General features: G+C 62.8%; 102 protein-coding genes, 1 pseudogene and 1 riboswitch (2 of these 104 running past the window's edge). Of the genes and pseudogenes, 47 read left to right on the forward strand and 56 right to left on the reverse strand.

Annotated features, from left to right (window positions below; all coding sequences use genetic code 11):
• The 3 genes from C0058_RS12435 to ribBA all read right to left on the reverse strand — a co-directional run.
• A protein-coding gene (locus C0058_RS12435) for an ABC transporter permease (RefSeq protein WP_168197505.1) crosses the window boundary here: on the reverse strand, positions 1-419 show its start. It extends 499 nt beyond the left edge of the window; 419 of the gene's 918 nt are visible here — the first part of the coding sequence; it begins with the start codon at positions 417-419; its stop codon lies off the left edge, out of view.
• Positions 416-1,441 (reverse strand): ABC transporter substrate-binding protein, encoded by a 1,026-nt coding sequence (locus C0058_RS12440; RefSeq protein ID WP_087694314.1) that lies wholly within the window; start codon positions 1,439-1,441, stop codon positions 416-418. Before C0058_RS12440 ends, C0058_RS12435 begins: the two co-directional genes overlap by 4 nt.
• A gap of 228 nt (positions 1,442-1,669) precedes the next feature.
• Positions 1,670-2,779, reverse strand: a complete 1,110-nt coding sequence (gene ribBA, locus C0058_RS12445) for a bifunctional 3,4-dihydroxy-2-butanone-4-phosphate synthase/GTP cyclohydrolase II (protein WP_087694304.1) — start codon at positions 2,777-2,779, stop codon at positions 1,670-1,672.
• A 68-nt stretch (positions 2,780-2,847) separates the two neighbouring features.
• Here ribBA and C0058_RS12450 point away from each other — a divergent pair, with 68 nt between their 5' ends.
• Positions 2,848-3,141 carry a DUF1330 domain-containing protein gene (locus C0058_RS12450; protein ID WP_087694313.1) on the forward strand — a complete coding sequence of 98 codons (294 nt, stop codon included), beginning with the start codon at positions 2,848-2,850 and terminating at the stop codon, positions 3,139-3,141.
• Between the two features lie 47 nt (positions 3,142-3,188).
• Here C0058_RS12450 and C0058_RS12455 read toward each other — a convergent pair whose 3' ends face one another.
• The 7 genes from C0058_RS12455 to C0058_RS12485 are packed head-to-tail and all read right to left on the reverse strand — an operon-like array spanning position 3,189 to position 8,374.
• Entirely contained in the window at positions 3,189-3,752 is a 564-nt protein-coding gene (locus C0058_RS12455; RefSeq protein ID WP_102368699.1) for an NUDIX hydrolase, read from the reverse strand.
• 2 nt (positions 3,753-3,754) lie between these two features.
• Entirely contained in the window at positions 3,755-4,507 is a 753-nt protein-coding gene (locus C0058_RS12460) for a GntR family transcriptional regulator (protein ID WP_087694302.1), read from the reverse strand.
• Positions 4,508-4,530: 23 nt separating this feature from the next.
• Positions 4,531-4,920, reverse strand: a complete 390-nt coding sequence (locus tag C0058_RS12465; protein ID WP_087694301.1) for a carboxymuconolactone decarboxylase family protein — start codon at positions 4,918-4,920, stop codon at positions 4,531-4,533.
• An 11-nt stretch (positions 4,921-4,931) separates the two neighbouring features.
• Positions 4,932-5,417, reverse strand: coding sequence for a flavin reductase family protein (locus C0058_RS12470; RefSeq protein WP_010567340.1), 486 nt, complete (start codon positions 5,415-5,417; stop codon positions 4,932-4,934).
• Positions 5,418-5,429: 12 nt separating this feature from the next.
• Positions 5,430-6,911, reverse strand: coding sequence for an aldehyde dehydrogenase (locus tag C0058_RS12475; RefSeq protein WP_087694300.1), 1,482 nt, complete (start codon positions 6,909-6,911; stop codon positions 5,430-5,432).
• Positions 6,908-7,741 carry an alpha/beta fold hydrolase gene (locus tag C0058_RS12480; protein ID WP_102368700.1) on the reverse strand — a complete coding sequence of 278 codons (834 nt, stop codon included), beginning with the start codon at positions 7,739-7,741 and terminating at the stop codon, positions 6,908-6,910. Before C0058_RS12480 ends, C0058_RS12475 begins: the two co-directional genes overlap by 4 nt.
• A 42-nt stretch (positions 7,742-7,783) precedes the next feature.
• Entirely contained in the window at positions 7,784-8,374 is a 591-nt protein-coding gene (locus C0058_RS12485) for an amino acid synthesis family protein (RefSeq protein ID WP_102368701.1), read from the reverse strand.
• 278 nt (positions 8,375-8,652) lie between these two features.
• Between C0058_RS12485 and katG the strand changes: the two genes are divergently transcribed.
• Positions 8,653-10,923: a catalase/peroxidase HPI gene (katG, locus tag C0058_RS12490; protein ID WP_102368702.1), complete on the forward strand. Its 2,271-nt coding sequence runs from the start codon at positions 8,653-8,655 to the stop codon at positions 10,921-10,923.
• 44 nt (positions 10,924-10,967) lie between these two features.
• On the opposite strand, the gene C0058_RS12495 is transcribed toward katG, so the two are convergent.
• Together C0058_RS12495 and C0058_RS12500 are read right to left on the reverse strand one after the other, a co-directional pair.
• Entirely contained in the window at positions 10,968-12,728 is a 1,761-nt protein-coding gene (locus C0058_RS12495) for an EAL domain-containing protein (RefSeq protein ID WP_008436073.1), read from the reverse strand.
• 215 nt (positions 12,729-12,943) lie between these two features.
• Positions 12,944-13,783: an EcsC family protein gene (locus C0058_RS12500; RefSeq protein ID WP_003208925.1), complete on the reverse strand. Its 840-nt coding sequence runs from the start codon at positions 13,781-13,783 to the stop codon at positions 12,944-12,946.
• Between the two features lie 163 nt (positions 13,784-13,946).
• Between C0058_RS12500 and C0058_RS12505 the strand changes: the two genes are divergently transcribed.
• The 5 genes from C0058_RS12505 to C0058_RS12525 all read left to right on the forward strand — a co-directional run bounded on the left by C0058_RS12505 (position 13,947) and on the right by C0058_RS12525 (position 19,102).
• Entirely contained in the window at positions 13,947-15,074 is a 1,128-nt protein-coding gene (locus tag C0058_RS12505) for an alpha/beta hydrolase (RefSeq protein ID WP_102368703.1), read from the forward strand.
• Positions 15,075-15,216: 142 nt separating this feature from the next.
• A complete protein-coding gene (locus C0058_RS12510; protein WP_003208921.1) occupies positions 15,217-16,086 on the forward strand; it encodes an oxaloacetate decarboxylase in 870 nt (289 codons plus the stop codon).
• 165 nt (positions 16,087-16,251) lie between these two features.
• Positions 16,252-17,238, forward strand: a complete 987-nt coding sequence (tauA, locus tag C0058_RS12515; RefSeq protein ID WP_102368704.1) for a taurine ABC transporter substrate-binding protein — start codon at positions 16,252-16,254, stop codon at positions 17,236-17,238.
• A 2-nt stretch (positions 17,239-17,240) separates the two neighbouring features.
• The gene (tauD, locus tag C0058_RS12520; protein ID WP_087694292.1) at positions 17,241-18,074 is read left to right on the forward strand and encodes a taurine dioxygenase; all 834 of its coding nucleotides are present in this window, start codon (positions 17,241-17,243) and stop codon (positions 18,072-18,074) included.
• A gap of 14 nt (positions 18,075-18,088) precedes the next feature.
• Entirely contained in the window at positions 18,089-19,102 is a 1,014-nt protein-coding gene (locus C0058_RS12525; RefSeq protein WP_102368705.1) for a GNAT family N-acetyltransferase, read from the forward strand.
• Between the two features lie 2 nt (positions 19,103-19,104).
• On the opposite strand, the gene C0058_RS12530 is transcribed toward C0058_RS12525, so the two are convergent.
• The 13 genes from C0058_RS12530 to paaG all read right to left on the reverse strand — a co-directional run bounded on the left by C0058_RS12530 (position 19,105) and on the right by paaG (position 32,099).
• Positions 19,105-19,656 carry a GNAT family N-acetyltransferase gene (locus tag C0058_RS12530; RefSeq protein ID WP_102368706.1) on the reverse strand — a complete coding sequence of 184 codons (552 nt, stop codon included), beginning with the start codon at positions 19,654-19,656 and terminating at the stop codon, positions 19,105-19,107.
• Positions 19,657-19,904: 248 nt separating this feature from the next.
• Positions 19,905-21,959, reverse strand: coding sequence for a phenylacetic acid degradation bifunctional protein PaaZ (gene paaZ / locus C0058_RS12535; RefSeq protein WP_102368707.1), 2,055 nt, complete (start codon positions 21,957-21,959; stop codon positions 19,905-19,907).
• Between the two features lie 29 nt (positions 21,960-21,988).
• Entirely contained in the window at positions 21,989-23,635 is a 1,647-nt protein-coding gene (locus C0058_RS12540; RefSeq protein ID WP_003208909.1) for a cation acetate symporter, read from the reverse strand.
• Positions 23,632-23,940: a DUF485 domain-containing protein gene (locus C0058_RS12545; protein ID WP_003208907.1), complete on the reverse strand. Its 309-nt coding sequence runs from the start codon at positions 23,938-23,940 to the stop codon at positions 23,632-23,634. Before C0058_RS12545 ends, C0058_RS12540 begins: the two co-directional genes overlap by 4 nt.
• 161 nt (positions 23,941-24,101) lie before the next feature.
• Positions 24,102-25,178, reverse strand: a complete 1,077-nt coding sequence (gene paaE / locus C0058_RS12550; RefSeq protein ID WP_003208905.1) for a 1,2-phenylacetyl-CoA epoxidase subunit PaaE — start codon at positions 25,176-25,178, stop codon at positions 24,102-24,104.
• A 33-nt stretch (positions 25,179-25,211) separates the two neighbouring features.
• Entirely contained in the window at positions 25,212-25,745 is a 534-nt protein-coding gene (gene paaD / locus C0058_RS12555) for a 1,2-phenylacetyl-CoA epoxidase subunit PaaD (protein WP_102368708.1), read from the reverse strand.
• Positions 25,732-26,493 (reverse strand): 1,2-phenylacetyl-CoA epoxidase subunit PaaC, encoded by a 762-nt coding sequence (gene paaC / locus C0058_RS12560; protein ID WP_102368709.1) that lies wholly within the window; start codon positions 26,491-26,493, stop codon positions 25,732-25,734. The genes paaD and paaC overlap by 14 nt, the downstream gene beginning before the upstream one ends.
• Before the next feature lie 8 nt (positions 26,494-26,501).
• Entirely contained in the window at positions 26,502-26,783 is a 282-nt protein-coding gene (gene paaB / locus C0058_RS12565; RefSeq protein ID WP_003208899.1) for a 1,2-phenylacetyl-CoA epoxidase subunit PaaB, read from the reverse strand.
• Between the two features lie 27 nt (positions 26,784-26,810).
• A complete protein-coding gene (gene paaA / locus C0058_RS12570; RefSeq protein ID WP_102368710.1) occupies positions 26,811-27,800 on the reverse strand; it encodes a 1,2-phenylacetyl-CoA epoxidase subunit PaaA in 990 nt (329 codons plus the stop codon).
• 412 nt (positions 27,801-28,212) lie between these two features.
• Positions 28,213-29,538, reverse strand: coding sequence for a phenylacetate--CoA ligase PaaK (paaK, locus tag C0058_RS12575; RefSeq protein WP_102368711.1), 1,326 nt, complete (start codon positions 29,536-29,538; stop codon positions 28,213-28,215).
• Between the two features lie 101 nt (positions 29,539-29,639).
• Positions 29,640-30,851 (reverse strand): 3-oxoadipyl-CoA thiolase, encoded by a 1,212-nt coding sequence (gene pcaF, locus C0058_RS12580; protein WP_102368712.1) that lies wholly within the window; start codon positions 30,849-30,851, stop codon positions 29,640-29,642.
• Positions 30,844-31,293 (reverse strand): hydroxyphenylacetyl-CoA thioesterase PaaI, encoded by a 450-nt coding sequence (gene paaI / locus C0058_RS12585; RefSeq protein ID WP_008431049.1) that lies wholly within the window; start codon positions 31,291-31,293, stop codon positions 30,844-30,846. Before paaI ends, pcaF begins: the two co-directional genes overlap by 8 nt.
• 14 nt (positions 31,294-31,307) lie before the next feature.
• Positions 31,308-32,099: a 2-(1,2-epoxy-1,2-dihydrophenyl)acetyl-CoA isomerase PaaG gene (gene paaG / locus C0058_RS12590; RefSeq protein WP_003208887.1), complete on the reverse strand. Its 792-nt coding sequence runs from the start codon at positions 32,097-32,099 to the stop codon at positions 31,308-31,310.
• Positions 32,100-32,460: 361 nt separating this feature from the next.
• On the opposite strand from paaG, the gene paaY reads away from it, so the two are divergent.
• The 3 genes from paaY (at position 32,461) to feaR (C0058_RS12610) (ending at position 35,027) form a co-directional block, all read left to right on the forward strand.
• Positions 32,461-33,051, forward strand: a complete 591-nt coding sequence (paaY, locus tag C0058_RS12600; protein WP_003208885.1) for a phenylacetic acid degradation protein PaaY — start codon at positions 32,461-32,463, stop codon at positions 33,049-33,051.
• 61 nt (positions 33,052-33,112) lie between these two features.
• The gene (paaX, locus tag C0058_RS12605) at positions 33,113-34,036 is read left to right on the forward strand and encodes a phenylacetic acid degradation operon negative regulatory protein PaaX (protein WP_003208883.1); all 924 of its coding nucleotides are present in this window, start codon (positions 33,113-33,115) and stop codon (positions 34,034-34,036) included.
• Between the two features lie 76 nt (positions 34,037-34,112).
• Positions 34,113-35,027: a transcriptional regulator FeaR gene (feaR, locus tag C0058_RS12610; protein ID WP_003208881.1), complete on the forward strand. Its 915-nt coding sequence runs from the start codon at positions 34,113-34,115 to the stop codon at positions 35,025-35,027.
• A gap of 130 nt (positions 35,028-35,157) precedes the next feature.
• On the opposite strand, the gene C0058_RS12615 is transcribed toward feaR (C0058_RS12610), so the two are convergent.
• The 6 genes from C0058_RS12615 to C0058_RS12640 all read right to left on the reverse strand — a co-directional run bounded on the left by C0058_RS12615 (position 35,158) and on the right by C0058_RS12640 (position 40,138).
• Positions 35,158-35,679, reverse strand: coding sequence for a hypothetical protein (locus C0058_RS12615; protein WP_008431056.1), 522 nt, complete (start codon positions 35,677-35,679; stop codon positions 35,158-35,160).
• A 124-nt stretch (positions 35,680-35,803) separates the two neighbouring features.
• Positions 35,804-36,325, reverse strand: a complete 522-nt coding sequence (locus C0058_RS12620; RefSeq protein WP_003208877.1) for a methylamine dehydrogenase light chain — start codon at positions 36,323-36,325, stop codon at positions 35,804-35,806.
• Positions 36,326-36,344: 19 nt separating this feature from the next.
• Positions 36,345-36,965, reverse strand: a complete 621-nt coding sequence (gene mauD / locus C0058_RS12625) for a methylamine dehydrogenase accessory protein MauD (protein ID WP_003208875.1) — start codon at positions 36,963-36,965, stop codon at positions 36,345-36,347.
• Between the two features lie 3 nt (positions 36,966-36,968).
• A complete protein-coding gene (locus C0058_RS12630; protein ID WP_102368714.1) occupies positions 36,969-37,508 on the reverse strand; it encodes a MauE/DoxX family redox-associated membrane protein in 540 nt (179 codons plus the stop codon).
• Positions 37,509-37,520: 12 nt separating this feature from the next.
• On the reverse strand, positions 37,521-38,669 hold the full coding sequence (locus C0058_RS12635; protein ID WP_008431064.1) for an amine dehydrogenase large subunit: 1,149 nt from the start codon (positions 38,667-38,669) through the stop codon (positions 37,521-37,523).
• Positions 38,670-39,013: 344 nt separating this feature from the next.
• A complete protein-coding gene (locus tag C0058_RS12640) occupies positions 39,014-40,138 on the reverse strand; it encodes a sensor histidine kinase (protein WP_102368715.1) in 1,125 nt (374 codons plus the stop codon).
• Positions 40,139-40,349: 211 nt separating this feature from the next.
• Here C0058_RS12640 and C0058_RS12645 point away from each other — a divergent pair, with 211 nt between their 5' ends.
• From C0058_RS12645 to feaR (C0058_RS12685), 9 genes are all read left to right on the forward strand, one after another.
• The gene (locus C0058_RS12645) at positions 40,350-41,498 is read left to right on the forward strand and encodes an acyl-CoA dehydrogenase family protein (RefSeq protein ID WP_102368716.1); all 1,149 of its coding nucleotides are present in this window, start codon (positions 40,350-40,352) and stop codon (positions 41,496-41,498) included.
• Between the two features lie 17 nt (positions 41,499-41,515).
• On the forward strand, positions 41,516-41,887 hold the full coding sequence (locus tag C0058_RS12650) for a hypothetical protein (protein WP_003208867.1): 372 nt from the start codon (positions 41,516-41,518) through the stop codon (positions 41,885-41,887).
• Between the two features lie 3 nt (positions 41,888-41,890).
• A complete protein-coding gene (locus C0058_RS12655) occupies positions 41,891-42,361 on the forward strand; it encodes a nuclear transport factor 2 family protein (protein ID WP_008431069.1) in 471 nt (156 codons plus the stop codon).
• Positions 42,358-43,485: an amidase gene (locus C0058_RS12660; protein ID WP_102368717.1), complete on the forward strand. Its 1,128-nt coding sequence runs from the start codon at positions 42,358-42,360 to the stop codon at positions 43,483-43,485. Before C0058_RS12655 ends, C0058_RS12660 begins: the two co-directional genes overlap by 4 nt.
• Before the next feature lie 24 nt (positions 43,486-43,509).
• Positions 43,510-44,793, forward strand: coding sequence for a Rieske 2Fe-2S domain-containing protein (locus C0058_RS12665; RefSeq protein ID WP_003208861.1), 1,284 nt, complete (start codon positions 43,510-43,512; stop codon positions 44,791-44,793).
• The gene (locus C0058_RS12670) at positions 44,790-45,281 is read left to right on the forward strand and encodes an aromatic-ring-hydroxylating dioxygenase subunit beta (protein WP_008431075.1); all 492 of its coding nucleotides are present in this window, start codon (positions 44,790-44,792) and stop codon (positions 45,279-45,281) included. Before C0058_RS12665 ends, C0058_RS12670 begins: the two co-directional genes overlap by 4 nt.
• A 139-nt stretch (positions 45,282-45,420) precedes the next feature.
• The gene (locus C0058_RS12675; protein ID WP_102368718.1) at positions 45,421-46,161 is read left to right on the forward strand and encodes an SDR family NAD(P)-dependent oxidoreductase; all 741 of its coding nucleotides are present in this window, start codon (positions 45,421-45,423) and stop codon (positions 46,159-46,161) included.
• A 100-nt stretch (positions 46,162-46,261) separates the two neighbouring features.
• The gene (locus C0058_RS12680) at positions 46,262-47,212 is read left to right on the forward strand and encodes a PDR/VanB family oxidoreductase (RefSeq protein WP_102368719.1); all 951 of its coding nucleotides are present in this window, start codon (positions 46,262-46,264) and stop codon (positions 47,210-47,212) included.
• Positions 47,213-47,272: 60 nt separating this feature from the next.
• The gene (feaR, locus tag C0058_RS12685) at positions 47,273-48,193 is read left to right on the forward strand and encodes a transcriptional regulator FeaR (protein WP_102368720.1); all 921 of its coding nucleotides are present in this window, start codon (positions 47,273-47,275) and stop codon (positions 48,191-48,193) included.
• A 260-nt stretch (positions 48,194-48,453) separates the two neighbouring features.
• On the opposite strand, the gene C0058_RS12690 is transcribed toward feaR (C0058_RS12685), so the two are convergent.
• Positions 48,454-49,059 (reverse strand): response regulator transcription factor, encoded by a 606-nt coding sequence (locus tag C0058_RS12690; protein WP_102368721.1) that lies wholly within the window; start codon positions 49,057-49,059, stop codon positions 48,454-48,456.
• A gap of 219 nt (positions 49,060-49,278) precedes the next feature.
• Here C0058_RS12690 and hpaC point away from each other — a divergent pair, with 219 nt between their 5' ends.
• Entirely contained in the window at positions 49,279-49,791 is a 513-nt protein-coding gene (hpaC, locus tag C0058_RS12695) for a 4-hydroxyphenylacetate 3-monooxygenase, reductase component (protein WP_003212611.1), read from the forward strand.
• Between the two features lie 130 nt (positions 49,792-49,921).
• Here the strand turns inward: hpaC and C0058_RS33235 are convergent, their stop codons facing one another.
• The 3 genes and pseudogenes from C0058_RS33235 to C0058_RS12705 form a co-directional block, all read right to left on the reverse strand.
• Complete coding sequence (locus C0058_RS33235) at positions 49,922-50,752, reverse strand: methyl-accepting chemotaxis protein (RefSeq protein ID WP_371132386.1); 831 nt, start codon at positions 50,750-50,752, stop codon at positions 49,922-49,924.
• Positions 50,753-50,776: 24 nt separating this feature from the next.
• Positions 50,777-52,063: pseudogene (locus C0058_RS33240) on the reverse strand (HAMP domain-containing protein); the annotation flags it as partial.
• A 53-nt stretch (positions 52,064-52,116) separates the two neighbouring features.
• A complete protein-coding gene (locus C0058_RS12705) occupies positions 52,117-53,439 on the reverse strand; it encodes a hypothetical protein (protein WP_003212614.1) in 1,323 nt (440 codons plus the stop codon).
• A gap of 226 nt (positions 53,440-53,665) precedes the next feature.
• Between C0058_RS12705 and C0058_RS12710 the strand changes: the two genes are divergently transcribed.
• The 6 genes from C0058_RS12710 to C0058_RS12745 all read left to right on the forward strand — a co-directional run bounded on the left by C0058_RS12710 (position 53,666) and on the right by C0058_RS12745 (position 61,583).
• Positions 53,666-54,055, forward strand: a complete 390-nt coding sequence (locus tag C0058_RS12710) for a cytochrome c family protein (protein ID WP_003212617.1) — start codon at positions 53,666-53,668, stop codon at positions 54,053-54,055.
• A gap of 13 nt (positions 54,056-54,068) precedes the next feature.
• Positions 54,069-55,559, forward strand: a complete 1,491-nt coding sequence (locus tag C0058_RS12715; protein WP_008431084.1) for an aldehyde dehydrogenase family protein — start codon at positions 54,069-54,071, stop codon at positions 55,557-55,559.
• Between the two features lie 928 nt (positions 55,560-56,487).
• Positions 56,488-56,997 (forward strand): sigma-70 family RNA polymerase sigma factor, encoded by a 510-nt coding sequence (locus C0058_RS12730; protein ID WP_008431452.1) that lies wholly within the window; start codon positions 56,488-56,490, stop codon positions 56,995-56,997.
• 8 nt (positions 56,998-57,005) lie between these two features.
• Positions 57,006-57,965 carry a FecR domain-containing protein gene (locus tag C0058_RS12735; RefSeq protein ID WP_102368723.1) on the forward strand — a complete coding sequence of 320 codons (960 nt, stop codon included), beginning with the start codon at positions 57,006-57,008 and terminating at the stop codon, positions 57,963-57,965.
• 91 nt (positions 57,966-58,056) lie between these two features.
• Positions 58,057-59,850 carry an ABC transporter ATP-binding protein gene (locus C0058_RS12740; protein ID WP_102368724.1) on the forward strand — a complete coding sequence of 598 codons (1,794 nt, stop codon included), beginning with the start codon at positions 58,057-58,059 and terminating at the stop codon, positions 59,848-59,850.
• Entirely contained in the window at positions 59,844-61,583 is a 1,740-nt protein-coding gene (locus C0058_RS12745) for an ABC transporter ATP-binding protein (protein ID WP_102368725.1), read from the forward strand. The genes C0058_RS12740 and C0058_RS12745 overlap by 7 nt, the downstream gene beginning before the upstream one ends.
• A gap of 34 nt (positions 61,584-61,617) precedes the next feature.
• On the opposite strand, the gene C0058_RS12750 is transcribed toward C0058_RS12745, so the two are convergent.
• Positions 61,618-63,357 (reverse strand): dipeptidase, encoded by a 1,740-nt coding sequence (locus C0058_RS12750; protein ID WP_102368726.1) that lies wholly within the window; start codon positions 63,355-63,357, stop codon positions 61,618-61,620.
• A 329-nt stretch (positions 63,358-63,686) separates the two neighbouring features.
• Here C0058_RS12750 and C0058_RS12755 point away from each other — a divergent pair, with 329 nt between their 5' ends.
• The gene (locus C0058_RS12755; RefSeq protein ID WP_003220100.1) at positions 63,687-64,643 is read left to right on the forward strand and encodes a Dyp-type peroxidase; all 957 of its coding nucleotides are present in this window, start codon (positions 63,687-63,689) and stop codon (positions 64,641-64,643) included.
• On the opposite strand, the gene C0058_RS12760 is transcribed toward C0058_RS12755, so the two are convergent.
• Complete coding sequence (locus C0058_RS12760) at positions 64,640-65,512, reverse strand: undecaprenyl-diphosphate phosphatase (RefSeq protein WP_003220102.1); 873 nt, start codon at positions 65,510-65,512, stop codon at positions 64,640-64,642. The genes C0058_RS12755 and C0058_RS12760 overlap by 4 nt on opposite strands.
• Positions 65,513-65,701: 189 nt before the next feature.
• On the opposite strand from C0058_RS12760, the gene C0058_RS12765 reads away from it, so the two are divergent.
• Positions 65,702-66,208, forward strand: a complete 507-nt coding sequence (locus C0058_RS12765; protein ID WP_032898758.1) for a GNAT family N-acetyltransferase — start codon at positions 65,702-65,704, stop codon at positions 66,206-66,208.
• Between the two features lie 4 nt (positions 66,209-66,212).
• Here the strand turns inward: C0058_RS12765 and C0058_RS12770 are convergent, their stop codons facing one another.
• Positions 66,213-67,169, reverse strand: a complete 957-nt coding sequence (locus C0058_RS12770; RefSeq protein WP_102368727.1) for a GlxA family transcriptional regulator — start codon at positions 67,167-67,169, stop codon at positions 66,213-66,215.
• Positions 67,170-67,336: 167 nt separating this feature from the next.
• Here C0058_RS12770 and C0058_RS12775 point away from each other — a divergent pair, with 167 nt between their 5' ends.
• Together C0058_RS12775 and C0058_RS12780 are read left to right on the forward strand one after the other, a co-directional pair.
• Complete coding sequence (locus C0058_RS12775) at positions 67,337-68,014, forward strand: type 1 glutamine amidotransferase domain-containing protein (protein ID WP_008431436.1); 678 nt, start codon at positions 67,337-67,339, stop codon at positions 68,012-68,014.
• A 98-nt stretch (positions 68,015-68,112) separates the two neighbouring features.
• Positions 68,113-69,237, forward strand: coding sequence for an alkene reductase (locus C0058_RS12780; RefSeq protein WP_102368728.1), 1,125 nt, complete (start codon positions 68,113-68,115; stop codon positions 69,235-69,237).
• A gap of 7 nt (positions 69,238-69,244) precedes the next feature.
• Here C0058_RS12780 and C0058_RS12785 read toward each other — a convergent pair whose 3' ends face one another.
• Together C0058_RS12785 and C0058_RS12790 are read right to left on the reverse strand one after the other, a co-directional pair.
• Positions 69,245-69,850, reverse strand: coding sequence for a glutathione S-transferase (locus tag C0058_RS12785; protein ID WP_102368729.1), 606 nt, complete (start codon positions 69,848-69,850; stop codon positions 69,245-69,247).
• 64 nt (positions 69,851-69,914) lie between these two features.
• The gene (locus C0058_RS12790; RefSeq protein WP_102368730.1) at positions 69,915-70,913 is read right to left on the reverse strand and encodes an NAD(P)H-quinone oxidoreductase; all 999 of its coding nucleotides are present in this window, start codon (positions 70,911-70,913) and stop codon (positions 69,915-69,917) included.
• Positions 70,914-71,089: 176 nt separating this feature from the next.
• Between C0058_RS12790 and C0058_RS12795 the strand changes: the two genes are divergently transcribed.
• Positions 71,090-71,965 carry a LysR family transcriptional regulator gene (locus tag C0058_RS12795; protein ID WP_008431428.1) on the forward strand — a complete coding sequence of 292 codons (876 nt, stop codon included), beginning with the start codon at positions 71,090-71,092 and terminating at the stop codon, positions 71,963-71,965.
• A gap of 69 nt (positions 71,966-72,034) precedes the next feature.
• Here the strand turns inward: C0058_RS12795 and C0058_RS12800 are convergent, their stop codons facing one another.
• Positions 72,035-72,853, reverse strand: coding sequence for an alpha/beta fold hydrolase (locus tag C0058_RS12800; protein WP_003220116.1), 819 nt, complete (start codon positions 72,851-72,853; stop codon positions 72,035-72,037).
• A 142-nt stretch (positions 72,854-72,995) separates the two neighbouring features.
• Here C0058_RS12800 and C0058_RS12805 point away from each other — a divergent pair, with 142 nt between their 5' ends.
• Positions 72,996-74,063: an NAD(P)-dependent alcohol dehydrogenase gene (locus C0058_RS12805; protein ID WP_003220118.1), complete on the forward strand. Its 1,068-nt coding sequence runs from the start codon at positions 72,996-72,998 to the stop codon at positions 74,061-74,063.
• A 159-nt stretch (positions 74,064-74,222) separates the two neighbouring features.
• Here the strand turns inward: C0058_RS12805 and mntP are convergent, their stop codons facing one another.
• The 9 genes from mntP to C0058_RS12855 form a co-directional block, all read right to left on the reverse strand.
• A complete protein-coding gene (mntP, locus tag C0058_RS12815; RefSeq protein WP_003220119.1) occupies positions 74,223-74,786 on the reverse strand; it encodes a manganese efflux pump MntP in 564 nt (187 codons plus the stop codon).
• 10 nt (positions 74,787-74,796) lie between these two features.
• A riboswitch (yybP-ykoY riboswitch) is annotated at positions 74,797-74,963 on the reverse strand.
• A 41-nt stretch (positions 74,964-75,004) separates the two neighbouring features.
• On the reverse strand, positions 75,005-75,955 hold the full coding sequence (locus C0058_RS12820) for an oligopeptide/dipeptide ABC transporter ATP-binding protein (RefSeq protein ID WP_003220120.1): 951 nt from the start codon (positions 75,953-75,955) through the stop codon (positions 75,005-75,007).
• Positions 75,952-76,947: an ABC transporter ATP-binding protein gene (locus tag C0058_RS12825; RefSeq protein ID WP_032898749.1), complete on the reverse strand. Its 996-nt coding sequence runs from the start codon at positions 76,945-76,947 to the stop codon at positions 75,952-75,954. The genes C0058_RS12820 and C0058_RS12825 overlap by 4 nt, the downstream gene beginning before the upstream one ends.
• Complete coding sequence (gene ddpC / locus C0058_RS12830; protein WP_032868129.1) at positions 76,944-77,825, reverse strand: D,D-dipeptide ABC transporter permease; 882 nt, start codon at positions 77,823-77,825, stop codon at positions 76,944-76,946. The genes C0058_RS12825 and ddpC overlap by 4 nt, the downstream gene beginning before the upstream one ends.
• 19 nt (positions 77,826-77,844) lie before the next feature.
• The gene (locus tag C0058_RS12835) at positions 77,845-78,861 is read right to left on the reverse strand and encodes an ABC transporter permease (protein ID WP_008431420.1); all 1,017 of its coding nucleotides are present in this window, start codon (positions 78,859-78,861) and stop codon (positions 77,845-77,847) included.
• 167 nt (positions 78,862-79,028) lie between these two features.
• Positions 79,029-80,579 carry an ABC transporter substrate-binding protein gene (locus tag C0058_RS12840; protein WP_008431417.1) on the reverse strand — a complete coding sequence of 517 codons (1,551 nt, stop codon included), beginning with the start codon at positions 80,577-80,579 and terminating at the stop codon, positions 79,029-79,031.
• Positions 80,580-80,697: 118 nt separating this feature from the next.
• The gene (gene ddpX / locus C0058_RS12845; protein ID WP_003220129.1) at positions 80,698-81,240 is read right to left on the reverse strand and encodes a D-alanyl-D-alanine dipeptidase; all 543 of its coding nucleotides are present in this window, start codon (positions 81,238-81,240) and stop codon (positions 80,698-80,700) included.
• Between the two features lie 21 nt (positions 81,241-81,261).
• A complete protein-coding gene (locus tag C0058_RS12850) occupies positions 81,262-82,116 on the reverse strand; it encodes a MurR/RpiR family transcriptional regulator (protein WP_102370248.1) in 855 nt (284 codons plus the stop codon).
• 136 nt (positions 82,117-82,252) lie between these two features.
• On the reverse strand, positions 82,253-82,564 hold the full coding sequence (locus C0058_RS12855) for a hypothetical protein (protein ID WP_102368732.1): 312 nt from the start codon (positions 82,562-82,564) through the stop codon (positions 82,253-82,255).
• Positions 82,565-82,726: 162 nt separating this feature from the next.
• Here C0058_RS12855 and C0058_RS12860 point away from each other — a divergent pair, with 162 nt between their 5' ends.
• The 3 genes from C0058_RS12860 to C0058_RS12870 are packed head-to-tail and all read left to right on the forward strand — an operon-like array spanning position 82,727 to position 84,908.
• Positions 82,727-83,401 carry a secretin and TonB N-terminal domain-containing protein gene (locus C0058_RS12860; protein ID WP_087694899.1) on the forward strand — a complete coding sequence of 225 codons (675 nt, stop codon included), beginning with the start codon at positions 82,727-82,729 and terminating at the stop codon, positions 83,399-83,401.
• On the forward strand, positions 83,398-83,943 hold the full coding sequence (locus tag C0058_RS12865) for an RNA polymerase sigma factor (RefSeq protein WP_008431413.1): 546 nt from the start codon (positions 83,398-83,400) through the stop codon (positions 83,941-83,943). Before C0058_RS12860 ends, C0058_RS12865 begins: the two co-directional genes overlap by 4 nt.
• A gap of 38 nt (positions 83,944-83,981) precedes the next feature.
• The gene (locus C0058_RS12870) at positions 83,982-84,908 is read left to right on the forward strand and encodes a DUF4880 domain-containing protein (protein ID WP_008431412.1); all 927 of its coding nucleotides are present in this window, start codon (positions 83,982-83,984) and stop codon (positions 84,906-84,908) included.
• 346 nt (positions 84,909-85,254) lie between these two features.
• Here the strand turns inward: C0058_RS12870 and C0058_RS12880 are convergent, their stop codons facing one another.
• Together C0058_RS12880 and gspH are read right to left on the reverse strand one after the other, a co-directional pair.
• Complete coding sequence (locus tag C0058_RS12880; protein ID WP_087695372.1) at positions 85,255-85,851, reverse strand: type II secretion system protein GspJ; 597 nt, start codon at positions 85,849-85,851, stop codon at positions 85,255-85,257.
• Positions 85,844-86,296: a type II secretion system minor pseudopilin GspH gene (gene gspH, locus C0058_RS12885; RefSeq protein WP_102368734.1), complete on the reverse strand. Its 453-nt coding sequence runs from the start codon at positions 86,294-86,296 to the stop codon at positions 85,844-85,846. The genes C0058_RS12880 and gspH overlap by 8 nt, the downstream gene beginning before the upstream one ends.
• A gap of 85 nt (positions 86,297-86,381) precedes the next feature.
• Between gspH and C0058_RS12890 the strand changes: the two genes are divergently transcribed.
• Positions 86,382-86,813, forward strand: coding sequence for a type II secretion system protein N (locus C0058_RS12890; protein ID WP_102368735.1), 432 nt, complete (start codon positions 86,382-86,384; stop codon positions 86,811-86,813).
• On the opposite strand, the gene gspI is transcribed toward C0058_RS12890, so the two are convergent.
• Positions 86,800-87,198 (reverse strand): type II secretion system minor pseudopilin GspI, encoded by a 399-nt coding sequence (gene gspI / locus C0058_RS12895; protein ID WP_008431408.1) that lies wholly within the window; start codon positions 87,196-87,198, stop codon positions 86,800-86,802. The genes C0058_RS12890 and gspI overlap by 14 nt on opposite strands.
• Before the next feature lie 148 nt (positions 87,199-87,346).
• Between gspI and gspG the strand changes: the two genes are divergently transcribed.
• The 11 genes from gspG to C0058_RS32785 all read left to right on the forward strand — a co-directional run bounded on the left by gspG (position 87,347) and on the right by C0058_RS32785 (position 112,023).
• Positions 87,347-87,784: a type II secretion system major pseudopilin GspG gene (gspG, locus tag C0058_RS12900; RefSeq protein WP_003218660.1), complete on the forward strand. Its 438-nt coding sequence runs from the start codon at positions 87,347-87,349 to the stop codon at positions 87,782-87,784.
• Positions 87,785-87,792: 8 nt separating this feature from the next.
• On the forward strand, positions 87,793-88,740 hold the full coding sequence (gene gspK, locus C0058_RS12905; RefSeq protein ID WP_158660285.1) for a type II secretion system minor pseudopilin GspK: 948 nt from the start codon (positions 87,793-87,795) through the stop codon (positions 88,738-88,740).
• Positions 88,737-89,849 carry a type II secretion system protein GspL gene (gspL, locus tag C0058_RS12910; protein ID WP_102368736.1) on the forward strand — a complete coding sequence of 371 codons (1,113 nt, stop codon included), beginning with the start codon at positions 88,737-88,739 and terminating at the stop codon, positions 89,847-89,849. Before gspK ends, gspL begins: the two co-directional genes overlap by 4 nt.
• Positions 89,842-90,366 (forward strand): type II secretion system protein GspM, encoded by a 525-nt coding sequence (gspM, locus tag C0058_RS12915; protein WP_003218654.1) that lies wholly within the window; start codon positions 89,842-89,844, stop codon positions 90,364-90,366. The genes gspL and gspM overlap by 8 nt, the downstream gene beginning before the upstream one ends.
• On the forward strand, positions 90,363-92,672 hold the full coding sequence (gene gspD, locus C0058_RS12920; protein WP_003218652.1) for a type II secretion system secretin GspD: 2,310 nt from the start codon (positions 90,363-90,365) through the stop codon (positions 92,670-92,672). The genes gspM and gspD overlap by 4 nt, the downstream gene beginning before the upstream one ends.
• 841 nt (positions 92,673-93,513) lie before the next feature.
• On the forward strand, positions 93,514-94,932 hold the full coding sequence (gspE, locus tag C0058_RS12930) for a type II secretion system ATPase GspE (protein ID WP_008432561.1): 1,419 nt from the start codon (positions 93,514-93,516) through the stop codon (positions 94,930-94,932).
• Positions 94,932-96,143: a type II secretion system inner membrane protein GspF gene (gene gspF, locus C0058_RS12935; protein WP_008432563.1), complete on the forward strand. Its 1,212-nt coding sequence runs from the start codon at positions 94,932-94,934 to the stop codon at positions 96,141-96,143. The genes gspE and gspF overlap by 1 nt, the downstream gene beginning before the upstream one ends.
• Positions 96,144-96,461: 318 nt before the next feature.
• Positions 96,462-97,403, forward strand: a complete 942-nt coding sequence (locus tag C0058_RS12940; RefSeq protein ID WP_371316509.1) for an IS110 family transposase — start codon at positions 96,462-96,464, stop codon at positions 97,401-97,403.
• Positions 97,404-97,803: 400 nt separating this feature from the next.
• Entirely contained in the window at positions 97,804-98,967 is a 1,164-nt protein-coding gene (locus C0058_RS12945) for a substrate-binding domain-containing protein (protein ID WP_003210472.1), read from the forward strand.
• 201 nt (positions 98,968-99,168) lie between these two features.
• A complete protein-coding gene (locus C0058_RS12950) occupies positions 99,169-111,732 on the forward strand; it encodes a filamentous hemagglutinin family protein (protein WP_102368737.1) in 12,564 nt (4,187 codons plus the stop codon).
• A gap of 123 nt (positions 111,733-111,855) precedes the next feature.
• The gene (locus C0058_RS32785; protein WP_168197497.1) at positions 111,856-112,023 is read left to right on the forward strand and encodes a hypothetical protein; all 168 of its coding nucleotides are present in this window, start codon (positions 111,856-111,858) and stop codon (positions 112,021-112,023) included.
• Position 112,024: 1 nt separating this feature from the next.
• On the opposite strand, the gene C0058_RS12955 is transcribed toward C0058_RS32785, so the two are convergent.
• The 3 genes in view from C0058_RS12955 to C0058_RS12965 are tightly spaced (at most 11 nt apart) and all read right to left on the reverse strand, a layout consistent with a single transcriptional unit that may run on beyond the window.
• The gene (locus tag C0058_RS12955; protein ID WP_102368738.1) at positions 112,025-112,945 is read right to left on the reverse strand and encodes an ABC transporter substrate-binding protein; all 921 of its coding nucleotides are present in this window, start codon (positions 112,943-112,945) and stop codon (positions 112,025-112,027) included.
• The gene (locus C0058_RS12960) at positions 112,942-113,274 is read right to left on the reverse strand and encodes a ferredoxin (protein ID WP_102368739.1); all 333 of its coding nucleotides are present in this window, start codon (positions 113,272-113,274) and stop codon (positions 112,942-112,944) included. Before C0058_RS12960 ends, C0058_RS12955 begins: the two co-directional genes overlap by 4 nt.
• Positions 113,275-113,285: 11 nt before the next feature.
• Positions 113,286-114,625: the 3' portion of a TonB-dependent siderophore receptor gene (locus C0058_RS12965; RefSeq protein ID WP_102368740.1), read on the reverse strand. Its footprint extends 595 nt past the window's final position; 1,340 of the gene's 1,935 nt are visible here — the last part of the coding sequence; its start codon lies off the right edge, out of view — the gene reads right to left on this strand; the stop codon is at positions 113,286-113,288.

A 114,625-nucleotide genomic window follows, 5' to 3' on the forward strand; every position in this document is an offset into this window, starting at 1 on the left:
AGCCATGAATAGGTGCGGGCGAGCAGGCTGGTCCACATCGACAGCAGCACGATGTTCAGGATCCAGCGCCCCCAGCCGCGTGGTACCAGGGTAATCACCCAGGCCAGCGGGAAGCCCAGCAACAGGCTGAACAGGGTCACCAGGCCGGCCACCGAAAAGGTATTGAGCAGTACCCGGGCGTATGCCGAGTTAGCGAACAGTTGCTCATAGTTGCCAAGGCCCGGTACGGGCTCCAGCACGCCGCGCAGCAACAGGCCGATCAGCGGCGCGAGGAAGAACAGGCCGAGGAACAGCAGCGCCGGGATCAGGTTGCTCGACCCCCGCCAGCGCTGCGCCAGGGATGGCGCACCTGGTTTGCAGGAAACTGCGCCAGCAACGCCGAGGGCGCTCCCGGTCGGCGTGGTTGCCGTCATTTTCATTTGACTAGCCATTCATTCCACCGTGTCGCAATGGCCGGACCGTTCTTGGCCCAGTAGGCGAAATCGAGGGTGATCTGGTCCTTGGCATACGCCGTCGGCAGGTTGGGCGCCAGCACTGAGTCCAGGCGCTGCACACTGTCGATGTTCACCGGTGCATAAGCGGTCAGGTTAGAGAAGTCGGCCTGGCCCTTGGCGCTGCTGGCACTGGCCAGGAACTTCATCGCCGCGCCTTTGTTTTTGCTGCCTTTAGGCACGACCAGGATGTCCGCCATCACCAGATTCTGTTTCCAGCTTACGCCTACGGGTGCGCCATCTTCCTGCAGGGCATGAATGCGGCCGTTCCAGAACTGACCCATGCTGACTTCGCCCGAGGCCAGCAGTTGCTGGGACTGTGCGCCGCCGCCCCACCAGACGATGTCTTTCTTGATGGTGTCGAGTTTCTTGAAGGCGCGGTCCAGGTCCAGGGGGTAGAGCTTGTCGGCGGGAACGCCGTCAGCCAGCAGCGCCAGTTCGAGCACGCCAGGGCTTGGCCATTTGTAGAGGGCACGTTTGCCGGGGTAGGTTTTGGTGTCGAACAGCGCGGCCCAGTCCTGTGGCTTGCCAGCGCCGAGCTTGCCCTCGTTGTAGCCGAGTACGAAGGAGAAGAAAAACGAGCCGACGCCATGGTCGGAGACAAACCGCGGGTCGATCTTGTCGCGCTGGATCACCGAAAAATCCAGGGGTTCGAGCAGCCCTTCAGCGGCGGCGCGCAAGGCGAAGTCAGCCTCCACGTCTACCACGTCCCACTGCACGTTGCCGCTCTCGACCATGGCCTTGAGCTTGCCATAGTCGGTGGGACCGTCCTGCACCACAGTGATCCCGCTGGCCTTGCTGAAAGGATCGGCCCACGCCTGCTTTTGCGCATCCTGGGTGCTACCGCCCCAGCTCACGAAATTGACGCTTTCGGCCGCCAGGGCCGCGTGAGTGGCCGTGGCCAGCAAACCCGCGAACAGCATCGCGGTTGCACGTTTGTTCAACACCATTTTCACGCCCTCATTTGTTTTGTTATTGAGCGGGCCTGGTAATGCCCGCCTATCGGGAGCAGTAGGTCTCTCGAAGCCTCTATTGCGAAGCCTCAAAAGTCGACCGTACCAAGGCTTGTTACTGGCGCTATCCCTGGCATGCGCACTTGGCAAAAGTACTCGGTCGATGGAATATCATATTATGGTATTCCAAGCTTTGTGCAAGCACTTTGCCTTACCGGTTATCCGTCATTCGGTGAACGGAATGCTTTCCACCACCTCCAGGTCGTAGCCTGTCAGCCCGGCGTATTTCAGCGGAGGGCCAAGGTGGCGCAGCTTGCAGACGCCAAGGTCCTGCAATATCTGCGCGCCGGTGCCGACTTCCGAATAGATCCGCGACTGCGAACGGCTGAACTGGCGCGGCGTCTGGGTCAACTGCGGGACGCGTTCGAGCAGGGCCTGGGAGGATTCATGATTGGCCAGCACCACCACCACGCCGCTGCCTTCTGCGGCGACGCGTTGCAGGGCGGCCCATAAGGTCCAGTTGGAGGGGCCGCTATACTCGGCGCCCACCAGGTCGCGCAGCGGGTCGATCACGTGCACGCGCACCAGGGCGGGCGTGTCGCGGTGTAACTGCCCCATGACCATCGCCATGTGCACGCCGCCATCAATGCGGTCCTCAAAGGTGATCAGGCGGAACGTGCCGTGCACTGTGGGCAGGTCGCGCTCGCCGATGCGCACTACGGTGCGCTCGGTACTGAGGCGGTAGTGGATCAGATCGGCGATGGTGCCGATCTTGATCCCATGCTTGTGCGCGAACACCTCAAGGTCAGGGCGACGTGCCATGGTGCCGTCATCGTTCATCACTTCGACGATCACCGAGGCTGGTGTGTGCCCGGCCAGGCGCGCCAGGTCGCAACCGGCTTCGGTGTGCCCGGCGCGCGTCAACACGCCGCCATCCTTGGCGCGCAACGGGAAAATATGCCCCGGTTGCACGATGTCGGCCGGCCCCGCATCGGCATTCACGGCCGCGGCCACCGTGCGCGCCCGGTCGGCGGCGGAGATGCCGGTAGTCACGCCGGTGGCGGCTTCGATGGACACGGTAAACGCGGTGCTGAACACGCTGCCATTGCTCGGCACCATCTGCTGCAGGCCGAGGCGCTGGCAGTGTTCGTCGGTGAGGGTCAGGCAAATCAGGCCACGCGCTTCCCGGGCCATGAAGCTGATAGTCTCGGCGGTGCAGCACACCGCGGGCAGCAACAGGTCGCCTTCGTTCTCCCGATCCTCGTCGTCCACCAGGAGCACCATTTTGCCTTGGCGGTAGTCTTCGATGATGTCTGCGATGTTGTTGAAAGACATGGTGGCTGCTCGATTTATTGGTTGTATGTATTATGGTATACCACAAAACCAAGCAAGAGGATGTCACGATGAAGGCTTACTGGATTGCCCATGTAAATGTGTCCGATGCAGAGCAGTACACGCAGTACACCCAGCGCGCGCCTGCGGCCTTCGCGAAGTTTGGCGGGCGCTTCCTGGCCAGGGGCGGGCGCAGCGCCGCGATGGAAGGCGGGCCTGCCAGGCAACGTAATGTGGTGATCGAGTTCGACAGCTACGAGCAGGCGCTGGCCTGTTATGAGTCTGCGGAGTATCAGGAGGCAAAGGCGCGTCGTGAAGGGGCGGGCGAGGCGCAGATCATCATCGTGGAAGGGCTGGTGCCTTAGGGGTATCAGGCATACATCACATTTTTGATCCGTGTCGGGTCTGACGATCAGCGGATGAAGTGAATCTTGCCGCTGTCGTCGTTACCGATGTAGATGCCATACACCCCAGCCTGGCGTTCCTCGATATAACGCTCGAGGATCTGCCGGATCGCCGGGTAGTAGATGCTGTCCCAGGGAATGTCCTCGGGCGCGAAGAACTTGTAGTCGAGGGTCTCCGGCCCGAACTGGCCGGTGATCTGCAGCGCGATGGCGCGGAAGATGATGTACACCTCGCTGATCTTCGGCACGCTGAAAATCGAGTAGGGCGAGAGGATCTCCGCGCGTACGCCGCTTTCTTCCCAGACTTCGCGTAGTGCGGCCTGTTCAGTGGTTTCGCCACCTTCCATGAAGCCGGCCGGCAGCGTCCAGGTGCCAGGACGCGGCGGGATGGCCCGCTGGCAAAGCAGATATTTGCCGTCCCGCTCGATGATGCAGCCGGCGATAATCTTCGGGTTGATGTAGTGGATGTAGCCGCAGCCCCGGCACATCAGGCGCTCATGGGTATCACCCGGTGGCAGCTGGTGACCGAGGTCACTGCTGCCACATGTCGGGCAAAAACTGGGGCTGGGCATGGTCAGTGACCTATGCGCGGTTCTTTGAGGGCGATGGGCAGTGTGATCTCGGGGATCTTGCCGGTCTCTTCCTGCTTGCGCTTGAGGTAATCCAGGGCCACGGCGGCGGCGGCGCGCACGTGGTCGACACAGGCCTGGTGGGCGGCGAGCGGGTCGCCGCTCTTGATCGCCTGGACCATACGCTCCATTTCCTGGTTGCTGGTACCGCGACGGTTTTCCTGGGATACCGAGGTCGCGCGCAAGTAGCTGATACGTGCCTGCAACTGACGCAGTTGGGTGGCCGCCACGTGGTTGCCGGAGCCTTCGAGCAACACGTCGTAGAATCCTTGTACCGAATCAATGACCTGTTGCAGCTCACCGTCCTTGAGGGCCTTGCGGTTTTCCTCGAGGGCTTTTTCCAGTGCCTTGATGTCCTTGGCCTTGGCGCGCAGGGTGAACAACTGCACGATCAAGCCTTCGAGCACGCAACGCAGTTCATAGATGTCGACGGCATCGGCCAGGGTGATGATCGCCACTTGCGGGCCCTTGGCATCGGCGAACTCCACCAGGCCTTCGGACTCCAGGTGGCGCAAGGCTTCGCGCACCGAGGTGCGGCTGACGCCGAGGCGGTCGCAAAGGTCGCGTTCCACCAGGCGGTCACCCGGCAGCAGTTGGAAGTTCATGATGGCGCTGCGCAGTTTTGCCAGCACGATTTCGCGCAGGGTGACCGGGTTGTGATTGACCTTGAAGCTGTCGTCGAGTGGCAGGCGTTTCATGGGGGCTGCTCTGAATGTTGCGGTTAACTGGAGGCCTCGGCGTCGGTTTCGGCGAAGGCTTCACGGGCCAGTCGGAAACTGTCCACGGCGGCGGGAACTCCGCAATAAATGCCGACCTGAAGCAGAATTTCGCGTATTTGTTCACGACTCAGCCCGTTACGCAAGGCGCCGCGCACGTGCAGCTTGAGTTCATGGGGCCGATTGAGGGCCGAAATCATCGCCAAGTTTATCATGCTGCGTTCTTTAAGCGACAAACCCTCACGGCCCCACACATGGCCCCAGCAGTATTCGGTGACCATCTCCTGCAGGGGGCGAGTGAAGTCGTCGGCGTTCTCGATCGAACGTTGCACATAGGCTTCGCCCAGCACTTGCGTACGGATTTTCAGGCCCCGTTGGTACTTGTCGTCGCTCATCAATCAGCTCCTCAGGCCAGGGTGGGCAGCGGGCCCAGCTTGCCCTTGTGGTAGATCATCGGTGTGACCGGTTGCTCGGGCAGGATCAGGTTTTTCACCGCTCCGACGATGATCGCGTGATCGCCACCGTCGTATTCGCGCCACAACTCGCACTCGATGATCGCCGTGGCCTTGGCCAGCAGCGGATTGCCCAGTTCGCTCAAGTGCCACTCGATGCCCTTGGCCTTTTCCTTCCCCTTGCTGGCAAAGGCATAGGCTTCGGCGGTCTGGTCGGCGGACAGCAAATGAATCGCAAAGCGCTTGCTGTCGCGCAGGATCGGATAGGTGTCCGATGCATAGTTGGGGCAGAACAGGACCAGTGCCGGGTCGATCGACAGCGCACTGAATGCGCTGGCGGTGATGCCGACGATGCCGCCATCCGGGTCGAGGGTAGTGACGACCGTCACCCCGGACGGGAATGAACTCATGACGTCTTTGTAAATGCCGGGTTCGATCATGGTCGGGGTCTCTTAACGCATCACAAAAGGATCAGGCATGGGCGCCTGGGAAAGGTTGATCCACACCGTCTTCAGCTCGGTGTAAGCCAGTACTGAATCGATGCCACTTTCACGTCCATAGCCGCTGTTCTTGAAGCCGCCAATGGGCGCCATGGCCGAGACGGCGCGGTAGGTGTTGACCCAGATAATCCCCGAACGCACGTCGCGGGCCAGGCGGTGGGCACGACCGAGGTCGCGGGTCCAGATGCCGGCGGCGAGGCCGAACTGAGAGTCGTTGGCGATGGCCAGGGCTTCGGCTTCGTCCTTGAAACGGATGACCGAGGCCACTGGGCCGAACACTTCTTCCTGCATGATCTTCATCGAGTTGCGGTCGCACTCGAACAGGGTCGGCTCATAGAACCAGCCTTCGCCCAGGTTCTGCGGACGCTTGCCACCGGTACGCAGGCGCGCACCTTCAGCGATGGCATCCGCCACCAGGCCTTCGACCACGGCCAGTTGCTGTGCGGTGGCCATGGGGCCCATTTCACTGGCGTCGTCCTGCGGGTTGCCGATGCGAATGCGTTTGGCGCGCTCTACCAGGCGCTCGACGAATTCGTCGTAGATTTCATCCTGCACCAGCAGGCGCGAGCCAGACACACAGCTTTGCCCCGACGCCGCGTATATCCCGGCAATCGCACCATTGATGGCGCTGTCGAGGTCGGCATCGGCAAAGATGATGTTCGGTGACTTGCCGCCCAGTTCCAGCGACAGCTTGGCGAAGTTCTCGGCGCTGCTGCGTACTACGTGCCGCGCCGTGGCTGCGCCGCCGGTAAAGGCGATCTTGCGCACCAAAGGGTGGCGGGTGAGGGCGGCGCCGGTGCTTGGGCCGTAGCCAGTCACCACATTGACCACGCCCGGCGGAATGCCAGCCTCCAGGGCCAGGCGCGCCAGTTCGAGGATGGTCGCCGAGGCGTGCTCCGACGGTTTGATCACGATGGTATTACCCGCTGCCAGGGCCGGCGCGAGTTTGATCGCGGTCAAGTACAGCGGGCTGTTCCATGGAATGATCGCGGCCACCACGCCCATGGCTTCGTGCACGGTGTAGGCGAAGAGGTCCGGCTTGTCCAGCGGCAGGGTGCCGCCCTCAAGCTTGTCGGCCAGGCCTGCCGTGTAATGGAAGAACTCCGGCAGGTAACTGACCTGACCGCGTGTCTCGCGGATCAGCTTGCCATTGTCGCGGCTTTCGAGCTGTGCCAGTTGTTCCTTGTTTTCGGCAATCAAATCTCCCAGGCGGCGCAGCAGTTTGCCCCGCGCGGTGGCGGTGAGGCCACGCCAGGCCGGGCTGTCGAAGGCGCTTTGCGCGGCCTGCACGGCGCGCTCCACATCCGTCTCGTCGGCGTCGGGCAGTTGCGCCCAGGGTTCGGCCAGGGCCGGGTTGAGGCTGTCGAAAGTCTTGCCGGACAGGGCATCGACCCATTCACCGCCGATGCACATCTGGAAGCGTGCGAGTGTCATGCAACGATCCCCTTTATTGGATTTTTTTGGGTGTACACCGTGTCAAGAAAGCCCAGCAGCAGTTGGTTGACCAGCCGCGGCGATTCCACTGGCATCATATGCCGTTGCTCGGCCAGCACTGCAACCGTCGCACCGGGAATGCGATCGGCCAGTTGCCGGGCCATCTCCGGGGTCGAGCCCGGGTCGAGTTCACCGGTGGCGACCAGGGTCGGCGCGCGCAAACCCTTGAGGTCGTCGGCGCGGTACATGTCCTGGGTCGCGAACAGCTCGTACGTGGTGAGGTAGCCCTGGGGGTCGTTGCCCGCCAGGGTTTCACGCAGCGCAGCGATCTGCGCCGGGTTGGCTGCCTGGTACTCGCGGCTGAACCAGCGTGACAGCGCGGCTTCGGCATTCGCATCCGGGCCGTGCTCGGCGGCCTGGGCAGTGCGTGCGATCACCCCGGCACGCTGTTCGGCGCTACGGTTGAACACACTGTTGAGCACCACCAGGCCTTGCAGGCGTTCGGGGTAATGCAAGGCAAACGCCCGCGCAACCAGGCCGCCCATGGAAAACCCGATCACCGTTGCCTGAGGCAATTGCAGGTGGTCGAGCAGTTCCAGCAACTGGTCGGCATACCCCAGCAGCGGAGTGCCGGCAGCCGGGCGCGGGCTGGCGCCATGGCCCAGCATGTCATAGGTGATCACGCGATAATTCGTGGCCAGGCCAACGACTTGCCCGCCCCACATTTCTTTATTCAGGCCCACGCCGTGGATCAAAACCACAGGCTGGCCTTGGCCGGTCGCCAGATAACTGGTGCCAGCCGGGGTGCGATCAGCGGTGAGCTGAATCATGGAGCGCTCCTGCATGTTTTTTGTTTGGGTGACCGGTCTTGCTTACCGGGCTTTCTCGGCTGCCAGCTCTTCCAGGTCGATGTAACGGTTGCCGATGCGTGGGTGCAGGCGGCCGCCGTCGGCGCACCCAAGGACCACCACGATCTCGTCGGCACGCGGGGAATCTTCTATCTGCATTTCCAAGGTGATGTAGTGCGAGCGCAGCCCTTCGTCATCCTTGTGCATCATCGGGATTTGAATCGATGTGCCCGGGCCACCGCGCTTGTTGGTAAAACTCAGGTAGCTCTTGGCCTTGACCGCTTCGCGGTAGTGGTTGCCAAAGCGCAGGGTATGGATGATTGCCGAGGCGTGTTCGATTTCACCGTCGGCACCGACCACGGCGGCCTTGCCATAGGCTTCGATGTTGTCTGCACCACCGATAATGCCAATCAGGCGCTCCACCATCAGTGCGCCGAGATCCGAGCAGTTGGCACGGATTTCCGGTTTCAGGTCTTCGACAAAACCGCGACCCAGCCACGGGTTTTTCAGGACGACAGCCAGGCCCACCATAGTCACTGGCGTGTCGGAGGCCTTGCCGCCTTCAATAAAGGTTTCTTCTACATAGCTGACGATCTTGCGGATTTCAAAACTCATGGCTGCTCCACCTGGGTGCTGATTGGTTTGTGTATGATGGTATACCATAATACCGCAAGCGCAAGAGCTGCAAGCAAACTGAAGATGGGTTCGCGCGATAAAAGGTCGAGCGGATGGCTTTTTCTGGTCTTGAGATCCCAGTGGCTCTTATGCAGGGCGGGGCCCCAGGACGGCTTTCAATCCCAAGAACAGGTCTATCAGGGGATAACGTTGCAGCTATTAGAGTTTTCTGCGAACGAGGCTAATCTTTGAAAACGTCACTAAAAGGTGTGCCAAGCATGTCAACTGAATCGAAATGCCCTTTCAACCACGCTGCGGGTGGCGGCACCACGAACCGAGACTGGTGGCCCCAGCAACTGAATCTGAAGATCCTGCATCAGCATTCCTCCCTCAGCGACCCTATGGGTGAGGGCTTCGATTACGCCAAGGCGTTCCAGAGCCTTGACTTTGAAGCGGTCAAGCAGGATTTGCGCGATGTCATGACGCAATCCCAGGACTGGTGGCCGGCGGACTTTGGCCATTACGGCCCGCTGTTCATTCGCATGGCCTGGCACAGCGCCGGGACCTACCGTACCGCCGACGGTCGCGGCGGTGCCGGTTCCGGTCAGCAGCGCTTTGCACCGCTCAACAGCTGGCCTGACAACGTCAGCCTGGATAAGGCCCGTCGCCTGATCTGGCCGGTCAAGCAAAAGTACGGCCGGCGGATTTCCTGGGCCGATTTGATCGTACTCACCGGTAACGTTGCGCTGGAGTCCATGGGGTTCAAGACCTTCGGGTTCTCCGGCGGTCGCCCGGATGTCTGGGAGCCGGACGAGGACGTTTACTGGGGCGCCGAGACCACGTGGCTGGGGGGAGAAGAGCGTTACGGCGTGCAAAAGAAAATGCAGCAGCCGGGTGATGGTCCGTTGGTGGCTGAACCGCAGAACCATGGCAACGAAGAAAGCCGCACCGGGGGCGGTGAGCGCAACCTGGAAAATCCCCTCGCCGCTGTGCAGATGGGCTTGATCTACGTGAACCCGGAAGGGCCTGAAGGTGTTCCGGATCCGGTCGCCTCGGCGAAGGATATCCGTGAAACCTTCGGTCGCATGGCGATGAATGACGAAGAGACCGTAGCCCTGATCGCCGGCGGTCACGCCTTCGGCAAGACCCACGGCGCAGGTCCGGCGGATAACGTCGGCCCGGAACCGGAAGCGGCTGGCCTGGAAGAGCAGGGGCTGGGCTGGAAAAACAGCTTCGGCAGCGGCAAGGGCGGTGACACCATCACCAGCGGGCTGGAGGTGACCTGGACTTCGACGCCGACAAGATGGAGCAATGAGTACCTCGAAAACCTCTTCGGCTTTGAATGGGAACTGACCAGGAGCCCGGCGGGCGCCCATCAGTGGACACCGAAGAACGGTGCCGGCGCCGGCAAGGTTCCGGATGCCCATGACGCCGGCAGGCGGCATGCGCCGAGCATGCTGACCTCGGACCTGGCGCTGCGTTTCGATCCGGCGTACGAACAGATCTCCCGACGTTTCCTGGCCAACCCGGACCAACTGGCAGACGCCTTTGCCCGTGCCTGGTTCAAGCTTACCCACCGCGACATGGGCCCGCTTGCGCGTTATCTCGGCCCGGAAACCCCCGCGGAAGAGTTGCTGTGGCAGGACCCGATTCCTGCGGTCGATCATCCGCTGGTGGATGAACAGGATGTGGCGGCGCTCAAGCAAAAGATTCTCGCCGCGGGGCTGACGGTCTCGCAGCTGGTTTCGACAGCATGGGCAGCGGCGTCCACCTTCCGCGGCTCCGATAAACGCGGAGGAGCCAATGGCGGGCGCCTGCGCCTGGCTCCGCAGAAGGACTGGGCGGTCAACCAGCCTGAGCAACTGTCGGGCGTACTGAAGCGTCTCGAAGCTATTCAGGGCGACTTCAATACCGCACAGACGGGAGGCAAAAGGATTTCCCTGGCCGATCTGATCGTGCTGGCGGGCAATGTGGGGGTTGAGCGGGCGGCCCAAAATGCCGGCCGCCAGACCACGGTGTCTTTCACGGCAGGGCGCACGGATGCTTCCCAGGAGCAGACGGATGTCGAGTCGTTCGGTTTCCTTGAACCGGTCGCCGATGGCTTTCGCAACTACCAGAAGGGGCACTACAAGGTGTCTGCCGAAGCGTTGCTGATCGACAAGGCGCAACTGCTGACATTGACCGCACCCGAAATGACGGTGCTGTTGGGCGGACTGCGGGTCTTGGGTATCAATGTCGGGGAAAGCAAGCACGGGGTGTTCACCGAGCGCCCGGGAACCCTGACCAATGACTTCTTCAGGAACCTGCTGGACATGGGCGTTGAATGGAAGCCAGTCACCGGCACCCACGATACCTTTGAGGCGCATGACCGCAAGACCGGTGCCGTCAAGTGGACTGGCACCCGGGTCGACCTGGTGTTCGGTTCGCATGCCCAGTTGAGGGCGCTGTCCGAAGTCTATGGCAGTGCCGACGCCGAGGAGAAGTTCGTCGAGGACTTCGTGGCGGCCTGGACCAAGGTGATGAACCTGGATCGCTTTGAACTGGCCTGACACTGGCGCCTGACGTTTACAGGCCCACGCTGTGGGCCTGTTCGCTAGCGGCCTGGGCTTATCCAGGTTTCCAGGTCCGTTGCGGTCATGGGCTTTGCTATCAGGTAGCCCTGCGCTTCGGAACATCCCCACTGTATCAAGAGGTCGAGGATTTCCTGGTTTTCTACGCCTTCGGCAACGACTCGGTAGCCGAGCCCTTTCGCCAGGCCTATCAGGGTTTTAACCAACTGCTTGTCATTTTGATTGCTGCCCAGCCCGCTGATCAATGATTGATCCAGCTTGACGGTAGTGGCCGGCAGTTCCTTCAGGTACGCCCAGTTACTGTAGCCCGTGCCGAAATCATCAACCGCGACCTCTATGCCAATCTGCCGAACGCGCTGCAGTTGCCGGATGACTTCCTCAGGGTTGGTCATCAACATGCTTTCGGTAAACTCAAGTTCAAAGTCGGCAGGGTCAAGGTCGTGCCGGTGAAGCTCATGAATCATCGCGTCCACGAACTCGGAGCTTTCCAGATCGCTGACGGTAATGTTCATCGCTATTCGCAGGCGCACGCCTTGTGCTTTCCAGGCTGCGGCTTGCCGGATGATTGCGTTGAGCACCCATAATCCAACGGACGGTATCAACGCGGTTTTTTCGGCCAGGGGGATGAACTCGGCAGGGCTGATGGGGCCAAGCAACGGATGGGTCCAGCGTAGCAATGCCTCTACCGAATCACAGCTTCCCGAGGGCAGTTTGACTTTGGGCTGATACACCAGGCTGAACTGTTTGTCGCAGCTGACCGCTTCCGGCAACGAACTCAACAACATGAACGCGCGTTGTTGAGCTGCATCAAACTGGGGTTCATAAAGAGACCAGCCCAGCTTGCGGTCACGCGCCTCATCTGCCGCACTCACCAGCAGGCGCAGCCAGTCTTGCTGGCCGGAGTGGTGAATGGGCAGCACGCCAATCCCGACTTGCATGAGGATGGGGATGCCGTGGCATTCAACAGGCTTTTTGAAGTCCTTGAGAATACTTTCGCAGATGTGCTCGGTGGTTTGATTCTCCTCAAGGATGAAGCCAAACCGCGTCGGGCTGATTTTGTAAAGCAGGCACTGCGCGGGTAACAGGTTTTGCAGGCGAGATTTGATCGCCAGAACCAGGTCTCCGGCAAAGCTGTAGCCCAGGGCCTTTACAATATCGTTGAGAAACTTTGGCGAGATAATGTCAACTGCGTACACATGGCACGCGTTTTCAAGCTTAAGCGCTTGACGTATATCTTCCTCAAGCCTGAGTCGATTGAATAGCCCCGTCGGTTGGTCTACGAAGTTGCGGGACCGCATGCCCTGTATGCGCATCATGACCAGCTCGGCAAAGTCGTTGAGCATTGCACTGTCACGCTCGCTCATGGGAGGGCGGGGGACAGTGTCAATGATGCAGAGACTTCCCAGGGTAAAGCCATCCTCCGTGATCAATGGCGCGCCCGCGTAATAACGAATATGCGGCGGCCCCGTGACCAGGGGATTGTCTTTGAAGCGGGCATCCAGCGTTGCGTCCGACACCTCCAGCAGGGCGTTGTCCAGGGTAGAGTAGGCGCAAAAAGACACTTCTCGCGGTGTCTGCGTTTCTGTAATTCCCACCCGTGCCCTGAACCATTGCCGGTGTTTATCGACAATTGAAATCAGTGCGATGGGGGCGTTGTAATAGGCAGACGCCATCTCGACGATCTTTTCAAATACATCATCACTATCGCTGTCGGTTGGACAAAATTTCGCGACCTCTTTTAGCCGTTCAATTTCATTCGGCGGAATAGGAGCGCCTTCGCCCATGACAATCCTCAAAGTGGTTATGTTCGTACAACAAGGTATCAGACAGTGCCATCATTATGATGTTGTTTTTCTATTCATCAGATAGCTCAAGGGTATGGCGTCCGGTGATCTCTTCCTGCGTATCTCCCTAATTCTTGCGCCCTGCGGATGAATGTACGCGCGGGGCAGCGAAGTGGATGCACGGCATTAAAAATTTTTCCGGCATTTCCGCGCTTCTAGTTCACCCGGGGCGCCGCCTTGATGGCCATGTACGCATCCTTGATGGGCTCAAAACCATATTTCTCTTCCAGCCGTTTCACGATGAAGTGCCCCCGCGCCATGTCCTGGTAGAAGTGGGTGAACAGCGTATTGATCGTCGCCCCGGTAAAGGCGCCCATCACCGGAACGGCCTGGGCTGCGAACTTGCTGGAAATGGTAAAGCCAAAACGTGTCGCGACTTTATCGATCAGGATCGCCAGCCATTTCCCGGCTTGGCCCGGGGACAAGCTGCTGATGGCCTTGGAGCCCTGCTTGGCGGCGATCCCCGCCAGTTCCTTGGACAGTTGTTGCATGGCCTGGGTGGTGAAGCTGCGGGTCATGTAGTAACCGGTCTCCGTTGCATCGTCGGCCTGGCTGGTGCCACCCATGGCAAACACCTCGATGCAGGCTTGTTTGGTCGAAAAGTCGCCCAGGTCGAAACCCTCGCTGCGCGCCACATCGGCGACCGCGCGCATCATGATGGTGGTAGAGATCGGCAGCTCGATAAACAGCGCCGCGAAACCGAAGGCCCCGCCGATGGCGCCCGAGGTGGCCGCAAAAGCCTTGTGCAGCCGGGTCGAGGCCGGTTTTCTCGGACTGTTGTCCAGGCTTTTCAGCGCCGCGCCGGCGGATGAATGCAGCGCTGCCGCCACCGCGCCATTGATCCGTTTGGAAACCACCCCCGGCAATGCCTTTACCGCGCTTTCAATCGGGGAGCCGATCATGCCGGACAGCCTGGCCGTCAGGGAGGGTGACTCCAGCAAACCGACGGCCCGCTTGAGATCCTGATAGTCCTCGGGATTGTCTCTGATGCTCACAGGCGTCTCCTTGAAATTTTTCCGGCTTTGATAAAACAAAGACCCGCGAAGAGGGCCATCGTGCCGTCACGCTTTACCCATTCTTTACCTGCGCGGGTGCTGCGTTCGCCGGCGGGTCGGTTAGGCTGCCAGTTACCTTGAACTGAACGGCGGTGTGAATCGAATGAACCTTCAACCTCGGTACTGGCTGGCGGTGAGCGCCCTGGTGGGCAGCCTGGGATTGATTGCGGGGTGTGCGGGCGATCCGCCAAACCCGCGGGCCGAATTCAGCGAGCGGGTCAACAAGGAACTGAGCACCGCGTATCAACCGTCCCATTATGAAACGTCCGGCTGGGGCGCGACCTGGCAGCTCGACAAGCAATCGGTGAACGTTGCGTGGCTGGCACCGGTGATCCATGAGCGCCTGCCGCTGATTATCTACTTGCCGGGTTTGGGTGAGCCGGCCTCGGGCGGGGTGGCGTGGCGCAAGGCTTGGGCGCAGGCCGGTTATGCGGTGCTGTCGGTTCAGGAGCCCGCCCATGATCAGTCGATCTTTGCCTCGCAGCAGGCGGTATATGGCGACTTTCGCGGGATGGCGAGCAGTCATTACTCCGCCGCCGCCCTGCGTGACAGGCTGTCCACCTTGCAGAAAGTCCTGGGCGAAGTTCGGGCACGGGCCTCCAAAGGCGACGCGCAACTGGCGGCCATCGACTGGAACCAGGTGGTGGTGGCCGGCTTTGATTTTGGCGCGCAGACCGCTGAGGCACTCGCCGGGGCGCTGGAGCCCGGGGCCACCCCGGGCGTCGGGATTCAACCCAAGGCGGTGTTGCTGCTCAGCCCTTATGTGGACGCCGATGCCCGGCCGGACGTGTTTGCCCGGATAACGGCGCCCGTGCTGTCGATGACCGGCCAGCAGGATGAAGACCCGTTCAACTGGGTCAGCTCTTACCGTCAGCGAGAGGTGTTGGGCGAGTCGGTGACAGCGGCGGGCAGTGTTCAGCTGGAGTTGAACAGTGCGACGCACAAGACCTTGTCCGGGAGCGAGCTGTTCAGCCGGCCGGCGAAAAGGACCGACAAGGGCAGTGCTTCGTCTGGCGACGCGCCCAAGGGGCGAGGGCACAAGCACGGCGCCAAACCTGGCGGCGGCGGCCCGATGGCGGGCGAACCGGCGCCGGACCCCAAGCAGGTGGCCGCGATTCAGGCCATGGGTGTGGCGTTCCTGGATAGCCGGGTCAAACACAATCCCGCCGCCACCGAATGGTTGCGACAGGGCGCGTCAACCTGGCTGGGTGAGGCGGGACGGTTGAAGTAATGGCGGCGGGCTTCCCCCCGCCAAGCGTGATGTATAAGTTTCTCAAACGTCATCAACCATCTTTTTCCGGCGTGATACGCTAGCCTTACTTTTGAATTGGCACTGGTCGTTCCCGCGTATACGGCGACAGTGAGGAGTGAACATGTCGAAAATTTCCCACCAGGATCTACGGCGCTCGTTTCGCGAGCTGCTGGCCTCCCAACACTGCTTTCACACCGCCTCGGTGTTCGACCCGATGTCCGCCAGGATCGCTGCAGACCTGGGCTTCGAAGTCGGCATCCTGGGAGGCTCGGTGGCGTCATTACAGGTCCTGGCTGCACCGGACTTCGCGCTGATTACCCTGAGTGAGTTCGTCGAGCAGGCCACCCGCATCGGCCGGGTGGCGCAGCTTCCGGTGATCGCCGACGCCGACCACGGCTACGGAAATGCACTGAACGTGATGCGCACCGTCCAGGAACTGGAGCGTGCTGGCGTCTCGGCGCTGACCATTGAAGATACCCTGCTGCCCGCGCAGTTCGGGCGTAAATCCACCGATCTCATCAGCACGGAAGAGGGCGTGGGCAAGGTCAAGGCAGCCCTGGAGGCGCGGGTCGATCCGCAGCTTTCGATCATCGCGCGGACCAACGCCGCCGTATTGCCGGTGGAAGACGTTATCCATCGCACCAAGGCGTATCAAGAAGCTGGCGCAGACGGCATCTGCATGGTGGGTGTCCGTGACTTCGACCACCTTGAACAGATCGCCGAAGGCCTGACGGTGCCGTTGATGCTGGTGACCTACGCCAACCCGCATCTCAATGACAACGAACGCCTGGCCAAATTGGGTGTGCGGATTGTGGTTGCCGGGCACGGCGCGTACTTCGCCTCGATCAAGGCCACCTACGACAGCCTTCGCGAACAGCGCAACCTGACGCGCAGCACGTCAAACCTGACCGCCAGCGAACTGACCCACACCTACACGTTCCCCGACACCTACGTGAGCTGGGCCAAAGAGTTCATGGATGTCCAAGAGTGACATGACCCTGCAGGAGCGAGCTTGATCGCTCCTGCAGAAGCTCTAAGCTAATTCCATAAAATTATTTATTTTATTTTTTATAGATCAATATCATCTAACTGAGTTGACCCTTGGAGAGCCGGAGTCCGCGCTGCTCAAGTCTTATCCGCTCAGGAATCTATAAAAATGAACACGCTGAAACCGGCCCGCAACCTCCTCTCGGCCATGGGCCTCGCTGTCCTCTCCCTAAGCGCTCAATCCGCTGACCTCACCATCGGCTACATCAACGGCATCGACCCGATCAAACGCGCCATCGCCGATGGTGAATATGAAAAAGGTATCGGCCAGAAGATCGATTGGCGCAGATTCGACGCGGGCCCGGCCGTCCTGGCCGCCATGGCTTCCGGTGATGTGCAGATCGGCAACCTGGGTTCCAGCCCGTTGGCCGCGGCGGCTTCGCGAAACATGCCGCTGGTGGCGTTCATTGTCAGCGCGCAGATTCGCAGTTCCGAGGCCCTGGTGGTTCGCGACGGCAGCGGGATCAAGACCCCTGATGACCTGATCGGCAAAACCATCGCCGTGCCCTTTGTGTCGACCTCTCATTACAGCCTGCTGGGCGCGCTGAAGCACTGGAACCTGGACCCGCGCAAAGTCAACATCGTCAACCTGACACCGGCACAAATCACCGCCGCCTGGGCCCGCGGCGATATCGACGGGGCGTTTACCTGGTCGCCTGCCCTGGGTGAAATCCGTAAGACCGGCAAGATCCTCACGGATGCTGCCGAAGTTTCCAACTGGGGCGCCCCGACCTTTGAGGTGTGGGTAGCGCGCAAGGATTTCGCTGAAAAGAATCCGAAGGTCGTTGCCGATTTTGCCAGGGTCAGCCTGGCGGCGATTGCCGATTACGCCGCGCATAAAAAAGACTGGACCGCTGATTCTGCCCCCGTGAAAAGCATCGCCCGACTCACAGGCGCCAACGCTGCGGACATTCCCGAGCTGCTCGAAGGCTCGTCGTTCCCGACGGCCGCCGAACAAAAAAGCGCGCAATACCTCGCCGGTGGCACCGCCAGGGAAATCGGCAAGACCGCCGAATTTCTGAAAGAGCAGGGAAAAATCGAAAAGGTCCTGCCTGACTATTCCGCCTTCGTCAGCGACAAGTTCATCGGAGAATAATCATGGGCCTGACGCTTCATCCCCTTGGCCCTACCATCGGCGCCGAGGTTGAGGGGCTGGATATGGCCCTGCCTCTGACGGATCAACAACACGACTGGGTGGAGCAAGCACTGCTGCAGCACCAGGTGTTGTTCTTCCGTAACCAGGCCATTACCCCCGGGCAGCACGTGGCATTTGCCGCGCGGTTTGGTGATTTGCACCGGCATCCGATTTACCCGCACGTTGACCGGCACCCGGAACTGCTGCTGATCGACACCGCCGTGACCGATGTCCGCGACAACGCCATCTGGCACACCGATGTAACCTTCCTCGCCGCACCGGCGATGGGCTCCGTGTTGGCGGCCAGGCAAGTGCCTGCGTTCGGCGGGGATACGTTGTGGGCCAATGGCGTGGCTGCGTTTGAAGGGTTATCGGCCCCCGTCAGGCAACTGCTCGACGGCCTGACCGCCACCCACGAATTGACCAAATCATTTCCCACCGAGCGCTTCGGCAGCACGCCCGAAGCATTGGCGCGCTACGAAAAAGCCCGGAAGGATCACCCGCCGCTGTCACACCCGGTGGTCAGGACGCATCCTGCCACCGGGCGCAAGGCGTTGTTTGTGAATGAAGGCTTTACCACGCGGATCAATGAGCTTGAGGCGGCGGAAAGTGATGCGTTGTTGCGGTTATTGTTCAGCCACGTGAGCCGTCCGGAATTCACCGTGCGTTGGCGATGGAAGGCGAATGATGTAGCGTTCTGGGATAACCGCATTACCCAGCATTACGCGATTGATGATTACCGACCGCAAAGGCGGGTGATGCACCGCGCGACGATTTTGGGCGACGTGCCTTTTTGATGGAGGATCGGTCGATGGACTTGCCCTTGGTGATCAACCCTGACGACTATCTGGAAACCGAGTTCGGCAGGGAATTCACGCCTGAACGAAATCGACAGGCATGGCAGCTCGCGTATGCGCGGTTGAGGCACGAGCTGTCACAGGCGGCAAAGGGCACTCATGTGTACGTGGTCATGGGCGTGCAGGGGGCGGGCAAGTCTCGCTGGGTGGCGGAAAACCTTGAGCGATTGGGGCACGGCGCAATCGTCTTCGATGCTGCTTTGCCGGCGCGGCGTCATCGGCAGGAGCTGCTGTCCATCGCGAGGGACTATGCAGTCCCGGTGATCGGCATCCTGGTGAGCGCACCGCTGGAGCTGGCGCTGGCGCGAAATGCCCAACGCAATGCTGACAAAAAGGTGCCGGAGGACGCGCTGAAAAGCGTGTTCAGCATGCTCGAGCCACCCAGTGAAGACGAAGGATTCGTGTGGGTGCAAACCATTGAACAGCAGGCGCCGCTGCCCACAACCCTGCAAACTGACCGGATGACCCTGGTTGCGCCTGATGTGGCGCTCGCTGAAAAACTCGCCGATGCCTTGAACGCCAGTTACGCACTGCACCGCCGGTTTCTCGTATGGAGCAAGCCGCACTGGACGCGGGAGGACACGCAGGAAAGCCTGCAGCGCGCGGCAAAAGACTTCGATGCGCCTGTCGGGGAGAAACGGTATTTCCTGTTATCTCGCGACGATCCCCAGGCATTGGTGGGCTGTATCGGCCTGCTGCCGCTGGCCGATGAGATTCACAGCTACGAAGTTGGCTATTGGGGCAATCAGGCACACGCCGGTCAGGGTCTGATGAGGGAGGCATTGAACGCTCTGGTTTCGCAGTTGAGCGGGCACACACTGCGCCTGACCACTTCTTCGGCGAACATATCCAGTCAACGACTGGCTGAGGCAACGGGGTTTGAATGGGTGGAAACCCTTCAAGGCGCGCGGCGCTGCGAGTACTTCGGCGTACGCGATACGCTGGTTTACCGCCGGACCGCGCGCTGACCCTAAAGGTACTCACACTCCCCACGCAGCAGCGAAAACTGAACCAGGTCTTGATGAGCTGCGTTCCAGTAACCCGCCTGCCTCAACGTTCCTTCACGCACGAACCCGGCTTTCTCAAGCAGGTTCAGTGACCGAGCGTTGTCAGGATGAACCAGCGCCTCGATCCTGTTGAGTTCCATGTGCTGGAACGCCCATCGAAGGGCGGCGTAAACCGCCTCCTTCATGAGCCCCTGTCCCTGTGCCGATTGCGCCATCTCAAACCCGATGGCACAACTGCGCCACATACGATTCCATTTGAAGAAACCACAGGTGCCGATCAGCGCTGCCGTGGCTGTCTCCTCAATCCCCCAGCGAATCCCCGGATTGGGTGAGGTGCGCCAACTGGCAAACAGCTCGATCAGTTGCTCCGCTTGATGAGGCTCGGTGATTGGGTCGGCACCGAACCACTTCATTGCTTCAGCGTCGCTATGAATCGCAAACAACCCCACCGCATCCTCCTGTGTAAGTTCTCTGAGGGTCAGGCGTTCGGTTTTGAGAGTCGGAAAGTCGGACACTGCGGGCGTCACCTTTTAGAAAAACGATTCGCTAAGGTGTGTCGTGCGGAATAAAAAATCAATCTGTTCAGTGGTGACGCAGGGCGTCACGGGATACGAACACACGCTCCTGATCAACTGGGATCAACTGTGGGAGCTGTCGAGCCCCAGCGAGGCTGCGATGCAGGCGCCGCGGTCTGGCAGGTACGGCGCGGTGATCCCATCGCAGCCTCGCCGGGGCTCGACAGCTCCCACATTGGTTTCAGCACTCACTCCTCGCGTTTGACCACCAACGTCAAGATGTCATAACTGGCCACCAGCTCACCCAACTGGTTGGTCACCTCCACATCCCACGCCACCACGCCTTGCGGAATGCCCTGGGGGCTCTTCTTGCCCTGGTCGATCTTGCGCTTGCAGGTCAGCCGCGCCTGGATGGTGTCGCCAATGCCCACCGGGTTGATAAACCGCAGGGTGTCCAGCCCGTAGTTCGCCAGCACCGGCCCCGGTGCCGGGGACACAAACAGCCCGGCCGCCGCCGACAGCACAAAGTAACCATGGGCAATGCGTTTGCCGAATTGCGATTCCTTGGCTGCGATGTCATCGAAGTGCATGTAGAAGTGATCGCCCGACAGGCAGCCGAAGTTCACCAGGTCGGCCTCGGTGACGGTGCGGCGGTGGGTCAGCAGCGATTCGCCAATCTGCAGGTCCTGGAAGAAGCGGCGGAACGGGTGCACTTCGGTCTCGATGACCTTGGCGCCGCGTACGTACTCGCCGGTGACCGCCGCCAGCATGGTCGGTGAGCCCTGTACCGCTGCGCGTTGCAGGTAGTGTTTCACGGCGCGCAAGCCGCCGAGTTCTTCGCCGCCACCGGCGCGGCCCGGGCCGCCGTGCTTGAGTTGCGGCAGGGGCGAGCCGTGGCCGGTGGATTCGGCGGCGGATTCGCGGTCGAGCACCAGCAGGCGGCCGTGCCACGCGGCAGCCACCGGGATGGCTTTGGCAGCGATCTGCGGGTCTTTGGTGATCAGGCTCGCGACGAGGCTGCCTTTGCCGCGTGCGGCCAGGGCCAGGGCTTCGTCGAGGTCGTCGTAGGCCATCAGCGTGCTCACCGGGCCGAAGGCCTCGATGTCGTGGGCGCCGCCTTCTGCATGCGGGTCGCGGGCTTGCAGCAGGGTCGGGGCGAAGAACGCGCCCTGGCTGACGTTTTCACCGCGGGGTTCAAAGCCGTCGCGGGCGCCGAACAGCATGTCGCTGCTCTGCAACAGGCTTTCCAGGCGGTCGGCCACGTCTTTCTGCTGGTCGTGGGAGGCCAGTGCGCCCATGCGCACGCCTTCCACCGACGGGTCGCCCACCACGACTTTTTTCAGGAGGTCCCGCAGGCGGGTGGCGACGGTGTCGATATGTTTGGCCGGCACGATGGCGCGGCGAATGGCGGTGCATTTCTGCCCGGCCTTGGTGGTCATTTCCCGGGCGACTTCCTTGATGAACAGCTCGAACTCTTCGTCGTCCGGGCTTACGTCCGGGGCGAGGATCGCGCAGTTCAGCGAGTCGGCCTCGGCGTTGAACGGCACCGAGTTGCGGATCAGGTTCGGGTTGACCCGCAGCTTGGCGGCGGTGTCGGCGGAGCCGGTGAAGGTCACCACGTCCTGGCCTTGCAGGCGGTCGAGCAGGTCGCCGGTGCTGCCGATCACCAGTTGCAGGCTGCCGGGTGGCAGCAGGCCGGATTCGTCCATCAGGCGCACCACGGCTTCGGTCAGGTAGCTGGTGGCGCTGGCCGGCTTGACGATGCATGGCATGCCCGCCAGGAAACTCGGGGCGAATTTTTCCAGCATGCCCCAGATCGGGAAGTTGAACGCGTTGATGTGCACCACCAGGCCGCCACGAGGCACCAGGATATGGGTGCCGGCAAAGCTGCCGAGCTTGCTCAGCTGCATCGCCGGGCCTTCGTGGACGATATTGCCCGACGGCAACTCCCGCGAGCCCAGGCTGGCGTAGGTGAACAGCGTGCTGTTGCCGCCTTCGATATCGATCCAGCTGTCGGCACGGGTCGCGCCGCTGTGGTGGGAGAGGGCGTAGAGCTGTTCCTTGCGCTCGCTCAGGTACAGCGCGATGGCCTTGAGGCGCTGGGCCCGCTGCTGGAAATCCAGGGCCATCAGCCCGCTGACACCCTGGCGGCGCCCGTGTTCGATGGCTTCGGCGAAGTCCGGGCGCTCCTCGTGAGTGCGTGCCAGCTCGTGGCCGTCAATGGCGCTGCGCAGCACCTGGGCGCCGTGTTGGCCGATCCAGCGGCCAGCGATAAAACTTTGCAGGGTAGGGGCGTGAGACATCACGATTCCTCCGGGTTGGAAAATGAGAGTTAGTGTTTGCTGGCGCCTGCGGCACCAATGCCGGTCATGGAGCGAATGAACTGCGCCAGGTAACGCCCGCGTTCAACGGCAGCGCGGGGCGAGCGGTCGGTGACGGAAAAGACCCAGGCGCTGAAAAACGCCAGGCTCATGGAAAACAGGGCAGGGTTGGAATAGGGGAACAGCGCCTTGTCGTAATGCAGTACGTTGACCCACACCGCCGGGCTCAGCACCAGCAGCACGATGGCCGAGACCAGTCCCGCCAGGCTGCCGGTCACCGCGCCACGGGTGGTCAGGCCCTTCCAGTACATCGAGAGGAACAGCACCGGGAAATTCACCGAGGCGGCGATTGCCAGTACCAGGCCGGACAGGAACGCGATGTTCTGCGACTCAAACAGCAGGCCGAGGATGATCGCCAGCACGCCGATGCACAGCGTGGCGATGCGCGACACGCGGATTTCCTGCTGCTCGCTGGCCTGGCCCTTGCGGATCACGCAGGCATACAGGTCGTGGGACACCGCCGACGCGCCGGACAACGCCAGCCCGGCGACCACGGCCAGGATGGTCGCGAAGGCCACCGCCGAAATGAACCCGAGGAACAGGTTGCCGCCCACGGCCTGTGCCAGGTGCACGGCGATCATGTTGCCGCCGCCGATGATCGCGCCGTTGGCATCCCGGAAGCTTGGGTCAGTACCCACCATGACGATGGCGCCGAAGCCGACGATGATCAGCAGCAGGTAGAAGTAGCCAATGAAACCGGTGGCGTAGAACACGCTCTTGCGCGCTTCCTTGGCGTCGCTGACGGTAAAGAAGCGCATCAGGATATGCGGCAACCCGGCGGTGCCGAACATCATGCCCAGCCCCAGGGAAATCGCATCGATCGGGTTCGACAGCAAGCCGCCCGGCGCCATGATCGCGCTGCCCTTGGCGTGCACGGCGGTGGCCCCGGCGAACATCGCCTCGGTGCTGAAACCAAAGTGCTTGAGCACCATGAACGCCATGAAGGTGGTGCCGAACAGCAACATCACCGCCTTGATGATCTGCACCCAGGTGGTGGCGAGCATGCCGCCGAAGGTCACGTAGAACACCATCAGCACGCCCACCAGCATCACCGCGTACAGGTAGTCGATGCCGAACAGCAGCTCGATCAGCTTGCCGGCGCCCACCATCTGCGCCACCAGGTACATCAGCGCCACGGTCAGGGTGCCGAAGGCCGAGGTCAGGCGCACCGGGGTCTGCTCCAGGCGGTAGGACACCACATCGGCAAACGTGTACTTGCCCAGGTTGCGCAGGCGCTCGGCGATCAGGAACAGGATGATCGGCCAGCCGGCCAACACGCCCAGGGCGTAGAGCAGGCCGTCATAACCGTTGAGGAACATCATCGCCGAGATGCCGAGGAATGACGCCGCCGAGATCATGTCGCCGGCAATCGCCAGGCCATTCTGGAAGCCGCTCATGCCGCCGCCGGCGGTGTAGAAGTCGCTGGCGGAACGGGTGCGCAGGGCGGCCCAGCGAGTCACGCCGAGGGTGAACAGCACGAACACCAGGAACATGCCGATGGCGTTCCAGTTCAGTGGCCGGGATGCGCCGTCGGCGGCGACTGCAAGGTCGGTGGCCAATGCCAGCGGCAGGAGAAACCACGCTACCAGCCGGCTCATGCTGTGCACTCCTGCTTGAGTTTGTCGTTCAGCGGGTCGATCACATGGTTGGCGCGGTACACATAAAAGCCGGTCAGCGCGAACGCCAGCAGCACAATCACCACACCCACCAGCATGCCCACGGTGGTCACGCCGCCGCTCAACGACTGCCCGAGGGTAGCCGGGGAGAACGCCACCAACAGCACAAACCCGAAATAGATCACCAGCATGATCAGCGACAGCGACCAGTACAGGTTCTGTTTGCGGCGTACCAACTGGATGAAATCGGGATGTCGACGGATGCGCTCGATATCGTCGGGGGTCATGGTGGTGTGCTCCTTTTTATTGTTGTTGTGGTTAAACCTGCGTCCTGTAGGAGCGAGCTTGCTCGCGAAAAACCTGAGGGCGCCGCGTTGATTCAGGCTACCCGCGTCATCGTTAACGATCTTCGCGAGCAAGCTCGCTCCTACAGGGGAGCGGTGTGTCCTTAAAGCTGATCGAAATCCAGTACCACCTTGTCGCTGACCGGGAATGCCTGGCACGACAGCACATAGCCGGCGGCCACTTCGTAGTCTTCGAGGGCGTGGTTGCTGTCCATCTCCACTTCGCCTTCGATGACTTTGCATTTGCAGGTGGAGCACACGCCGGCCTTGCACGAATACGGCAGCTCGGCGCCCTGGGCATTGCCCGCGTCGAGGATGCTCTGAGTGTTGCGGGGCAGGTCGAAGGCGAGGGCGCGGCCATCGCTGATCACCGTGATCTGGCTGACCGCCGCATCCACTTGCCGCGCCGCTTCGCGGGCCTCGCGCTTGTGCTGGCTGCCGGCGGCGGCGAACAGTTCGAAATGGATGCGCTCCGGCGCCATGCCCTTGGCCTTGAGGCTGTCGCGCACGGTCTCGGTCATCTCCTGCGGGCCGCAGATAAAGGCCGCGTCGAGGGCTTTCACGTCGAGCCAGCGGGAGAACAGTTGCTCGCACTTCTCGGCATTGATGCGGCCGTTGTAAAGGTCGACATCCTGCTGCTCGCGGCTGAACACGAAGATCAGGTTCAGGCGCTGCAGGTAGCGGTTCTTCAGGTCTTCCAGCTGTTCGCGAAACAGTGCACCGGAGCTGGAACGGTTGCCGTACAGCAGCGTCACGCGGCTGTGGGGCTCGGTTTGCAGGGTGGTCTTGATGATCGACAGGATCGGCGTGATACCGCTGCCGGCCGCCACTGCCAGGTAATGGCCGTGGCGAGCGGGATCAAGGTCCACATGAAAATGCCCGGCGGGCGGCATCACTTCCAGGCTGTGCCCGGCCTTGAGCTGCTCATTGGCAAATGCGGAGAACCGTCCACCGGCCACGCGCTTGATGGCGATGCGCAGTTCGCCGTCATTGACACCGGTGCAGATCGAATAGGAACGGCGCACTTCCTCGCCATCCAGCTGGGTGCGCATCACCAGGTGCTGGCCCTGGGTGAAGTGGAAGCTGTCTTGCAGATGCTGCGGAATCTCGAAGGCGATGGACACCGCGTCACGGGTCTCGTTGCGCACATCCTTGATGGTCAGGCTGTGAAATTTGCTCATTGTTGTTCTCCAACCAAGCGGGCCGCTGGCCCCTCAGATGCACTTGAAATAGTCGAACGGTTCCAGGCAATCGCGGCAGCGGTACAGCGCCTTGCAGGCGGTGGAGCCGAATTCGCTGAGCACTTCGGTGTGGGTGCTGCCGCATTGCGGGCAGGCAATCACCGGGCTTTCTCCCAGCAGGCTGCGTTTGCTGCTACTGCCTTGGGGCGGTGCGATGCCGTAGGCCCGCAGGCGTTCGCGGCCGCTGCTGGTGATCCAGTCGGTGGTCCAGGCCGGGGTCAGCTTGCGTTCCAGTTGCGGGGCGCGGAAACCTGCCAGCTCCAATGCATCGCGGATGTCGCCCTCGATCACTTCGGTGGCGGGGCAGCCGGAGTAGGTCGGCGTGACCACCACATGCAAGTGGCCGGCCTGCCAGTCCAGGTCGCGCACTATGCCCAGGTCGACCACGCTCACCACCGGCACTTCCGGGTCCATGACCTGCGCCAGGGTGGCCCACGCGGCAGCCAGGTCGGTGGGTTGCGCCGGGCGTGCGCCCTGGTCGCTGGCGATCAGTTCACCAGGTTGCATCGGGGTACGCTCGGGGCAAAAACTGCATTTCCGCCAACAAAATTCCCAGGTGCTCGCTGTGCAAACCGCGGCGTGCATCCAGGTAGAAATAGCTCGCAGCAGGCGGCAGGGGCAGGGTGGCGCTGGTAAAGATTTCGCTGACCTGGGTCTGCCACGCTGCGGCAACCTGAGCGGCGTCCGGCGTAATGCCGGCGGCGTGCAGGCGCTGTTCACTGTCGTCGGCGCCGGTCAGTTCCACGGTGAACCGCCACAGCTCGGGGATCGCCGCGAGCATGCGTTTATGGCTTTCCTCGGTGCCGTCTCCCAGGCGCTCCACCCACTCGCTGGAGCGGCGCAGGTGATAGGTGACTTCCTTCACCGCCTTGGCCGCGATGCCGGCGATGCGTTCGTCGCTGGATTGGGCCAGGCCGCTCAACACCGGCAAGTGCCAGGCGTCATACAGGAATTGCTTGAGGATGGTCACCGCGTAGTCGCCGTTGGGTTGTTCCACCAGCAGCAGGTTGCGATAGGCCCGCTCATCCCGGCGGAAGGCCAGGTGATCGGCGTCGCGCCCGTCGTCCAGCAGCTCGGCGGCGTATTCCAGCCAGTTGCGCGCCTGGCCCACCAGGTCGAGGCCGACGTTCATCAGCGCCAGTTCTTCTTCCAGCGCCGGCGCATGGCCGCACCACTGGCACAGGCGCTGGCCCTGGATCAGGGCGCTGTCGCCGAGGCGCAGCAGGTATTCGATCAGATCGGTTTCAGGGTTCATGGTCGACCTCACATATGCCCGACTTCGGCCGGCAACTCGTAGAAGCTGGCGTGGCGGTAGACCTTGTCATCGGCCGGGTCGAACAGCGGGTCTTTCTCGTCCGGCGACGAGGCGGTGATCAGCGCGGAAGGCACTACCCACAGGCTCACGCCTTCACTGCGGCGGGTGTACAGCTCCCGGGCATTCTCGATGGCCATGGTGGTGTCGGCGGCATGCACGCTGCCCACATGCTTGTGATTCAGGCCGTGCTTGCTGCGCACGAAGACTTCAAACAGGGTCCATTCAGACATAACGGTGACTCCACATCAGGTGGCCGATCAGGCGGCGTTCTTGTTCTGTTTTTTACGGGCGTGGGCGACGGCGGCTTCGCGTACCCAGGCACCGTCTTCAATCGCCTTGCGGCGGGTGGCGACGCGTTCCTGGTTGCACGGGCCGTTGCCCTTGAGCACTTCGTAGAACTCGCTCCACTGGATCTCGCCGAAATCGTAATGGCCGCGTTCGGCGTTCCACTTCAGGTCCGGGTCGGGGCAGGTGCAGCCCAGCAGCTCCAGCTGCGGGATGGTCTGGTCGATGAAGCGCTGGCGCAGTTCGTCGTTGCTCTGGCGCTTGATTTTCCAGGCCATGGATTGGGCGCTGTTGGGGGAGTGTTCGTCGCTGGGGCCGAACATCATCAGCGATGGCCACCAGAGGCGGTTGATCGCGTCCTGGACCATGTCTTTTTGCGCCTGGGTGCCCTGGCGCATCATGGTCAGCAGCAGTTCGTAGCCCTGGCGCTGGTGAAAGCTTTCTTCCTTGCAGATGCGCACCATGGCCCGGGAGTAGGGGCCGTAAGAGGTGCGCTGCAGTACCACCTGATTGACGATGGCGGCGCCGTCTACCAGCCAGCCTACTGCGCCCATGTCGGCCCAGTTCAGGGTGGGGTAGTTGAAGATGCTGGAGTACTTGGCCTTGCCGCTGTGGAGCTTGGCGATTTCTTCGTCGCGGTCGGCGCCCAGGGTTTCCATGGCGCTGTAGAGGTACAGGCCGTGGCCGGCTTCGTCCTGGATCTTGGCCATCAGTTGCAGCTTGCGTTTGAGGGTGGGGGCGCGGGTGACCCAGTTGCCCTCGGGCAGCATGCCGACGATTTCCGAGTGGGCGTGTTGGGAGATCTGGCGGATCAGGGTTTGACGGTAGGCGTCGGGCATCCAGTTCTTGGCTTCGATCTTGATTTCGGCGTCGATTTTTTCCTGGAAAGTGCGTTCCTGGTCGGACATCTCGGAGAGGTCCTTGATGCGCTTTACTCCGGTTTCTACAAGCTGTGCGTACATGGGGGGTCTCCCGCCTTGTGTTTTGTCGTAGGCATGGAGGACTTTATAAGCGATACGGAAATTAATATCAAACACAAAATATGGTGTCGTTATTTGATTTTGTATCGCTTTGCGGGAAGGGAGCAGATATCTGTCGCTACGGTAACGGCGGCATAGGGTTCCCGGTCATCGTGGTAAGCAGGGCCAGTAGGCAAAAAACAGGGCCGCTTTATGTGGGAGCGGGCTTGCTCGCGAAGAACCTGAGTGCGCCGCGTTGAATCAGGATGCCCGCGTCATCGTTAACGACCTTCGCGAGCAAGCCCGCTCCCACATTTGAACCGTGTGCGCCTTTGATTTTGCTGGTGCTCTACCCCCACCCCAAAAAACGAGCAAAAAAAAGCCCCGCAAATGCGGGGCCAAAAAGGTGCAGCAGTCATGCTTTAGGGCGACGATCCATCACATGGCAAGCCTTGCCCTCAGACCGCTTGATCGAATGCAGCGGCTGCAAAACGATGCGCGAGCTGATCCCGATATACGTCTTGATGTGCCTGCTCAGTTCGCTGGAGACGGCTTTCTGTTGTTCATCATTGAGGTGCTGATGCTCAGCCTTGAGCTCCACATGCACATCCACACTGTCCAGGTTGCCATTACGATACAGATGTATCTCATAACACTCTGAAAGCTGTTTTATTTTAAGCACCTGCTCCTCGATCTGCGTGGGAAACACATTAACCCCGCGAATGATCAGCATGTCATCACTGCGCCCGGTGATCTTGTCGATCCGCCGCATCGGCCGCGCAGTCCCCGGCAGCAACCGCGTCAAATCCCGGGTGCGGTAGCGAATCATCGGCAGCGCCTCCTTGCTCAAGGAGGTAAACACCAGTTCACCCATCTGCCCGTCCGGCAGCACCTCACCCGTCACCGGGTCGATGATCTCCGGGTAGAAGTGATCCTCCCAAATGGTCGGGCCATCCTTGGTTTCCGCACACTCCATGGCCACCCCAGGTCCCATGATTTCCGACAGCCCGTAAATATCCAGCGCCGTAATCCCCAGTCGCGCCTCGATTGCACTGCGCAGCTCGGCAGTCCACGGCTCGGCCCCAAAGATCCCCAGTCGCAACGCCAGCTTCTGTGGATCAATGCCCTGGCGCTCGATTTCATCGGCAATGTTCAGCATGTACGAGGGCGTGACCATGATGATGTCCGGCTGGAAATCCTTGATCAGTTGCACCTGTTTTTCCGTCTGCCCGCCGGACATCGGAATCACCGTACAACCCAGGCGTTCCGCGCCGTAGTGGGCTCCAAGGCCGCCGGTGAACAGCCCGTAGCCATAGGAAATATGCACCTTGTCGCCACGCCGCCCACCGGCCGCGCGGATCGAGCGGGCCACCACATTGGCCCAGGTGTCGATGTCGTTCTGGGTGTAACCCACCACCGTCGGCTTGCCGGTGGTGCCGCTGGACGCATGCAGGCGCACCACCTCGTTCATCGGCACGGCAAACATGCCGTAGGGGTAACTGTCCCGCAGGTCGCCCTTGGTGGTGAAAGGGAACCTGGCCAGGTCGTCCAGGGACTTGATGTCATCCGGGTGCACCCCCAGCGCGTCGAAGCGCTGACGGTACAGCGGCACATTCTGGTAGGCGTGGCGCAGGCTCCAGCGCAGGCGCTCCAGTTGATGGGCGCGCAGTTCGTCGACGCTGGCGGTTTCCAGCGGGTCCAGCACAGGGTTAAGCACGGCGTTTGGAATAGGCATGTTCATGAGTTCACTCGAATTATTTTTGTGTATCAGCCCACCGCACACCGTGGGCTTTGAGTGCATGCCCCAAGGATACCGCTAGGCTCCCCGGGAATCGCGAATCTTTAGTCGGACAGGCGCTCGATGATCAGCGCGATGCCTTGGCCCACGCCGATGCACATGGTGCACAGGGCGTAGCGGCCGCCACGTTCCTCCAATTCATGCAGGGCGGTAGTTACCAGCCGTGCGCCGCTCATCCCCAGTGGATGGCCGAGGGCGATGGCGCCGCCGTTGGGGTTCACCCGTGGGTCGTTGTCCCCCAGGCCCAGCTCGCGCAGCACCGCCAGGCCCTGGGCGGCGAAGGCTTCGTTGAGCTCGATCACGTCCATGTCCGCCAGGCTCAGGTTGGCCAGTTCCAGCACCTTGCGGGTCGCCGGCACCGGGCCGATGCCCATGATGCGCGGTTCCACGCCGGCGGTGGCCATCGCCACCACCCGGCCGCGGGCGACCAGGCCGTGACGCTTGGCAACTTCCGCGCTGGCCAGCAGCAGGGCGCAGGCGCCGTCGTTGACCCCGGATGCATTGCCGGCTGTGATGCTGCCACCCTCGCGGAATGGCGTGCCAAGTTTCTGCAGTTGCTCAAGGGTGGTGTCGCCGCGGGGGTGTTCGTCGTGTTCCACCACCTTGGCCGGGCCTTTGCGCTGGGGGATTTCCATCGCGACGATTTCCCTCGCCAGGCGCCCGCTGGCCTGGGCGGCGGCTGCACGTTGCTGGCTGCGCAGGGCAAACGCGTCCTGGTCGGCACGGGAGATATTGAACTGCTCGGCGACGTTTTCAGCGGTCTCCGGCATCGAGTCGATCCCGTAGGCCTTTTTCATCAGCGGGTTGACGAAGCGCCAGCCAATGGTGGTGTCGTATAGCTGCGCATCGCGGGAAAACGCCTGTTCGGCCTTGCCCATTACCAGCGGCGCACGGGACATCGACTCCACGCCGCCTACCAACATCAAGCCGGCCTCTCCACAGCGAATCGCCCGGGCCGCGCTGCCGATGGCGTCCAGCCCCGAGCCGCACAAACGGTTGAGGGTGGTGCCCGGCACGCTCACCGGCAGCCCGGCCAGCAGCGCCGACATGCGCGCCACGTTGCGGTTGTCTTCGCCGGCCTGGTTGGCGCAGCCGTAGATCACATCGTCGACGCTGCTCCAGTCCACTTGCGGGTGGCGGCGCAGCAGTTCGCGCAGCGGCACCGCTCCGAGGTCGTCGGCGCGCACGCTGCTCAAGGCGCCGGCGTAGCGGCCGATCGGGGTGCGGACTGCGTCGATGATCAAGGCGTCATTCATTCGGATTCTCCTGCGCCAGCACCGTGCCACGCACTTTGTAGGATTTGCCATGGAACAGCGCAATCAGCTGGCCCAGTTGGTTTTCGATACGGACGTCGTAGTTGCCGGTGCGACCCGAGCGGCTTTGCTCGCGGCAATCGGCACTCAAGGTGTCGCCCAGGTGGGCCGGGGCGATGTAGTCGATGCTGCAGCCCAGTGCCACGGTGGCGTCGTTGTAGCTGTTGCAGGCCAGGGCGAATGCCGAGTCCGCCAGCGCAAACAGGTAGCCGCCGTGGCAGGTGCCGTGGCCCTGGATCATGTCGGCGCGCACGCTCATGCCCAGTCGTGCGCAACCCGGCGCCACCGAGAGCAGGCGCATGCCCATGCCCTGGCTGGCGGCATCGCGGCTGAACATGGCCTGGGCGCACTGGTTGGCCAGGTTCATGGCTTCATGGTTGGTCATGTGGTGCGCTCCTTTCAGCGGCCCTTGAAGCTTGGGCTGCGTTTTTCCATGAAGGCGGCGACGCCTTCGCGGTAATCCTCGCTGCGCCCGGCCAGGCGTTGCAGGTCGCGCTCCAGCTCCAGTTGTTGGTCAAAGCTGTTGCTCAGGCTGGCGTTCAGGCTGCGCTTGATCAGCGCCAGGCCGTAGGTCGGTTGCGTGGCCAGGTGGCGGGCCAGGGTCAGGGCTTCGTTGCGCAATTCGGCGTCGTCCACGCAGCGGTAGATCAGGCCCCATTGCTCGGCCTGCTCGGCGCTCAGGCGGTTGCCCAGCAGGGCCAGCGCCTTGGCGCGGGCCATGCCCACCAGGCGCGGCAGGGTCCAGGTGCCGCCGGAATCGGGGATCAGGCCGATCTTGCAGAAGGCTTGGATGAAGTTCGCCGAGCGTGCTGCCAGCACCAGGTCGCAGGCCAGCGGGATGTTCGCGCCGGCACCGGCCGCCACGCCGTTGACCGCGCAGATCACCGGCAAAGGCAGGTCGCGCAGTTGGCGGATCAGCGGGTTGTAGAACTTCTCGATGGATTCGCCCAGGTCCGGCACCGCGCTGCCGGGTGCCACGTTGCGGTCGCTGAGGTCTTGCCCGGCGCAAAAGCCGCGGCCTTCACCGGTCAGCAGCAGCACGCGCACGTCGGGGTTTTCCTGGACTTGCTTCAACGCTTGCTGGACTTCGCCGTGCATCTGCGTGTTGAAGCTGTTGAGCTGGTCGGGGCGATTGAGGCTGAGCAGGGCGACGCCGGCCTCGATGGAAAACAGGATGTGTTCGAAGTTCATGGTCGTGAGGCCCTCACGGTGCACGCTCGGCGGTCAGCCGGCTCATTATTGGATCGGCGTGGTCAGCCGGTTTTGCCGGAGTATAGCTTCAACGTGATACATAAATGCAACGATAAAATTGATTTGGTGTGTCTTGTTTTGAGTTTGATGAAAATGAACTGCTCGCTGTGCTGGTCGGTAAATACCTGATAAATCCCCTGTTTTATTGGCTTTACGTCGATTATCAGCGGCACCGTATCAAGCCACGGCGACACCTGATTCAAGCGATACGCTTTTTCAGCTTTGTGCTTGTAAAAATGATGTGATACAAAATAAGCCAAGATCGGCATCGCTTTGCGAATACGCCATAAAAGGAATCCCCATGACTTGCTACAGTCTCGACGGCCTGACCCCGGTGGTCGACCCCACGGCCTACGTCCATCCCTCGGCGGTACTGATCGGCGACGTGATCATCGGCCCCCATTGCTATGTAGGGCCGCTGGCGAGTTTGCGCGGCGACTTCGGGCGCATCGTCCTCGAAGAAGGCGCCAACCTGCAGGACACCTGTGTGATGCACGGCTTCCCGGACAGCGACACGGTGGTCGAGCGCAACGGCCATATCGGCCACGGCGCCGTGCTGCACGGTTGCCGGATCGGCACCGATGCGCTGGTGGGCATGAATGCGGTGGTGATGGACAACGCCCGTATCGGCGCTCGCTCATTCGTCTCGGCGGCGGCGTTCGTCAAAGCCGGTTTCGAGTGCCCTGAGCAGTCGTTGGTGATGGGCGCGCCGGCCAGCGTCAAGCGCAGCCTCAGTGATGAAGAGGTGCACTGGAAACAAACCGGCACCCGTGAATACCAGCGCCTGGCTCAGCGTTGCCTGGAGCAGATGCAGGAATGCGCACCCCTGAGCGCACCGGAAGCTGATCGCCCACGCATCAGCGACAGCGGCCTGCGGCCCAAGGGCAGATGAATCGCCTGCATCCCGACGCCGCTAAAAACGGTATATTTTCTCTTTTTGCCTCGGTACGCCCATGTCGTCACTGACACCCCTGAACCAACTGATTACCCGCTTCCAGGAGCAGACGCCGATTCGCGCCAGTTCCTTGATCATCACCTTGTACGGGGACGCCATCGAACCCCACGGCGGGACGGTGTGGCTGGGCAGCCTGATCCAGTTGCTCGAACCCATCGGCATCAATGAACGGCTGATCCGCACCTCGATCTTCCGCCTGACCAAGGAAGGCTGGCTGACCGCCGAAAAAGTCGGGCGCCGCAGCTACTACAGCCTGACCGGTGCCGGGCGTCGGCGTTTCGACAAGGCCTTCAAGCGGGTCTACAGCTCCAGCGTGCCGGCATGGGATGGTTCATGGTGCCTGGTGATGCTCACGCAGTTGACCCAGGACAAGCGCAAACAAGTGCGTGAAGAGCTGGAGTGGCAAGGTTTTGGTGCGATTGCCCCGACCGTGCTGGCCTGCCCACGCAGCGACCGCGCCGACGTCAACGCCACCTTGCTCGACCTCGGCGCCCAGGAAGACACCATCGTCTTCGAAACCACCGCCCAGGATGTACTGGCCTCCAAGGCCCTGCGGGTGCAGGTGCGCGAGAGCTGGAACATCGAGGAGCTGGCGGCCCATTACAGCGAGTTCATCCAACTGTTCCGACCGCTCTGGCAAGCGCTTCGCGAGCAGGAACAGCTACAGCCTGCGGATTGTTTCCTGGCACGGGTCCTGCTTATCCATGAGTACCGCAAACTGCTGCTGCGCGACCCGCAATTACCCGATGAATTGCTCCCCGGCGATTGGGAAGGCCGCGCCGCCCGCCAGTTGTGCCGCAATATTTACCGGTTGATCTACGCCAAGGCCGAGGAATGGCTGAACAGCGCGCTGGAAACTGCCGACGGCCCGTTGCCGGACGTTGGCGAAAGCTTTTACCGGCGGTTCGGAGGCCTGAAATAAGGAGCGACGCTGTTCAGGAGAACGGGTGGAGTGATGTGGCGTAGAGAATAAAAATAAGCCTGCGTGAGGCCTGAACATGATGTCTTCAATTGCACAGCGCTGTGATGGGTTCGACCAATGGATCCATCAGATCAATCAGATCTGTGGCGCATTCGATGGGCAGATCCTGGGGGATGGTTTTTCCGGGCAGATCCGCGAGTACCAGAGCGGCGCGCTGAAACTCAGCTTTGTCGACGCCTGCCAGGCTCGCTTGTTTCGTACCCCCAGCCAAATCGCGGCGGGCGAGGGCGGCAAGTACTTTGCCGTGTTCCAGCTCGACGGCACGGCCGGCATGGCCCAGGGTGACAGCAAGGCGCTGTTGCGCGCCGGCGACATTACCCTGATCGATGCGGCGCACCCCAGCGACTTCACCTACAGCGAGAATTCGCGGCAGTTGTCGTTGATCCTGCCGTCGTACCTGGTGGAGCAGACCTTGCGTTTCAACCCGGTCAAATGCGGGCACCGGATCGAGGCGACGTCGCCGATGGCGATGCTGTCCCGGCAGCTGATTCTGGAGGCCACCCGGCAAGACAACCTGACCTTGCAGGAAAGCGAGGCGACGCTGGAGGCGATCATCAACCTGCTGCGCCCGGCGATCAGCCAGGCGGGCGAGGGCAGCGACGCCCATGAGCGAGTGTTCCGCAAGACGCTGGAGTGTATTGACCAGCACATTCGCTCCGAAGAGCTGTGCCCCGAGTGGCTGGCGCGGGAGGTGGGGATGTCGGTGCGCGGGCTGTACCGGATCTTTGCCCGCAAGGGCCTGGTGGTGGCGCGGTACATCAAGAACCGACGGCTGGATTTGTGTGCTGAATCCCTGCGCCAATCCAGGGTGGAGGAAAAGCTTTCGGTGCTGGGGTACTCGTGGGGGTTTTCGGATTCGAGTTATTTTTCGACGGCGTTCAAGTCACGGTTTGGCATTGCGCCGGGTGAGTACCGCAAACAACACGCCTGATCAGGGGATACGCCGATCAAAAATGTGGGAGCGGGCTTGCTCGCGAATGCGGTGGTTCAGTTGATGCATTGGGTGACTGACACACCGCATTCGCGAGCAAGCCCGCTCCCACATTTGGATCGCGTTTCGTTCAGTTGGGCATTCCATCTTCAATCGCAATCCCTTGCGCCCGCATTTCCTTGATCAACCCCGCCCTTGTGCCCGGCAGATTGAGCATTGCTTTGTGCCGTAACTCAGTCACTTCCGCAGCGCTATAGGGCTTGTAATCCACCGGCGTACTCTTGCCCGCCATCCCGTCCGGGCGCATCAGCCAGTTCAGCAAATCCGCCAGTTGCCCATCGTTCAGCGCCGACTGCGACATCCCCGGCACCCGTACCAAAAACTCCCGCCCGCCTGGCACCTTCAGAAAGTTGCCGACAAACCCGGTCATCCTCGGTGTGTCGTTCGCCGCCGAGCCCATGCCGCTGCCCAGATGGCAGCCGGCACACTGCAGCTGATAGTTGGTCGCCACGCTGTACCCGGCCTGGGCGATCGGCGTTTGCGGCGACTCATTGCCCGGTGCGTGCTTCTGGTTTGGATTGGGAATGGCCCGAGCCTGGGCGAGCGGGGTGGCGAAGACACACATCAAGCTCAGCAAAAACAACGTACGCATGACAAGCCTCTTGCACTGACCTGTGGCGAGGGCGCTTGCTCCCGTTGGGCTGTGCTGCGGCCCCAAGATCTCTGGGAGCGCTTCGCACTCCAACGGGAGCAAGCTCCCTCGCCACAAGGGTGAGTTAAACCGCGACGCCGCGAATGATCGAGACCGTGCAGTGGTAGATGTGGGATTTGGCCGCCAGGCACCAGTTCACATCGTTGTTGTTGAACGGCCGGTATGCCGGTTCCTCACTGTCGTTACGCGTGCACGCGCACTGGGCGCAGCTTTGCTTACCGCAGCAGTCGTTATAGGAAATGATGTAGTCCTTGCCATCCGCCGGGTTGCGGCAGGTGCCGATCCAGGTCACCTGGGACGCCTCGGTGCCCGGTGGGCAGGAGGTCACCGAGCCGCCACAGCAACTGCACAGGAAACCGTCGATGGAGCAGTAGCGCCAGTAGTCGCAACTGTTCGGGTCGCCCGGGTCACCGGCTTTCGGGTTATCGGCAGCCAGCGCCTTGCTGGTGCGGTCCAGGGGCAGCAGCAGGGGCAACGCGGCGCCCGCGACCATCAGCGAACCCATACGGGCCAACAGTTTGCGTCGCGACGTGGTGTCGGCCAGGCGACGGGTCGAGCGCTCGAATAACAGATCCAGCAATTTCATGAGAGTCTCCCTGCCTTAATCAGTGGCTATGGCCGTGGCTGTGGTCGTGGGGCTGCGGCTGGCTGTTGAGGTATTCCTGCAGCGTCGCGCTTTTCAGGTGTTCGACTTCGAACAGGCTGTCCAGGTGCTCGCGGGAATTGACCAGGCCCTTGGCGCGCAAGGTGCCGCTCTTGTCGATCAGCGCGGCATACGGCAGCTTGCCGATCTGGTAGGTCATGCCGACTTCCGGGCCGACCACGTAGGTGACGTCGTCCAGCTTGTGTTCGGTGATCAGCGCGTGCTGGGCTTCCATGTCGCCGTCGCTGATAAACACCACATCGAGTCGGTCAGCCTGTTCCCTGGCGATGGACTTGATCGCCGGCAACAGGGATTTGCAGATCGGGCAGGTGGGCGAGAGGAAGAACAGCAACTGGTTCTTCTCACCGGCATAGCCGAAGTTCACCGGGCGGCCTTTACGGTCGGAAGCGGTGACTTGCGGGGCCGGCTCATTCACCGCCACGCCCTTGTCGACCATCAGTGCGCCGGCCGGGGCGATGCGCCCGTGCAGCACACCAATCTGGCGCACCAGGCCCATCACGGCAAACGCCAGCGCCAGCAGCAGTACCCACAGCAGTACGTTGGAAACAATAAGGCCTTCCATTGATCACCTACCAATCAGTTTGAGCAGAAGAGGGGAGTTCGCCAGCAGGCCATCGGCTGCGGCGTAAATCAGCAGCGCGACGGCGCTGGCGGCGACGGTGACGAAGCCGTCGAAAAAACCCAGGTCACGGGCAATCGGCAGCACGCTGGCCAGCAGGGCCACGGCCACCAGTGCGCCGTTGCGCAACAGCAGGATCGGCCGCAACGGCTGCGCCTGGTCGGGGCCTGCGCAGCCGCAGTCGATGTCCCGGCGGCCGCGCCACAGGTTGATGCCAATGGCGGCGGCGTACAGTGCAATCAGGCCGGCGGCGCCGAGGGCGGCCCAGGAACGGCTGGCCGGCATCAGCAGGGCAAAGGCAATCACCAGTTCCAGCACCGGGATTACCCGGGCGGCGGGGCGAGTCACTGCCTCTGGCAGCAACTGGTAATCGGCCAGTTGCCGGGCGAAGCGTGCCGGTGCGCGCAACTTGTGGGTCGCGGCACTGGCCAGCAACACCGCGATGGCGAGGGCGCTGGCAATGATGAAGATCGGGTCGATATGCATGGCCGAACCTCTTTAGTAGCTCATGATCTGGGTCGCGGTCTTCGCTACCTTGGCCATGCTACCGGTGAGTTTATTGGTCTTGAGGTCGAAGATCTGCAAGCCGCCTTCGACGTCGGCGCCCAGCAACAGGGGCTTGTCGTCGCCGGTGGCCTGCATGCTCCAGACCGGGGTCGGGGCTTCCAGGGTGGCTATCTTCTTCATGGTCTTGAGGTCGTAGGCCCAGATGATGGTGCTCGGGTCTTCCCACTTCATCGGCTCGTGGTTGTCGTGCATCAGCACGTACATGCGGTTGAGTTTCGGTGCCACGGCCATCAACTGCCAGCCACCCGGGGCCCAGCCGGTTTTCTTTTCCGCGTCGGTGGTGAGTGACCAGGACGGCAGGATTTTCGGCTCATCGCCGGAGAAATCTACTGGGCGGATGGTGCCGGTGGTGGTGGTGAAGTAGTAGGTGTCGCCCACGTTCACCGCGCGTTCGTTGAGCTTCTCGGCGTTGGGGTCGAAGAAGTGCGTGCGGTTGCGCGAGGTTTCCTGGCCCTGCTCGTTCAGCGTCACCACTTGCAGGCTGCCGTCGCCGCACAGGGAGGCGAAGCGGCGAGTGCCGACCGGGTAATTGAGTACGCAGCCCGGGATCGCGATTTCGGCGGTGACGGAGCGGGACTGGGTGTCGACCACGGTCACCGAGGTGGAGGGTGTGAAGTTGTAGACGTAGACGAAGCGGTCATCGCCGCTGGTCTTCAGCCCATAGCGCTGGGTCAGGGATTCGGCGCGTTTGTTCGGGATCAGCACTTCCCAGGCGGGCGACAGGCTGGAGCTGTCCCAGGCGGTGAGCACATCGGTGCGATCGCCCCGGGTGCCGCGGGAATAGTAGATGTCGGCGCTGTACAGGGTCTTCTGGTCGTGGCTCAGGGCCGAGGGCGCGGCGAAGCCGGTGGGGACCATGCCGAGGACGCGCTTCTTGTCGGGATCTACCACGGTGACGCGGCCGACCACGAAGCTTTCGAATTCGACGTCTACCACGAATGCGCGGTGGGCTTCCGGTGGAAAGGCCAGGGTAGTCTGGCCGATGGTGTCTGGCGGTAAATCCGCCCGGGCGCTGTTCAAGCCGAGTACAAGCAGGCCCAGACCCAGCGCTGACTGTACGTTGATCCTGTTGCTTCGCATTAGGGGCACTCCCTGAATTATTGTGTTTTGCTAATCGCGGGTGCTTTGGCAGATTCTTGCAAGTGGATTCTGCCTTGTGGGGCGATTGCAAGAATTGTTGTGTCTGCCAAGTGGTTGTGTGTCTGTGCCAATGGTTTGGGGTAGGGTATATATCCGTTATTTTTGTTATGGCAGAAACGGGTTCCGCTCTTGCAGCGGCTCACTTTTGAACAGCCCTGTAGGCGCTGGCTTGCCGGCGATGGTCGTTAACGATGACGTTGGCATCCTGAATAAACGCGGCGACCTCACGTTTTTCGCCGGCAAGCCGGCTCCTACAGAAAAGCCGCTTCGCAAATGCCCCAATCTCACGACCCCACCAAAGGCAACGAAAAACTGAACACCGCCCCACACGGCTCCAGATTCTGCGCCCAGATATCCCCCTGATGCCGACCAATGATGTTCTTGCACAACGCCAGCCCAATCCCGTTACCACCCACCTTCGACGAAAAGAACCCGTCAAAGATTTTCTCCCGCGCCACGGCCTGAATCCCGCGCCCACAATCCTCGACACTCAACCGCGCCACGTTTCCATCCCGGCAGGCATGCAACCGCAGCACCCGACGCTCCACGGGCAGCTCACTCATCTCTTCAATGGCATTGAACGCCAGGTTCAGAATCACCTGCCCAATCAGCACCCTCTCGCACTGCACCATCAGCGGTTCCGCGCTCGGGACGATCTCCAGCCGCACCTGACTCGGCTCGGCCCGCAGGCTGATGAAATATCGGGTTTCCTGCAGCAACTCATTGAGGTCCACCCACTCCGCGCTCTGCTCCAGCTTGACCACATAATCACGCACACTCTTGATGATCGTTGACGCATGCTCGACCTGCCGCACGGCACTTTGCAGCCCCCAGTTCACCCCCTGGTCGGCACTGCGGGTATCGCCCAGACGAATCAAAACCCCCTCGATAAAGTTGCGCGTGGCCGCCAGTGGCTGGCTCAACTCATGAGCAATCGCCACCGCCATCTCGCCCATGGCGTTGTATCGGGCCAGGTATTCAAGCTGCTGTTCACTGACACGCCGGGCTTCCTCGGCGCGGATCAGGTCCCGCTTCACCTTGTCTTCCCGGGAAATATCCCGGAACTGCACCATCAGCACGTCGCGCCCGTCCAGGTGCACCAGCGTCGCGACCGCTTCCGAAAGAATCTCCACCCCGGCCTTGGAGCGATAACACCACTCGATGGTGCGCTGGCCACTGCGGGCCGCGCGCTCGAGCCAACGCAGGCCGATGGAGCGCTTGTACTTCGGTGCGTCCCGGGTCATGTCCGGGGCCTTGAGCGGGATCAGTTCTTCCAGGGTAAACCCCAGCGCCGACAGCGCCGCGGTGTTGGCCCAGAGGATGTCCTTGCTCTGCGCATCGTGAAGGATGGTGCAGATCGGCATGGCTTCGATCAGGGTGTGGAAATCATTGTTATTGGGTAGGTACATCGCGTAGCCCTTGGCGGTGGAGGGGACGACTACGGTGGCAAGTTATACCGGTTTGTATCCGGGGGCACGCTCAGAAGTAATCGGGGGCGCACTAGGGGATTTCTTTAGCCGGTGGGCTGCACGCCCCAATAGTTGACGGTGGTCGGGCTTTTTACACTGGACCCATCAACGCCCGACACGGCGTCCATAACAACTACAACGGAGAAAGCCCATGCTGCGTTCGGCCCTCGTGCAACCAGACGCTTTACCCGACGTGCAGCCCGCGCTGTTCCAGCAGGTGCTCGATGAAGTGCGCCAGCGCCGCGACGAGTTCGACGCCGGCTCCCACGTGCCACGGGACATGATCGAACGCTTCAAGCAGGTGGGCATCTACCGGGCGGCCACGCCCCGTTGTTTCGGCGGCGATGCCCTGGCCCCCGCAACGTTCTTGCAGATGATCGAGCGCATATCCGAAGCCGATGGCTCTGCCGGCTGGGTCGCCAGCTTCGGCAGCGCCGGGGTGTATCTTGCGGCCTTGCCCCAGGAAACCCTCGCCGAACTGTATGCCGACAGCCCCGATCTGGTGTTTGCCGGTGGCCTGTTCCCGTTGCAGCCGGCGGAAACCGTCGAGGGCGGCTGGCAGGTCAACGGCACCTGGAAGTTTGCCAGCGGCTGCAAAGGCGCCGACCTGCTGGGCGTGGGCATCGGTGCGGCGGGCGGCAAGCCACGCACTGCCGTGTTCAAGCCCGGCCAGGTTGAAATCATCGAAAACTGGGACGTGGTCGGCCTCAAGGGCACCGGCAGCCATGACCTGCGAGTTACCGACCAATACATCGACGAGCGCTGGACCTTCATCCGTGGCGGCGCCGCCACCATCGACGAGCCGCTGTTTCGTTATCCCTCGATTGCCTACGCCGCCCAGGTGCTGGCGGTGGTCAACCTCGGCCTGGCCCGCGCGGCCCTCGATGAAATCAGCGCCATGGCCAGCGGCAGCGGCATCACCGGCGCACCGAAACTGGCGGACCGCGCCTACGTGCGCATCGAAATCGCCAAGGCCGAAGCCCGGCTGAGCGCCGCTCGGGGTTTTTTCTACGGCGCCACCGAACAAGTGTGGAACTCGATCCTCGCCGGCAACCCGGTCACGGCCGAGCAAACCAGCCTGCTGCGCCTGACCGCCATTCACGTGTCCCAGGCCGGCGCCGCCGTGGTGCAGAGCGCCTACAGCCTGGCGGGCACCACCGCGATCTACCTGCGCCACCCGCTGCAGCGCTACCTGCGCGACGCCATGGTGGTGACCCAGCACGCCTTCCTCAGCGAAGGCCTGTACGACGGCGCGGGCTCGGTGTTCCTAGGCGTTCCTCCATTTCCTGGCTACATCTGACTTTCAAGGATCAACCCATGTCCCAAGCCACTCAAGAACCGCTGCGCGTCGTCTTCTGCATCGGCATCACCCAGAACTTTTTCGACCTGCCTACCGGCGAAGGCCTGAGCGTGTGGAAAGGCTTCAGCCAGATGATGGGCGACCTCGGCGCCATGCCGGGCATCAACGTGCTGGGGGCGATGGATGACGACCGCTTGATGGTCGGCCCGTCGACCACCTCGCCGTGGACCGTCTACATCATGGCCGACGTCGACTGCCACCAGTCGGTGATCGATGCCTGCAACCTGTTCCGTACCACGCCGGTGGGTGAATACAGCCTGTGGCGCTACGCCAAGGTTGAAGCGCGGATCGGCCGCCCGCTGACCATTCCCGAAGCGGCCAGGGTGTGAGCCATGGACCTGTTGCAGCGTGTTGAAACCCTTGAAGGGGAGAGCCAGGTAAGGCGCTTGATGGCGCGCTACATGGACCTGTGCGACGTGCCCCGGGCGGCGACCAACGTTCGCGAGTTGGCCGAGCTGTTCACCGTGGATGCGGTGTGGGAAGGCATTGGCACAAGTACCGCGCAGACCTTCGGCCAGCATCGGGGGCGCGACGCGGTGGCGGCGTTTGTCGGCAGCTACCTGCCACCGTCGGAACACTTTGCGCTGAACCTGCATTACCTCACCAGTGAGTCGATCCAGGTAGACGGCAGCGCGGCTGCAGGGCAGTGGATCATGCAACAGATTTCCACCTACGCCGACCAGCGCAGCGAGTTGTTCGGCACGCGGCTGACCATCGATTTTCGCCGTGTCGACGGCACCTGGCTGATCGCGCATTTCCGTACGCAGCGCCTGTTCAATAGCATGTTGGGGGTGAACCCATGAGTACCTTCGTCAGCGAATTTTTACTCGGTGGCAGCGGCCGACGCGTGGCCATCAAGGATTCCATCGACATCGCCGGGTATCCGACCCGCTCGGGCAGTCGTGCCTTTGCCGATGCTCCGCCGGCGACGCGGCATGCGCACGTGGTGCAGGCGGTCCTGGATGCCGGCTGGCAGATCGTCGGCAAGACCAGCCTGCATGAACTGGCATTTGGCGTCACCGGCATCAACGACTGGAGCGGTACGCCCGTCAATCCCCAGGCGCCAGACCGCGTGCCGGGCGGCTCCTCCAGCGGTTCGGCCGCGGCGGTTGCGGCGGGCCTGGCGGATATCGCCATTGGTACCGACACCGGCGGCTCGGTGCGGGTGCCGGCGGCGTGCTGCGGGATTGCCGGGTTGAAACCGACCTATGGCCGAGTCAGCCGCATTGGCGCGCAACCGGCGGTATCCAGCCTCGATTGCGTCGGGCCGTTCGCCGCGAACATGCAGGACCTGATTGCCGCGATGCAGGTGATTTGCCCGGGTTTCCAGACACAGGCGGCGCCGTCCGGCAGCGTGCCTGTGGGCTTTCTGGATGTGGCCTGTGAGCCATGGCTGAAGGCGAGCCTGATGGCTGCCGTCGACGCGGCCGGCTGGCGTCAGCAGCGTCTGCATCTGGACGACTTTGACACGGCGTTCGGCGCCGGCCTTACGGTGATTAACGTCGAAAACTGGGCAGCCTTCGGTCACCTCACCGGCAAGGGCCTGATCGGTGCGGATGTCGAACAACGCTTGTTGGCTGCCAGCCGCACCAGCGCTGCTGATTTGGCCGCAGCCGAAGTCGTGCGCACCCGCTTCAGTCATCAGGTGGACGCCGCGCTCGAAGAATTCTCCGTGTTGCTGCTGCCGACGATGCCGGACCTGCCGCCGACCCTGGCCGAAGCCCGCAACGGCAGCCAGGCCGTGGCCCGCATGACGCCATTGGTGCGGCCATTCAACCTCAGCGGCCACCCGGCGCTGACGGTGCCGGTGACCCTGGCCGACAGCGGGCTGAAGGTCGGGCTACAGATTGTCGGCCGCAAGGGCCAGGACGAATGGGTGTGTGCCCTCGGCGCACAACTGCAGCAGAGCATCACGGCTCGCCAATAAGAACAACGCCTTGAGGAGGGCTCCATGAGTACCCATGAATACCGGCTGATTGCCAAATCGAAAAGCCTCGACGAGTTGGTCAAGCACGATCGCGTCGACGTCTCGCTGTACAACGACCCGGCGCTGTTCGAGGCCGAACTGGAAAAGATCTTCTACCGCACCTGGGTCTGGGTCGCCCATGAAAGCGAAGTGCGCAACAGCGGCGACTTCAAGACCGCGACCATTGGCCGGCGCCCGGTGATTGTGGTGCGCGACAAGAAAGGCGCGATCAACGTGCTGGAAAACCGCTGCCGCCACCGTGGCGCCACGGTTTGCGAGAAGCACAAGGGCAACGCCACCGGCTTCACCTGCCCGTATCACAGCTGGTCCTATGGTTTGGACGGCAAGCTGCGGGCGCTGCCTTACCCGGACGGCTACGAAGGCATCCTGGAAAAGTCCGAGTTACCCCTGACCAGCCTGCGGGTGGACAGCTACGCCGGGATGGTATTCGCCAGCTATAACGACGATATCGAACCGTTGGCCGACTTCCTCGGCGGCGCCAAACACTGGATGGACCTGTTCATGAAGCAGGGCGCCGGCTACCCGATCAAGACCCAGGGCGAACACAAGTTCAGCTTCAAGGGCAACTGGAAGATCCAGCTGGAAAACACCACCGACGGCTACCACTTCCCGATCGTGCACAAGTCGTTCATGTCGTCGGTGGACGCCGAGACCTCGGAAATGCTCTCGTTCATGACCGACGAGCAGGCCGTCACCCATTCCCTGGGCAATGGCCACAGCGTGATGGTGATGGTGCCCGAGCATGTCGACCTGGACCACGACGACGGTACCGAGCAATTGCAGGAGCGTTTCGCCCACGTCACCGAAGAACTGTCGAAAACCATGGAGCCGGCCCAGGTGCGACGCATCGTGCGCTCGCTGCACGGCGCCGGGTTCAACCTCAACCTGTTTCCCAATGTCGCCATGTCGATGTCGTTCTTCCGGGTGCTGCGCCCGGTGTCGGTCACCGAGACCGAAATCCGCCACGTCGCCCTGGGCATGGAGGGCGGCCCACAGGTTGCCAACCGCGAGCGCCTGCGCATCCACGAACACTTCCAGGGCCCGTTCGGCTTTGGCAGCCCCGACGACGCCGAAGCCTGGGACCGGGTGCAACGCGGCTCGTATGCCGGCGTGGACGCACCGATCCTGGTCAACCGTGGCCTGAACCGCGAAGTGCTGGCCGACAACGGCGACAAGGTATCCCACGCCACTGATGAAGGCGGCATGCGCGGGGCCTATGACATGTGGAAAAGGATGATGAGCCAATGAACACCCTGACTGGTTTTACCGCACCGCTGGCCCAGGCCATCGAATTCATCTGGCGTGAAGCCGAACTGCTGGACCACAAGGACTACGTGCAATGGGCCGCGTTGTGGAGCGAGAGCGGGCGCTACGTCGTGCCGATCGACCCGGACACCGAGGATTTTGAAGCCAACCTCAACTACGCCTATGACGATGCGCGCATGCGTGACCTGCGCATCGAACGGCTGACGGCGGGGTATTCACCGTCAGCGGTGGATGCGGCGAAAACCGTGCGCAGTGTCTCGCGATTCACCCTGGTGGAAGCGGCGGGCGAGGTGGTGGAGGTTAACTGTGCGCAGCTGCTCTATGCCTACAAGCGCGGGGTGCACACGCCGTTCGTGGCCGACCTGAATTACCGCATCCGGTTCAGCGCCGGGGTCGCGACCCTGGAGCGCAAGGTGGTGCGGCTGATCAATTCCACCGACAGCCTGAGTGCACTCGGCTTTCTGTTGTAAGCACGATTCAAACAACGACACAAAACCAATGTGGGAGCGGGCTTGCTCGCGAATGCGGTGGATCAGTCGCCACATGCATTGACTGACACACCGCATTCGCGAGCAAGCCCGCTCCCACAGTTGAGATGAGGACATCCTGATGAACCGAATCGCGCTTGTAACCGGCGCCTCCCGTGGCCTCGGCGAATGCATCGCCCGGCGCCTGCACGCCGCAGGCTACCGCGTGGGCCTGGCGGATGTGCACCTGGACGGCGTGCAGCGCCTGGCCTCTGAACTCGACAACCGCGGCGAAACCGCCGTCGCCATCGAGCTGGATGTGCGCAACAAGGCCGATTTTATTCGCGCCCGGGACTTGCTCAACGAGCGCTGGGGCGGCACCGATATCCTGGTGAACAACGCCGGGGTGTCGAAAGTTGCGGCGCTGATGGACATCACACCCGAGGAATTCGACGAATCGATGGCGATCAACCTGCGGGGCACGTTCGTGGCCTGCCAGGTGTTTGGTGCGCATTTCGCCGAACGAGGGTTCGGGCGCATCGTCAATATCGCCTCCCTCGCCGGGCAAAACGGCGGAACTGCCACTGGCGCGCATTACGCCGCGGCCAAGGGCGGCGTGGCTACGCTGACCAAGGTCTTCGCCCGTGAACTGGCGCCCCGGGGCGTGACGGTCAACAGCATTTCGCCAGGCCCGCTTGATTTGCCGGTGGTGCGCGAAACCGTGGCGCCGGAGCGCCTGGAGCAGATCCTCAAGATTATCCCGACGGGCACCCTCGGCGACCCGCACACCATCGCCGACACCGTGCTGCTGTTGATCGCCGACCACGCCGCCTCGATCACGGGCGCGTGCTGGGACATCAACGGCGGGCTGTTCATGCGCTAGTCATCGCCGAAGAGAGTGGGCCTGCTGCGCAGTCCAGCGGGAGCAAGCTCCCTCGCCACAGGTTAGCGTTCAACCGAAACAACAGGATTCAGGTGCTGCAATGATGAAGGTGAAGATCGAACGCATCGTCGATGAAGCGCTGGATATCCGTTCCTTTCGCCTCGTGCGCAGTGACGGCCAGCCCCTCGACAGTTATGAGCCCGGGGCCCATGTGGACCTCACCGGGCCAACCGGCGTCACCCGCCAGTATTCGCTGTGCAGCCCGCCCCACGATGGCCGCGCGTACCTGGTGGCGGTGAAGAAAGAGGCGCAATCCCGTGGCGGCTCCCTGGCCCTGCATGAGCAGGTGCGGGAGGGCATGGAACTGGAGATGGGCGCGCCGCGCAACCTGTTCCGCCTCGACCCGGAGGCGCCGGCCCATGCGCTGTTTGCCGCCGGTATCGGGGTGACGCCGCTGTTGAGCATGGCCTATCGACTGGCCGACAGCGGCCAGCCGTGGCGCCTGCACTATTTTGCACGTTCGGCGCAGTACGCGGCGTTTACCCAGCTGTTGGCCGATACATTCGGCGAGCATGTGCAGTTTCACTATGGCGTCGAGCCGGGCGCGCTGGATGCGGCCTTGAGCGCCTGCCTGGACCAGGCGGGCGCGGTTGCCCACGTCTACACCTGCGGCCCCGCACCGTTCATGCACAAGGTGGTGGAAGTGGCGGCCCGCAGCCGTCCCGAGGAGGCGATTCACCTGGAGCACTTCCAGGCCGACCCGGCGGCGAACGCCGGGCCCAGCGGTGGTTTCGAGGTGGAGCTGGCCAGCTCCGGCGCGGTGCTGCAAGTACCGGCGAATACCAGCCTGGTGGACGTATTGCAGGCCCACGGTTGCGACATCGACACCGAGTGCCGCGAAGGCCTCTGCGGCACCTGCATTGTCGAGGTGCTGGAAGGCGTGCCCGAGCACCGTGACAATTGCCTGTCGACCAAGGAGAAGGCCGCCAACCGGCAGATTTGTGCGTGTGTTTCCCGGGCGGTTTCCGCTCGTCTGGTATTGGATATTTGATCGGCGCTACCCGTAAGATTGCTGGGACCAAAAAAATAAAAAATGTGAGGCCTTGCGGTCATGATGAGTTCAACGGTGCAACGTAACGAATCGTTCGAGCGTTGGTTACAGCAGGTTAACCAGGCCTGTGGACGCTTCGATGCCAGGGCCCTGGGCGCGGGGTTTTATGGGGAGTTGAGCGAGTTTCGCAGCGGCGCGATCAAGCTCAGCGTGGTCGATATGGCCCAGGTGCATCTGTATCGCAGCAGCAAGGAAGTCAGTACGGGCAATGAAGGGCACTACTACGCGGTGTTCCAGTTGCAGGGCAGCGCACAGCTGGAACAGGGCGACAACCGTGCGCAACTGGGCTGCGGTGACATCGCCCTGATCGACGCCTGCCGCCCCAGTGACATGACCTACCACGACAACTCCCGGCAATTGTCGCTGATCCTGCCGCGCCAGGTGGTGGAGCGCGGTTCGCACTTCACGACGGTCAACTGCGCGACGCGGATCTCGGCGCGCACGCCGTTGGCGCTGATGGCCAGCCAGATGGTGCTCGATACTCGCCAGCAAAACGACCTGGGCATGCAGGAAAGCGAAGCCGTGCTGGATGCATTGGTCAGCCTGCTGCTGCCGGGGATCAGCGCCCGGGACAACGGTGTGGACACCCAGGAACGGCAGTTTCGCAAGACCATCGCCTACATCGATGCGCACATCGGCGCCGAAGAACTCTGCCCCGAGCTGATCGCCCGGGAAGTCGGAGTGTCGGTGCGCGGGCTGTACCGGATGTTTTCCAAGCGCGGGCTGGTGGTGGCGCAATACATCAAGCACCGACGCCTGGATTTCTGCGCCGAAACCCTGCGCCATTCGCCGGCGGAGCAGAAGCTGTCGGCACTCTGTTATGCCTGGGGCTTCTCCGACTCCAGCTACTTCTCATCGGCGTTCAAGTCGCGCTTCGGCGTGTCACCGGGCGAGTACCGCAAGCGCTATAGCCATCATTGATGCGTGCCGCTCCCGAACCTGGAATGCATTTTCCTGTGGGAGCCGGGCTTGCCCGCGATGCAGGCCACTCGGTCTGACAGGTACACCGCAGCGATCCCATCGCAGCCTCGCTGAAGCTCGACAGCTCCCACATTGGAATGAGGTCAACTGTGGGAGCTGGCTTGCCTGCGATGCAGGCCACTCGGTCTGACAGGTAAACCGCAGCGATCCCTTTGCAGCCTCGCCAAGGCTCGACAGCTCCCACATTCAATCATCGCGCCCTAGGGATACAACACCTCGCGGACCAGCATGGCGATGCTGGTCACGCCCATCTTTTCCTTGATCTTGGTGCGGTGCACGTCAACGGTCTTCACGCTGATGTTCAGCTCGCGGGCAATCACCTTGCTCGCCTTGCCGTCCACCACCAGCATCAACACTTCTCGCTCCCGGCTCGTCAGCAGCGCCAGCTTGCCTTGCAGGTGCTCGCGCTGTTCCTGGTCGGCCTGGGCCTGTACAGCGGTCTTCAGTGCGGCCTGGATGCGGTCGATCATCTGTTGCGGGTTGTAGGGCTTCTCGACGAAATCCAGCGCGCCGTTTTTCATTGCGGTGACCGACATCGGTATGTCGCCGTGGGCCGACACGAAGATGGTCGGCAAGGTACTGCCGCGCCGGTTGAGGATCTCCTGCAACTGGAAGCCGCTGGTCTGCGGCATGCGCACGTCCAGCACCAGGCAGGCGGGCTGGCGCGGGTCGTAGTGCGCAAGGAACTCTTCGGCCCCGGCGAAACATTGGGCCTTTATGCTGACCGACTCCAGCAGCCAGGCCAGCGAGGTACGCAGGTCTTTGTCGTCATCAACGATGTAAACAATCGGTGTGCGAATTTCCATCAGGGACTGCCACGAGAATTTCTAATTGTTGTTTTCGCACGCGGGCACGCTGCGGCGGACATTGGCTCATCTGTGGAGCCTTGCCAGCAGAATACCCAGTGTGAACGGCCCTGACGATAAAGAAACCACCTAGTCGGCATGGGGATCGTCTGAATGGTCGCGCCGCACGGGGCGTCTTAGTCTTGTGGCATCACCCACGGACCGTAAAGGGGCACCGACATGGCCGACCTGAGCCAGCAGCAAATCGACTTTCGCAACGCCATGGCGCAACTGCCGGCCGCGGTGAACATCATCACCACCAACGGCCCGGGCGGGCGTTGCGGGATCACGGCGAGTGCGGTGTGCTCGGTGACGGATTCGCCCCCCACGGTGTTGGTGTGCGTGAACCGCGGGAGTGCGACCCATGATGTGTTCCGTACCAATGGGCAGCTGTGCGTGAACGTGCTGTGCGGGGAGCAGGAAGAGCTGGCGCGGCACTTTGCCGGGATGACCCAGGTGCCCATGGCGGAGCGGTTTGCCTGGGACCTGTGGGACGGAGGCGAGGCGGGGGTGCCGGTGCTGCGGGATGCGCTGGTGCAGCTGGAAGGGCGTATCAGTGAGTGCAAGGAGGTAGGGTCGCATTCGGTGATGTTCGTGGAATTGTCGCGGGTTGGGGTGCGGGGGCAGGGCGACAGCCTGGTGTACTTCAACCGGCTGTTTCACCGGATTGAGCATGCTGGCGCCCATTGCTGAAGATGCAGGGGATCAAATGTGGGAGCGGGCTTGCTCGCGAAGGCGGTGTATCAGAAACCTATTCATTGGCTGACACTCTGTCTTCGCGAGCAAGCCCGCTCCCACATGGGGCCTGCGGGGTAGTTGTTGGTCAGATGCGAAAGCTGCCCACCAGCTGATTCAAGCGTTCCGCTTCACGCTCAAGCTCGGTACAGGCCTGCAGCGTCGACTGCAGGTTTTCCACCCCGGCCTGGTTCAGCATATTGATCTCGGTAATGTCCACATTCAGCGCTTCCACCACCGACGTCTGTTCCTCGGTCGCCGCCGCCACCGACTGGTTGACGTTATCAATCTCGCCAATCCTCTGCGTCACACTGGCCAGCCGCGTACCCGCCAGGTTGGCGATGCTCACGCTTTCCTCGCTGTGCTGCTGGCTCTCGGTCATGGTGCTGACGGATTCCCGTGCGCCCACCTGCAACTCTTCGATCATCTGCTGAATCTCCAGCGCCGACTCCTGGGTGCGATAGGCCAGGCTGCGCACCTCATCGGCCACCACCGCAAACCCGCGCCCGGCCTCACCGGCCCGGGCCGCTTCAATGGCGGCGTTCAGTGCCAGCAGATTGGTCTGCTGGGAGATGCCCTTGATCACCTCCAGGATTTGCCCGATGTTCACCGTCTTGTGATTCAGCGCATCGATGTGCACGCACGAGGCGCTGATCTTGCCCGACAGTTCATTCATCACGGCAATCGTGCGCTCCACCACCTGGCGCCCGTCCTCAGCCTGTTGCCGGGCGCCGGAGGCTTGCTGCGAAGCGTCGGAGGCATTACGGGCGATTTCCTGGGCGGCGGCGCCCAGTTCGTTGATCGCCGCCGCGACACTGTTGGTGCGGGTCGCCTGTTCATCGAAGTTGTTCAGCGAGGAATTCGAGGCCAGCAGCACCCGCTTGACCACCTGGTTGACCCCGAGCCCCGCTGAAGACACTTCGCGAATTGACTGGTGGATACGTTCGACAAAACGGTTGAAGGCGCTGGCCAACTGGCCGATCTCGTCCCGGGATTGCACCTCCAGCCGCCGCGTCAGGTCGCCTTCGCCCCGGGAAATGTCCTCCATCACCCGGGTCAGGGTTTGCAGCGGCCGGGTGATGCGCAGCGCGGCGTACCAGATCAACAGCAGGCCGAGCAGGGCCGAGCCGCCACCCAGCAGCAGTTCCAGGGCGGTGCTTTTCACCCCTTGGGCATCGAGTTGCTGTTGCAGCGCAGTGACCGGCGCCAGCAGCACCGACTGCGGCACGCCCACCAGAACGCCCCACGGTGCGGCACCGGCAATCGGTGCCAGCGGTTCGAGTAGCTTGATTTGCTGTTGATCGACAAAGGTTTGCGGTTGCCCCTGGCGCAACGCGTCCAGTACCTGGGCGCCATCGTGCATGACTTCGCTGATCGGCTGCCCGAGGCGGCTGGCGTCCTCGCTATAGGCGGAAATCACGCCTTCGGGGCTGACGATGCTGACTTGCCCGTGGCCGTCGAACAGTTGCCCGGCGCTGGTATGGCTGGCCTGTTGCAAGGCCGCCAGGTTGATGTCCAGGCCAATCACCGCGATCACCTTGCCGTGCTCCATCAGCGGGAACGCAATGCTGGTCACCAGCTTGCGGCTGCCGGAAGCCTCGTCGAAATACGGCTCCAGCACACAGGCCCTGGCGGTGTCGCGGGCGCAGGTGTAGAAGGCGTTGTACGGCGCGCCGCTGGGGCCGGGCGAGGTATTGGCCAGCAGCGCTTCGTCGCCGACTACCGCTGTCAGTTCACCCGGGGTGGCCTGCACCCAGTATTGGGCGAAGCGCCCGGCCTCGTTGCTGCCGACGGCGGCCTGGTCGACGAAGTGGGCATCGTCACCGTCCAGGGCATTGGCTTCGAAAATGACGTAAATCCCGAGCAGGTCGGGCTTGTCGACCAGGGCCTGGCGCAGCTGGGTATTCAGCTCCTGGCGCAACTCTGGGCGGGTCAGTTTGCCCTGTTGTTGCAGTTGCCGCAGGTACAGCACATAACGCGACAAGCCCTGGCCGTATTCATGGGTTTGCATGAAGGTGCGTTGCACCTGCATGGCCTGAACTTGCCCCAGGGCCTGCATGTGTTCCTTGGCGGCGGCAGCGAGCATGTCGCTGCTGGCCTGGGCCACGTGCTGGCTGCTCTGGTGGGTCTGGTACAGCGACAGGCTCATCAGCAGGCCGACCACCAATAACAGGCAGAGGCCGGCGAGCAGGGCGATCTTGCTCTGGATCGTGAGGAATTTCTTGTGCATTGCGAAGGCCTTGGCCAGGCGGGGCGATGGCGGCGCCACCGCCCCGGCCGGGCTTAGAAGTTAGTGGCGAACACCACTTGGCTGTAGAGGTTTTTATCGTGGTTGCCCAGCTGCGTGCCCCCTTGCTCGGCGCTCTTGTCCGGCTGGTACAGGCCGATCAGCGGCATCACCGTCAGGTGGTCGTTGACGTGCCATTCGGCGTACAGGTCCAGCTCGTGGCCGTCGTTGTTGCCGAGGTTGCGGTCGATGGTCTTGAAGTCGAACAACACCGCGCCGACGTTGAGGTTCTGCAGGGGCGAAACCTTGAACGTGACGTTCTGGATGCGTGAGTTGTTGTTGAACGGCCCGGCGTAGTTGCCCGCCACTTCACCCTGGAACCAGGTGCCGTAGCCACGGCTGAAACCGTAGAACAGCGGGTCGAAGCCTTCCGAGAAGCGGCTGTAGCGGTAGCTCACATACGGCGTCCAGGTCACGTCGGAGAAGGTCCAGCCAGCTTCCAGGTACCAGGCGTCTTCGTTGCCGGTGTGGGGCTTGTCCTGCCAGGCGTATTCGCCGGACAGGAACAGGTTGGTCACCCCGGCATTGCCCGTGGCCCGCAGGCTATAGGTCTTCATGCCATCGCGTTCCAGCTGCGTGGGGGAGGCGTACTGCTTGTCGACGTCGGTGGTGTCGATGTACGTCAGCCCCACGGTGCCTTCGGCGGCCACGTGTTCGAGGGTGGCGACGTACATCTCGGTCTTGGCCTGGGCACGGTTATCGGACTTGAGCCACATCAGGTCGCTGCGCCAGCCGTCCTTGCCGCCCAGGCGCAACACGGCGGTTTCGTCGAAGGCCTTGCGGGCGGCGATGTAGTAGCCGCCGCCGCGATTGAGGTCGCCATCGGCCACGCCCTTGCCGAAGTTCAGCGCGTCGCCGTCAATCAGGAAACCGTCGCCGACCACGATGTTCTGGCGGCCGAAGGACAGGTCCACGCCATTCTCGCCCAGGGCCTCAAACAACTTGCCCGAGCGCCAGCCGAGGTAGGCGTCTTCGAATTTTGTGGTGCGCTCCGAACCGTCGCTGAAACCTGCGGCATCGCCGTCGCCCCAGGTGCCGGAACTCAGCAGGTTGGCCGCACCGTAGGTGGTGCCGGCGCCGCTGAAGCTTTTGTCGAAGCTCAGGCCGTACTTCACGTAGCCCTCGCGCCAGGACGAGGAGCCCTTGGCCAGGCGGCCGGATTGACTGTAGTTCTGCTGGCTGTGGAAGGCACCGAATACCGCTTCCAGCGTGGCGTTCAGATGACTGCTGTCATCGGCGTACAGCTCATAAGCGCCGGCCGGGTTGGCGCCGATCATCAGCGCGAGGGTCGAGAGACGAAGCAAGGGGGACTTGAGCATGGTGTGGCATCCATTCTTGTTCATGACCACAGGGTTGGGGTCTGCCGCGATACTAATGCTGGCGAAGTGACGTGCCTTTTGTCTGGTTGCCAAAGACTTGACTGTGCTTGCCAGAATCCACGGTTTGGCAGCCCGGCCAATACGACTGGCACGCAGGGCAAAACCCGAGCGACCTTGAGCCCTGACAATCGTCGGCAACTTCGATGATTTCCAAGGTCGTTTTTCTATGTTCACTGCACACAGATTTTCCCTGGCCGGCCTGCTGTCGCTGGTCCTGGCCCACAGCGCATTCGCCGCTGAATGCAGCCCTGACCAGAGCCGTGGCGCCCAGGTTTTCGCCAACGAATGCAGCGTGTGCCATGCGGTGGCGAAGGGCGGCGCGACAATGATGGGGCCAAACCTGGCAGGCGTTTACGGGCGTAAATCCGGCTCCCTGGCGGGCTTCAGCTACTCCCAGGCGATGCGTGACAAAAACGTCGAGTGGCAAGCCGAGACCATCGCGCAATTCATCACCCAACCCCAGGCGTTTGTGCCCGGCACCTACATGCCCTACATGGGCCTGGCTTCGGCCGACGATCGCCAAGCGGTCGCCTGCTTTCTCAAAGAACAACATTGAATACAGGTGAATCATGAGCAACGTTGAAATCCTGCCGCAGGTGGCTGCATTCCTGGACCGTCGTCATGGCTGCTTTATCGATGGCCAATGGGTATTTGCCGAGGGCGAACACATCAAGGTGATCAACCCGGCCACCGGGCAAACCCTTTGCGAAACCCTCGACGCGCCGCTGCACGTGGTGGAGCAGGCGGTGCAGTCGTCCCATGCGGCGTTCAAGTCCCGCGTGTGGTCGGGATTGCGCCCGGCCGACCGTGAGCGGATTTTGCTGAACTTCACCGCATTGGTTGAGGCCCATGCCGAGGAGCTGGCGCAGCTGGAAACCCTGAGCCAGGGCAAGTCGATCAACCTGGCGCGGGGGCTGGATCTGAATGCCACGGTGGAGTTCATGCGCTACATGTCGGGTTGGGCGACCAAGATTGAAGGGCAGACCTTTGACGTGTCGATCCCTTTGCCGCCGGGGGCCAGGTTCACTGCGTTCACCAAGCGCGAGCCAGTGGGCGTGGTGGTGGGCATCGTGCCGTGGAATTTCCCGCTGCTGATTGCGGCCTGGAAATTGATGCCGGCGCTGGCGACCGGGTGCACGGTGATCATCAAGCCGGCGATGGAAACGCCGCTGACGGCGATGCGCCTGGCGGAGCTGGCGCTGGAGGCGGGGATTCCGGCGGGGGTGTTCAACGTGGTGACCGGCGGCGGTGCGTCGGTGGGGGGCGTTCTGACTGCTCATCCGTTGGTGAGCAAGGTGTCGTTTACCGGTTCGACTGCGGTGGGCAAGAGCGTGGGGGTGGCGTGCATGGAGAATATGACGCGGTTTGCCCTGGAGTTGGGGGGCAAGAATCCGATGATCGTGTTGGCGGATGCGGATATTGATAAGGCGATCCAGGGGGCGATCCTGGGTGGGTTGCTGAACAACGGACAGGTGTGTGCGGCGGCTTCGCGCTTTTATGTGCATCGTTCGGTGTATGACCGGTTTGTCGAGGGGTTGGCGGCGGCGGTGTCGGCGATGCCGTTGGGGGCGGGGATGGATGGTGAGGCGGCGATTAATCCGTTGGTGTCGCGCAAGCAGCAGCAAGGGGTACTGCGCCATATCGAGCAGGCCCGGGCTGAAGGGGCGCGGGTGGTGATCGGTGGGGATGAGGTTGCGGGTGAGGGGTTTTATGTGCGGCCGACGATTTTGGCGGATATCGATCATGGGATGGCGGTGGCCCGGGAGGAGGTGTTTGGGCCGGTGTTGGGGGTGATGGCGTTTGATGATGAGGATGCGGTGATTGAGTTGGCCAATGACAATCGGTATGGGTTGGCGGCCAGTCTTTGGACCAATGATCTGGGTAAGGCGATGAACCTGGTGCCGCGGATCGAGGCGGGGACGGTTTGGGTGAATGCGCATGTGTTGCTGGACCCGGCGATGCCGTTTGGCGGGGTGAAGCAATCGGGGATGGGGCGGGAGTTTGGGCGGGCGGTGATTGAGGCTTATACCGAGCTGAAGTCGGTGTGTATTGCGCATTGATTGGGGGCATATCCGTTATTTAGGTAACGGCCACCTATGGTTTCGCTCTTACAGCGAGTCACTTTGCAAAAGCGGCAAAGTAACCAAAGCGCTCTGCCCCGCCTGTCGGCGCCTCGCCTAGGCTCGGCGTTCCCTCACTCCGGCAGCACGAAGCGGGCCGCCGCGACGGGCCATCCATGGCCCGGCGCGGCTAAACCGGCGTCCTGCCGGTTTACCCGCTGCGCAATACCTGCGTTCGGCCTCGGGCTTATTGGGGCAGTCAGATCAAGATCAAAAGCAAGAGCACAGCGGCCTGAAAGCCGACCTGAGTGTTAAAAGCCAGATCAAAAACCAGAGCGAAAGCAGAGCTGCTTTTCTGTAGGAGCTGGCTTGCCGGCGATGCAGACACCTCGGTGCATCAGGCACACCCAGTTGATGCCATCGCCGGCAAGCCAGCTCCTACATTTGAACCGTGCCCGCTTTAGCTTTTGATTTGGCTTTTAAACACTCAAGCCGGCCGGTAGGCCGCTGTGCTCTTGATCTGCTTTTGATCTTGATCTTGGGCGCCCCGTTAAACCACGCTGGCCGAACGCAGGCTTTGGAGCGTGGGTAACCCGGCAGGACGCCGGGTTAGCCGTCCTGGGCCAAGGATGGCCCATGACGGCGGCCCACGGTCCAAAGCCGGAGTGAGGGCACACCGAGCCTAAGCGAGGTGCCGAGTGGTGGGGCAAGAGCGTTTTGCTTACTTTTGCGCTTTTCAAAAGTGAGCCGCTGTAAGAGCGGAACCAATAGCAGCCGTGACCGCAGCAACGGATATGTACCCATAACCCCGCCATCCCCCCCGCTAGCCCCCGCATTGCACCCGCAGCCCAGAGCCGATAGTCTTGCAAATCATTACCAGCCCAATCGCCCCAGCACCCCCGGGCCCATTGGGTAAAAGGAGAGGTTTGTGAACATCGGACAGTTCGCCTTTCAACGCCAGGTTGAAAATCTATACGTCGACCACAACGCCTGGCTACGTACCCTGTTGCGGCGCAAGCTGGGCAACGCATTCGACGCCGCCGACCTGGCCCACGACGTCTACCTGCAACTCATGCGCAAGGGCCAACTCCCGCCCACCGCCGAATCCCGGCGACACCTGACCCAGATCGCCAACGGCCTGGTCATCGACCTCTACCGCCGCCGCCAGATCGAATCCGCCTACCTGCAAGCCCTGGCCCTGTTGCCCGAACCCTGCGCCCCCGATGAAGAAACCCGCGCCCTGGCCATCGAGGCCCTGATCCAAATCGACGCCGCCCTGCACAGCCTGCCACCCAAGGCGCGCCAGGCCCTGTTGCTGTGCAAGCTCGATGGCCTGAGCTACCGCGAGATCGCCGCCGAGCTACAGGTCTCCGTCTCCTCGGTGGAAAAGTACATCGCCGCCGGCCTGCTGGCCTGCTACCAGACCCTGTACGGCTGACCCTCGCAATGTCGACCGAGCAGCCAATCTCCCCGGATATCATCGAGCGCGCCGCCGCCTGGATGGCCCGCCTGTGGGCCGATGACGCCAGCGCCGAAGACCACGCCAACTGCCTGCACTGGCGCGCCGAACACCCCCATCACGAACTGGCCTGGACGCGCCTGCTGGGCTTCGAACAAAAACTCCACAGCATCCCCGCGCCGGTGGCCAGGCACAGCCTGGCCGAACCCGACGCTCCCGACTCCCCCGACCGCCGGAGCACCCTGCGCCTGCTGGGCCTGTTGGTCGCAGCCGGTGGCCTCACCTACGGCGTGCGCCACACCGACGCCTGGCAACTGGCGAGTGCCGGCCATAGCACCCGCACCGGCGAAGTTCGCGAAGTGGTATTGCCCGACGGTACCCGCCTGGTATTGGGCTCGGCTTCAGCAATTGACGTGCAGTTCGATGACGACCAGCGCCTGGTGCTGCTGCGGGCCGGCGAGGTCTTCATCACGACCGCGCCGTCACCCCGGCCGTTTCGGGTGCAGAGTCGCCAGGGCGTGTTTCATGCCCTGGGCACGCGCTTCAGCCTGCGCCAATGCGACGACGGCAACTGCCAGTTGGCCGTGCTTGAGGGCGCCGTGCAGGTACAGCCCGACCATGGCGCAGGTGCGCGGGTGGAGGCAGGTCAAGGCGCCACGGTTTCCAGGGACACCGTACAGCCGACTGCGGCGGTGACTGACCGCAGCATCGCCTGGGTCAAGGGCCTGTTGGTGGCCGATGGCACCCGGCTGGACGAACTGATCGCCGAGCTGGGACGCTACCGCCGCGGTGTACTGCGCTGTGCGCCTGAGGTGGCGATGCTGCGGGTCAGCGGTGTATTGCACCTGGACAATACCGACCTGGCGCTGGACAACCTGGCCGCCGCGTTGCCGATCCAGGTGGTGCGGCGCACCCGCTATTGGGTGACGGTCCGCGCCCCTGCCTGAAAATTCCTTGAGGTTTCGATTGAGGGTTTTGGCCGCTCGTTCGGAAGATAAGGTAAGGGCGAGCAAAGGCTCATTCAGTCAGGGAGACTTCATGAGTAACAAGGATGTGGCTGCGGCCAAACCCAGGGGGCGCGGCGCGGTCTCGCAAGTGTTGCGGCCGGTGCGCGGGCGACTGATCGCTGCGGCACTGCTGGCCGGTGTGGGCAGTATGCTGACGCTGGTGCCGCTGGGGGGCATTGTGCATATCGCCAGGGTCGCCCTCGGCGCGCCGTCGATGGCCCAGGCATCGGGCGAGGTCTGGTTGACCATCAGCCTCAGCCTGGCGAGCCTGTTCGCGGGCCTGCTGTTGATGACAGTTGCGGAGACGGTCGCGCACCTGGCCGACAACCACATCACTCGCCACTTGCGCCTGGCCATCGCCCAGCGCCTGAGCCAGGTGCCGCTGGGCTGGTTCACCGAGCGGGCGTCGGGCGAGGTCAAGCAGGCAATGCAGGACGATATCGGCACCCTGCATAGCCTGACTGCGCATTTCTACACCACCGTGGGCCGTTGTGCCGGGGCCGTGCTGCTGTCGGCGGCTTATCTGTTCATGGTGGACTGGCGCATGGCGCTGGTCTCGCTGTTGCCGTTTCCGGGGTTTTTGCTGTTTTTTACCCGGGCGATGAAAGCCAGCGGCAGCCACATGCAGTCCTTTGTCGAGCGCATGACCCGGGTCAATAACGCGGTGGTCGAGTTCGTCAACGGCATTCCGGTGGTCAAGGCCTTCGGTGCCACCGGCAAGGCCCACGCCAGTTACCGCAAGGCGGTAGATGAGTTCAGCGAAGCCTTCGTTGAGTTCACCCGTCCACTGGTGGGGACGATGGCCAATGCCAACGCGATGATCGCCCCGGTGACGGTGCTCGCCATGGTGCTGACGTTTGGCCTGGTGTTTGTCAGCCTGGGCTGGATCAGCGCGGTGGAGGTGCTGCCGTTCGCCATTGTCGCACCGGGCATTTGCGCGCCACTGCTGCTGCTGAGTTACATCGTGCATGATCTGGACAACGCCACCGGCGCGGCCCAGCGCGTGCAGGCACTGCTGGCGACGCCGGTGCTGGCGCAGGTGGAGCCGGGGTGCGAACGCTTGCCCAAGGACGCCGAAGTACGCGTCGAAAACCTCGGGTACGCCTATGACCCGCAGCACCCGGTACTGTCGAACATCAGCTTTACCCTCAAGCCTGGCACCGTAACCGCCATCGTCGGGGCCTCGGGTTCGGGCAAGTCGACCCTGGCGCGCCTGCTGCTGCGGTTTTTTGACCCGACCGAGGGGCGTATCACCCTGGGCGGCGTCGACCTGCGGCAGATCGAGACCTCGCAGCTCTACAACCTGATCGGCTTTGTGCTGCAAGAGGTGCGCCTGGTCCACGCCAGCGTTGCCGAAAACATCGCCCTCGGCCGGCCCAGCGCCAGCCGCAAGGAAATCGAGGCGGCCGCACGGGCCGCGAATATTCATGAGTGCATCATCGGCTTGCCACGGGGCTATGCCTCGGTGATTGGCGAGGACGCGCAGTTGTCCGGTGGCGAGCAGCAGCGTATCAGCATCGCCCGCGCAGTATTGCTGGCGCCGCCGGTGCTGGTGCTGGATGAACCCACGGCCGCCGCCGATGCCGCAAACGAGGTGGCAATCCAGGAGGCGCTGTCGCGCTTTGCCCAAGGGCGCACGTTGTTGGTGATTGCCCATCGCCTCGATACCGTGATGCACGCCGACCACATCATCGTGCTGGAAAACGGCCGTATTGTTGAACAGGGCACCCATCCTCGACTGATCGCGCAAGAGGGCCGTTATGCGCGCCTGTGGGCGTCGGGCGGTTACAAACAGACCCGCGAACAGGCGCTGCCGACATGCTGAAAACCTTTATCGAACTGTTGGGCGATGACGGGCCGGTCTTCCGTCGCTATGTCGGGAAAGTGATGTTCTACGGTGCGCTGTGCGGGCTGACCCTCGCCGCCCTGGTGCCGGTACTCACCGACATGCTCAACGGTGATCTGGCCGAAGCGGCGTTGTGGCTGGTGGTGTTCCTGGCGGCGGTGGCGACGTGTTGGGCCACGCGACGCGAGGTTGAAAAGGCTGGCGTCGCGGTGGGTGTGGCGGTGCTGCAAGGCGGGCGCCAGCGCATCGGCGACCATGTGGCCGAACTGCCTGTCGGTTGGTTCACGCCTGATAACACGGCGCGGCTCAACCAGGTGGTGACCCAGGGCATGATGGCCGTGGCCCAGCTGCCGGCCCATGTATTTACTCCGGTGCTCAGCGGCGTGGTGACGCCATTGGTGCTGGTACTGGCGTTGTTTGTGCTGCACTGGAAAATGGGCCTGATCGCCTTGCTGGCGTTGCCGATTCTCGGCGGCGCGTTCTGGCTCAGCGCCCGCCTTGGGCGGCGCGCCGACCGGGCGTTCCAGCGCAGCTCGGCCGACACCAGCCAGCGCATGCTGGAGTTCGCCCAGTCGCAGTCGGTGTTGCGTGCCTTCAGTGGCGGCGGCAGCTCGGTGTTCCTGCAACGGGCGATCGAGCAGCAGCACGCGACCGGGGCGCGCCTGATCCTGCTGTCCGCCACCTCGATTCTGCTGAACATGTGGCTGGTGCAGGTGGTGTTCGCGGCCTTGTTGATCGCCGCCGCGCTCTGGCTTGACGCTTACCTGGGAAATGCCTTGCACGTGGGCTCGGTGATTGCGGTGATGGTGTCGCTGTTGCTGGTCAGCCGCTTCATTGACCCGTTGCTGGAGGTGGCCGGCTATGGCGAAACGTTGCGCGGCGCCGGGGTGCAGCTTGAGGCGGTGCGCGAGATATTGGCCGCGTCGCCCCTGAAGGCGCCGAGCGCGCCGCAATCTCCACGGGATGCCTCGGTGGAATTGTTCGATGTGAGCTTTCGCCACGCGGCCGGTTCGCGGGACGTGCTGCGCGGGGTGAGCCTGCGTATTGAGCCCGGCAGCATGACCGCGCTGGTGGGGGCTTCCGGTTCGGGCAAGACCACGCTGTTGCGGTTGGTCGCACGGTTTTTCGAGGTCAGCCAGGGCCAGGTGTGCATCGCAGGCGTGGACGTGCGACAGATGTCCGGTGAGCAGCTCAACGCGCAGATCAGCCAGATCTTCCAGGACACGTACCTGTTCCAGGGCAGCGTCGCCGACAACATTCGCCTCGGCAAACCCGACGCCAGCGACGCACAAGTACTGGAGGCCGCGCGGCAGGCTGGCGTGCAAGAGATTATCGAGCGCCTGCCGATGGGCCTGTCGACCACGGTGGGTGAGGGCGGGGCACGCCTGTCCGGTGGCGAGCGTCAGCGTGTCGCGATCGCCCGTGCGTTGATCAAGGGCGCGCCGATCCTGCTGGTGGACGAAGCCACGGCAGCACTGGACGCCGAGAACCAGGCGGTCATCGCCGAAACCCTGGCACGCTTGCGCGGCACATGCACGCTGATCGTGATCGCGCATCAGTTGTCGACGGTGGTGATGGCCGACCAGATCGTGGTGCTCGATGAAGGCCGGATCGTGGAGCAGGGCACGCCTGAGCAATTGACCGCAAGGCAAGGGCGCTATGCCCGGTTCCTCGCGCAGCGGCGAGCATCGAAAGGCTGGCGTATCGCTTAGTGGACCCGCCAGGACGGCGGGTCCGAAGGGCAGGTCAGAGCTTCGGCAGTTGCCCGATGCGGCCCATCATTTCGGTGACGATCTGCAGGTCCAGCAGGAACTGGTCGACGGTCTTGAACTCGTTGTCGGTATGGCCGGTGTACTTGACCTCCGGCCGCGCCAGGCCGAATTGCACGCCGTTGGGCAGCTCATGCACCGAGGTAGCGCCGGCAGACGTGCCGTACTTGTGCTCCATGCCCAGGTTCTCGCTGGCCACCGCCAACAGCGCCTTGACCCACTCGCCCTCAGGGTTGCGGTACATCGGCTCGGCGATCGAGTAATCGAAGGTCACAGCCACGTGGTTTTTCTTGGTCCAGGCGCTGAGCTTGTCGGCGATTTCGGCCTTGAGCGCTTCCGGTGACTTGCCCTTTGGCACCCGCAGGTTGACCGCCAGCTTGAAGGTAGTTTCATCCTCGCCCACATAGGTCAGCGAGGTGGTCAGCGGGCCCATGAACGCATCGGAGAAGCCCACGCCCAGCTTGGCACCCAGGTAATCCAGGCCCCAGTTGTTGGCGGCGTAGTGCGCGGCGTCGGTGAACTGGTTGTGCTTGAGCGCGACCTTGCCGTCGAGGCTGTTGAGGAAGTCGAGGACCCTGGCTACCGGGTTCACCCCGGATTCCGGTTCGGAGGAGTGGGCGGACACGCCAGTGACGGTCAACTGAACGTCCTTGCCGACGACCTTGGCCGCCACTTCAAAGTCGCCGCCATTGCGCTTGGCGTACTCGCTGCCGGCCTTTTGCAGGCTGGCGGCCAGTTCGGCAGGCTTGTCGCTGAGCAATGTCACCACCGACGCCGACGGAATCTGGTTGGTGGCCTTGCCGCCGGTCATCGAGATGATTTCTGCGCCTTTGCCTTCAGCCTTGCGCTTGGGGAACTTGGCCATGACCGTGCCGTAGCCTTTCTCGGCGATCACCACCGGGTAGCCGCCGTCCAGCGCCAGGTTGTAGTTGGGCGTTGGGTTGTGCTCGAAGTAGTACGGGATCGCGTCGCCGGAGGTTTCCTCGGTGGTGTCCACCAGCAGCTTGAAATTGCGCGCCAGCGGCAGCTTCTCTTCCTTGATCACCTTCATCGCGTACATCGCCACCACGATGCCGTTCTTGTCATCCTCGGTGCCGCGACCATACATCCGGTCGCCGATCAGCGTGACCTTGAATGGGTCGAGCTTGGTGCCGTCCTTGAGTACCCAGTTTTCCGGGGTTACCGGTACCACGTCCGCGTGAGCGTGGATGCCGACCACTTCATCGCCGCTGCCTTCCAGGGAAATCTCGTAGACGCGGTTGTCGATGTTGCGGAAGTTCAGGTTGAACGACTCGGCCAGGCTCTTGATCTTGGCGGCGATCTTGATGAACTCGGGATTGTCGTGCTGGGCCACGCCGGCGACCTGGAAGGTCGGGATCTCCACCAGTTCACGCAGGGTTTCAGTGGCGGCCGCACCGTACTTCACCCGCGCATACAGGCCCAGCAGGCGATGGATTTCATTCTGCTGGTCGGCGCTCAGGTCCTTGTTGTCGAGAAAGGCACTGATGGCCGGGCCGAGGTTGTCGCTCTTGGCCACGTCATTCTTGGCCAGGCTGGCGAGGAACTGCCGGAAATCCTTGACCGAGGCATCGCTGAAGGTCTTCAGGATGACGGCGTTCTGTTGTGGGGTGAGGTTGGCTTGAGCTTGGGTGGTGAACACCGAAAGGCTGGCGGCCATCAGGGTGGCTACGGCCAGTTGCTTGAGGGAAAAATCCATTGCTGGGGGCATTCCTTTGCAGGGAGTGAGTGAGAAATGTCTGATCGAAAGGTCAGAAACAATTTCACACACTACCATCGGGAGGGCGTAGGAGGGGAGCCCCCGTTGTGGGATTTGTCCGGAGGAAATGCACAAGTGGCGCATAAACGAAAATCCAGTGTGGGAGCTGTCGAGCTTTAGCGAGGCTGCGATAGCGGTGGGTCAGGCAGCATCAATGTTTACACTGCTGCCGCCTTCGCAGCCTCGCTAAAGCTCGACAGCTCCCACAGGGTTAGGTGGTCTGCTAATCTGCGCTCGTTGAATCTCGACCGCCACCCGTGGACCTCTCAATGACATCGCCATCCGATCAAAACCTTGAACCCCAATCCGTCTGCAGCCCGATCACCAGCAGCGCCATTTTCATGGTCGCGACCCTGGCGCCTGGCAGTGACTCGGCTGAGGCGGTGCGCAGCTGGTGCGCCGATATCGCCGGCCTGGTGCGCTCGGTCGGCAAGCGTGTACCGGCGGGCAACCTGACGTGTGTCGCAGGGTTTGGCTCCAAGGCGTGGGACGCGCTGTTCGGAGGGCCGCGGCCAGCAGCGTTGCACCCGTTCAAGGAAGTGGGCGTGGCCGGGCGCCTGGCGCCGGCCACGCCGGGGGATATCCTGCTGCACATTCGTGCCGAGCAGATGGACCTGTGTTTCGAATTGGCCACCCAGTTGATGGCGGCGCTGGGGGATGCGGTGACGGTGGTGGACGAGGTCCAGGGTTTCCGCTATTTCGACATGCGCAGCATCATCGGTTTTGTCGACGGCACCGAGAACCCGGTCGGGCGCAAGGCGGTGGGTTTCACCATCGTCGGTGATGAGGATCCGGCGTTCAGCGGCGGCAGCTATGTAATGGTGCAGAAGTACCTGCACAACATGCAGGCCTGGAATGAATTGTCGGTGGAGGCGCAGGAGCGGGTGATCGGGCGCACCAAGCTGTCGGACATCGAGCTCGACGATGCGACCAAGCCGAGCAATTCCCACAGTGCATTGACCACCATCACCAAGGACGGCGAGGAAGTGAAGATCCTGCGGGACAACATGCCCTTTGGCCGGCCGGGCGCGGGGGAATTCGGGACGTACTTTATCGGCTACGCGCGCTCGCCAGAGCCTTTGGAGTTGATGCTGGAGAACATGTTTGTCGGCCGACCGGTCGGCAACTATGACCGCCTGCTGGACTTCAGCACGGCGGTCACCGGGGGCCTGTTCTTCATACCGTCTGCGGATTTGCTCGAAGAACTGGCCGACCGCGCGCCTTAGGCCAACAACCCGGTGCTCACCGCCACAATCAGGAATACCCCGAGCACCGCGCGGTAGATCACGAACGGCCAGGTGGAGAATCGCTCCAGGAACTTCATCAGGCCCCAGATCGCGAAGAACGCCGACACACTGGCGACCACCAGCCCGAAGATCAGGTGCGGCCAGGCGTGGGCGGGCAGGTCGGCGTGGAACAATACCCACAGCTCTTTCAGCCCCGCGAGGGCGATCGCCGGCAAGCCCAGCAGGAACGAAAACCGCGCCGCTTCTTCACGCTTGAAGTTGAGGAACAGTGCGGCGGTCAGGGTCGAACCCGAGCGGGAAACCCCTGGAATCAGCGCACCGATCTGCGCAATGCCGACAATCAGCGCATCCCGCAGGCGCATTTCGCCCACCGTGCGCTTATGCCTTGCGCTGAGTTCAGCCGCCGCCAGCAGCACCGCCATCACCAGGCAGGAAATCCCGATCACCATCAGCCCGCGCAGCGGCGAGTTGCAGGAGTTGAGGGTCGACGACAAGGCTATCCCGGCAATCCCGATCGGAATCGTCGCCAGCACAATGGCCACCGCCAGCTTGAACCACTGGTTGTTGTAGTCACCCTGGCGCACCGCAGTGATGCTGCCGACCGTGACCTGGCGTACATCCTTCCAGAAGTAACTGACCACTGCTGCCAGGGCGGCCAACTGCATGGCTGCGGAAAACGCCGAGCCGGGATCCGGCCAGCCGAGCAGGGCGGGCACGATGCGCATGTGGGCGGTGGAAGACACGGGCAACAATTCGGTGATGCCCTGAATGATGCCCAGGATGCCTATTTGCAGGTAATCCAGGGACGCAAAGCCGACATCGAGGCCGCTGGTGCAGACGTTTGTCAAAGTACTTATCCTGAAAGCAAGGGGAGGGAAGTGACGCGGAGTTTAGTCTAACTTTGTAACGATTTTGTCGTTGACACGAGAAAAGCGCGATCGGTTCAGCAAGCAGAAAGCTTGGCCGGTGTATTGGCATTGCAGGTGGCTTTGTTGACAATGGCGGCCTGTTTTTTTGCCGAGATGCCCATGCCTGCAATCCCCGATACCACCGTCGAACTGATCGAGACCGGCCCGGAACACGCCACGTTGATCGCCAACCTTTACCAGTTCTACGCCTACGAGTCCTCGGACTGGGAACAGGAAGATGTCGAGGTGGACGGTCGCTTCTACATCCATGAGGAGCACCTGGCCCGCTACTGGGAAGACCCGCAATGGAGCGCCAACCTGTTATTGGTCGATGGCTTTATCGCCGGTTTCCTGCTGATCGAAGGCAGCGAGTTGCCGGGGATCGATGCGCTGGAACTGGCGGACCTGTTCATTCTCAAACGCTACCGCCGCAAGGGCATTGGCCGCGCCATCGCCACTCAGGTGTTGAGCAGCGGCGAGGCGAACTGGCTGGTGCGTTTCTATGATCAGGATGAAGTGAGCCAGGCGTTCTGGCGCACGGTGTTGGATAACCTGCCGCGTCCGGTGCAGGCCATCGAGCTGGACGATGAGCCGAACCTGCTGAGCTTCCTGGTGACGCGGGCGGCGCTGCACTGAGGCATCAGCTAAACGCTGCGCCAGCCCCTGCACTGAACAATGCCGCCTGCATCGCCTGTGGCGGCTGGCCGAACTCCCGCAGGAACGCCTGGCGCATGCGCTCGCGATCACCGAACCCGGTCTCGCGGGCGACCACTTCCACCGGATGCCGACTGGTTTCCATCATTGCCCGGGCGGCTTCCACCCGCAGGGATTCGATGGCCTTGGCCGGGGTTTGCCCGGTCTCCTCGCGAAACACCCGGCTGAACTGGCGTGGGCTGAGCCGCGCCACGGCCGCCAGGGCCTCGACCGAAAGGTCGTGGGTCAGGTTCTCCCGGGCGTAGGCCAGGGCCAGCTGCACACGGTCGGACTTGGGGTCGAGTTCCAGCAACGCCGATAGCTGCGACTGTTCGCTGCCACGGCGCTGGGCAATCACCAGCTTGCGCGCGATGCGGCGGGCGAGGTCGCTGCCCAGGTCGTTCTCCACCATCGCCAGTGCCAGGTCCACCCCGGCGCTCATGCCGGCACCGGTCCAGATCTGGCCGTCGACCACGAACAGCTTGTCTTCCTCCAGGCGAATCTGCGGGTAGCGCTTGGCAAAGGCCGGTGCGTGCAGCCAGTGGGTGGTGGCGCGCTTGCCTTCAAGCAATCCGGCCTCGGCCAGCACGAAGATGCCCATGCACAACGAAGCAATCCGTCGCGACTGTTTGGACGCCGCCTGGACCAGCCTCGGCAGGCTGGCGTCAGGCAGTTGGAACTCCAGGTAACCGCTGACGATCAATGTGTCATAGCCCTCGGGCCGGATCGGCGTGCTGTTCACCGAGAAGCCCTGGGACGTCATGATCGGGCCGCCACTTTCCGACACCAGGTGAAATTCATACGCTTGCTCGCCACGCAGCAGATTCGCGCACTCGAACACCGAGCCCAGGCTGAGGCTCAAGGATTGAAAGTTCGGGTACACCATCAGCGCAATGCTGTGCATCTCATCTCTCCAGGGGGCGCGGAGCGGTGATTGTCGGCGTGTGCCAGGGAAACGGCAACCGCCTTGGCGCAATGTCCGGAATCCTTGCGGACATGACATTGTGCGGTTTTGGCCCGGCTCCTAAGCTTGATTCCATTCCAACCCACATCACCCCGAGGCACTGGCACATGAAAGTATTGATGGTTTTGACTTCTCACGACCAGCTTGGCAACACCGGCCGCAAGACCGGGTTCTGGCTCGAAGAATTTGCTGCTCCCTACTACGCGTTCAAGGACGCCGGGGCCGACGTGACCCTGGCTTCGCCGGCCGGTGGGCAGCCGCCCCTGGACCCGGTCAGCGACCTGCCGGATTCGCAAACCGACCAGACCCGCCGCTTCGCCAGCGACCCGGCGGCGCAACAGGCCCTGGCCACCACCGTGAAGCTGGAGTCGGTCAACGCCGGCGACTTCGACACCGTGTTCTACCCAGGCGGCCACGGCCCGCTGTGGGACCTGGCAGAGTCGAAAACCTCCATCGCCCTGATCGAAGCCTTCGAGCGTGCGGGCAAGCCGATTGGCTTTGTGTGCCACGCCCCGGGCGCCTTGCGGCACGTCAAGGCAGTCAACGGCGAGCCGCTGGTCAAGGGCCGACGCGTCACCGGCTTCTCCAACTCCGAAGAAGCGGCGGTTGGCCTGACCGACGTGGTGCCTTTCCTGATCGAGGATGATTTCAAGGCGCTGGGCGGCACGTATGAGAAGGGTGCCGATTGGCAGTCCTTTGTGATTGAAGATGGCCTGCTGGTCACCGGGCAGAATCCTGCCAGTTCCAGTGACGTTGCCAAAGCGCTGTTGAAGCTGACCGCGTAACCCGCTGAATCCCCCCCAAAAGTACGTTGTTGGCGGCTCCCCTGAGCGGGAGCCGGCAGCTTCTGCTTGTCTGAAATTTGAATCCGGAACTTTCCCCCATGAGCAACAGCGCTTTAGGTACCCCGATCACACTGGGGCACCACACCCTGAAAAACCGCATCGTCCTGCCGCCGCTTACCCGCCAGCGAAGTGCCCAGCCCGGTGATATCGCCACGGACTTGATGGCGCTTTATTACCGCCAGCGCGCCACCGCCGGCTTCATGGTCAGCGAGGGCACGCAGATCGAGCCTCGCGGCCAGGGCTATGCCTGGACCCCGGGCATCTACACACCGGAGCAGATTGACGGCTGGCGTACCGTGACCGATGCCGTGCATGCCGAAGGCGGCGTGATCTTCGCCCAGCTTTGGCATGTGGGTCGCGTGTCCCATCACGAACTGCAGCCCGACGGCGCAGCACCCGTCGCGCCGTCGGCGATCCAGCCGCAGCAAGCCAAGGCATTCGTTGCAACCGGGCCCGGCACCGGTAAGTTGGTGCAGCCACCCGAGCCGCGCGCCCTGGCTACCGCCGAGGTCAAGGAGTTGGTGGGGCTTTACGCCCAGGCTGCAAAAAATGCATTGGCCGCAGGCTTCGATGGCGTGGAAATTCATTCGGCCAACGGCTACCTGGTCAACCAGTTCATCTCGGCGCATTCCAACCAGCGCGACGATGAATACGGTGGCTCACTGCACAATCGCCTGCGGTTCCTGCGGGAAATCGTCGAGGCGGTGGCCGAAGTAGTCGGCCCGCAGCGCCTGGGTGTGCGCTTTGCGCCGTTGTTCAGCGGCACTGACCAGGACCGGGTCTACATCGGCCTCGTCGAGGAAGACCCGCATCACACCTACATCGAGGCGATCAAGGTGCTTGAGGCGGCCGGCATCGCCTACGTGTCGATTGCCGAGGCCGACTGGGACAATGCCCCCGAGTTGCCCGAGTCGTTCCGCCAGGCGGTGCGTGACACCTTCAGCGGTCGGATCATCTACGCCGGCCGCTACACCGCAGAGCGCGGCGTGCGGCTGGTAGAGGCGGGGCTGGCAGACCTGATCGCGTTTGGCCGGCCGTACATTGCCAATCCCGACTTGCCCCAACGCCTGCTCAACGGTTGGCCGCTGAACCCGTTGAACGCGGACGGCCTGTATGGCGGCACCGAGGTGGGCTTCACCGATTACCCGGTGTATGCCGGGTAGGCACGGGCTACTCGATCGGGTATTTGCCGAATGCCGGGTGCTGCTCGGCGAGGGCCGCGTGGCGTTGCAAGTGGGGAAACGCATCGGCCTTCACGACGTCGGCTATCTTCAGCTGGGTGAAGGACCAGGCGACCGCCACCGTCAGGCTCACCTGGGTCAGCGGCAAGTCGCTGTCGCGCTCGGCCACCCGCGCCTCCAATAACGCATAGGCCGCCAGCAGTTGTCCGGTCACGCGGTCGATCCACGGCTGATGCAGTTTTTCGGCGGGCCGCAGGTGATGTTCGTAGACGATCTGCACGGTCTTTTCGCACGCTGCCAGCGCCAGGCCGATCACTTGCAGATCCCTGGCAAGCGCTGGGGCTGACGGGGGCAGCAATCGGCTGCCGGCCGGCGCCAGGGCTTCCAGGTACTCGAGGATCAAGCCGGAATCCATCAGGACCGTGCCGTCGTCGAGCACCAGCGTCGGTGCCTTGACTACCGGGTTGATCCCGGAAAACTCATCGAAGGTGCTGAACACCGACAGTGCCTGGTGTTCGAACGCGACGCCGTACAGTTCCAGGGAAATGGCCACGCGGCGCACGTAGGGCGAGTCCAGCATGCCGACCAGTTTCATGAAGCCTCCATTAACCGCAGTGTTTTGTTCTGATGACGTTATAAACCGTTTTTCCGCATGTTTATCAATCCACCCGCAACACAATCTTGCCGATATGGTCGCCACCTTCCATGCGCGCATGGGCCTTCGCGGCGTCGGTATAGGCATACACCTCATCGATCATCGGCAGGCAACGCCCGGCCGACAGCACCGGCCACACGTGTTCGCGCAGTTGTGCGGCAATCGCGGCTTTTTCTTCCCGGGTGCGTGAGCGCAACAACGAGCCGGTAACGATCGCGCGTTTGCCGAGGATCGCCAGCAGGTCGATGTCCTTGGCGCGTGCGCCGCCGAGGAAGCCCAGCATCACCAGGCGACCTTCCATGGCCAGGGCGCTGATGTTGTCGTTCAGGTAGGAGCCACCCATGATGTCGAGGACCACATTGACACCCTTGCCCGCGGTCTTGTCAGCGATGACCTCGGCGAAATTCTGTTCCCGGTAGTTGATCGGCTCGGCTCCCAGCTCGCGGATGGCGGCGCATTTTTCCACGCTGCCGGCGGTGGCGAACGCTTCGATACCGAACTCGCGGCAGAGCATCAGCGCGGTGGTGCCGATGCCGCTGGTGCCGCCATGGATCAACACGCGCTGGCCTTTATGCGCACCGCCGATGCCGAACAGGTTCGCCCATACGGTGAAGAAGGTTTCCGGGATCGCTGCCGCCTGAATCCAGTCCAGGCCATCGGGAACCAGCAAGGTCTGGCTGGCGGGCACTGCGCAGTACTGCGCATAACCGCCGCCATTGGTCAGGGCGCACACCTTGTCGCCCAGCGCGTACTCGCTGACGCCTTCGCCCAGCGCGACCACCACACCGGCCACTTCCAGCCCGGGAATCGGGCTCATGCCGGGTTTCATCGGATATGTGCCGGCGCGTTGCAGGGCGTCCGGGCGATTGACGCCGGCGGCGTGCACGCGGATCAGCACTTCGCCGGGGCCGGCGACAGGTACCGGCTCCTGGCGTGGCTGCAGGACTTCGGGGCCGCCGGGGCTGGTGATTTCGATCAGGGTCATTTCGTGGGGCAGATTCATTTGAGCGCACCTGTAGCAATGAACGTGTGGGTTGGGACCGCGCCCGTCACCGAGCGGTTCAGCCTGCTGGCGATCCTGGGTATTTTCTCTGGTGCCCAGCATAGCCGTGATGAGTGATGCAATAATGCTGCGATTACACGTCACGCTGATGCAAAAACGCATTGAAGGGGAAAGCCATGAATTGGGACGATGCGCGGGTGTTCCTCGCGGTGTGCCGCGAGTCCACACTACGCGGAGCCGCGCGGGTGCTGGGGGTGGATCAGGCCACCGTGGGGCGACGGGTCAATGCCCTGGAAAAGTCCTTGAACGCAACGTTGTTCCTGCGCACCTCCGAGGGCTATGCGCTGACCGCCGTGGGTGAGGCCGCGTTGCAATCGGTGGAGAACATGGAGCGCTCGGCCCTTGACCTGGAGCGTCAGGTCCTGGGCCTGGACGACCGCCTGACCGGCACCGTACGGGTGACCACCACCGATTCCCTGGCCATCGACTTCCTGATCCCGGCCATTGCCCGGCTGCACGATGCGCACCCTGACGTGCGCGTGCAGATGGACGCTTCGACCCAGTTGCTTAACCTGGCCAAACGCGAAGCCGATATCGCGGTGCGCAATACCCGCCCGGACAACCCCGACCTGATCGCCCGGCGCATCGCCCGCTGGCCGGTGGGGCTGTTTGCCTCGCAGGCGTATATCGATCGGCACGGCGCACCCGAACCGGGCAGCCTGTTCGAAGGACACGACCTGGTGGTGTACCAGCCGCACCTGCAAAGCCAGAAGGACCTGACCCTGGTCAGCGAGCCGCTGGGACGCGGGCGTATTGTTGCGGCCTTGAGTTCAAGCCTGTTGGTTCGCCGCTCCATCGCCGCAGGGATCGGTATCGGTGAGGTTCCGATAGTTTCCGGCGAACGCGACGGCCTGGTGCGGCTGTGGCCGGACCGTACGCGGCCGTTGCCCTACGATGTGTGGCTGGTGACCCATGCCGACCTGCGGCACACCGCCCGGGTGCGGGTGGTGATCGACGAGATCGTCGCGGGGTTTGCCGGCACCGGGGAATAGTACGACTGCCTGAAAAGGCCGGGTGTCAGCCCGGCCAGAAATAAGCCGTCGCAGGAGAACGCAATCGGCTCAGCGTTGCAGGAAGGCCAGCAGATCTTCGTTCAAGGCTTGCTGGTGGGTCACCGCAAAACCATGGGGGGCATCCTTGTACACCTTCAACTGCGCGCCTTTGATCATCTGCGCGGCGACCTTGCCGGTAGTTTCGAACGGCACGATCTGGTCGCCATCACCGTGGATAACCAGGGTCGGCACGTCGATCCTGGCCATGTCCGGGCGGAAGTCGGTTTCCGAGAACGCGGTGACGCAATCCACCGTCGCCTTGAGCGAGGCGAGCAGGGCGATGTTCAGTGTTTGAGTCAATACACCGCTGGAGACCTGTTGGCCCTTGTTGATGCCATAGAACGGCGTATTGAAGTCTGCCAGGAACTGCGCGCGATCCTTCAGCAACGCGGCCTTGAACCCGTCAAACGCTGCCATCTCGACACCTTGCGGGTAATCCGGCTTTTGCCCGAACAGCGGCGTCACCGCCCCCAGCAACACCAGCCCGGCCACGCGCGCGCTGCCATGGCGGGCGATATAGCGGCTGACATCGCCGCCGCCCATGGAGAAGCCCACCAGGGTCACGTCCTGCAGATCCAGATGGTTGATCAACTGGGCGATATCGTCGGCAAAGGTGTCGTAGTCGTTACCGGTCCAGGGCTGGTCCGAGCGGCCAAAACCACGGCGGTCGAACGCGATGGTGCGGTAGCCGCGGCTGCTCAGGTACTCCATCTGGTATTCCCACATATCGGCATCCAGCGGCCAGCCGTGGCTGAACAGCACCGGTTTGCCGGTGCCCCAGTCCTTGTAGTAGAGCTCGGTACCGTCTTGTGTGCGTAGGGTGCTCATGGCAAAACTCCTTGGGTGAGAGGGCAGCCAATACTATAGGCGCAGAATCGGACGAGGGACTTGTATGCCTGTGCTCGGTTGAACGGTTCAGCGTCTATGCTGGTCAACTGACTTCTACCGTCTGAACAAACAGGTGAACGAAATGGCCAAGACTTACAGCTACGCCGCTCGTGACTCCAAGGATTCCCTCAAACCCTTCACGTTCGAACGTCGCGCCCCCGGGGCCGATGATGTGCAGATCGACATCCTCTATTGCGGCGTCTGCCACTCGGACCTGCACACCGTACGCAACGAATGGAAAAACACCCTGTACCCGTCGGTACCGGGCCATGAAATCGTTGGCCGAGTGACCGCCGTGGGCGCCAATGTCAGCAAGTTCAAGGTGGGCGATTTGGCCGGTGTCGGCTGCATGGTCGACAGCTGCCAGCACTGCGAATCCTGCGCCGAGGGCGAGGAGCAGTATTGCGAAAACGGCTTCACCGGCACCTACAACGGCCCGGCTTTTGGCGGCGAAAACACCTTCGGCGGCTACTCGGACAATATCGTGGTCAAGGAGAAGTTCGTCCTGCGGATCTCCCACGACGAGAGCAACCTGGCGGCGGTCGCGCCGCTGCTGTGTGCAGGCATCACCACCTACTCACCGCTGCACCACTGGAACGTCGGGCCGGGCAAGCGCGTCGGCGTTGTCGGCCTCGGTGGCCTGGGCCATATGGCGGTGAAAATCGCTCATGCCATGGGCGCCTACGTGGTGCTGTTCACCACCTCGCCGAACAAGCGCGAAGACGGCCTGCGCCTGGGGGCCGATGAAGTGGTGGTGTCGAAGAACGCGGACGAAATGGCCAAGGTTGCCAACTCCCTGGACTTCATCCTCAACACCGTGGCCGCGTCCCACAATCTTGACGCCTTCCTCAACCTGCTCAAGCGCGACGGCACCATGACCCTGGTGGGCGCCCCGGATAGCCCGCACCCGTCACCGACCGTGTTCAACCTGATCTTCAAGCGTCGCAGCCTGGCCGGGTCGTTGATCGGTGGCATCCAGGAAACCCAGGACATGCTGGATTTCTGCGCCAGGCACGGGATTGTCTCGGACATCGAGATGATCGACATCCAGGGCATCAATGACGCCTACGAGCGCATGCTCAAGGGCGATGTGAAGTATCGGTTCGTGATCGACATCGAGAGCCTGAAGAAAGAAAAACACGCGGCCTGATTGATCGCCGCCGATCCCTGTAGGAGCGGGCTCGTGTGGGAGCGGGCTTGCTCGCGAAGGCGGTGTGTCAGTCGCTCAATAGGCTGGCTGAACCACCGCTTTCGCGAGCAAGCCCGCTCCCACCCAAGCCCGCTCCCACATTTTGATCTTCGCCGGTTTCTAGGCCGACAGGTGCTCATACAAAATCGTCGCACCCACCAGCATCAACACCACGCCGCCAACCATCTCGGCGCGCTTGCCGACCACAGTCCCCAACACCCGGCCAAGCATCATGCCGATGGTTACCATGGTCATCGTCGCCAAGCCGATCGCCGCAGCGGCCACCAGGATATTCACGTCGACAAACGCCAGGCCTACGCCCACCGCCAGGGCATCAATGCTGGTGGCAAACGCGGTCACGGCAAGAATCATGAACGAGTGCTGGCTCGGTTTCTCTTCCTCTGGATCATCGGCCTTCAAGCCGTTGTAGATCATGTGCAGGCCCAGGGCTACCAGCAGGGTAAAGGCGATCCAGTGGTCCCACTGTTCCACCCAGCGAGTGGCGGCCTGGCCGATGGCCCAGCCGATAATCGGCGTGATCGCTTCGATCACACCAAAGATCAGGCCGGCCCGCAGGGCTTCGGTCAGGCGTGGTTTGTGCAGGCTGGAACCTTTGCCAATGGCCGCCGCAAAGGCGTCCGTGGACATGGCAAGGGCGAGAAGAATCAGGGAAATGGGGTTCACGGTAAGGCTTCCAGTCGGGCTGTATGAGTCAACGACACAACCACACGCCCGACTTCAGGCATGGATGTGTCGCTGGTCTCACCAACCAAAATGGTGTTCGCACCACGGCATGTTGCCGAGAATGTTGATACGAACGCTTCGAGAATCCGAAGCAGGCTACTCCCCAACGAGGTGGCGGATCATAGCCGCGCAATCATGAAAATTTCGTTAAGGACGCCTCACGGATGTTCCAGGTGACACCGCACCTGCTGACTCATCCCACCCGTCAACCGCTGCGGCCGCTCACAGCCTTGTGTACGCCTCGGGCAGCGGTCGAGAAAGAAACACCCCCCCGGCAACACCCGGTTCCCCGGCAGCTCTGTCGGTGCACTGACATACGCGTCGTCCAGCGCCACCCCCAGCTTGGGCACCGCCTCCAGCAACAGCTGGGTGTACGGATGCTTCGGCTGCTCCAGCACTTGCTCGGCACACCCCAGTTCCACGATCTGCCCCAGGTACATCACCGCCACCCGGTCGGCCATGTGCCGCACCACCGAAACGTTGTGGGAGATCAGGATGTAGGTCAGCCCCAGCCGCCGTTGCAGCTCGGCCAGCAGGTTGAGGATTTGCGCCTGCACCGAGATATCCAGGGCCGAGGTCGGCTCGTCCAGCACCAGGATGCTCGGGTTGGACGCCAGCGCGCGGGCGATGGCGATCCGTTGGCGCTGGCCACCGGAAAACTGGTGAGGGTAACGGTCCAGGTATTCGGCACGAATGCCTACCTGCGCGGCGACCTTGGCGGCGATGGTGCGCATTTCACTCTTGGGCGTGTCGCCAAGGGCGAACAGCGGCTCGGTAATGATTTTCCAGATGGGCAGGCGCGGGTCGAGGGACGATTGCGGGTCCTGGAATACGATCTGCACATGCCGGTGGCGTTCCCGGGCACTTTCGTAGACCCAGTCCACTTCACCGTCACTGGGCTTGACCAGGCCCATCAGCAACTGGGCGAGGGTGCTTTTACCACAGCCGGACTCGCCGACAATCCCCAGGGTTTCCCCACGGCGCACCTGCAAGTCGATGCCGTTGAGGGCGTGGGCATAACCGCGCGGGCGGCCCAGCCAGTCGGTTTTTACCGGGAACTTGACCCGTACATCCCGCAAAGCCAGCAGTGAATCTTGAGACACGGTCATTGCACCGACTCCCCGGCAGTCAGCCAGCACGCACTTTTGCGGGTGCCGGCAGGGTTGATCAGGTCCAGGCGCGGGCGCTCGATGCATTGGCTCATGGCCTGGGGGCAGCGTTCGCGAAAGGTGCAGCCTGAGGGCAGGGCGGCAAGGTTGGGCACCTGGCCGGGGATGGTCAGCAGGTCGTCGCCGGGTTTCACCTGTTCCGGCAAGCCGCTGAGTAACCCTTGGGTGTAGGGGTGGCGCGGGTCGCTCATCACCTGGGCGGTGGGGCCTTCTTCCACCACGGCGCCGGTGTACATCACATACACCCGGTCGCAGAACTGCGAGACCACAGCCATGTCGTGGGTGATCAGCAGGATCGCGGTGCCGCGTTCCCGGGCTTTTTCCCGCAGCAGCAACAGCACCTGGCGTTGCACGGTGACGTCGAGGGCAGTGGTGGGCTCGTCGGCGATCAGCAACTGAGGGTCGCAGGAAAATGCCAGGGCGATCATCACCCGCTGGCGCATGCCGCCGGAGAGTTCGAAGGGGTAGCTGTCGAGCACTTGCTCGGGGTCGGCGATGTGCATGTCCCGGAGCAGGGCGATGGCCTTGGCACGGGCGGCGGCCTTGCTCAGGCGCTGGTGGTGGATGATCACATCGAGCATCTGCCGGCCAATGCGCCGGGTCGGGTTCAGCGCGGTCATCGGCTCCTGGAAGATCATCGCCGCGTCACGCCCGCGAATCTGCAGCAGCTCCTTCTCGCTGGCACCGAGCATGTCGCGGCCGAGCATCTGCAAGCTGCCGGCGGTGATCCGGTAACTGCGTTCCGGCAGCAGGCGCAGGCTGAGCATCGCGGTCACGGACTTGCCGGAGCCGGATTCACCGACTACGCCGACGACTTCGCCGGGGTTGACGTGCAACGACACGCCGTTGAGTGCCTGGACGTTGTTGCGGTAAGCCGGGAATTCCAGGCTCAGGTTGTCGATGGCAAGCACTGCCGGACTGGACATGGTCATTTCCCCTGTTGCCGTGGGTCGAGCAGGTCACGAACACCGTCACCCAGCAGGTTGAAGCCGGTCGCGGTGACCAGGATCGCCAGCCCCGGAAAGGTCGAGTACCACCAGTTGTCGAGAATGAAATTGCGCCCGGTGGCAACCATCGCGCCCCATTCGGCGGTGGGCTGTTGTGCACCCAGGCCGATGAAACCCAGGGCCGAGGCCATCAGGATCGCGCTGCCGATGTCCAGGCTCAGTTGCACCAGCAACGGCGGCATCGCATTGCGGCCCACGTGCCACGACACGATGTGCCAGCGCCCGGCGCCGAAGGTCTGGGATGCCTTGACGTAGCCCATCTGCCGAATGCTCAGGGCCTGGCCCCGGGCCAGGCGCACGTAGAACGGGATGCGCACCACGGTGATTGCCAGCATCGCATTGAACAGGCTCGGGCCCAGTGCGGCGGCCAGGGCCATGATCAGCACCAGGGACGGCACCGACAGCATGATGTCCATCAGGCGCATGATCAGGCTGTCGAAACGCCCGCCGATGATCCCCGACAGGCAGCCCAGCAGCCCGCCCACCAGGCAGGACGAAAACGCCACGAACAGGCCCACGCCCACCGACTGGCGGCTGCCGTACAGCACCCGGCTGAACAGGTCGCGGCCGACTTCATCGGTGCCGAACCAATGTTCGGCGGAGGGCTCGGCCAGGCGTTGCGCCAGGTTCAGGGCATTGGGGTCATGGCTCGCCAACCAGGGGGCGAAGGCCATGCAGATCAGCACGATCAAGGTGATGGTCAGGCCGGCGATGGTCAGCGGGCTGCGGCGTATTTGATAGCCCAGGTACTCCATTCGCGCACGCCAGGTGGGGCGCTGTTCCAGGGGCACCGGTACGGGCATGGTCAGGGGAGCGGTCATTTCAATTCACCTCGCCGATGCGCGGGTCGACCACCCGGTAGAGCAGGTCGATCAGCATGTTCAGCAGTACATAAATAAACGACACCAGGATCGCGAAGCCCATCACCGCCGGGAAATCCAGGGACTGGATCGACTTCACCACATAGGCACCCATGCCCGGCCAGGCGAACACGGTTTCGGTCAGCACCGCGCCGTACAGCAGGTCGCCGAGGGTCAGGCCGAGCACGGTGATCGACGGGATCAGCGCGTTGGGCAAGGCGTGGCGCAGGATCACCGCCCAGCGCGACAGGCCGTAGGCGCGGGCGGTACGGATGTAGTCCTCGCCCAACTGGTCGAGCATCGCCGAACGAATCTGCCGGGCGACCACGCCGAGGTTGACGAAACCCAGGGTGACGGCGGGCAGGATCAGGTGTTCCAGGGCATTCAGGAACAGCGGGATATCGCCGGCCAGCAGCGAGTCGATCAGGTAGAACCCGGTGATGGTGCGCGGTGGTTCGAGGCCTTCATCCAGCCGCCCGCTGCCGGGCAGCCAGCCGAGCTGGCCGTAGAACAACACGATCAGGCCCAGGCCGAGCCAGAAGGCCGGCGTGGAAATGCCGGTAACCGCCAGCGTTCGGGCGATCTGGTCGATGGCGCGGTTGTGATACACCGCTGACAGCACCCCCAGCGGTACGCCCACCAGTACCGAGAGCAGCAGGGCGGCGACCGCCAGTTCGAGGGTCGCGGGGAAGAACGCTTTCAGGTCTTCCAGCACCGGGCGGCTGGTGCGGATCGAGGTGCCGAGGTCGCCGTGCAGCAGGTCGCTCATGTAGCGGCCGTATTGCTGGTACAGCGGCAGGTCGAGGCCCAGTTGATGGCGGATGTTCTCGACAATGGCGTCGCTGGCCCGGTCGCCGGCAATCAGGCGCGCCGGGTCTCCCGGGATCAGGTGGGAGATGCAAAAGGTAATCAGCGAAACGCCGACGACGACCAAAATCAGGCCGAACAGGCGTTTGCGCAACATATTCAGGAAGGCCATGAGGGCTCCTCGGTAACGCGAGACATTTGGATCAGGAATACAGCCTGGAAAACACAGCAGGTCCAGTGTGGGAGCGGGCTTGCTCGCGAATACGGTGGGTCAGTCATACATCGGGTAACTGATACACCGCTTTCGCGAGCAAGCCCGCTCCCACATTTGATCGCGTGTTACTTACTGATCTCAGCCACGTTGAACACCTGCTCCAGCATCGGATGGAACACATAACCCTTCACCGAATCACGCATCGGCAGGGTGTAGTTCTTCTGATAGAGGTAGGCGTACACGCTGTCCTTGAGCACGATCTTCTGGGCTTCCTGATAAAGCTCGGTGCGCTTGGCCGTGTCGTTGTTGGCCGCCGCATCACGAATCAGCTTGTCCACCACCGGGTTGCTGTAGAACGAACGGTTGCCCGGCAGGCCTTGCAGGGAGGAGTCGAACCAGAAGTTCATGTACATGTAGGGGTCGGAGAAGTCCGGTGCCCACGAGCCGATGGACACGTCGAAGTCACCCTTGCCCAGGCGCTCGCGCATGGTGGCGTTGGCCAGTTTTTCCATCTTCAGGTTGATCCCCAGCGGCGCCAGGCTGGCTTGCAGGGTCAGGCCGATGGATTCCCAGTCCGGGTCCTTGTCGGAGTACATGTAATTCAGGTTGGTGATTTTTTCCGGGAGTTTCTTCAGGTTCGCGCCCGCGCTGTCCAGGTCCTGTTTCATCAAGGGCAGGCTCGGGTCATTGGCCCACATGCCGGCAGGAATCGGCCCGTTCATCAACTTGGCCTGGCCCTTGAGGATGCCGTCGACAATGCCTTTGTAGTCCACCGCATCAACGATTGCCTGGCGCGCATTCTGGTTGTTCAGCGGGGCTTTCTGGTTGTTCAGGTACAGGTAGGTCACCCGCAGCGACGGGAACTCCTTGATCACCACGTCTTTCTTTTTGGCCAGGTTGGTGAGCTGGTCCTGGGGCATGTCTTCGGCGATGTCCAGGTCACCGCGTTCCAGTTGCAGGCGGCGTACCGAGGCTTCGCTGATGATCTTGATCACCACCTTGTTCAGCGCGGGCTTGGTGCCGGCGTAGTAGGTGTTGGGTTCCAGGGTCAGGCTCTGGCCTTTCTGCCAGTTGCTCAGGCGAAAGGCGCCGGAGCCGGCGGTGTGGGTGGAGAGGTAGGCGTTGACGTCGCCCTGTTTCACCACGTCCGGGTTGATGATGCCGGCGCCGTTGTGGGCGAGGGTGTAAAGGAAGGGCGCGTAGGGCTTGGCCAGGGTGAAGCGCACGGTGAGCGGGTCGACCACGGTGACTTTCATGTCATCCGGGAACGCGCCCGACGGGCCTTGCTTGAGCTGCATCACGCGGTCGAAGGAGAACTTCACCGCATTGGCGTCGACCTCGGCGCCATCATCGAACTTGTTGCCGGGCTTGAGTTTGAAGTCCCACACCAGGCCGTCGGCCGAGGTGGTCCAGCTGTCGGCCAGGTCGCCCTTGACCTCGGTGCTGCCCTTGCCGTTTTCGACTTTGTAGGCCACCAGCTTCTGGTACGCCGGGTACGTCACCGCCCAATCATTGTTGTCGATGGTCACGGCCGGGTCGAGGGTTTGCGGGTCGGCGGCCTTGCCGATCATCAGGGTGTCTTTGGGGGCGGCGGCACTTGCCGATTGCCACGCGCCCAGGCTCAGGGCGGCGCACAGCAGGGAGAGTGCGAGGGTCTTGCGGTTGCTTGGGGTCATGCCGGTTTCCTTGATTATTTAGAGGAAAAAGCGGGTTGGTTTATTTTTATGAAATCTATAACCGGGCAGTTGGAGCTAAAGGGTGCTGCTAATTATTGTGATGGTACGGTCCTTGGGATCAGTATGACTCCTCAATTAGTGGGAAAAGTTCGGCATCCGGCAATTCGTAATGCCACCACTCGGTGGCAATCGCCTTGAAGCCGGCGCCAAGCATGATGCCCAACAACAGCAGGCGGTTGCGCTGCACCTGCGGCGGCAGGTCGGGGTAGAACTGGTGGGACTTGGGCTCCATGGCATCAAACGCCGTGCCCATGTCCAGGGGGGTGCCGTGTTCATCAATCAGTGTCAGGTCGACGGCCACACCGCGGGTGTGGTGCGAGCCCAGGCGTGGGTCGCGCACGTAGTCCGGGTTGGGCAGGGCCTGCCACAACAGTTGCTGGGCGTAGGCAGGGCGATAGGCGTCGTAGATCAGCAGGGTCATGCCGGCCTGGCGTGCCAACAGGCTCGCCTTGCGCAGGCAGGCCGCCGCTTCGGTGTGCAGCAGGCAGCGGGTGTTGCGGTAGATCACGGTGCCTGCGAGGTTGTCGGCACTGGCGTAGATCAGGTCGACCTGTACCGGGTATTCCGGTGGGGCGATTTCTACCAATGGGCTGGTTTTCACTCAAAGATTTCCTTTCCAGGGTCAGGATTCGAACTGGCCGAAGGCCTGTTGCAGGGCGCGGTTTTTTGCCAGGCGTGTATCCAGTCGCTCGCCGTAGCGGTCAGCGACGGCAGACACCATCAGGTTGAACAGGCACGTCAGGGGCGCCATGGAGTCCCAGAACTGGCCGACATCGGTTTTCAGTTGCAGCAGGTCCAGGTCGTAGTCCCGGGCCCAGGGGCATTGCAAGTCAGTGATCAGCGCCAAGGGTAGACCCTGGGCGTTCGCGGTCTCGCAGAACGTGGGCGTGATGCTGGAATAGGCGCGGAAGTCCGCTGTGATGGCGTAGGGTTTTTCAAAGCCGGAGTTCAGGGTCTCGGCGTAGATCCCCGACAGGCCATCGACGTAATAGACCTTGGGACGGATGTATTCCAGGTGGCTGTGGAACGCATTGAGGATGCCCCGGGTGGACTGGATGCCGAGGATGAACACGGCGTCGGCGTCCACGATGTGCTGCACGATATCGGCGAAACCCTGGCTGCGGGCCAGGCCGTATACATGCTGAATGGCTTCGATCTCGCGGTTGAGGGAACGGTCGAGGGCGTCTTCCTGATCGTTCTCCTGGCGAAACGCACCCAGGCGGTCGGTGATCAGCCAGGAGGCTTGCGGGTCGCCGCGCAGGCCTTGCTTGACGTCATCGAGGTTGCGATAACCCAGGGTTCGCAAGAAACGCCCCACTGAAATCCCGGTGGTGCCGGCTTGCTGGGCGATGCTGTCGGCGGTTTCGAACGGCAGCTGTTGCAGGTTGCCCAGCAGGTAGGTCGCGATGCGCTTGCCGGTGGGCGTCAGCGTCGGGAACTGCTGTTCCAGCGTGCGCTGGAAGCTGTTTTTATCCATGACGTTTTCGCGCAGGCCGGTCATTGATGTTACTCATGTTTCATGATTTTGATGTCTGTTAGAAACATAACATCGGCAATCGCGATAACACAATGGCTTTTTTTGCACTGGGCGGGCAGGGGGGGACAAGCGGCGATCAAGGCCGCTGGGGTTTCACCGAAGTACCGAACGTATTGCCCATGCGCACACTGGTCGCTGCGGGCGTAGAGAGCCCGATCTGGTTCGGCTTGCGTTTGTCGATGGGCACCTGTTGCGCTTGCTGGTTCTTTTGCGTGGCCTTGGCGGCGTCCGGGTGGTTGCCCATCTGCTGGCTCAGGCAGCCATAGTCCGGCGCCTTGTACCCATCCACGTTGACCTCGATGCAGCCATTCGGCGTTCCTTCGGCGTGGGCCATCAGCGGCAGGGCAGCACACAGCAACAGGCTGGCGAGGGACGGGAACAGGTTCATCGGTGCCTCCTGGCGAGCCCTGGGAAATGGGCCGGTATGGCTCGAAAGTGTAGTGCAGCGGGCTGCCCGTCACCGTGATGTTTTTTTTGCTGGCACCGTAACATCAGGTTCATAAACTGGCCTCAGGATGACGGTTTTGTAGGCTATGTCGGACGTGTTGCGATGCTGAGCAGGGGGGCTTGGAGGCGCGCGGGCTGCTGCCTGGCTCTGCTGTTGGGGCTGGCGCAGACCGTGCGCGCCGAAGTGACCCTGGACCTGCCCGCGCAGAACCTGGATAGCGCCCTGCAGGCGTTCAGCCATGCCACCGGCATGGCGGTGCTGGTGGACCGCGAGTTGACCCGGGGCCGGCGCTCCATCGGCGTGCATGGCCGCTACAGTGCGCAGCAAGCCCTGGGCCTGCTGCTGACAGGGAGTGGCCTGATGGCGCGTTATGCCCGCAGCGATGCGTTCACCCTGCAAGTCCCCGAGGTCAGCCAGCCGGCCACGACGCGGGGGCTGAAGGCAGGGCATGCAGCACGGATCAACAACAGCTATGCCGCGGCCTTGCAGCAGGCGATCGAACGCAGTTTGTGCCGTTCGCCGCTGACCCGCCCCGGCAGTTTCCGGGCGCTGGTGCAGGTGTGGGTCAACGGTGACGGGGTGATCGAACACAGCCGCCTGGTCAGCTCCACCGGTGACCTGCAGCGTGACGAAGCGCTGGTACGCGGCCTGGGCGCTACCCGGGTCGAACGTCCGGCGCCCAGTTCGCTGCGCTTGCCGGTGACCTTACTTTTGATGCCCGATTCAACAGGAACACGCATGGAATGCACAGCAGGGGAAGGAGTTTCCGGGGCATGAAAGATACCGGCCACAGCATGATGGTCAGCCTGTTCCTGGCGTCCTACGAGGACTTCAAGGTACGCCTGCGCAAGCGCCTCGGGTCCGAGGACCTGGCCAACGACGTGCTGCACGAGACCTACCTGCGGGTCGACCGCATGGACATGCCGCCGAACTTGGCGCAACCCAATGCCTACCTGTATCGAATGGCGCTGAACATCGCCGCTGACCGACGCCAGGCGGATGCGCGACTGTTGACCGGCAGCGAAGTCGAAGAGCTGCTGCAGACCGTCGATGAAGCCCAGGACCCGTCGCGGGTGGTGGGTGGCCAGCGGGAAATCCAGTCTTTGCTCAAGGCCCTCTACGAACTGCCGGCGCGGCGGCGCCAGATCCTTATCGCTGCACGTCTGGAAGAGGCGCCACACCTGGAAATCTCCAGGCGTTTCGGGATTTCCACGCGCATGGTCGAAAAGGAAATCAAGGCGGGGCTGGGCCACTGTGCGCAGCGCCTTGAAAGAAAAGTGATCCAGCGGTTCGGTCCCGGGGCCGGAAAACCGTCTTAGTGATTGAGTCCCTGATAATCCGTTGAGTACCTGCGCGCTTGAACATTTTTAACCTCTCCGCTGCCCGTGCTGCGCCCGACAGCCCCCTGCACGATGAAGCGCGTGACTGGCTGGTGCTGCTGACGTCGGGCCGGGCCACCGTTGCTGATGCCAAGGCGTTGCGCCAGTGGTGCGCCCAGAGCCCGGAGCATGCCCGGGCGTTCGAGCAGGCCAAGGTGTTGTGGCAGCAATTGGCTCCCGCCGCCGAGCAGTTTTCCCGGCCGCGGCATTTTGGGCGGCGGGCGTTTTTGGGCGGGGCGATTGCGGCGTCGGCGGCGGTGTTGATGGTGCGGGTGACGGTGCCGGGTGGGTTTGCCGGGTTGACGGCGGATTACCGCACCGAGGTCGGGGAGCAGCGGCGGGTGGAGTTGGGTGATGGGGTTCGGCTGGAGCTCAATACGCAGACGCGGATCAGCCGGCGTGAGGGTGGGATTGAGTTGTTGGAGGGGGAGGTCGAGGTGCTGGCCGATGCTGCGATGCCGCTTCAGGTTCAGGCGGGTGGAGGGTGGTTGAGTGCGGCTCGGGCGCGGTTCAATGTGCGCAATACGGATCACAGTGTGTGTGTGACGTGTATTGATGGGGCGCTGTTGGTGGGTGTTGGGGGGCGTACGGTTCGGCTTGAGGGTGGGCGGCAGCTGACTTATGACGCCAGCGGTGTGGGTGAGCCGGTGGCGGTGGACGTGCAGGCTGTGGTGGCTTGGCGGGAGCAGGTGCTGGTGTTTGATAATGCGACGCTGGCGACGGTGGTGGATGAGATCAATCGCTATCGGCCGGGGATGTTGCTGCTGATGAATGCGCAGTTGGGCAAGCGGCGGGTGCAGGCGCGGTTTAGTCTGCATCAGTTGGCGGGGGTGGCGCTTTTGATTCGCGATGCGTATGGGGCCAAGTGTACGGAGTTGCCTGGCGGTGTTGTTTTGTTGAGTTAGATCGGTGTGCATATCCGTTATTGGGGTAACGACCAGAGCGAAAACAGATCTGCTTTTCTGTGGGAGCGGGCTTGCTCGCGAAAAACCTGAGAGCGCCGCGTTCATCCAGAATGCCCGCGTCATCGTTAACGACCTTCGCGAGCAAGCCCGCTCCCACATTTGGACCGTGCCCGCTTTAGCTTTTGATTTTGCTCTTCAACACTCAAGCCTAAGCGAGGAGCCGAGTGGTGGGGCAAGAGCGTTTTGCTTACTTTTGGCTGGGCCGGCATTCCGGCTTTTCGAAAGTGAGCGGAACCCATATCAGCCATAACAAAAATAACGGATATGTACACCACCCCAAAAAGCCCTACCGCAAGGGCCCCAAAACCTGCCGATACCGCTCCACCCCCTGGCCCGTCTCCCGCACCAGAACCACCTCGATCCCCAGCGGTTCCTCCTGCCGATTCCCACTCAACTGCCGCCACCCCTTGTCCCAAACCCGCACCTGCAAATCCCTGACCTGCCCAAGCACCGCCACCGCATCCCTGGGCGCCGGCAGCGGATACCGATCCCGCGCCGGTGCAGCTGCCCGGTACAGCGTGTCGCCCTTGAGCCACCACCGCACCCGCTGCAACCCATCCCCAGGAACCGGCGCACTCCGGATCACCTCCAGCCGAAACCCCTTGCTGTCCGAACTCCTCACCGACACCGCCGCCAACCCGCCAGGCTTCGGCGCGTCTTCGCCAATCGGCGGCCCCAACTCAACCCCCGCGCGCAAGCTCACATCCAGCTGCATCTGGTTCAGCGCCCGCAACAACACCTCAGTCTGCTCACTGCTGGCCTGCAAATGCTGATCAGCCCGGGTCACGCTGTCCAACCCGCGCCAGGCAATCACACTGACCACCGCCATCAACATGATCGCCACCATCACCTCGATCAGCGTAAAACCCTTCTGGTCACTCATGACTCACCACCCGCAACAACCCCGCCGCATCCCGTTGCAGGCTCAGGCTGTATTGCCCATCCGACAGCACCACCCGCATGGGCGGGTTCACCCATTCAGCATCCAGCACCAATGTTTTCCCAGGCTCGATGCGCACCTGCATCGACGCACTGTCCCAGGCCCGCGGACGCAGTTGCTGATCGCCGCTGAAGTTCTCCACTCCCAGCCCATCATCGGTCACGCGGCTGAAGCGAAATCCCTTGGCATCGGCTTTCCAGGTAATCGCCCGGCCATCGGCACGCGCCTCGGCCTGGGCCACCTGCAGCAACTGGCTCAAGCGTTCCGCGTCCTTGCGCAGCAGGTGCAGCGGATCAGGCTTGATGCTCAGGCTGATGGCCGCACTGGCGATGCCGATGATCACCAGCACCACCATCAACTCGATCAACGTGAAGCCCTGCTGTTTCATTTTTTGCTCCCTGATCAATCGCTGAAATAAAAAGGTGTGAATTGCCCTGTAGCCTGAGGCGACGGACAAACAGGAGGTCCCGCCCATGGCATTCATCCATCGTTTTTCACCCGCCCATGGCGTCCAGGCCTTGGCGTTGCTGGCGGCGCTGGCAGGGGTTGCGACCTGGACGCCGCCGTTGCTCACGTCGGCCGAGTCCCACACCCCGCAGGCCGCGCCCCAGGCGTTGGCGGCTCGCAGTGACAACCCCGCCGTGCAATGGTTTTCCAATACCCCGGCGGTGATGCAGATCAGGGTCTCCGGGGTGCTTGCCGGGGCGCGTGGGGCGGTGGCGATCCTCAGTCTCAACGACGGCCCGCCCCGCAGCTTTTTGTTGGGTGAACGCCTGAGCCCCGGCGTGCGGCTGACGGCCATTGAAGGCGATAGCGTGGAGATCGAGCGCGGCGCGGAAAAAATTCGCGTGCCCCTCGACAAGTTGCCCGACGGGCCGGCGTTGCCAAGCCTCATTCGGCAGTAACCGGGCGCTTCACCGGCGGGCGCCCCAGCAGTGTCTCCAGGCGTGCCAGGGGGGGCGCTTCACGGGTGGCGTCCAGCACCTGCACGCTGACCTGGAACAGGCGCCCATCCGGCCCGTTGCTGATGGTCTGTTCGCAACGCAGTTTCAGCCGGCCCTGGTCGCAGTCGAACGTCTTGCGCCCGGTGCTCACCCGACCTTCCAGGCGCAGTTCCGCCATCCGCCCCTGGGCTGCCAGCAGCGCCATCGACTTGTCCCGCAGCAGGCCGTTGCTGGTGGTCATCAGCCCGGCCACGCGTACCGCCGCCGCCATGGCCACGGCGATGATCGCCAGTGCCACCAACACTTCAATCAGGGTGAAACCTTGCTCGTTGCGGGGCCCGCCCATGGCGTACTCAAAACCGGGAAACAGGCCCGCAGACTAGCCCCGGGAGTTGACCGATTGGCGACCAAAGCTCCCGAGGATTTTCAACATGACTGACATGTGTTCTTGCAACACTGCGCCACGAAATGCACTCAAGCCAAGGAATGTCGACATGGATATCGCACACTTCACGTCAGCGCGCAGGCAGCGCGGTTTCACCCTGATCGAGATCATGGTGGTCGTGGTGATCCTGGGGATTCTGGCGGCGCTGGTGGTGCCCAAGGTGCTCGACCGCCCCGACCAGGCGCGGGCCACAGCGGCCCGGCAGGACATTGGTGGGCTGATGCAGGCCCTGAAACTCTACCGCCTCGACCACGGCTCGTATCCCAGCATGAACCAGGGCTTGAAGGTGCTGGTGGAACGCCCGGCCGATGCGAAAAACAGCAACTGGCGCGCCTACCTCGAACGCTTGCCCAACGACCCGTGGGGCAACCCGTATCACTACCTCAACCCAGGGGCCAACGGCGAAGTGGATGTGTTCTCCCTCGGCGCCGACGGGAAACCTGATGGTGACGGCGTGAACGCCGATATCGGCTCCTGGCAGTTGTAAGGCCGGCGATGAACAGCCATTCGCCTACAGCGGCGAAGCAGCGCGGCATGGCGATTATCAGCGCCTTGCTGATCGCGGCCGTGGTCGCGGTGATTGCCGGCGCCATGCTCACCCGGCAAACCGTGTTCACCCGAAGCCTGGAAGCTGAACAACTGCGTATCCAGGGCCAATGGTTGTTGAATGGCGGTCTGGAAACCAGTCGCCAGCTCCTGTGGGACGCGCGCCGCCAGGACGTGTTGACCCGGCTCGATCAACCGTGGGCACGGCCCCTCGGCGGTGCTTTCGAGGGGCGGATTGAGGATGAGCAGGGCAAGTTCAACCTGCGCAATCTGGTGACCCAACAACACCCGGACGCCGGGCAATTGCAGAGCTTCGAACGCCTGTGCCAGTTGATCGGCATCGAGCCGGCCGTGAGTCGCCGCATCAGCCGGCGAGTGATCGACTCATACGACCAGCGCGAGCTCGGCGCCTCACTTACCGGCGGCTTCAACAGCAGCCGGGATACCTCGCCCGGTGCCGCTGCGCCATTGATCCCGGCCAAGTACCCGATGTTGCGCAGCCTCACCGACCTCAGCGGTATCGAAGGCCTCGACCCGCGCCAACTGCGGCGCATGGCGAGCTATGTCAGCGTGCTGCCCGGCAATACCTGGGTCAACGGCAATACCGCCAGCGCCGAGGTACTCAGCAGCGTGGTGCCGGGGCTCAGCCTGTCCCAGGCCCAGGCACTGGTGGCCGAGCGCGACGGCGGGCGCTGGTTTGTCAATCGCGGGGATTTCGTCAACCGGTTGCGCATGCCACAAGTCGCGGTGGACACGGTGCAGGTGGGGATCACCAGCGAGTGGTTTCGCGTGCACGGCCAGGCGCGCCGCGAGCAGCGTCGGGTCACGCTGGAGGCGTTGCTGTATCGCCCCGAAGACCGTCAGCCCCAGGTGATCTGGTCGCGGGTGGGCGTATGAAGCGTTTGCGCATCGGCTTGCCGCCGCTGGATGAACTCACCACCGAGAGCCAGGTGCAGTTCGCCTGGCTGGACCGCGCCGGGCAGGTCAGCCAGCAGGGCGAGGGCCGCATGGCGCAATGGGCGAATACCCAGGCGGAGTGTTTTCTGCATCCACGGGACAGCTTGCTGACCAGCCTGGAGCTGCCGCAATTGCCCTCCGCCAAGGTCGACGATGCAGTGACCTGTGCGGCCCAGGCATTGATCCTCGGCCCGCTGGAGTTGATGCATGTGGCCCACGGTCCACGTGACAGCAGCGGCCTGGTGCAGGTCGGCTGGTTGCCCAAAAGCAGCCTTGAGCACCTGGGCCGGATAACGACCCAGCTGAAAATCAAAGTGCGTGGCCTGTACCCGGCGCCCTACGCGTTGCCGGTCAGCGGGCCAGCGAGCGCGACCTTCTGCGACGGGCATTTGCTACTGCGCCATAGCCTGCAGCAGGGCGCGGTACACCCTCTGGGGCAGCAGGCGCTGGATGATCTGCTCGCCACTGGTGTCGATGTGCTCCATGTGGCCGACGATGCCCGTTGGAGCGGTACCGCGCCGGGCTGGGGTTTGCACGGTCGGCTCCAGCAGGCGGCAACCGGTGGCTGGGGCAGGGCGGCGGCCTGCACGGCGCTGGCGGTCGCCATCTGGGCCCTGGGCCTGAACCTCTACGCCGCCCGCCAGGTCGACGAAGGCCAACGCCTCAAGGCGCAGATGAGCCAGCAAGTACGTCAGGCCTTCCCCGAACTGCCGGTGATTCTCAACCCGCTGCAACAAGCCCGTCAGCAACTGGCCGCACGCCAGAGCGGCGCGGCGGCCGAACCTGGGCAGCGCTTTACCGGCTTGCTGGCGCTGGCGGGCAGCAGCCTGCCGTCCATGGCGGGCAGCGTCGAGAGCTTGAGCTACGAGCAAGGCCGCCTGCAGCTGAGCCTGCTGCCGGACGCCCGGACCCCGGCGCTGGCCGCTGACGCGCAGGCGCTGCTGGCCCAGGCCGGGTTCAGCGCCAGTCGCGACGACCAGGGCTGGACAGTCGGCCCGCTTACCGAGCGCGTTGAAGCCGATGCAGACGATGAGGCCGAAGATGAATAAGCGTTGGCAGCTTCTGCGCAGCCAGGCCCAGGTGTTCTGGAACGGCCTGGCCATGCGTGAAAAACGTCTGTTGGTGGGTGCCGGCCTGGTGCTGGCGGGCCTGCTGACCTGGTTGCTGTTGATCCAGCCACCGCTGAAGAAAATCGACTACTGGCAAGCCGAAACCCCGAAACTGCGCAGCCAGGCCGAGGCCTTGCAGGTGCTGCTGCAAGGCGTCGCCCCAGCCCCGCGCAGCAGTGACCTGGAAACCGCCTTGCACCAGTCCCTCGACAACGCCGGGCTGCAGGGCCGCTATCAATTGCAGCCGCAGGACACCGGCAGCTGGCGCCTGACCTTCGACGACGCCCCGGCGGACGCGGTGATCGACTGGCTGCTGGCCAACCCCCGGCCGTTCTCCCTGGAAGTCTCTGCGGCCCGCCTGCAACGCGCAGGCGAGGCCACCCCTTCAAACTCGGCCGGCACTTTGTCCGGGACCGTTCGCATGGATCAGGCGCCTGGCGCTAAGGAAGCTTCATGAAGTGGTCATTACCCAACGCTGCGCCTTATCGCAAGGTCGCCCCTTTGCTCTTGTTGGCGCTGGGAGCGTGCAGCAACCCCCAATCCTCCGCGCCGTTGCTGGTGGACAGCGAGCTTGGCCAACCCCTGGCCGACACCCGGCGCAGCGGCGACACACCACTGGACCGCCAGCGCGAAACCGTGCCGCCACCCCGGGTGCAACACCCGGTGACCAACAGCGCCCGCAGCCATGGCGCCGCACCGGCCAGGGCGCGCAACCCGCTGGGTGATCAACCGGTACAACTGAACTTCGTCGACGCCGATATCCAGGCGGTGGTGCGCGCCTTGTCTCGCGCCACCGGCCAGCAATTCCTGGTGGACCCGCGTGTCAAAGGCAACCTCACGTTGGTCAGCGAAGGCCAGGTACCGGCGCACCAGGCCTACGACATGCTGCTGGCGGCGCTGCGTATGCAGGGCTTCAGCGTGGTCGACGTAGGCGGCGTGGCCCAGGTGGTGCCGGAGGCGGACGCCAAGCTGCTGGGCGGGCCGATCTACAGCGGCGCCAACCCGGGCGGGCAGGGCATGCAGACCCGCACCTTCCGCCTGCAATACGAAAACGCGGTGAACCTGATCCCGGTACTGCGCCCCATCGTGTCGCCGAACAACCCGATCAACGCCTACCCCGGCAACAACAGTATCGTGATCACCGACTACGCGGAAAACCTGGCGCGGGTGGCACAGATCATCGACGGCATCGACACCCCGAGCGCCATCGACACCGACGTGGTGAAGGTGCAGAACGGCATCGCCGTGGACATCGCCGCCATGGTCTCGGAACTCCTCGAAACCCAGGGCGCCGACCAGACCCAGAAGATCAACGTGATCGGCGACCCGCGCTCCAACTCCATCATCATCCGCGCCGGCAGCCCGGAGCGCACGGAACTGGCGCGCAACCTGATCTACAAGCTCGACAACGCCCAGAGCAACCCGAGCAATATGCACGTGGTGTACCTGCGCAACGCCCAGGCCGGCAAGTTGGCGCAGTCGCTGCGGGGCTTGCTGACCGGCGAGAGCGACACCGGTTCCAGTGACAATGCCCGCGGCAAGTTGAGCAGCATGGGCGGCAACACCCAGGGTGGCCAGGGCAGTACCCAGAACAGCAGCGGCACTCCCACCGGCAGCGGCACTGTCCAGCCCAGTGGTTACGGGCAGGACACCAGCAGCACCGGAGCCTCTTCCCCTACCGACCAGAACACCGCGTTCAGCGCCGGTGGCGTGACGATCCAGGCGGACGCCACCACCAACACCTTGCTGATCTCGGCGCCGGACCCGCTGTATCGCAACCTGCGGGAGGTGATCGACATGCTTGACCAGCGTCGCGCCCAGGTGGTGATCGAGAGTTTGATCGTCGAAGTGGGCGAGGACGATGCCAGCGAGTTCGGGGTGCAGTGGCAGGCGGGCAACCTGGGCGGGAAGGGTGGCTTTGGTGGGGTGAACCTGGGGGGCAGCGGCTTGAATGGAACCCCCACCAGCAAGACCAGCATTGATGTGTTGCCCAAGGGTTTGAACATCGGGCTGGTGAATGGCTCGGTGGACATTCCGGGGATTGGCAAGGTGCTGGACCTCAAGGTGCTGGCCCGGGCATTGAAGAGCAAGGGCGGGACCAATGTGTTGTCGACGCCGAACCTGCTGACCCTGGATAACGAGGCGGCGAGTATTTTTGTGGGGCAGACGATTCCGTTTGTCACCGGCAGTTATGTGACGGGCGGCGGCGGCACGAGCAATAACCCGTTCCAGACGGTGCAGCGCGAGGAAGTGGGGCTGAAGCTGAACGTGCGGCCGCAGATTTCCGAGGGGGGGACGGTGAAGCTGGATATTTATCAGGAGGTCAGCAGCGTCGACACGCGGGCTTCGGTGGATGCCGGGACGGTGACGAACAAGCGGGCGATTGATACGAGTATTTTGCTGGATGACGGGCAGATCATGGTACTTGGCGGGCTGTTGCAGGATGGGTATAGCCAGAGCAATGACGCGGTGCCCTGGTTGTCGGATATTCCGGGGTTGGGGGCGCTGTTCAGGAATGAAAAGCGCAGTGTGACGAAGACTAATTTGATGGTGTTTTTGCGGCCCTACATTATTCGTGACGGTGGGGCGGGGCGCAGTATTACGCTGAATCGCTATGAGTTTATGCGCAGGGCCCAGGGTGGGTTGCAGCCGGAGCATAGTTGGGCGATGCCGGATGTGCAGGCGCCGCAGTTGCCTTCGGTGGATAAGGCGATTCCCGGGGGGCAGGGGGTTAGGGCGGTGATTCGGGCGGTGCCGCGGTGATTTGGGGTTTGGATGGGGGGCATATCCGTTGCTGCGGTAACGGCCACCTATGGTTCCGCTCTTACAGCGGGTCACTTTTGGCAAACGCCCCAAAAGTAACCAAAAGGTCTTTGCCCCACCACTCGGTGCCTCGCCTAGGCTCGGCATGCCCGCACTCCGGCCCGGTTCCGCGGGCCGCCGCGACGGGCCATCCATGGCCCGGCGCGGCTAAACCGGCATCCTTGCCGGTTTACCCGCTCCACCGTGCCTGCTTGCGGCCATCGTGGTTGACGGGGCCTGCAGATCAAAATCAAAAGCAAGAGCACGGCGGCCTGAAAGCCGACCTGAGTGTTAAAAGCCAAATCAAAAACCAGAGGGAAAGCAGAGCTGCTTTTTTGTAGGAGCTGGCTTGCCGGCGATGCAGACACCTCGGTGCATCAGGTACACCCAGTTGATGCCATCGCCGGCAAGCCAGCTCCTACAGTGGACCGTGCCCGCTTTAGCTTTTGATTTTGCTTTTAACACTCAAGCCGGCCGGTAGGCCGCTGTGCTCTTGCTTTTGATCTTGATTTTGATCTTGGGCGCCCCGTTAAACCACGCTGGCCGAACGCAGGCTTTGGAGCGTGGGTAACCCGGCAGGACGCCGGGTTAGCCGTCCTGGGCCAAGGATGGCCCATGACGGCGGCCCACGGTCCAAAGCCGGAGTGAGGGCACTCCGAGCCTAAGCGAGGCACCGAGTGGTGGGGCAAGAGCGTTTTGCTTACTTTTGCGCTGTTCAAAAGTGAGCCGCTGTAAGAGCGGAACCAATACAAGCCGTAACCGAAGGAATGGATATGTACTCAACCAAACGAAGCCCAAAAGCATGAGCCTCCTGCCTTACGCCTGGGCCAAATCCCAACGTATCCTCCTTCACCCGGGAACCCAGGGCCCGACGCTGACCATCTGCCCCTCGACCCCCGGCTGGTCCATCAGCGAGGTCTACCGCCAGTTCGGCCAAACCCACCTGATCCAGGTGCGCGACGACGAACTCGACGGCCTCCTGGCCACTGCCTACGCCGACACCGGCAGCGCCGCCGCCGTCGTGGGCGCCGCCGAAAACGAAGTCGACCTCGACCGCCTCATGCAAGACATCCCCGAAATCACCGACCTGCTCGACACCCAGGACGGCGCCCCGGTGATCCGCATGATCAACGCCTTGCTCACCCAGGCCGCCCGCGACGAAGCCAGCGACATCCACATCGAACCCTACGAAACCCACTCCGTGGTGCGCTACCGCGTCGACGGCACGCTGCGTGACGTGGTGTCCCCGCGCAAGGCCCTGCACGGCGCCTTGGTCTCACGCATCAAGATCATGGCCCAACTCGATATCGCCGAAAAACGCCTGCCCCAGGACGGCCGCATTGCCCTGCGCGTGGCCGGTCGCCCCATTGATATCCGCGTCTCCACCGTGCCCACCGGCCATGGCGAGCGCGTAGTGATGCGCCTGCTGGACAAACAAGCCGGCCGCCTGCAGCTGGAAACCCTCGGCATGGACCCCGCCGTCCTGGCCAAACTCGACACCCTGATCCGCCAACCCCACGGCATCGTGCTGGTCACCGGTCCCACCGGCAGCGGCAAGACCACCAGCCTCTACGCCGCCCTGGCCCGGCTGGATGCGAGCACCAGCAATATCCTGACCGTCGAAGACCCGGTGGAATACGACCTGCCGGGCATCAGCCAGATCCAGGTCAACGCCAAGATCGACATGACCTTCGCCCTGGCCCTGCGGGCAATCCTGCGCCAGGATCCGGACATCATCATGATCGGCGAAATCCGCGACCTGGAGACCGCACAAATTGCCGTCCAGGCCTCGCTCACGGGCCACTTGGTGCTCGCCACCCTGCACACCAACGACGCCGTCTCGGCGGTCAACCGCTTGATCGACATGGGCGTCGAACCGTTCCTGCTGGCCTCGTCACTGCTCGGCGTATTGGCCCAGCGCCTGGTGCGTCGGCTGTGCCCGCACTGCAAGCAGGAAGACCCGGCCGCGCCCGGCACCTGGCGGCCTGTCGGGTGCGCGCAGTGCAACCAGATCGGTTACAGCGGGCGTACCGGTATCCATGAATTGTTCTGCATCGACGACGAGCTGCGCGGGCTGATCCACCAGGGCGCCGGCGAGCAGGCCTTGAAAGCCGCCGCACGCCGGGCCGGCATGTTCAGCATGCGTGAAGATGGCGAACGCTGGGTACGCAGCGGCGCCACCGCCCCCGAAGAAATCCTGCGCGTAACACGGGACGCCTGATGAACCGATACCGCTACGAAGCCGCCGACGCCAGCGGCAAGCTGGAGTCCGGGCACCTTGAGGCAGACAGCCAGAGCGGCGCGTTTGCCCACCTGCGCAGCCGTGGCCTGACGGCCTTGCGGGTGCAGGTCGAGAACAACAACGAGCGTGCCGGCGGTGGCGGCCGGTTCAGCGCCAAACTCTCGGACAATGACCTGGCCTGGGCCACGCGCCAGCTGGCGAGCCTGCTCGGTGCGAGCCTGCCACTGGAGGCCGCGTTGAGCGCCACGGTGGAGCAAGCCGAGAAAAAACACATTGCCCAGACCTTGAGCGCGGTGCGCGCCGATGTGCGCAGCGGCATGCGCCTGGCCGATGCGTTGGCCGCGCGGCCCCGGGACTTTCCGTCGATCTATCGGGCGCTGATCGCGGCGGGGGAGGAGTCCGGCGACCTGGCCCAGGTCATGGAGCGCCTCGCCGACTACATCGAGGAGCGCAATAACCTGCGGGGCAAGATCCTCACGGCGTTTATCTACCCGGGCGTGGTGGGGCTGGTGTCCATCGGCATTGTGATTTTCCTGCTCAGCTACGTGGTGCCGCAGGTGGTCAGTGCGTTTTCCCAGGCTCGCCAGGACCTGCCGGGGCTGACGTTGGCGATGCTCAATGCGAGTGACTTTATCCGCGCCTGGGGCTGGCTGTGTTTTGCCGGGATCGTGGGTGGTTTCTGGAGCTGGCGCCTGTACCTGCGCAACCCCGTGGCACGGTTGAGCTGGCACAGCCGGGTGTTGCGCCTGCCGTTGATCGGGCGTTTTGTACTGGGCCTCAACACCGCGCGGTTTGCCTCGACCCTGGCGATTCTCGGCGGGGCGGGCGTGCCGTTGTTGCGCGCCCTGGAAGCGGCGCGCCAGACCTTGTCCAACGACCGCCTGAGCCAGTGTGTCAGCGACGCGACGGCCAAGGTGCGCGAGGGCGTCAACCTGGCTCCTGCGCTGGCGGTGGAAAAGGTCTTTCCGCCCGTGCTGATCCACCTGATCGCCAGCGGCGAAAAAACCGGCTCGCTGCCGCCGATGCTCGAACGCGCGGCGCAAACCCTGTCGCGGGATATCGAGCGTCGGGCGATGGGCATGACGGCGTTGCTTGAGCCACTGATGATCGTGGTGATGGGCGCCGTGGTGTTGGTCATCGTCATGGCCGTGCTGCTGCCGATCATCGAAATCAACCAACTGGTGACCTGACTGCTGACGAAACACGATCAAAAATGTGGGAGCGGGCTTGCTCGCGAAAGCGGTGTGTCAGTCAACACATGTCGCGCCTGATCCACCGCTTTCGCGAGTAAGCCCGCTTGTATGCTAGGACTTGAAGGGAGGAGGAGGGACAAAGCCCGATTCTGACTGTTGGCGCAGTACAGACCGTGGGAGATTTCGCCCCTCCTCCTTTCACCCAAGCGCCGATAAAGAATGCATCTGGCTATGACCGACGATAGGAACAAGCCTGCGCCTCTGGGTGAGCCCTTCAAGTGCTCAAAACCATAGCCCGGAGGAAGTCCCATGGCAATGCCAGTTCCTGTCTCAAAGCCGATCGTTGGCGTCGATGTTGCTAAAAATGAGCTGGTGATTTACCACGCCGAACTCGATCTGCTGGAAGTAATCCCGAACAACAAAACCGCCATTAAAAAATGGCTGAAGGCCCTACCGGGCACCGTGGCAGTTGCGATTGAAGCTACCAACATCTATCACTTGGAGTTCGCTGATCTCGCCTATGAAGCTGGCTGCGTGATCTACATGGTGGGTGGATATGAGCTCAGCCATTATCGTAAAGGTGTGAATATCCGGGCTAAAACCGACGCCCAGGATGCCAAATTGCTCGCTCGCTATTTAAAAAACGAAGCCGATGAACTTCGTCCCTGGACGCCGCCATCTCCTCTGTATCGCCAGCTTTTGAGTCTTTTCCGCCGCCGGGCGGCGCTGGTCCAGGCACGCGTCAGCCTGACTCAAAGCTGGGCGAATGAGCCGTTACTGAAGGCCTCTTTTACCGAGCAGGTGAAGTCGATGCAAAAGCTAGAAGGCCTGATTGAAAAGATGATCGGTGATCGCCTGAAAGAAGCTGGACTGTCGGATCAGCTAAAGCGTTGCTTGAAAGTTGAAGGTATCGGTTTTTTGACTGGAGCCCGCTTGGTTACTAGCTTTCAACGAGGTGATTTTAGAAACGCAGACGCTTTCATCGCCTTCTTGGGCATGGATTTACGCGTTTCTAAGTCAGGACAGAAAGATAATCGTCGTAGCTTGAGCAAACGTGGCGACTCAGAAGCTCGGCGTCTTTTGCACAACGCAGCGATGGCAGCTAGCCGAACGGCTGCATGGAAGGAGTTTTATCAAGCGCAACGGGCGCGGGGTTACAGCACCACTCAGGTGCTGGTAATGCTGGCCCGCAAGCTTGCTCGAGTGGTATTTGCCTTGCTAAAAGGACAAAGCGAATACCAACCAAAGGTTGGTTGAGGGTTGCCCCTCAACCATAGAATCTCCCACATTTTAACTGCGTTTCTTCAAGACTATTTTCGCGCGCCCGACACGCGGGTCCCAACCTCGGGTTCCTCATTCTGTCATCTGCCCAACCCCACCACATGGCCCGTAACGCCTCCAGCCCGGTCCTCGAAGTCCGCGCTGAAACCTCGCTGTCACCTCACCCCCAAATCGCTCAAAAGTGTGACCAAAACACCCGAGAATCTTTTTAAAAATCAAGCCGTTCCTCCCGAGGTTTTTTCCTTTAGCTGTCATCGGATGCTGCGAAATTTCATACCCATGGCCTCACCCCTGGGTACCCCCCGGAACACAGCCCGGGACCGAAGCCATAGCGTCATCTACCCCAACGTACAAACACGACGAAAGGAGCTTCTTCATGTTTAAGCGCAACGTTCTCGCGGTATCCATGACCCTCGCTGCACTGTGCTCGGCCCAGGCTGCCATGGCAGACATCAACGGCGGCGGCGCCACCCTGCCACAACCGCTGTACCAGACCTCCGGCGTATTGACCGCCGGTTTCGCCCCGTACATCGGCGTGGGCAGCGGCAAGGGCAAACTGGCGTTCCTGAACAACGACTACAGCCAGTTCGGCACCGGCACCAAGAACGTTCACTGGGCGGGCAGCGACTCGAAGCTGACCTCGACTGAACTGTCCACCTACGCCTCCACCAAACAAGCGACCTGGGGCAAGCTGATTCAAGTGCCTTCGGTCGCCACTTCGGTTGCCATTCCATTCAACAAGGCCGGTACCAACGCAGTTGACCTGAGCGTTGATCAACTGTGCGGCGTGTTCTCGGGCCGCATCACCACCTGGAACCAACTCCCGGCTACCGGTCGCACCGGTAACATCGTGGTGGTTTACCGTAACGAAGCCAGTGGCACCACCGAGCTGTTCACCCGTTTCCTGGCGGCCAAGTGCGTCAATGAGTCCAAGAAATTTGTGGTCACCACCAACTTCGCGGACAGCTTCGGCGTGCCTCCAGGCGCCGTGCCTGCCGTGACCAGCCAAGGCGTGATGACCGCACTGAACGCCGGTGATGGTCGCATCACCTACATGAGCCCGGACTATGCCGCGCCTACCTTGGCTGGCCTGGATGACGCCACCAAAGTGGCCAAGGTCGCCGGTGTTTCTCCAGCCCCTGATAACGTTTCCGCCGCCATCGCCGCTGTGCCCGTACCGGCTGCTGCCAACGTCGCCAACCAGAACGCCTGGGTACCGGTGTTTGCTGCCGCCGCCGATGCCAACGATCCAAGCGTCGTGCCTTACCCAAGCAGCGGTTATCCGATCCTGGGCTTCACCAACCTGATCTTCAGCCAGTGCTACGCCGACGCCACCCAGACCTCGCAAGTGCGTGCGTTCTTCACCCGTCACTTCGGTGCCAGCGCCTTGAACAGCAACGACAACGCGATCAAGGCCAACCGCTTCGTGCCACTGCCAGCTGCCTGGAAAGCCGCGATCACCAGCAACTTCGTTACCGCAACCAGCGCGCTGAGCATCGGCAAGTCTGATGTCTGCAACGCCATCGGTCGTCCGCTGTAACCCACGCTTTTACCGACCGGCAACACCCGATCAGCAACGGCCTGTGCCGTTGCTGATTTTTGCGTTTGCGGCTCGGCTATCAGCCTTACATGAACTTTCCATGACAGAAGTTCAGTCCCGCCCCTCGCCAACCGCCTAACTCCCATACGTGACGCACGTCGCCAGTTCCCCATGGGCAATAACAAAGAAGGAAGCTTCCTGATGGTCCGCTGCAAACCACCGGTCAACCTGAATGCCCAAGGCCCTGGCGGCCAGACGATCCTGCGCCTCAAACCCCTGGCCCAGGCGATTGCCTTGTTCATGGTGGCAGGCAGCGCCCACGCGGCGACAGCGTTCAGCTCCGGCTGGTTTGCCGACAAGGGTGCCTCCCAGGCGGCGACAGCGGCCCGCCTCAACGGGGCGCAGGTGCCGGGGATTCCGTCGTTGAATCAGCAGGCGCGGGCGAACCAGCAGTTGTCACGTTCCATCAGCACGCTCAACAACAGTGTCGCGGCGATTGCGGCCCAGCAGGCCGCCCAGGCCGCTGGCCGGCAAGCGGCGCTCGGCCAGGTCTCGACGATTCCCGACGGCCTCGGCAAGGGCGGCTTGCAGGTGGACAACAGCCTGACCCAGGGCTGGACCAACGCCAAGGGCCCGACCCAGAGCCAGTCCGGTGGCAAGACCACGGTGACCATCGAGCAGACCGCCGACAAGGCGATCCTCAACTGGGAAACCTTCAACGTCGGACGCAACACCACGGTCGATTTCCAGCAGCAATCGAATTGGGCCGTGCTCAACCGTGTCAACGACCCCAACGCGCGCCCCAGCGAAATCCAGGGCCAGATCAACGCCCCTGGCACAGTGATGATCATGAACCGCAACGGGGTGATCTTCAGCGGCAGCAGCCAGGTCAATGTGCGCAACCTGGTGGCGGCCGCCGCCACCATCACCGATGACCAATTCACCCAACGCGGGATCTATGTGGATGCCAACGGCACCCAGCCGACTTTCACCGACGCGGCGGGCAAGGTCGAGGTGCAGCGCGGCGCGTTGATCCAGACTCACAACCCGGCCACCTCTACCGACGCCGGTGGCTACGCCCTGCTGCTCGGCTCGGAGGTCGAGAACGCCGGCAGCATCATCACCGCCAGGGGCCAGGCCACCCTGGCCGCCGGCGACAGTTTTTATATCCGCAAGGGCGTCGGCACCACCGGCAACGACCGCTCCACCACCCGTGGCAATGAAGTGGCCACCAGCCTCAAGGCCGGCAGCACGTCGGGCAAGGTCAGCAACAGCGGCCTGATCATGGCGTCGACCGGCGACATCACCCTCACCGGGCACCAGGTGCAGCAGAACGGCGTGGCCCTGGCCAGCACCTCGGTGGATACCCGCGGCACGATTCACTTGCTCAACGCCGCCAGCGACACCAGCGCCAGCGTGACCCTGGGCGAGGGCAGCACCACGGCGATCCTGCTGGACGCCAGCGGCAGCACCGCCCTCAACAGCCAGAAGGACAACGGCCTGATCAAGCTCGACGGCTTGCCTGCCAACCTGATCACCGGCCAGTTCAACAACCTCAGCGCGGTGGCCGACCGCACTGACCAGTCGCGGATCGAGATCGTCAGCGGCGGCACTGTGGATTTGCGCAAAGGCTCGATCACCCTGGCCACCGGCGGCCAGGTGGCGGTCAGTGCCGGCCAGCGCAGCCTGGTGCGTGACGGCGCGATGATCGACGTGTCCGGCGCGATTGGCGTCAAGGTGGCGATGGAAGCCAACAACATCAAGATCAACGTGCAAGGCAACGAACAGCGCGACGCGCCCGCCAACCGTGACGGCGGGCAATTGATCAACAATGACGTGTGGGTCGACCTGCGGGACCTGGTGTTCGTCCCGGCCGGCACCAACGGCTATGCGACGGACCGCTGGTACACCGCCGGCGGGCTGCTGGAAGTCGGCGGTTACCTGGGCACCCAGGGCCACTCGGTCGGCGAGTGGATGGCCCAGGGCGGCACTGTGACGTTCACCGGCAAGGACGTGGTGACCCAGCAGGGGGCCCAGGTCAATCTGTCGGGCGGCACCGTCGATGTGCAGGCCGGCTACATCCGCCAGACCTGGCTCAAGGGGCCTGACGGCCAGCTCTATGAGCTGTCGAAAGCCCCCGGGGACATTCTCTACGCGGGGATCTACAAGGGCTTTGAAGACACCAGCGTCCGCTGGGGCCGCAGCGATTTCTACTACAACCCGCTGGTGGCCCAGCAAAGCCGCTACGAGGCGGGCTACACCGTGGGCCGCGACGCCGGCAAGCTGGTGGTGGGCACCACCAACGCGGTGCTGGAAGGCCAGTTGATCAGCGATGTATTCCAGGGCGATCGCCAGACCCAGGCACCGAATATCAACCTTGATGGTTATCAGCAGTCACAGCAGGCCATGGCCCAGCGGGCGCAGTTGATCATTGGCCAGTACACGCCGGTGTACAACAAGGCCACCGGCACCTTGCGCTACGCCTTGACCCCGACCATCGACCAGGTGCTGATCGAGGGCAGCACGCAAAAAATCGCCGACGGCCTGGACCTGGCCACTGCGCTGCCGACCGAACGCCAGGGCAAACTGGTGCTCGACAGTGACCAGCTCAATGGCTACCGATTGGGCGCGATCAAGGTCGGCGCAAAGCAGCAGATTGACGTCAATGGCGCACTCAAGGTGGCTGACGGCGGCGACATCACCCTGTTCGGCCCCGTGGTTTCAGTCAATGCCAACCTCACGGCCCACGGCGGCAGCATCAACGCGGGCAACCTGCTGAATCAGGTCGACCTCAATCGCTCCAATGTCGTTGGCGATGTGATTCTGCCGGGCATCGGCCGGCTCGATGTGGCCGCCGGAGTCAAGCTGGACAGTTCCGGGCGCTGGAATAATCTGGCGCTGGACCCTTCGGCCACTGACGGGGTGGCGTATATCAACGGTGGCAAGGTGTCGTTGCGCAGCTCCGGCGACGTGAACCTCGCGGCGGGCAGCCTGGTGGAAACGTCCTCCGGGGCGACCATCGGCCTGGATGGCAAAGTCCGGGGCGGCAAGGGCGGCGACGTGACCGTGGGCGCACTGGGGGCTTTGGACCTGGGCGCCGAGATTCGCGGCTATGGCGTCAGCGCAGGCGGCACCCTGACCTTGCAGGCCAACAAGGTGCAGATCGGCCAGAGCCCGCAGGCGCCGGATGCCAAGACCTTGCAGTTGGCCGGGGATTTTTTCAACAAGGGTTTTTCGGCCTATGACATTACCGGCAACGAAGGATTGCTGGTCGCCGATGGTACTCAGGTGGATGTGAACGTGCCGGCCTACCGGCTCTCGGAGCAGGCCGCCACGACGCCGGGCGGCGGCGCTGCGGCCAGCGTGATGGAGCGCTGGACCCCGCCGCTTTACCAGGAAGACGCGAGCAAGGGCGTACTCGGCCAACGCCGTGGCGCCAGCCTGACCCTTTCCGCCGGCCACCTGGAGTCGCCTGCCGAGCAACTGCCGACAACCGCGCTGGTGGTCGGCAAGGGCGCGGTGATCAGCGTCGACCCGGGCCAGTCGATCAACCTGCGCAGCATCGGCCAACTGACGGTCGACGGCACGCTCAATGCCTGGGGTGGCAGCGTCAACCTGAACGGCCTGACCACGCGCGCGTTCGAGCCGGCCAACGCGGTTGGCCACGGCCGCTCCATCTGGCTGGGTGAAAACGCACTGATCGATGTCGCCGCCCGGGCCGCGACCGCCGTGGACAATCGCGGGAGCCAATACGGGTTGGTCCGTGACGGCGGCAAGATCAGCATCGGTGGCGAGATCAACCTGAGCACCGGCACGGTCACTGCCAGCGACCTGTTTGTGGTGGTACGCGAGGGCGCCCGGCTGGACGCGTCGGGCACGCAAGCGGTATTGGATGTGCCGGGACAGGGCGCAACCCGGGTGGCCAGCAATGGCGGCAGCATCAGCCTGGCGTCCAACAATGGCTTGTACCTGGACGGCAGTCTGGTAGCCCGGGCCGGCGGTGCCGGCGCAGCGGGCGGCAGCCTGAACGTAGCGCTGGACAGCCCGTATTACACCAAGAGCAGTGTCACGGATCGCGTGCTGAAGGTGCGTGAATTGGTGCTCGGCCAGACCCATCAGGCCCACACGCTCGCCGGCACCGCCGCCGACGCGGCCGACAGCCTGGAATACGGCCACGCTCGCCTGGGCGTCGACCAGGTCAGTGCGGGCGGCTTCGACAACCTGGCATTGATGAGCAACGGCCTGTTGAGTTTCGACGGCGATGTGTCCTTGAACATGGGCCAGAGCCTGCGCCTGTACAGCGGTGCCTTCAACCTCAGTGAGGGCGCGGCAGCCAATGCCCGGGTGAATCTGTCGGCACCGTCTCTGCTGCTGTCCGGCATGGATTCGCCCGCCCGGGAGTTCTACGTGAACCCGGTGTCGGTGTTGCCGTTACCCTCGCTGCGCGCCACCGAGGCGCAGTTCAATGCCAGCGGCAGCTTGATCGATGTGCGCGGCAGCGTGTTGTTTGGCAGCAAGGGCAAACTGCGCCAGGCCGACGACAGCCTGGTCGGCCTTGAGCGTCGCGGCTTTGATCAGGTCAACCTGACCAGCCAGGGCGATCTGCGCTTCCTGGCGGGTGCGAACCCGGACGGCGTGGCCTTGAGGGTCAGCACCCAGTTATTGACCCAGGGCGACATGACCTTGCGGGCGGCGCAGTTGTATCCGGCCACGGAGGTCGGTGCGCGGGTCATTGCCGGCTACCTGAGCGAATTCAACAGCCTCAACATCACGTTCGACCCGCTGCGCACCCTGACCATTGGCCGTACCGGCAACACGGATGCCGCGGTGCCTTACTCGGCATTCGGGCGCCTGCAACTGGGCGCCGCGACGGTGCGGCAGGGCGGTGTGGTGCTGGCGCCCCTGGGGTTGATCGATATCGGCAGCATGGGCAGCAGCCAGGTGCAATTGCTGCCGGGCAGCGTGACCTCGGTGAGCGGCAGGGGCCTGGTGCTGCCGTATGGCGGCACCCTGGACGGGCAGGTCTATAAGTACAACGGCAAGACCGTGACGTTTGTCGGCCAGGGCGGGCTGGTCAACCAGGACGCGGAACTCAGCGTCGGGGTGATTCTCGGCGGCCAGTCGGTGCAGGTGCAGCCTGAGGCTACCCTGGATCTGTCGGGCGGCGGCGAATTGCTGGGGGCCGGTTTCGTTTCCGGGCGCGGAGGCTCTACGGATGCGCGCTACAGCCCACTGGTGCAGTTTGGTGCCAATGGCGGTTTTGTGTTGCCGGGCCTGGGCACCAACCCGATTTACGCCATCGTGCCCGGGGTGCAGCCTGGCTCGGCGCCGGTGGCACCGGAGAAAGGCGCAGTCGATCCGTTGGTGGGCCAGCAGGTCACCATCGGCGCCGGAGTGCCGGGGCTGCCGGCGGGTACTTATACCCTGATGCCGTCCACCTACGCCTTGATGCCCGGCGCTTTCCGCGTCGAGATCAACGGCCTGGCCGGGCTCGGCAGTGATGCCGCCACCCAGCGCATGCGCAATGGCTCCTGGTCCACCGCCGGGCGCTTGTCCATCGCCAACACCGGGATCGGCAGCAGCGTTGCCAGCCAGTTGATTCTGACCTCGGCCGATACCTTGCGTCGCTATTCCCAATACAACGAAACCAGCTACGCCCAGTTCGCCATGGCCGACGCCGCGAAACAGGGTGTGCCACGCCCGATGCTCGCCGTCGACGCCAAGACCCTGAAACTGGCCTTGCGGCCAGGGGGCGGCGCTGATGCGTTTTCGTTCCAGGGCATAGGCCGTTTTGAGGCCGCGGCGGGTGGCTATGGCGGCGCGGTGGCGGTGATTGATCCAGGCAAGCTTGGTATTGAAGTCGTCGCGGCGGGCAGTTCCGCAACCAGCGGTTTTTCCGGCATTACCTTCAACGATGAGAGCCTCAACGCCTTGGGAGCCTCGCGTTTGATGGTGGGGGGGATGACGGCAGTTACGTATGGCCAGTCCGGGAATTACATCGTCCTGGCTGGCGGTACGAGTCGGGCCAACAGCACCGTCACGCTTCGGGAAGGTGTGACGCTCGCAGCGCCGGAAGTCTTTTTGTTGAGTGACACCAACGCGATCGTCCTGGAGCAGGGCGCATCCATCAACACCATCGGCCGTGGCAAAGCCAGCTACGACGCTCGTGACGGTTTTATCTACAAAGTCACCAATATGCTGGCGGCGTCCAACGGCTTGCTCAATGTCATTGCATTCAATACGACGGTGCCCAGCGGCGGGATCAGCATCGGTGTGTGTGACACGGGCCTGTGCAGCGGGCAAACCGGGCTGTACTCCGAAGGCAGCATCGTGGCGTTGACCAACAATACCTTCCAGTTGGGCGACCAGGTGCGCTACGGCACCCGTCACCTCAACCTGGGGGTCAACACCATTAACCTCGGCAGCGCCCAAGCCCTGGCCGCTGCCGCTGTGGCCAATCAGTTGCCGGCCGGCCTGACACTCACCCAGGCGCTTCTTGATCGCCTGCTCAAAGGTGATTCACAGTTCGGTGCGCCGGCCCTGGAAACCCTGCAGCTCTCGGCGCGGGACAGTTTCAACTTCTACGGCAGTACCTCCCTGGACACCTATGACCCACTGACGGGTAAGTCGCGGCTGAGCAACCTGATGCTCTCCACTCCGGCGATCTACGGTGCCGGTGCCGCTGGCGACGTGGCCAACATTCATACCGCCAACCTGATCTGGCAGGGCGCGACCACCCCACCGGGCTCGGTGATCGCCGGCGGGGCGGGTACTGGCAGCGGGCGCCTGGATATCAACGCCGAGCGTATTGAGTTCGGCTACGGCGCCTTTGCCCAGACCAACACCGTGAGCAGTTTCGATCGCCTGGCCTTGGGCTTTGCCAGCGTGAACCTCAATGCCAGCGATCGCATTACCGCCAACCACAAGGGCAGCCTCTCGGTGTATCAGAGCCAGGGCGCCTATGGCCCGGTGAAGGGCTTCCAGTACAGCGGCGGCGACCTGAATATTCTCACGCCACTGATGACCGGCGAAGCCGGTTCGGTGAACCGCATCACCGCAGGTGGGGCGATTGATATTGCAGCGTCCGCAGGGGCGCGCGGCAAGGCCGACGGCCAGGGCGCCGAACTGTCCCTGCAAGGCGACAGCATTCGCCTGGCCACGGCGGTAGTGCTGCCCAGCGGCAAAGTCAGCCTGGGCGCCCGGGGTGACGTGGTGCTGACGGATGCGGCGTTGATCGACGTGGCCGGCCGCGCCACTGTGTTCAACGATGTGACCCAATACGGCGCGGGCGGCACTGTGCTGCTGGACAGCCGCAGCGGCAACATACTGCAGGCTGCCGGCTCGACCATCGACCTCTCGGCCAAAAACAACCAGGCCGGCAAACTGCGGGCGGTTGCGGTGGACGCAGCGGGCGGTATCGTCGACCTGCAAGGCACGATCCTCGCCGGCAGCAGTGGCTATTACGATGCGGGCGGGACCACGATGCCTTATGAGGCCGGTACCGTGGAAATCCAGGCCCAGCGCCTGGGCAGCAGCGGTTCACTGGACCAGCAGTTCGCCGACCTCAACCAGCGCCTGAATCAAGGCCAGGTGTTCGGCACACGCAGCTTCCAACTCAAGCAGGGCGACTTGACCATCGGCAATGGCCTCAAGGCCGGCACCGTCAACGTCTCCGTGGACAACGGCAGCCTGCGGGTCACCGGCCTGGTGGACGCCAGTGGCGAGCGCGTCGGCAGCATCAACCTGGCCGGCAAGCACGGCCTGACGCTGGACGGCGGCGCGGTACTCGACGCCCATGGCAGCAAGCTGCGGGTGGACAGCTACGGCAAGATCATCGATTCGCCCAACCGGGCCATGGTGGTGCTCGGCTCCGGCACCGGTCAACTGACCCTGGCCGATGGCGCACGCATCGACCTGCGCCACGGCACCGAGGCGGTCCAGGGCAATGACGGGCGCAACCGCGGCACCCTGGAACTGAATGCACCACGGCTGATCAACGTCGATGGCACCAGCAACGACATCAACATCGATGCCCATGGCCGCCTGACGATCCAGGGCGCGCGCTCGATCACCCTCAACGGCATGATCAGCTACGACGATGCGCCACTGGTCACCGACCCGACGGCCAGCGGGCGGCCTTACCAACAGATCGACCAGGCCTACCTGGATGGCAAGCATGTGCTGAGCACGGCCTTTATCAACGGTGCATTGCTCAACCAGAACCTGCTGCAAAACAAACTCGCCGGGCTTAACAATGCAACCTACGCCGATGCGTTCCACCTGCGCCCGGGCGTGGAAATCGTCAGCAAGACCGCGGACGGTGACCTGGTGGTGCAGGGCGATCTGGACCTGTCCGGCTACCGCTACGCCAGCCTCAACCCCAACAGCCAGAAAACCTCGGTGTATGGCTCCGGTGAGTCGGGCAGCCTGACCCTGCGCGCCGGTGGCGACCTGAACATTTACGGCAGCATCAACGACGGTTTTGCGCCGCCACCGCAGACCGTCGATGACAAGGGCTGGGTGTTGTTGCCGGGCATCGACTTTACCGGGGGCACGATCATCGTACCGGGTAACGGCATCACCCTGGCGGACGGCACGACCTTCCCGGCGGGCACCGTGCTCAACTACGACCTGCCGATCAAGGCCGTGGGCGTGGCCGCCGGAACGCGCTTGCCGACCCGGGCGACGCTGAACCAGGACCTGACGCTGCCTGCCGGTACGGTACTGGCCGCAGCGGTGTTCGACAGCGCGGGCAATGTGCTGTTTGCCGCAGGCACGTTATTGAGCCAGGCACACACCCTGGCGGCCGGCTCACAGCTGGACGCCGGCAGCCTGCTGACCCAGGACACCCGGCTCGGGGCGCTGACCTGGCCCAAAGGGGTGCCGTTGCCGACGAACTACGAGGCGCTTAACCCGACGCAAAACCACGTGACCCTCAATGGCGACATACCGCTGCCGCGCGGCGCGTTGATTCCTTCCGGCACCAACGTCAAGTTGCCGGGCGGGGCTGAGTCGGTGGCGTTGCGCCCGGAAGTGGCGGGGCGCCAGGGCAAGCTGTGGGCCCTCTCGCCGATGCTGGCCGAAGGTTCGCAATCCTGGTCGCTGCGGTTGGTTGCAGGTGCAGACACCGAGGCGGCCGACAGCCGCATCCTGCAAGCCCATCCGCGCAGCGGCGACCTGCGTTTGGCTGACAGCCACTACGGCATGTTTGCCAAGGAGATGCCCGCCAAGGGCAAGTTGACCTGGACCGCCTTCGCGGTGGAGGACTTTGCGGCCAATGGGGTGGTGGTCAAGGAAGGCGACCCGATCGACCAAAAGATCCTCGATGATTTCGGGCTGGGTTCGATTGATGATTTCTGTGGAGGCAATCCGGCGTACTGCGCCGTGAAAGTTGGCTATGTCTGGACCGAATTCGGCGCCAAGGACCTGGCGGACAACGGGATTATCGTCACCGTCGGAACGCCGATCGAGCAAAGCATCCTGGACCAGTTCGGTATCCCGTCCATCGATGAGTTCTGTGCAAGCTCGCCCGCCTACTGCCAGGCCCAAAGCGGCAAAGAGTATGCGGCGACCCCCTCCAGCAGCCGTTTCAGTGTGATTCGCACCGGTACGGGCGACCTCGAACTGCTCAGCGCCGGCGACTTGAGCATGGACTCCCTGTACGGGGTCTACACCGCCGGTACATCGTCCACTGCAACCGGTGCCAGTGACCCCTACAACCAGCCCAAGGCGCTGAACAGCGCGAAGACGGCGCTGAACGATACCAACAGTTATTTTGAACAGTTCGTCAACGGCTCATCTGACAGCCTGTACCGTGCCTGGTACCCGGAGGCAGGGGGGAATTTGAGCGTGAACGTGGGGGGCAACCTGACGGGGAATATCCTGGGAGGCGTCTTCAACCCAAGTCGGCCCAACCCCCTGGATAACGGCATCGACTCCGCCGATGTGGCCAACTGGCTGTGGCGCCAGGGCAGCGGCACGGTGAACACCGGCGGGCAGGCGCAGCCGACGGCCTGGTGGATCAATTTCGGTAGCTATACCGCCAACGCCTCCAAGGCTGATGCGTTCGTCGGGTTTACCGGTTTCGGCACCCTCGGCGGCGGTGACGTGGATGTACAGGTAGGCGGGGATGCCGGTGTGCTTCGGCGCATGGACGGCAACCCAATGTCGGCCTCTGCCAACCCGCGCAGCCAGGGGCTGGTGCTGGCGGTCGGCAGTACCGGGCGGGTTGCCGGTGATGGCAGCCTGCAGTTGACGGGCGGTGGTGATCTGCGGGTGCGTATCGGTGGCGCCCTGAACCCTGGCAGCGTGGTTGATGTAAACGATCAGAACGGCCAGTTGGTGAATATCCGGGGCAATGTCCAACTGCAAAGTGCGACCACGGGCCGGATCGACCTGACCTACGGCAGCAACAGCTCTGAGCAGAGCCCGGGCGAAACCCGCGCATTCGATCCGTTCCAGGCGACCCGTGGTCGGGCAGTGGGGGGTATCACCCTGGTGCCGGGGGATGCCACATTCAACCTGACGACATTGGGTGACCTGGTGCTGCAGCAAGTGATTGACCCGGGCCGTGTCGTCCTGCTGAACAACTCATCGTTTACCCGTGGCGGGACGAGTGGGACCGGCGAAAGTTGGTTCTCGTTGTGGACCGGTCACACGGCAATCGACCTGTTTTCAGCGGGGGGCAACGTGACGCCATCTGTCTCCGCCGCAGCGTCCGACCTGGCAACTGTCTACCCATCGATCGTTCGAGCGACGGCGGCTGGCGGCAGTATTTATTACGGTAACGCCGTCCTGGGGTACCAAGCCGATACGAGTCCGATAAATGCCTTGGTGCTCGCCCCCGGTGCCAGCAGCCAGTTGCAATTCCTGGCCCATGACTCGATTTATGCGGGCGGTATGTTTGTCACGCCTTCCGGGGCCGACCCCAGCATCATGGCCACACCTTGGCGGCCGGCGTTTGTCGGGACCATTGATGGTCAGGTGGTTGTCGATGGCAACAATCTGTCGGAAAACGGTAGCTCGCCGGGTTCCCTTCCGCGGCCTCTGTTTGCCTTTGGCTCCGCCACGGCGTCGGCAGCCGCTTACGCGCCAACGGAACCGGCGCGGTTCTATGCCTTGACCGGCGATCTGGTGGGGGTCAGCAGCGGCCGGACCCTGACGTTCAATTCTTCCCCCTCGTTTTTGCATTCAGGGCAGACCTGGTACGAGGGTAACGGGCCAGTTTGGATGATGGCGGGGCGAGACATTGTCAGCAGTGGCAGCCGTTTTAATACGGCCCCTGGTGCGGTCAGCGAGCAGTCGACCGGCAACCTGTTCATCCACAACAACCCCACTGACATCTCCATCGTCTCCGCCGGGCGCGACATTCTGTACAGCAACTTCCAGGTTGCCGGTCCTGGCCTGCTGGAAGTGACGGCGGGCGGCAATATCCTGATGTCCGGGCGTGACCCGGCGAAGGGCGGCGAAGTCAGCATCACCAGCCTGGGCCCGGTGGTCGCGGGCGACAACCGCCCTGGCGCAGGCATCGTCATGCAAGCTGGCGTCGGCCCCAACGGCCCGGATTACCGGCGCTTTGTCGAGGCCTACCTGGACCCGGCCAACCTCGTCCAGCCAGGCGAAGCCCTGTCGATCCAGGGCGGCAAGGTCGCCAAGACCTATGAGAACGAACTGGTCACCTGGCTCGCCGAGCGCTTCGGTTTCGTCGGCACCCGCGAGCAGGCCCGCGCGGTTTACGCCGCACTGCCCGCTGAACAGCAACGGGTGTTCGCCCGTGATGTGTACTTCGCCGAACTCAAGGCCGCCGGCCGTGAGTACAACGCGGTGGGCGGTGTGCGCCAGGGCAGCTATGTACGGGGGCGTGCGGCGATTGCCGCGCTGTTCCCGGACAAGGACGTGGCCGGCAACCCGATCACCTACAAGGGCGATATCACGTTGTTCGGCGGCTCCGGTGTACACACCAATTTCGGTGGCTCGATCCAGATGCTCACCCCGGGCGGTGGGCAGACCTTCGGCATCGAAGGCGCGGCACCGCCGTCCACCGCCGGTGTGATCACCCAGGGCGCCGGCGATATCCAGCTGTATTCCATGGGCAGCATCCTGCTGGGCCAGAGCCGCATCATGACCACCTTCGGCGGCTCGATCATGGGCTGGTCCGGCGAGGGCGACATCAACGCCGGTCGCGGTTCCAAGACCACCGTGGTGTACACGCCGCCCAAGCGTGTCTACGACAACTGGGGCAACGTGACCCTGTCGCCGGCGGTGCCGAGCACTGGGGCGGGGATTGCCACCTTGAACCCGATTCCCGAAGTGCCGGCCGGAGACATCGACCTGATCGCCCCGCTGGGCACCATCGATGCGGGTGAGGCGGGGATTCGGGTCTCGGGCAACATCAACATTGCCGCGTTGCGCGTCGTTAATGCCGCCAACATCCAGACCCAGGGCAAGTCGTCCGGGGTGCCGGTGTCGGCGGCGGTAAACACCGGGGCCATGACCTCGGCGAGCGCAGCCGGTGCGGCGGCGTCCCAGGCGGCGGAAGATGCCGCGCGTAGCCAGCAGGCGGCGGCCAAACAGGGCCGGGCGTCGATTGTCACAGTGGAAGTGTTGAGCTTTGGCAGCGAGCCAGTGGAGCACAAGCCGGAGGACGGGCAGAAGACCTCGGGCTACAACCCCAACAGCCCGGTGCAGGTACTCGGCGCCGGACCGTTGAGTGACCAGGCGCGGGCGCGGTTGACGGATGAGGAGCGCCAGCAGATCAGCTTGTAGTTTTAGAAAAGGACCTCTCGTTGTATTTGGGGCGATCATTGATCGCCCCTTTTTTTCGTCTTGGGGGCCCGGCTTTTCCCGGTGGATGGTAGCGTGGTCGAGCCGGTAGTCACTGAGGCCGGGATGAGTGATATCTCGGCCACCAAGTGCGAGCTCTATCACCCTGATCTGTCAGGCCAGGAGCTGGAGGCGATTAAAAGTACGAAGCGCTCAGCATTGGAAACCTACAGCGTTTCACAACTTTGGTCGGTGGCATGGACTGAGGAAATTGGTCAGACGCTTCGCTCGTGAATTATTCAGCCAGTTGTTTGAATTGCCTCGCCAACTCCAACACGACTCGGCCGCTATTCGCGGTAGGCACCAAATGGGTAAAGGGAATATCGATCATCCGGTTCTCCCGCACCGCCCGCAAACGCGACAGCACCGGGTCGGTGGTCAGCAACTGACGTTTGCGGCTGGCCGGTGACCACAGCGCATCTGCCAGCAAGATCACATCCGGGTCACTCATCAGCAGGGTTTCGCTGCTCACGGTGACGCGGTATTGGTTGATCCCGGCAAATAAATTGCGCGCACCAGCAGCCGCCACCAACGTGGTGACAAAACCACGCCGACCCTCGCTGTCCAACCCGTTGACCTCACTGTCCAGGTAAAACACCGACAGCGGTTTACCCTCACCAGCCAGCGCCTGGGCACTGGCCAGGTCGGCGTCCATGGCATCGCTCAACGCCCGCGCCCGTGGCTGTTTATGCACCAGTGCGCCAAGGGTGAACAGGTCGTTGCGGATATGCCCGAAGTAATCCAGCGAATGCCCGTCGCACGCCGACTCCAGCAAATACGACCCAACCCCGTTGCCTGCCAACCCTGTGCGGGAAGTAACGCCGGCGCCAAAGGCAGTGGCGAATCCACCGACCACCAGATCCGGTTTCTGCGCATAGAGCACTTCGCTGGACGGGTACTTGGGCGCAATCACCGGCACGCCGAAATACTCGCCGTGTCGGTGGGCCACACCGTTGTCATCCAGATACGCCACGCCCACCAATGCGGGACCGACATCCAGCGCCAATAACAGGTCGGCCGCATGCTGATTGAGGGCCACGATGCGCGAAGGCGGTGAGTGGGCGGCCGTCCAATCCTGGTTGCAGTTGCGAAAGCTGTCGGCCAATACCGATGGCGCGCAGAGCAGGGCGCCCAACAGCAACCACGACGCTTTCATGGGCGCTCCTTGATCAGCAGATCCTCTACGACTTCGCCGCCCACCAGATGCACCTCCACCAGCCGTTGCACATCGTCTTTGTTGTGCACGCCGTACCAGCAAGTGTCCGGGTACACCGTCACGATCGGCCCCAGGTTGCACGGGAACTGGCAGTGGGTGCGGGTCAACAGTACGCCGCCAGGCTTTTCGATGCAGTTGTGTTGCAGCAGGTGGCGGCGCAGGGTTTTCCACAGTTGCAACGCGCCACGCTGCGTACAGCGCGGGCCAGTGCACAGGAACACGTGACGGGCGTGGTCAGGCACGTGGGACCAGTCCGGATGAGTTTCCACGGGCGTACTCATCAGAAGCGATACGTGTAGCGTACTTCGGAGGTGAACGGCCGCCCGAGGTTGTCGACGTTGCTGGCGCGGCTGGTGACGTAATCGCGGTCGAACAGGTTCTCTACCAGCAGGCTCACGCGGTGTTGGTGGGCGTTGTCGAGATAGCGATAGGCGTCGGCATCCACCACGGTGTAGTTACCGTACTCGACCTTTTTCGAGCTGACGATATCGCCGATGTAACGCACGGCGGTGCCGGCGCCCCACAGGCGGTCCGCCGATTCATAGCCGACCCGCGAGCGGGCGAAGAAGCCCGGGATATCGTTGATGGTGACACCCGCACGGGACTCGGTGAGGTTGCGGGTCATGTCGGCCTGCACGCTCCATTGTTCATTGAGCTGCAGCTTGGCGTCGGCCTCGAAACCACGCATCTGGATCTGCCCCTGGCCGTTGACCCACTGGATATCGTCCAGGGTGATCAGGTCGGTGATCTTGCGTTTGAACAGCGTGACGCTGGCGCTGAAGTCCCGGGCCAGCAGGCTGCCCTTGTAGTCGACGCCCAGTTCGGCGTTGCGGCTCTTCTCCGGCTTGAGGTTGCGGTTGCCTTTTTCATCGTCTTCGTTGACGAACAGTTGCTCGGCATTCGGCAGTTTGTAGGCAGTGCCGTATTGGCCGCGCAGGGCCCAGTTGTCGTTGAGGTCGTAGAGCGAAGTGAGCATGCCGACGGTGGCGCTGTCGCCGCCGCTCATGGCTTCGTGGCGTACGCCGATGCTCGGGTGCCAGTTCGGCAGGGCTTCGATAGTCGGGCGCAGTTGGGTGTACAGCGCGTGGGCCTGGGCCTTGTTGTCGTCGATGATCAATACATCGTCCTGGCCCTTGAACCACTGGTTATCGGACCCGAATACCAGCACGTGCTCGCCGGGCAGCACGGCCTTGCCTTCGGCCTGCACGCCCCAGTCGGTGAAGCCCCAGTAGTCGTTGTGGTTGATGGCCCGGGTGCCGCCGCCTTCGATATTGTTGATGCGGGTATAGCGCGTGTCCCAATCGTTGATATGCCCTTTGACGAAGTAGCTCAGGCGCTCGTTGAGGGTTTGCTCGAAGGTCGCCGTAGCGATTTGTTGTACGCGGTCGTTGGTGGTCTTGTGGTTGTCCACCGGGCGGGCGAAATCGAGGTTGGCGTCGGCGTACTGGTAAAACAGCTCAAGGCGCGTGCCATCGCCAAACGACTGGATCGCCTTGGTGCCGAAGGTGGTGACTTCGTAGGAGCGTTTCTTGTCGCTGACGTTTTTCATGTCGCGGTTGCGAAACGGCTGGTAGCCCTCGGAGGCGTTGCGGCTGACGTAGGCCAGCAAGCCGAGGTCGC

It is taken from the genome of Pseudomonas sp. NC02, assembly GCF_002874965.1.
Taxonomy (GTDB): domain Bacteria; phylum Pseudomonadota; class Gammaproteobacteria; order Pseudomonadales; family Pseudomonadaceae; genus Aquipseudomonas.

Coding starts and splice junctions, on each gene's coding strand:
- C0058_RS12440 (WP_087694314.1), bottom strand. CDS start 1,441: ATGGTGTTGAACAAACGTGCAACCGCGATGCTGTTCGCGGGTTTGCTG.
- ribBA (WP_087694304.1), bottom strand. CDS start 2,779: ATGTCTTTCAACAACATCGCAGACATCATCGAAGACTACCGCCAAGGC.
- C0058_RS12450 (WP_087694313.1), top strand. CDS start 2,848: ATGAAGGCTTACTGGATTGCCCATGTAAATGTGTCCGATGCAGAGCAG.
- C0058_RS12455 (WP_102368699.1), bottom strand. CDS start 3,752: ATGCCCAGCCCCAGTTTTTGCCCGACATGTGGCAGCAGTGACCTCGGT.
- C0058_RS12460 (WP_087694302.1), bottom strand. CDS start 4,507: ATGAAACGCCTGCCACTCGACGACAGCTTCAAGGTCAATCACAACCCG.
- C0058_RS12465 (WP_087694301.1), bottom strand. CDS start 4,920: ATGAGCGACGACAAGTACCAACGGGGCCTGAAAATCCGTACGCAAGTG.
- C0058_RS12470 (WP_010567340.1), bottom strand. CDS start 5,417: ATGATCGAACCCGGCATTTACAAAGACGTCATGAGTTCATTCCCGTCC.
- C0058_RS12475 (WP_087694300.1), bottom strand. CDS start 6,911: ATGACACTCGCACGCTTCCAGATGTGCATCGGCGGTGAATGGGTCGAT.
- C0058_RS12480 (WP_102368700.1), bottom strand. CDS start 7,741: ATGATTCAGCTCACCGCTGATCGCACCCCGGCTGGCACCAGTTATCTG.
- C0058_RS12485 (WP_102368701.1), bottom strand. CDS start 8,374: ATGAGTTTTGAAATCCGCAAGATCGTCAGCTATGTAGAAGAAACCTTT.
- katG (WP_102368702.1), top strand. CDS start 8,653: ATGTCAACTGAATCGAAATGCCCTTTCAACCACGCTGCGGGTGGCGGC.
- C0058_RS12495 (WP_008436073.1), bottom strand. CDS start 12,728: ATGGGCGAAGGCGCTCCTATTCCGCCGAATGAAATTGAACGGCTAAAA.
- C0058_RS12505 (WP_102368703.1), top strand. CDS start 13,947: ATGAACCTTCAACCTCGGTACTGGCTGGCGGTGAGCGCCCTGGTGGGC.
- C0058_RS12510 (WP_003208921.1), top strand. CDS start 15,217: ATGTCGAAAATTTCCCACCAGGATCTACGGCGCTCGTTTCGCGAGCTG.
- tauA (WP_102368704.1), top strand. CDS start 16,252: ATGAACACGCTGAAACCGGCCCGCAACCTCCTCTCGGCCATGGGCCTC.
- tauD (WP_087694292.1), top strand. CDS start 17,241: ATGGGCCTGACGCTTCATCCCCTTGGCCCTACCATCGGCGCCGAGGTT.
- C0058_RS12525 (WP_102368705.1), top strand. CDS start 18,089: ATGGACTTGCCCTTGGTGATCAACCCTGACGACTATCTGGAAACCGAG.
- paaZ (WP_102368707.1), bottom strand. CDS start 21,959: ATGTCTCACGCCCCTACCCTGCAAAGTTTTATCGCTGGCCGCTGGATC.
- C0058_RS12540 (WP_003208909.1), bottom strand. CDS start 23,635: ATGAGCCGGCTGGTAGCGTGGTTTCTCCTGCCGCTGGCATTGGCCACC.
- C0058_RS12545 (WP_003208907.1), bottom strand. CDS start 23,940: ATGACCCCCGACGATATCGAGCGCATCCGTCGACATCCCGATTTCATC.
- paaE (WP_003208905.1), bottom strand. CDS start 25,178: ATGAGCAAATTTCACAGCCTGACCATCAAGGATGTGCGCAACGAGACC.
- paaD (WP_102368708.1), bottom strand. CDS start 25,745: ATGCAACCTGGTGAACTGATCGCCAGCGACCAGGGCGCACGCCCGGCG.
- paaC (WP_102368709.1), bottom strand. CDS start 26,493: ATGAACCCTGAAACCGATCTGATCGAATACCTGCTGCGCCTCGGCGAC.
- paaB (WP_003208899.1), bottom strand. CDS start 26,783: ATGTCTGAATGGACCCTGTTTGAAGTCTTCGTGCGCAGCAAGCACGGC.
- paaA (WP_102368710.1), bottom strand. CDS start 27,800: ATGTACGCACAGCTTGTAGAAACCGGAGTAAAGCGCATCAAGGACCTC.
- paaK (WP_102368711.1), bottom strand. CDS start 29,538: ATGAACATGCCTATTCCAAACGCCGTGCTTAACCCTGTGCTGGACCCG.
- pcaF (WP_102368712.1), bottom strand. CDS start 30,851: ATGAATGACGCCTTGATCATCGACGCAGTCCGCACCCCGATCGGCCGC.
- paaI (WP_008431049.1), bottom strand. CDS start 31,293: ATGACCAACCATGAAGCCATGAACCTGGCCAACCAGTGCGCCCAGGCC.
- paaG (WP_003208887.1), bottom strand. CDS start 32,099: ATGAACTTCGAACACATCCTGTTTTCCATCGAGGCCGGCGTCGCCCTG.
- paaY (WP_003208885.1), top strand. CDS start 32,461: ATGACTTGCTACAGTCTCGACGGCCTGACCCCGGTGGTCGACCCCACG.
- paaX (WP_003208883.1), top strand. CDS start 33,113: ATGTCGTCACTGACACCCCTGAACCAACTGATTACCCGCTTCCAGGAG.
- feaR (WP_003208881.1), top strand. CDS start 34,113: ATGATGTCTTCAATTGCACAGCGCTGTGATGGGTTCGACCAATGGATC.
- C0058_RS12615 (WP_008431056.1), bottom strand. CDS start 35,679: ATGCGTACGTTGTTTTTGCTGAGCTTGATGTGTGTCTTCGCCACCCCG.
- C0058_RS12620 (WP_003208877.1), bottom strand. CDS start 36,325: ATGAAATTGCTGGATCTGTTATTCGAGCGCTCGACCCGTCGCCTGGCC.
- mauD (WP_003208875.1), bottom strand. CDS start 36,965: ATGGAAGGCCTTATTGTTTCCAACGTACTGCTGTGGGTACTGCTGCTG.
- C0058_RS12630 (WP_102368714.1), bottom strand. CDS start 37,508: ATGCATATCGACCCGATCTTCATCATTGCCAGCGCCCTCGCCATCGCG.
- C0058_RS12635 (WP_008431064.1), bottom strand. CDS start 38,669: ATGCGAAGCAACAGGATCAACGTACAGTCAGCGCTGGGTCTGGGCCTG.
- C0058_RS12640 (WP_102368715.1), bottom strand. CDS start 40,138: ATGTACCTACCCAATAACAATGATTTCCACACCCTGATCGAAGCCATG.
- C0058_RS12645 (WP_102368716.1), top strand. CDS start 40,350: ATGCTGCGTTCGGCCCTCGTGCAACCAGACGCTTTACCCGACGTGCAG.
- C0058_RS12650 (WP_003208867.1), top strand. CDS start 41,516: ATGTCCCAAGCCACTCAAGAACCGCTGCGCGTCGTCTTCTGCATCGGC.
- C0058_RS12655 (WP_008431069.1), top strand. CDS start 41,891: ATGGACCTGTTGCAGCGTGTTGAAACCCTTGAAGGGGAGAGCCAGGTA.
- C0058_RS12660 (WP_102368717.1), top strand. CDS start 42,358: ATGAGTACCTTCGTCAGCGAATTTTTACTCGGTGGCAGCGGCCGACGC.
- C0058_RS12665 (WP_003208861.1), top strand. CDS start 43,510: ATGAGTACCCATGAATACCGGCTGATTGCCAAATCGAAAAGCCTCGAC.
- C0058_RS12670 (WP_008431075.1), top strand. CDS start 44,790: ATGAACACCCTGACTGGTTTTACCGCACCGCTGGCCCAGGCCATCGAA.
- C0058_RS12675 (WP_102368718.1), top strand. CDS start 45,421: ATGAACCGAATCGCGCTTGTAACCGGCGCCTCCCGTGGCCTCGGCGAA.
- C0058_RS12680 (WP_102368719.1), top strand. CDS start 46,262: ATGATGAAGGTGAAGATCGAACGCATCGTCGATGAAGCGCTGGATATC.
- feaR (WP_102368720.1), top strand. CDS start 47,273: ATGATGAGTTCAACGGTGCAACGTAACGAATCGTTCGAGCGTTGGTTA.
- C0058_RS12690 (WP_102368721.1), bottom strand. CDS start 49,059: ATGGAAATTCGCACACCGATTGTTTACATCGTTGATGACGACAAAGAC.
- hpaC (WP_003212611.1), top strand. CDS start 49,279: ATGGCCGACCTGAGCCAGCAGCAAATCGACTTTCGCAACGCCATGGCG.
- C0058_RS12705 (WP_003212614.1), bottom strand. CDS start 53,439: ATGCTCAAGTCCCCCTTGCTTCGTCTCTCGACCCTCGCGCTGATGATC.
- C0058_RS12710 (WP_003212617.1), top strand. CDS start 53,666: ATGTTCACTGCACACAGATTTTCCCTGGCCGGCCTGCTGTCGCTGGTC.
- C0058_RS12715 (WP_008431084.1), top strand. CDS start 54,069: ATGAGCAACGTTGAAATCCTGCCGCAGGTGGCTGCATTCCTGGACCGT.
- C0058_RS12735 (WP_102368723.1), top strand. CDS start 57,006: ATGTCGACCGAGCAGCCAATCTCCCCGGATATCATCGAGCGCGCCGCC.
- C0058_RS12740 (WP_102368724.1), top strand. CDS start 58,057: ATGAGTAACAAGGATGTGGCTGCGGCCAAACCCAGGGGGCGCGGCGCG.
- C0058_RS12745 (WP_102368725.1), top strand. CDS start 59,844: ATGCTGAAAACCTTTATCGAACTGTTGGGCGATGACGGGCCGGTCTTC.
- C0058_RS12750 (WP_102368726.1), bottom strand. CDS start 63,357: ATGGATTTTTCCCTCAAGCAACTGGCCGTAGCCACCCTGATGGCCGCC.
- C0058_RS12755 (WP_003220100.1), top strand. CDS start 63,687: ATGACATCGCCATCCGATCAAAACCTTGAACCCCAATCCGTCTGCAGC.
- C0058_RS12770 (WP_102368727.1), bottom strand. CDS start 67,169: ATGCACAGCATTGCGCTGATGGTGTACCCGAACTTTCAATCCTTGAGC.
- C0058_RS12775 (WP_008431436.1), top strand. CDS start 67,337: ATGAAAGTATTGATGGTTTTGACTTCTCACGACCAGCTTGGCAACACC.
- C0058_RS12780 (WP_102368728.1), top strand. CDS start 68,113: ATGAGCAACAGCGCTTTAGGTACCCCGATCACACTGGGGCACCACACC.
- C0058_RS12785 (WP_102368729.1), bottom strand. CDS start 69,850: ATGAAACTGGTCGGCATGCTGGACTCGCCCTACGTGCGCCGCGTGGCC.
- C0058_RS12790 (WP_102368730.1), bottom strand. CDS start 70,913: ATGAATCTGCCCCACGAAATGACCCTGATCGAAATCACCAGCCCCGGC.
- C0058_RS12795 (WP_008431428.1), top strand. CDS start 71,090: ATGAATTGGGACGATGCGCGGGTGTTCCTCGCGGTGTGCCGCGAGTCC.
- C0058_RS12800 (WP_003220116.1), bottom strand. CDS start 72,853: ATGAGCACCCTACGCACACAAGACGGTACCGAGCTCTACTACAAGGAC.
- C0058_RS12805 (WP_003220118.1), top strand. CDS start 72,996: ATGGCCAAGACTTACAGCTACGCCGCTCGTGACTCCAAGGATTCCCTC.
- C0058_RS12820 (WP_003220120.1), bottom strand. CDS start 75,955: ATGACCGTGTCTCAAGATTCACTGCTGGCTTTGCGGGATGTACGGGTC.
- C0058_RS12825 (WP_032898749.1), bottom strand. CDS start 76,947: ATGACCATGTCCAGTCCGGCAGTGCTTGCCATCGACAACCTGAGCCTG.
- ddpC (WP_032868129.1), bottom strand. CDS start 77,825: ATGCCCGTACCGGTGCCCCTGGAACAGCGCCCCACCTGGCGTGCGCGA.
- C0058_RS12835 (WP_008431420.1), bottom strand. CDS start 78,861: ATGGCCTTCCTGAATATGTTGCGCAAACGCCTGTTCGGCCTGATTTTG.
- C0058_RS12840 (WP_008431417.1), bottom strand. CDS start 80,579: ATGACCCCAAGCAACCGCAAGACCCTCGCACTCTCCCTGCTGTGCGCC.
- C0058_RS12850 (WP_102370248.1), bottom strand. CDS start 82,116: ATGGATAAAAACAGCTTCCAGCGCACGCTGGAACAGCAGTTCCCGACG.
- C0058_RS12855 (WP_102368732.1), bottom strand. CDS start 82,564: ATGAACCTGTTCCCGTCCCTCGCCAGCCTGTTGCTGTGTGCTGCCCTG.
- C0058_RS12860 (WP_087694899.1), top strand. CDS start 82,727: ATGCTGAGCAGGGGGGCTTGGAGGCGCGCGGGCTGCTGCCTGGCTCTG.
- C0058_RS12865 (WP_008431413.1), top strand. CDS start 83,398: ATGAAAGATACCGGCCACAGCATGATGGTCAGCCTGTTCCTGGCGTCC.
- C0058_RS12880 (WP_087695372.1), bottom strand. CDS start 85,851: ATGAGTGACCAGAAGGGTTTTACGCTGATCGAGGTGATGGTGGCGATC.
- gspH (WP_102368734.1), bottom strand. CDS start 86,296: ATGAAACAGCAGGGCTTCACGTTGATCGAGTTGATGGTGGTGCTGGTG.
- C0058_RS12890 (WP_102368735.1), top strand. CDS start 86,382: ATGGCATTCATCCATCGTTTTTCACCCGCCCATGGCGTCCAGGCCTTG.
- gspI (WP_008431408.1), bottom strand. CDS start 87,198: ATGGGCGGGCCCCGCAACGAGCAAGGTTTCACCCTGATTGAAGTGTTG.
- gspG (WP_003218660.1), top strand. CDS start 87,347: ATGGATATCGCACACTTCACGTCAGCGCGCAGGCAGCGCGGTTTCACC.
- gspK (WP_158660285.1), top strand. CDS start 87,793: ATGAACAGCCATTCGCCTACAGCGGCGAAGCAGCGCGGCATGGCGATT.
- gspL (WP_102368736.1), top strand. CDS start 88,737: ATGAAGCGTTTGCGCATCGGCTTGCCGCCGCTGGATGAACTCACCACC.
- gspM (WP_003218654.1), top strand. CDS start 89,842: ATGAATAAGCGTTGGCAGCTTCTGCGCAGCCAGGCCCAGGTGTTCTGG.
- gspD (WP_003218652.1), top strand. CDS start 90,363: ATGAAGTGGTCATTACCCAACGCTGCGCCTTATCGCAAGGTCGCCCCT.
- gspE (WP_008432561.1), top strand. CDS start 93,514: ATGAGCCTCCTGCCTTACGCCTGGGCCAAATCCCAACGTATCCTCCTT.
- gspF (WP_008432563.1), top strand. CDS start 94,932: ATGAACCGATACCGCTACGAAGCCGCCGACGCCAGCGGCAAGCTGGAG.
- C0058_RS12940 (WP_371316509.1), top strand. CDS start 96,462: ATGCCAGTTCCTGTCTCAAAGCCGATCGTTGGCGTCGATGTTGCTAAA.
- C0058_RS12945 (WP_003210472.1), top strand. CDS start 97,804: ATGTTTAAGCGCAACGTTCTCGCGGTATCCATGACCCTCGCTGCACTG.
- C0058_RS12950 (WP_102368737.1), top strand. CDS start 99,169: ATGGTCCGCTGCAAACCACCGGTCAACCTGAATGCCCAAGGCCCTGGC.
- C0058_RS32785 (WP_168197497.1), top strand. CDS start 111,856: ATGAGTGATATCTCGGCCACCAAGTGCGAGCTCTATCACCCTGATCTG.
- C0058_RS12955 (WP_102368738.1), bottom strand. CDS start 112,945: ATGAAAGCGTCGTGGTTGCTGTTGGGCGCCCTGCTCTGCGCGCCATCG.